This is a genomic window from Pseudomonas hormoni (genome assembly GCF_018502625.1).
Classification (GTDB): domain Bacteria; phylum Pseudomonadota; class Gammaproteobacteria; order Pseudomonadales; family Pseudomonadaceae; genus Aquipseudomonas; species Aquipseudomonas hormoni.
In genome coordinates this window covers 6140769-6256111 of record NZ_CP075566.1, presented here as the reverse complement: position 1 = coordinate 6256111, position 115343 = coordinate 6140769, and the positions used below count along the sequence as shown (strand labels likewise).

The 115343-nt window shown below is 60.2% G+C and carries 93 protein-coding genes and 3 pseudogenes (2 of these 96 cut by a window edge); 39 read left to right on the top strand and 57 right to left on the bottom strand.

Going from position 1 to position 115343, the window contains the following annotated elements; genetic code table 11:
* Window positions 1-802: the 3' portion of a bifunctional O-antigen ligase/aminoglycoside phosphotransferase family protein gene (locus KJF94_RS29030; protein ID WP_214380380.1), read on the top strand. It extends 1064 nt beyond the left edge of the window; only the last 802 of its 1866 coding nucleotides appear in the window; the start codon falls outside the window, past its left edge; its stop codon occupies window positions 800-802.
* A gap of 39 nt (window positions 803-841) precedes the next feature.
* Here KJF94_RS29030 and KJF94_RS29025 read toward each other — a convergent pair whose 3' ends face one another.
* From KJF94_RS29025 to glnE, 17 genes are all read right to left on the bottom strand, one after another.
* Window positions 842-1465 (bottom strand): CatB-related O-acetyltransferase, encoded by a 624-nt coding sequence (locus KJF94_RS29025; RefSeq protein WP_214380379.1) that lies wholly within the window; start codon window positions 1463-1465, stop codon window positions 842-844.
* Window positions 1466-1468: 3 nt separating this feature from the next.
* The gene (locus tag KJF94_RS29020; protein ID WP_214380378.1) at window positions 1469-2350 is read right to left on the bottom strand and encodes a glycosyltransferase; all 882 of its coding nucleotides are present in this window, start codon (window positions 2348-2350) and stop codon (window positions 1469-1471) included.
* Window positions 2347-3501 (bottom strand): glycosyltransferase family 4 protein, encoded by a 1155-nt coding sequence (locus KJF94_RS29015; protein WP_214380377.1) that lies wholly within the window; start codon window positions 3499-3501, stop codon window positions 2347-2349. Before KJF94_RS29015 ends, KJF94_RS29020 begins: the two co-directional genes overlap by 4 nt.
* Window positions 3498-4382 carry a DUF6625 family protein gene (locus tag KJF94_RS29010; protein ID WP_214380376.1) on the bottom strand — a complete coding sequence of 295 codons (885 nt, stop codon included), beginning with the start codon at window positions 4380-4382 and terminating at the stop codon, window positions 3498-3500. The genes KJF94_RS29015 and KJF94_RS29010 overlap by 4 nt, the downstream gene beginning before the upstream one ends.
* 53 nt (window positions 4383-4435) lie before the next feature.
* Window positions 4436-5869, bottom strand: coding sequence for a PIG-L deacetylase family protein (locus KJF94_RS29005; protein ID WP_214380375.1), 1434 nt, complete (start codon window positions 5867-5869; stop codon window positions 4436-4438).
* A gap of 8 nt (window positions 5870-5877) precedes the next feature.
* The gene (locus tag KJF94_RS29000; RefSeq protein WP_214380374.1) at window positions 5878-6774 is read right to left on the bottom strand and encodes an antimicrobial resistance protein Mig-14; all 897 of its coding nucleotides are present in this window, start codon (window positions 6772-6774) and stop codon (window positions 5878-5880) included.
* Window positions 6774-7904, bottom strand: a complete 1131-nt coding sequence (locus KJF94_RS28995) for a glycosyltransferase (protein WP_214380373.1) — start codon at window positions 7902-7904, stop codon at window positions 6774-6776. Before KJF94_RS28995 ends, KJF94_RS29000 begins: the two co-directional genes overlap by 1 nt.
* Complete coding sequence (locus KJF94_RS28990) at window positions 7888-9645, bottom strand: carbamoyltransferase family protein (RefSeq protein ID WP_008027860.1); 1758 nt, start codon at window positions 9643-9645, stop codon at window positions 7888-7890. Before KJF94_RS28990 ends, KJF94_RS28995 begins: the two co-directional genes overlap by 17 nt.
* A 172-nt stretch (window positions 9646-9817) precedes the next feature.
* A complete protein-coding gene (locus KJF94_RS28985) occupies window positions 9818-10153 on the bottom strand; it encodes a YceK/YidQ family lipoprotein (RefSeq protein ID WP_214380372.1) in 336 nt (111 codons plus the stop codon).
* A gap of 251 nt (window positions 10154-10404) precedes the next feature.
* A complete protein-coding gene (locus tag KJF94_RS28980) occupies window positions 10405-11856 on the bottom strand; it encodes a lipopolysaccharide kinase InaA family protein (protein WP_214380371.1) in 1452 nt (483 codons plus the stop codon).
* Window positions 11856-12608: a lipopolysaccharide kinase InaA family protein gene (locus KJF94_RS28975; protein WP_214380370.1), complete on the bottom strand. Its 753-nt coding sequence runs from the start codon at window positions 12606-12608 to the stop codon at window positions 11856-11858. The genes KJF94_RS28980 and KJF94_RS28975 overlap by 1 nt, the downstream gene beginning before the upstream one ends.
* Complete coding sequence (locus KJF94_RS28970; RefSeq protein ID WP_214380369.1) at window positions 12605-13339, bottom strand: lipopolysaccharide kinase InaA family protein; 735 nt, start codon at window positions 13337-13339, stop codon at window positions 12605-12607. The genes KJF94_RS28975 and KJF94_RS28970 overlap by 4 nt, the downstream gene beginning before the upstream one ends.
* Window positions 13339-14145 carry a lipopolysaccharide core heptose(I) kinase RfaP gene (gene rfaP, locus KJF94_RS28965; protein ID WP_214380368.1) on the bottom strand — a complete coding sequence of 269 codons (807 nt, stop codon included), beginning with the start codon at window positions 14143-14145 and terminating at the stop codon, window positions 13339-13341. Before rfaP ends, KJF94_RS28970 begins: the two co-directional genes overlap by 1 nt.
* Complete coding sequence (locus KJF94_RS28960; RefSeq protein WP_214380367.1) at window positions 14145-15266, bottom strand: glycosyltransferase family 4 protein; 1122 nt, start codon at window positions 15264-15266, stop codon at window positions 14145-14147. Before KJF94_RS28960 ends, rfaP begins: the two co-directional genes overlap by 1 nt.
* Complete coding sequence (waaC, locus tag KJF94_RS28955; protein WP_214380366.1) at window positions 15266-16327, bottom strand: lipopolysaccharide heptosyltransferase I; 1062 nt, start codon at window positions 16325-16327, stop codon at window positions 15266-15268. Before waaC ends, KJF94_RS28960 begins: the two co-directional genes overlap by 1 nt.
* A 1-nt stretch (window position 16328) precedes the next feature.
* Window positions 16329-17363: a lipopolysaccharide heptosyltransferase II gene (waaF, locus tag KJF94_RS28950; RefSeq protein WP_214380365.1), complete on the bottom strand. Its 1035-nt coding sequence runs from the start codon at window positions 17361-17363 to the stop codon at window positions 16329-16331.
* 309 nt (window positions 17364-17672) lie between these two features.
* Entirely contained in the window at window positions 17673-20612 is a 2940-nt protein-coding gene (gene glnE, locus KJF94_RS28945; RefSeq protein ID WP_214380364.1) for a bifunctional [glutamate--ammonia ligase]-adenylyl-L-tyrosine phosphorylase/[glutamate--ammonia-ligase] adenylyltransferase, read from the bottom strand.
* A 384-nt stretch (window positions 20613-20996) separates the two neighbouring features.
* Between glnE and aceE the strand changes: the two genes are divergently transcribed.
* The 5 genes from aceE (at window position 20997) to msrA (ending at window position 31103) form a co-directional block, all read left to right on the top strand.
* Window positions 20997-23642 (top strand): pyruvate dehydrogenase (acetyl-transferring), homodimeric type, encoded by a 2646-nt coding sequence (gene aceE, locus KJF94_RS28940; RefSeq protein ID WP_214380363.1) that lies wholly within the window; start codon window positions 20997-20999, stop codon window positions 23640-23642.
* A gap of 11 nt (window positions 23643-23653) precedes the next feature.
* Window positions 23654-25609: a dihydrolipoyllysine-residue acetyltransferase gene (gene aceF, locus KJF94_RS28935; RefSeq protein WP_214380362.1), complete on the top strand. Its 1956-nt coding sequence runs from the start codon at window positions 23654-23656 to the stop codon at window positions 25607-25609.
* 271 nt (window positions 25610-25880) lie between these two features.
* Window positions 25881-27278 (top strand): alkaline phosphatase D family protein, encoded by a 1398-nt coding sequence (locus tag KJF94_RS28930; protein ID WP_214384977.1) that lies wholly within the window; start codon window positions 25881-25883, stop codon window positions 27276-27278.
* Window positions 27279-27591: 313 nt separating this feature from the next.
* Window positions 27592-30285: a sensor domain-containing phosphodiesterase gene (locus KJF94_RS28925; RefSeq protein ID WP_214380361.1), complete on the top strand. Its 2694-nt coding sequence runs from the start codon at window positions 27592-27594 to the stop codon at window positions 30283-30285.
* A 170-nt stretch (window positions 30286-30455) separates the two neighbouring features.
* Window positions 30456-31103, top strand: a complete 648-nt coding sequence (gene msrA, locus KJF94_RS28920) for a peptide-methionine (S)-S-oxide reductase MsrA (protein WP_214384976.1) — start codon at window positions 30456-30458, stop codon at window positions 31101-31103.
* A gap of 120 nt (window positions 31104-31223) precedes the next feature.
* Here the strand turns inward: msrA and KJF94_RS28915 are convergent, their stop codons facing one another.
* Window positions 31224-32063, bottom strand: a complete 840-nt coding sequence (locus KJF94_RS28915; protein WP_145314312.1) for a 23S rRNA (adenine(2030)-N(6))-methyltransferase RlmJ — start codon at window positions 32061-32063, stop codon at window positions 31224-31226.
* A gap of 251 nt (window positions 32064-32314) precedes the next feature.
* Between KJF94_RS28915 and KJF94_RS28910 the strand changes: the two genes are divergently transcribed.
* Genes KJF94_RS28910 through KJF94_RS28900 form a run of 3 tightly spaced genes read left to right on the top strand, consistent with a single transcriptional unit; the run spans window position 32315 to window position 33884 of the window.
* Complete coding sequence (locus KJF94_RS28910; protein WP_008042052.1) at window positions 32315-32899, top strand: PAAR domain-containing protein; 585 nt, start codon at window positions 32315-32317, stop codon at window positions 32897-32899.
* Window positions 32899-33471 carry a type VI secretion system amidase effector protein Tae4 gene (locus tag KJF94_RS28905; protein ID WP_214380360.1) on the top strand — a complete coding sequence of 191 codons (573 nt, stop codon included), beginning with the start codon at window positions 32899-32901 and terminating at the stop codon, window positions 33469-33471. Before KJF94_RS28910 ends, KJF94_RS28905 begins: the two co-directional genes overlap by 1 nt.
* Window positions 33468-33884, top strand: coding sequence for a type VI secretion system amidase immunity protein Tai4 (locus KJF94_RS28900; RefSeq protein WP_214380359.1), 417 nt, complete (start codon window positions 33468-33470; stop codon window positions 33882-33884). Before KJF94_RS28905 ends, KJF94_RS28900 begins: the two co-directional genes overlap by 4 nt.
* 65 nt (window positions 33885-33949) lie before the next feature.
* On the opposite strand, the pseudogene KJF94_RS28895 reads toward KJF94_RS28900, so the two are convergent.
* The 7 genes and pseudogenes from KJF94_RS28895 to putP all read right to left on the bottom strand — a co-directional run bounded on the left by KJF94_RS28895 (window position 33950) and on the right by putP (window position 44793).
* Window positions 33950-34266, bottom strand: a pseudogene (locus tag KJF94_RS28895) (hypothetical protein).
* 414 nt (window positions 34267-34680) lie between these two features.
* A complete protein-coding gene (locus KJF94_RS28890; protein WP_214380358.1) occupies window positions 34681-35004 on the bottom strand; it encodes a hypothetical protein in 324 nt (107 codons plus the stop codon).
* Between the two features lie 357 nt (window positions 35005-35361).
* Window positions 35362-35661 carry a contact-dependent growth inhibition system immunity protein gene (locus tag KJF94_RS28885; protein ID WP_214380357.1) on the bottom strand — a complete coding sequence of 100 codons (300 nt, stop codon included), beginning with the start codon at window positions 35659-35661 and terminating at the stop codon, window positions 35362-35364.
* The gene (locus KJF94_RS28880) at window positions 35658-40316 is read right to left on the bottom strand and encodes an RHS repeat protein (protein ID WP_214380356.1); all 4659 of its coding nucleotides are present in this window, start codon (window positions 40314-40316) and stop codon (window positions 35658-35660) included. Before KJF94_RS28880 ends, KJF94_RS28885 begins: the two co-directional genes overlap by 4 nt.
* Window positions 40316-41053 carry a DUF4123 domain-containing protein gene (locus KJF94_RS28875; RefSeq protein ID WP_214380355.1) on the bottom strand — a complete coding sequence of 246 codons (738 nt, stop codon included), beginning with the start codon at window positions 41051-41053 and terminating at the stop codon, window positions 40316-40318. The genes KJF94_RS28880 and KJF94_RS28875 overlap by 1 nt, the downstream gene beginning before the upstream one ends.
* A complete protein-coding gene (locus KJF94_RS28870; RefSeq protein WP_214380354.1) occupies window positions 41043-42956 on the bottom strand; it encodes a type VI secretion system Vgr family protein in 1914 nt (637 codons plus the stop codon). The genes KJF94_RS28875 and KJF94_RS28870 overlap by 11 nt, the downstream gene beginning before the upstream one ends.
* 352 nt (window positions 42957-43308) lie before the next feature.
* On the bottom strand, window positions 43309-44793 hold the full coding sequence (gene putP, locus KJF94_RS28865; RefSeq protein WP_214380353.1) for a sodium/proline symporter PutP: 1485 nt from the start codon (window positions 44791-44793) through the stop codon (window positions 43309-43311).
* 464 nt (window positions 44794-45257) lie between these two features.
* Between putP and putA the strand changes: the two genes are divergently transcribed.
* The 3 genes from putA (at window position 45258) to KJF94_RS28850 (ending at window position 52425) form a co-directional block, all read left to right on the top strand.
* The gene (putA, locus tag KJF94_RS28860) at window positions 45258-49211 is read left to right on the top strand and encodes a trifunctional transcriptional regulator/proline dehydrogenase/L-glutamate gamma-semialdehyde dehydrogenase (RefSeq protein WP_214380352.1); all 3954 of its coding nucleotides are present in this window, start codon (window positions 45258-45260) and stop codon (window positions 49209-49211) included.
* 343 nt (window positions 49212-49554) lie between these two features.
* A complete protein-coding gene (locus tag KJF94_RS28855) occupies window positions 49555-50472 on the top strand; it encodes an IS110 family transposase (protein WP_214377344.1) in 918 nt (305 codons plus the stop codon).
* A 150-nt stretch (window positions 50473-50622) separates the two neighbouring features.
* Window positions 50623-52425 (top strand): acyl-CoA dehydrogenase, encoded by a 1803-nt coding sequence (locus tag KJF94_RS28850; protein WP_214380351.1) that lies wholly within the window; start codon window positions 50623-50625, stop codon window positions 52423-52425.
* A gap of 147 nt (window positions 52426-52572) precedes the next feature.
* Here KJF94_RS28850 and KJF94_RS30740 read toward each other — a convergent pair whose 3' ends face one another.
* The 4 genes and pseudogenes from KJF94_RS30740 to KJF94_RS28835 form a co-directional block, all read right to left on the bottom strand.
* Window positions 52573-53304, bottom strand: a complete 732-nt coding sequence (locus KJF94_RS30740; protein ID WP_431768168.1) for a methyl-accepting chemotaxis protein — start codon at window positions 53302-53304, stop codon at window positions 52573-52575.
* 132 nt (window positions 53305-53436) lie between these two features.
* Window positions 53437-54465 (bottom strand): annotated as a pseudogene (locus KJF94_RS30735) (HAMP domain-containing protein); the annotation flags it as partial.
* Window positions 54466-54610: 145 nt separating this feature from the next.
* Complete coding sequence (locus KJF94_RS28840) at window positions 54611-54913, bottom strand: cell division protein ZapA (protein WP_214380349.1); 303 nt, start codon at window positions 54911-54913, stop codon at window positions 54611-54613.
* A complete protein-coding gene (locus KJF94_RS28835; RefSeq protein ID WP_054053207.1) occupies window positions 54910-55140 on the bottom strand; it encodes a hypothetical protein in 231 nt (76 codons plus the stop codon). Before KJF94_RS28835 ends, KJF94_RS28840 begins: the two co-directional genes overlap by 4 nt.
* 342 nt (window positions 55141-55482) lie before the next feature.
* Here KJF94_RS28835 and KJF94_RS30730 point away from each other — a divergent pair.
* The 5 genes and pseudogenes from KJF94_RS30730 to selO all read left to right on the top strand — a co-directional run.
* A pseudogene (locus KJF94_RS30730) lies at window positions 55483-56319 on the top strand (MCP four helix bundle domain-containing protein); the annotation flags it as partial.
* Window positions 56302-57174, top strand: coding sequence for a methyl-accepting chemotaxis protein (locus KJF94_RS30725; RefSeq protein WP_371916747.1), 873 nt, complete (start codon window positions 56302-56304; stop codon window positions 57172-57174). The pseudogene KJF94_RS30730 and the gene KJF94_RS30725, both read left to right, overlap by 18 nt.
* Before the next feature lie 288 nt (window positions 57175-57462).
* Entirely contained in the window at window positions 57463-59205 is a 1743-nt protein-coding gene (locus tag KJF94_RS28825; protein WP_214380347.1) for a potassium/proton antiporter, read from the top strand.
* 34 nt (window positions 59206-59239) lie between these two features.
* Window positions 59240-62590, top strand: coding sequence for a mechanosensitive channel MscK (gene mscK, locus KJF94_RS28820; protein WP_214380346.1), 3351 nt, complete (start codon window positions 59240-59242; stop codon window positions 62588-62590).
* Between the two features lie 48 nt (window positions 62591-62638).
* The gene (selO, locus tag KJF94_RS28815) at window positions 62639-64102 is read left to right on the top strand and encodes a protein adenylyltransferase SelO (RefSeq protein ID WP_214380345.1); all 1464 of its coding nucleotides are present in this window, start codon (window positions 62639-62641) and stop codon (window positions 64100-64102) included.
* 6 nt (window positions 64103-64108) lie between these two features.
* Here the strand turns inward: selO and KJF94_RS28810 are convergent, their stop codons facing one another.
* Together KJF94_RS28810 and KJF94_RS28805 are read right to left on the bottom strand one after the other, a co-directional pair.
* Complete coding sequence (locus KJF94_RS28810; protein ID WP_214380344.1) at window positions 64109-64510, bottom strand: helix-turn-helix domain-containing protein; 402 nt, start codon at window positions 64508-64510, stop codon at window positions 64109-64111.
* Complete coding sequence (locus tag KJF94_RS28805; protein WP_214380343.1) at window positions 64507-64803, bottom strand: type II toxin-antitoxin system HigB family toxin; 297 nt, start codon at window positions 64801-64803, stop codon at window positions 64507-64509. Before KJF94_RS28805 ends, KJF94_RS28810 begins: the two co-directional genes overlap by 4 nt.
* 193 nt (window positions 64804-64996) lie before the next feature.
* On the opposite strand from KJF94_RS28805, the gene trxC reads away from it, so the two are divergent.
* Entirely contained in the window at window positions 64997-65431 is a 435-nt protein-coding gene (gene trxC / locus KJF94_RS28800; protein ID WP_214380342.1) for a thioredoxin TrxC, read from the top strand.
* Between the two features lie 140 nt (window positions 65432-65571).
* Here trxC and KJF94_RS28795 read toward each other — a convergent pair whose 3' ends face one another.
* On the bottom strand, window positions 65572-66342 hold the full coding sequence (locus tag KJF94_RS28795; RefSeq protein WP_214380341.1) for a ParA family protein: 771 nt from the start codon (window positions 66340-66342) through the stop codon (window positions 65572-65574).
* Window positions 66343-66698: 356 nt separating this feature from the next.
* Here KJF94_RS28795 and KJF94_RS28790 point away from each other — a divergent pair, with 356 nt between their 5' ends.
* From KJF94_RS28790 to KJF94_RS28695, 20 genes are all read left to right on the top strand, one after another.
* Window positions 66699-67424, top strand: coding sequence for a beta-ketoacyl synthase chain length factor (locus KJF94_RS28790; RefSeq protein ID WP_214380340.1), 726 nt, complete (start codon window positions 66699-66701; stop codon window positions 67422-67424).
* The gene (locus KJF94_RS28785; RefSeq protein ID WP_214380339.1) at window positions 67400-68209 is read left to right on the top strand and encodes a lysophospholipid acyltransferase family protein; all 810 of its coding nucleotides are present in this window, start codon (window positions 67400-67402) and stop codon (window positions 68207-68209) included. Before KJF94_RS28790 ends, KJF94_RS28785 begins: the two co-directional genes overlap by 25 nt.
* Window positions 68190-68450, top strand: coding sequence for a phosphopantetheine-binding protein (locus tag KJF94_RS28780; RefSeq protein ID WP_214380338.1), 261 nt, complete (start codon window positions 68190-68192; stop codon window positions 68448-68450). Before KJF94_RS28785 ends, KJF94_RS28780 begins: the two co-directional genes overlap by 20 nt.
* A 9-nt stretch (window positions 68451-68459) precedes the next feature.
* Complete coding sequence (locus tag KJF94_RS28775) at window positions 68460-68714, top strand: acyl carrier protein (protein WP_084320988.1); 255 nt, start codon at window positions 68460-68462, stop codon at window positions 68712-68714.
* On the top strand, window positions 68711-69256 hold the full coding sequence (locus KJF94_RS28770) for a COG4648 family protein (protein ID WP_214380337.1): 546 nt from the start codon (window positions 68711-68713) through the stop codon (window positions 69254-69256). Before KJF94_RS28775 ends, KJF94_RS28770 begins: the two co-directional genes overlap by 4 nt.
* A complete protein-coding gene (locus KJF94_RS28765) occupies window positions 69253-70935 on the top strand; it encodes an acyl-CoA synthetase family protein (RefSeq protein WP_214380336.1) in 1683 nt (560 codons plus the stop codon). The genes KJF94_RS28770 and KJF94_RS28765 overlap by 4 nt, the downstream gene beginning before the upstream one ends.
* A gap of 173 nt (window positions 70936-71108) precedes the next feature.
* Window positions 71109-71843: a glycosyltransferase family 2 protein gene (locus tag KJF94_RS28760; protein WP_214380335.1), complete on the top strand. Its 735-nt coding sequence runs from the start codon at window positions 71109-71111 to the stop codon at window positions 71841-71843.
* Window positions 71840-72787 carry a lysophospholipid acyltransferase family protein gene (locus tag KJF94_RS28755; protein ID WP_214380334.1) on the top strand — a complete coding sequence of 316 codons (948 nt, stop codon included), beginning with the start codon at window positions 71840-71842 and terminating at the stop codon, window positions 72785-72787. The genes KJF94_RS28760 and KJF94_RS28755 overlap by 4 nt, the downstream gene beginning before the upstream one ends.
* The gene (locus KJF94_RS28750) at window positions 72768-74312 is read left to right on the top strand and encodes an HAL/PAL/TAL family ammonia-lyase (RefSeq protein WP_214380333.1); all 1545 of its coding nucleotides are present in this window, start codon (window positions 72768-72770) and stop codon (window positions 74310-74312) included. The genes KJF94_RS28755 and KJF94_RS28750 overlap by 20 nt, the downstream gene beginning before the upstream one ends.
* Window positions 74305-74730 carry an acyl-CoA thioesterase gene (locus KJF94_RS28745; protein ID WP_214380332.1) on the top strand — a complete coding sequence of 142 codons (426 nt, stop codon included), beginning with the start codon at window positions 74305-74307 and terminating at the stop codon, window positions 74728-74730. Before KJF94_RS28750 ends, KJF94_RS28745 begins: the two co-directional genes overlap by 8 nt.
* 200 nt (window positions 74731-74930) lie before the next feature.
* On the top strand, window positions 74931-75479 hold the full coding sequence (locus KJF94_RS28740; RefSeq protein WP_214384975.1) for an outer membrane lipoprotein carrier protein LolA: 549 nt from the start codon (window positions 74931-74933) through the stop codon (window positions 75477-75479).
* Window positions 75463-77802, top strand: coding sequence for an MMPL family transporter (locus tag KJF94_RS28735; RefSeq protein ID WP_214380331.1), 2340 nt, complete (start codon window positions 75463-75465; stop codon window positions 77800-77802). The genes KJF94_RS28740 and KJF94_RS28735 overlap by 17 nt, the downstream gene beginning before the upstream one ends.
* Window positions 77802-78959 (top strand): cation:proton antiporter, encoded by a 1158-nt coding sequence (locus KJF94_RS28730; RefSeq protein ID WP_214384974.1) that lies wholly within the window; start codon window positions 77802-77804, stop codon window positions 78957-78959. The genes KJF94_RS28735 and KJF94_RS28730 overlap by 1 nt, the downstream gene beginning before the upstream one ends.
* Window positions 78946-80193: an NAD(P)/FAD-dependent oxidoreductase gene (locus KJF94_RS28725; protein WP_214380330.1), complete on the top strand. Its 1248-nt coding sequence runs from the start codon at window positions 78946-78948 to the stop codon at window positions 80191-80193. Before KJF94_RS28730 ends, KJF94_RS28725 begins: the two co-directional genes overlap by 14 nt.
* Complete coding sequence (locus KJF94_RS28720; RefSeq protein ID WP_214380329.1) at window positions 80190-80915, top strand: class I SAM-dependent methyltransferase; 726 nt, start codon at window positions 80190-80192, stop codon at window positions 80913-80915. Before KJF94_RS28725 ends, KJF94_RS28720 begins: the two co-directional genes overlap by 4 nt.
* Window positions 80915-81547: a hypothetical protein gene (locus KJF94_RS28715; protein WP_250548202.1), complete on the top strand. Its 633-nt coding sequence runs from the start codon at window positions 80915-80917 to the stop codon at window positions 81545-81547. Before KJF94_RS28720 ends, KJF94_RS28715 begins: the two co-directional genes overlap by 1 nt.
* Complete coding sequence (locus KJF94_RS28710) at window positions 81544-82740, top strand: beta-ketoacyl-[acyl-carrier-protein] synthase family protein (RefSeq protein ID WP_214380328.1); 1197 nt, start codon at window positions 81544-81546, stop codon at window positions 82738-82740. Before KJF94_RS28715 ends, KJF94_RS28710 begins: the two co-directional genes overlap by 4 nt.
* Window positions 82737-83198, top strand: a complete 462-nt coding sequence (locus KJF94_RS28705) for a hotdog family protein (protein ID WP_214380327.1) — start codon at window positions 82737-82739, stop codon at window positions 83196-83198. Before KJF94_RS28710 ends, KJF94_RS28705 begins: the two co-directional genes overlap by 4 nt.
* On the top strand, window positions 83195-83923 hold the full coding sequence (gene fabG / locus KJF94_RS28700; protein ID WP_214380326.1) for a 3-oxoacyl-ACP reductase FabG: 729 nt from the start codon (window positions 83195-83197) through the stop codon (window positions 83921-83923). The genes KJF94_RS28705 and fabG overlap by 4 nt, the downstream gene beginning before the upstream one ends.
* Window positions 83923-85149 (top strand): beta-ketoacyl-ACP synthase, encoded by a 1227-nt coding sequence (locus KJF94_RS28695; RefSeq protein ID WP_214380325.1) that lies wholly within the window; start codon window positions 83923-83925, stop codon window positions 85147-85149. The genes fabG and KJF94_RS28695 overlap by 1 nt, the downstream gene beginning before the upstream one ends.
* A 257-nt stretch (window positions 85150-85406) precedes the next feature.
* Here the strand turns inward: KJF94_RS28695 and KJF94_RS28690 are convergent, their stop codons facing one another.
* Together KJF94_RS28690 and KJF94_RS28685 are read right to left on the bottom strand one after the other, a co-directional pair.
* The gene (locus tag KJF94_RS28690; RefSeq protein WP_214380324.1) at window positions 85407-85673 is read right to left on the bottom strand and encodes a DUF6124 family protein; all 267 of its coding nucleotides are present in this window, start codon (window positions 85671-85673) and stop codon (window positions 85407-85409) included.
* A gap of 506 nt (window positions 85674-86179) precedes the next feature.
* The gene (locus KJF94_RS28685) at window positions 86180-87082 is read right to left on the bottom strand and encodes a LysR family transcriptional regulator (protein WP_214380323.1); all 903 of its coding nucleotides are present in this window, start codon (window positions 87080-87082) and stop codon (window positions 86180-86182) included.
* A gap of 118 nt (window positions 87083-87200) precedes the next feature.
* Between KJF94_RS28685 and KJF94_RS28680 the strand changes: the two genes are divergently transcribed.
* Window positions 87201-88478: an MFS transporter gene (locus tag KJF94_RS28680; RefSeq protein WP_214380322.1), complete on the top strand. Its 1278-nt coding sequence runs from the start codon at window positions 87201-87203 to the stop codon at window positions 88476-88478.
* 803 nt (window positions 88479-89281) lie between these two features.
* Here KJF94_RS28680 and KJF94_RS28675 read toward each other — a convergent pair.
* The 23 genes from KJF94_RS28675 to KJF94_RS28565 form a co-directional block, all read right to left on the bottom strand.
* Window positions 89282-89713: a type II secretion system protein M gene (locus KJF94_RS28675; RefSeq protein WP_214380321.1), complete on the bottom strand. Its 432-nt coding sequence runs from the start codon at window positions 89711-89713 to the stop codon at window positions 89282-89284.
* Complete coding sequence (gene gspL / locus KJF94_RS28670; protein WP_214380320.1) at window positions 89710-90816, bottom strand: type II secretion system protein GspL; 1107 nt, start codon at window positions 90814-90816, stop codon at window positions 89710-89712. Before gspL ends, KJF94_RS28675 begins: the two co-directional genes overlap by 4 nt.
* Window positions 90813-91664 carry a type II secretion system protein GspK gene (locus KJF94_RS28665; RefSeq protein ID WP_214380319.1) on the bottom strand — a complete coding sequence of 284 codons (852 nt, stop codon included), beginning with the start codon at window positions 91662-91664 and terminating at the stop codon, window positions 90813-90815. Before KJF94_RS28665 ends, gspL begins: the two co-directional genes overlap by 4 nt.
* Entirely contained in the window at window positions 91661-92203 is a 543-nt protein-coding gene (locus tag KJF94_RS28660; protein WP_214380318.1) for a type II secretion system protein GspJ, read from the bottom strand. The genes KJF94_RS28665 and KJF94_RS28660 overlap by 4 nt, the downstream gene beginning before the upstream one ends.
* On the bottom strand, window positions 92196-92579 hold the full coding sequence (gene gspI / locus KJF94_RS28655) for a type II secretion system minor pseudopilin GspI (protein WP_214380317.1): 384 nt from the start codon (window positions 92577-92579) through the stop codon (window positions 92196-92198). Before gspI ends, KJF94_RS28660 begins: the two co-directional genes overlap by 8 nt.
* A complete protein-coding gene (gene gspH, locus KJF94_RS28650; RefSeq protein WP_214380316.1) occupies window positions 92572-93039 on the bottom strand; it encodes a type II secretion system minor pseudopilin GspH in 468 nt (155 codons plus the stop codon). The genes gspI and gspH overlap by 8 nt, the downstream gene beginning before the upstream one ends.
* Window positions 93040-93042: 3 nt before the next feature.
* Window positions 93043-93498 carry a type II secretion system major pseudopilin GspG gene (gspG, locus tag KJF94_RS28645; RefSeq protein ID WP_214380315.1) on the bottom strand — a complete coding sequence of 152 codons (456 nt, stop codon included), beginning with the start codon at window positions 93496-93498 and terminating at the stop codon, window positions 93043-93045.
* A gap of 3 nt (window positions 93499-93501) precedes the next feature.
* Entirely contained in the window at window positions 93502-94710 is a 1209-nt protein-coding gene (gene gspF / locus KJF94_RS28640; protein WP_214380314.1) for a type II secretion system inner membrane protein GspF, read from the bottom strand.
* Between the two features lie 3 nt (window positions 94711-94713).
* Window positions 94714-96186 carry a type II secretion system ATPase GspE gene (gspE, locus tag KJF94_RS28635; protein WP_214380313.1) on the bottom strand — a complete coding sequence of 491 codons (1473 nt, stop codon included), beginning with the start codon at window positions 96184-96186 and terminating at the stop codon, window positions 94714-94716.
* Window positions 96183-98111 (bottom strand): type II secretion system secretin GspD, encoded by a 1929-nt coding sequence (gspD, locus tag KJF94_RS28630; RefSeq protein WP_214380312.1) that lies wholly within the window; start codon window positions 98109-98111, stop codon window positions 96183-96185. The genes gspE and gspD overlap by 4 nt, the downstream gene beginning before the upstream one ends.
* Window positions 98112-98119: 8 nt before the next feature.
* Window positions 98120-98629, bottom strand: a complete 510-nt coding sequence (locus tag KJF94_RS28625; RefSeq protein WP_250548201.1) for a type II secretion system protein N — start codon at window positions 98627-98629, stop codon at window positions 98120-98122.
* Entirely contained in the window at window positions 98626-99168 is a 543-nt protein-coding gene (locus KJF94_RS28620; RefSeq protein WP_214384971.1) for a cytochrome b, read from the bottom strand. The genes KJF94_RS28625 and KJF94_RS28620 overlap by 4 nt, the downstream gene beginning before the upstream one ends.
* A gap of 76 nt (window positions 99169-99244) precedes the next feature.
* Window positions 99245-100711 (bottom strand): N-acetylglucosamine-binding protein GbpA, encoded by a 1467-nt coding sequence (gbpA, locus tag KJF94_RS28615; RefSeq protein ID WP_214380311.1) that lies wholly within the window; start codon window positions 100709-100711, stop codon window positions 99245-99247.
* A gap of 291 nt (window positions 100712-101002) precedes the next feature.
* Window positions 101003-102070 carry a uroporphyrinogen decarboxylase gene (gene hemE, locus KJF94_RS28610; RefSeq protein ID WP_214380310.1) on the bottom strand — a complete coding sequence of 356 codons (1068 nt, stop codon included), beginning with the start codon at window positions 102068-102070 and terminating at the stop codon, window positions 101003-101005.
* Window positions 102071-102318: 248 nt separating this feature from the next.
* Complete coding sequence (locus KJF94_RS28605; RefSeq protein ID WP_214380309.1) at window positions 102319-103737, bottom strand: FAD-dependent oxidoreductase; 1419 nt, start codon at window positions 103735-103737, stop codon at window positions 102319-102321.
* 33 nt (window positions 103738-103770) lie between these two features.
* Window positions 103771-108216, bottom strand: coding sequence for a glutamate synthase large subunit (gltB, locus tag KJF94_RS28600; protein WP_214380308.1), 4446 nt, complete (start codon window positions 108214-108216; stop codon window positions 103771-103773).
* 350 nt (window positions 108217-108566) lie between these two features.
* The gene (locus tag KJF94_RS28595; RefSeq protein ID WP_214380307.1) at window positions 108567-110165 is read right to left on the bottom strand and encodes an AAA family ATPase; all 1599 of its coding nucleotides are present in this window, start codon (window positions 110163-110165) and stop codon (window positions 108567-108569) included.
* Window positions 110166-110175: 10 nt separating this feature from the next.
* The gene (gene aroB, locus KJF94_RS28590; protein ID WP_214380306.1) at window positions 110176-111276 is read right to left on the bottom strand and encodes a 3-dehydroquinate synthase; all 1101 of its coding nucleotides are present in this window, start codon (window positions 111274-111276) and stop codon (window positions 110176-110178) included.
* A 151-nt stretch (window positions 111277-111427) separates the two neighbouring features.
* Complete coding sequence (gene aroK, locus KJF94_RS28585) at window positions 111428-111946, bottom strand: shikimate kinase AroK (protein WP_017336125.1); 519 nt, start codon at window positions 111944-111946, stop codon at window positions 111428-111430.
* Window positions 111947-111950: 4 nt separating this feature from the next.
* A complete protein-coding gene (locus KJF94_RS28580) occupies window positions 111951-114038 on the bottom strand; it encodes a type IV pilus secretin PilQ (protein WP_214380305.1) in 2088 nt (695 codons plus the stop codon).
* 13 nt (window positions 114039-114051) lie between these two features.
* Window positions 114052-114579, bottom strand: coding sequence for a pilus assembly protein PilP (locus KJF94_RS28575; RefSeq protein ID WP_214380304.1), 528 nt, complete (start codon window positions 114577-114579; stop codon window positions 114052-114054).
* Window positions 114576-115199 carry a type 4a pilus biogenesis protein PilO gene (gene pilO / locus KJF94_RS28570; protein WP_214380303.1) on the bottom strand — a complete coding sequence of 208 codons (624 nt, stop codon included), beginning with the start codon at window positions 115197-115199 and terminating at the stop codon, window positions 114576-114578. The genes KJF94_RS28575 and pilO overlap by 4 nt, the downstream gene beginning before the upstream one ends.
* A protein-coding gene (locus KJF94_RS28565; protein WP_214380302.1) for a PilN domain-containing protein crosses the window boundary here: on the bottom strand, window positions 115196-115343 show its final stretch. The gene runs 416 nt beyond the window's last position; the window shows 148 of its 564 coding nt (coding positions 417-564); the start codon falls outside the window, past its right edge; the stop codon is at window positions 115196-115198. The genes pilO and KJF94_RS28565 overlap by 4 nt, the downstream gene beginning before the upstream one ends.

The window sequence follows — 115343 nt, the reverse complement described above, 5'->3', positions numbered from 1 at the left end:
GGGTCTGACCGAAGGCGGCGGGATCATTTCGCGCCCCAAGGAACACTGGTTCCTGCTGTGGATTCCCCTGGCACTGATCGCCGCGCTGAGTATCAACCAGCGCGCTGGTCGCCTGCTGGCCATGCCGATCAAGCAATTGGCGCAGGCAGCCCTGCAAAAATTGACGGCCAACGCCCAGGTGATCGAGGAAGATGGTCTGGGCCCCAAGGTCCTGCGTCTGGTCGATGGCAGTTTCCTCAAGCTGTTCCGCCGCCGTTGCTGGTACACCTCGGGCAGCTTCGATCCGTATTCCGAACGCTTTGCCATCAACAGCGAGCGGCTACGCCGCATGGGCATCCCGACACCGCAGATTCTGGATCTGTACCGCGTCAAGGACGGCAGCAGCGCCGTGCACTACACGCCTCTGCCAGGCAACACCCTGCGCCAGGTCCTGCAAGCGATCACGGCTCCGGACGTGCGACAGGCGCTGGTCGAGCGATTCGGCAAGTTCATGGCACAACTGCACGAGCAGGGGGTGTATTTCCGGTCTCTGCATCTGGGGAACGTGCTGGTGCTGGAGGACGGCGAGTTCGGCCTGATCGACGTGGCGGACCTGCGCATTTACCCTTCGTCACTGAGCCTGTCCCTGCGTCAGCGCAACCTGCGCCATATGCAGCGCTACACCGTCGATCATCGCTGGTTGTTCGAAGAGCATTTCCAGGCACTGCTTCAGGGCTACGCCGTGACCGCATCGAAATCCGCGGTGGATAACCTGCACAAGCAAGTACTGGCGGCCAACCAGCCCGAGCGGGCTCATGTATGACCGAAACCCTCGCCCGTACAGCTCGTCAACCTTGAACGATCAGACGGGCGGACGCTGACGGGCATAGGCAAGGAAGCCTTCGATATCATCGCTGCAGAGTTTGTCGGCCAGACTGTGCAACTCGGCTTCCGGCCAGCTCCACCAGGCACTCTGAAGGAGCAGCAGACGCTGCTCCTCAGGGAAGCGCCAACGCAGGAAACGCGCCGGATTGCCACCGACTACCGCGTAGGGCTCGACATCGCGAGTCACTAGCGCGCCCGCGGCAACGATTGCGCCGTCCCCCACGGTCACACCTGAAAGTATCGTGCTGTTTGAACACAGCCACACATCGTTGCCGATGTTCACATCGCCGTGGGTGCCGCTGTAACCGCTGATATGTGCGGCCTGCGCAACCATTACCGGGAACGGGAATGTGGTGACCCAATCCGCACGATGGTGGCCACCGAGAAAAATCTGCACGCCTTCAGCGATCGAGCAATACGCACCAATGCTCAGCGTCGAGCCTTCCTTCCAGTCATGGACCTGTGGCACACCATAACTGCCACGGCCAAAGGCGTAGTCCGGATATTGCGCCCTGAAACGCGCCATGCCCCGCTCAAACTTCGGCAGCTTTCTGATCGCTCGTTTCGCGCGTTTTTCCCGATAGCGTTGAATCCAGCCCACGGTTCAATCCTTTTCCAACGGCAAGAACAGGCGGCCCAGGCCACGCCAGGTCTTCTTGTTCCACGCCCTGAACGGAATCTGCGCCAGAAGCTCTCGCGCCAGCTTGCGGTCTCGATTGGCGGTTTTCAGGAACATCGAACTGAGAAACTTGTAGCGCACGTGCTCGTACAGCGGATGATCGCTGAACAACGCATAGGTACGCAGGATGTTGTCGATCATGAAGCGGTGATTCTTGTAGGAATTGGTGGCGTGCTTGCGATAGCGCGCCATCAGCACGTTCAAGCCATCAATGAAGTAACCCGCATGGGTCACTTTCAGTTCGATCAGCAGATCTTCCAGACGAATGTTCGGATCGAACCCGCCGACCTTGTCCAGCGCTTCGCGGCGGATCATCAGGGTCGGTGCCGGCGGATAGGGCTTGCGCTCCAGGAACATGTCATCGAAATCCAGGCGACGGAACGGCACATCGCGGCGCTGACGCGACTCCGGGTACGGATTGCCGTCGGCGTCGATCAGTTCGATGTTGCCGGCGCAGATGCCGACCTCGGGCTTGCCATCCAGGTAAGCCACCTGCGTGGCGATGCGCTCGGGCAGCATGATGTCATCGGAACCGAAAGGCACGATCAGACTGCCCTTTGCGCGCGCAATGGCACCGTTGAGGGTATTGGTCAGCCCCTGGTTCTGCTGAACACGGAAATCAAAGCCGTGTTGCGCCTGCAAGGCGTTGATCCGCTCGACACTGTCATCGCTGGAGCCATCATCGACCACCAGCAACTCGATGTTTGCATAGGTCTGGTTGAGGACGCTGAGAATGCTGTCCTCGATATAACGACCGTGGTTATACGACGCGATGATGACCGTGACGATGGGTTGTGCGTCGCTCATGATTGTTCCTTGCGGGCCTTGCTCAAGCCGGAGTCGATCAGGTTCAGGTACTCCTGACGGAACACCTCGATGTCGTGCTGTTCCTGGAGATAACGGTAGGCCTGTTCGCCCTTGGTCTTGAGCGCCTCATCCGACAGCCCAAGGTAGTTATCGAGTGCCGCGACCAGGCTCGGCACATCCTTTGGTGTAATCGCCAGACCGCCTGCGCCCTCAATCAGCGGCAACATCGCGGGGACGTTGGAGGCGATGACCGGAAGATGACCGCTCATGCCTTCGAGCAATGCCAGCCCGAGACCTTCGGCCAGCGATGGCATGGTCCAGATGTCAAAGGCGCGAACGTACTGCAAGGCGTTTTCCTTGAAGCCCAGCAGGTGTGCACGCCCGTTCAGGCCCAGACGCTCGATCTCGGCGGCCAGGCGCGACTCTTCGCGGCCGGCACCGATGATCGCCAACTGGGTGTTCGGGTACTTGTCCTTGAGTGCCGCAAACGCCTGCAACAGGTAGGTGTGGCCCTTGACCGGCACCAACCGGCCCAACGCGCCGATCAACCGCACCGACGGATCAATGCCGAGCAGTTCACGGGCGCGTTCGCGGCTGTGTTGCAAGCCTTCGGCCTGTTCGATGTCGATCGCATTGGTAATGGCATAGGTGTTTTGATCGGTGAAACCGCAGTCACAATCCAGCAGGTACTGTTTGACCGCCGGCGACACACCGACAAAACACCAGTGACTATCGATCAGGCGCTGGGTCTGGCGACGTCTGTAGAACCGGTCGTACTCACCAAAGCCGTGGGAGATACCGATGCACAATGGCACTTTCAACCAGCGGTTGAGCGTCAGCATCATATTGACCGGCTTGAAGCGGTTGCAGATCACCACATCGAATTTTTCTTTGCGGCAAAACTGATACAGCCGCCACATGGCGCGCAGCCGCATGCCCTTGAGCGATTTGTCGGAAAACTCGAAATAAACGGAACGCGCGGCACGGCTCACGGCCTCGCCCGGCCCGGGTTTGCCGCGCAGGAACGCTGCGGTCACCTCATAGCGATCATCCGGCAAAGCCTTGACGATCTGCTCCGCCAGGTCGGCAAAGTCATGGGCTTTGACATTGTAGTCAGGCTGCAGCTGCAGAACCTTTAACCGCTGACTCATAACTCTCCCCGGTGAAAACCAGTCGCATCGATCACCCAGGCGGGTTCAGCGGCGAGACGCTTGACCTCCGCCGGATCAGGTTGAGGCAACTGTGGCCACTCGTTGCGTTTCCAGCAAACGAAATGAAAATACGGAAACCGGCGATCGCCATCGCGATCATTGGTCAGATGGCCGTCGCGCCAATACCATTGGTGCGGGAAATTATCGGTCCCGTCATGCCACTTGATGCAACCACCCGGCGTACTGAATGCCTCGGTGAATTCGCTGCGTCGGCGCCACGGGTTGAACTTGCCCACCAGTTTGAACAAGGGTTCGGGAAAATTCTTGCGCCAGAGAAAGATTCGACTGAACGCACCTTCGTCGATCGCATGATGCTTCTGATCGGTGAAACGCGCTTCCCAGTCCTTGATCTGCCTGAACAACTCACGCTTGCGGGGGGTGTTTCTGATCAGGCAAAGATGCCCGGCCACTCGCCGCTCGTGGGTGGAGTACAGGTCGTACGAGGCGAGCCGATCCGCAGTGAAGTAGCTGCGCAGGTCGCCGTACACCAAGTCAATATCGCCGAACGCCCAGAAATCATAGCCCTCCAGGCGGTCGGCATGAATAAGACCAAACGCGGGCCTGATGTCGCACAGTTTGTAAGCCTGGGTCGGCGCAAAGTCGATCCCCAGCCGCTGGGAGACCAGTCCACAGTAATCGCTGAACATCATGCATTCGACGGTCACGTTGGGCGGCAGATTCTCGGGAACGCCGCAGTCTGTGAAGAACAACCAGTCGATGTCGGGATTACGACGGCAGCTCTCCAGAAAAAACGGCATCCAGAAGGGCCAGCGGCCGAAATAAGGCATCAGAAACAAAATACGCGGGCATGGATTAATCACGGAAAACTCACTATCAATGCTGGAATCGCCGCCATGCTAGGCAGAGTTGTACTTCAGTTCTGCTTCGCAGATGTTTCGCCATGCTTCAGAAGCCAGAACAGTTCCTGGCGTCTGACCGCCTTGCGAAAGAATTCATTCTCGCCATAGAGGGGCGTCACTCTACTGGCCAAGAGCCACTGTATCAACCGACGCAGTCGCCGCTTGAATGGCATGCGCGGCTGCAGGTCGTGCATCATCCCCAGCGCCATGGCTTTATCTCGCTGAAGTGTCACGGGAACCGGAAGGCAGTAAGGCTGCATCGGCACCGACGAATCGAAGGCGGGCGGCAGTGCGATGCCATGGCCAGCATCCCCCATGGGCCAGCGATCGTTGTCATGCAAATGGTTGGCATAACCGAGCAACGTGGTTGGCTGCCACTCCAGGCCTCGCAATGCTTCAAGGATCGCTTGTTGGGCGCAAATGTGGTCCGGGTGCGGATCGAGCGTCGGGTGCGGTAACACGATGACTTCAGGGCGGGCCCGCAGCAGCAGTTCGCGCAGGTCGGCCAACAGGTTGTTCCAGGTCGGCGCACCATCGGTGTCGCCCGGCAGTGCAAAGGGGTTCAACTGGCGGAACAGTCGGGTGTCGTCCATCTCCGCTTCCCGCGACCCCACTGGCCGGGACGGCGCTGCCTGCATCGCCGCCAACTGCAGGCAGAAATAGCCCAACTGCACGCAATGGGCTTCGGGCACCCCGGCCCAGCGCGGCACGGCGATGCTGTCCCAGGCCCGCAGCCGCCCCTTGAGGCGCGCTGATTCGACCTTGTTCAGGCCGATCTGCTGATAATGTTCTGCTTCGATTTCGCCGGCAGTTAGGGTGACGATCCAGGCTTCGTCGGCCTGACTGTACAGACTGTAGGCCGCCAGTTCGGCGTCATCGGCGTGAGGTGCGATGACCATCACCCGCTGACGGCGGTAATCCGGTTGTTCGAACGCCCAGAGCACGGGTTCGCCCAGCACTCGGCAAAAACGTCCGCGCAGACGCAACTCGCCTCGCGACAGCACTTGCGCCTGACCACTGAGGTTGAGATAGCGCAGCCCGTTGGCACCGCGCTCGAAGGTTTGTCGATCGGGATTATCGCCACCCGACAATTCGACAGCCGGGTCGATAAAGCGTCCCAGCCAGGTGCTTTTGATCCGCAGGGCCAACACCAGCGTAGCGTCGTCCACCAGCATGACGCCGTCATCCAGGCGCAAACGCTCACCGTCCAGGTGAATCTTGGGTTGCGGGGTGTAAGGCGGGAAGCTGTACGCGTAATCGTCCTTGGGCGAATAAAACAAATGGTCGGCGAACCAGGCTTCGTGAGCGATCCAACCCAGCACCGCCAGCACCAGCGGCAGCCACCAGGCCACCAGCACGCCGATGACAATCAACAGCACCAGGGCGATCAGCAGGCCGATGCGTTTGTTGCGCCGGTGGCGCTTGAGCAGTTGCTGTTTACGACTCATGGGCTCGCTCATACGGTGAAGACCGGCACAGGATTACACCAGCGGTCCTTGTATTCACGGTCGGCGCGACCGAAGGAAAAGCGCAGCGGCTTGTCCAGCGCACGCGCGTGCTCCCAGGCGTTTTGGGTATTGAGAAAACTCAAGACGCTACCGGGGCTGAATTCACGGGTTTCGGGATCGACGCCACCGTTGATGTACTCGACGCTGATCCATTGCGGCGCTTCGACGCGGTACACCAGTTGAATAGCAATCGGCGCATCGTTCAGGAAAATCACCGAGCCGATCAGCAAGTCACGCAACAACTCGATCACCTCGGCCATGCGCTCGGCACCGGTCGCCGGAAAGCCCCAGCGACGCTGGAACAAGTCGCAGTAAATTGCCGCCAGCTCGCCGCTGGAAAACTCGCTGACCGGCCGCACCACGCCGCCCGCCTCTTCCAGCAAACGCAATTCGCGACGCTGGTTATAGCGAAACTTCTTCGACAGCTCTTCGGGAGTGCGGGCCATGGCCAGTTGTTCTGCCTGCAGCCTGATGCCGCTGAAGCGGCCTTCATTCAGCGCGGACAAGTAACGTGCACGATGGCGCAGGGGCGCTTGCGCATCAGCGGCGGCAGGCAGGATGAACTCGGCATTGCCGAGGTCGAACAGGCCCTTTTTACCGTTGCGCTTAAGCACGTCCTTGGACAAGGCAAGGTCGCGACCCCAGGTCGGAATCGCAGCCTGGACTTCGCCATTTGGCGCCCAGGCCAGGTAACGCACCGGAATATCGGCCAACTGCGCCAGGCGCTCGACCACCATCGGATGAGTGGCGACGCTGCCGCCATAACGGTGCCAGGCCTCGGTGTACGTCGAGGCGTCGATCACCGCCCAGCCACGCTCGCGCCATCCTTGAAATCGGTTGAGCATCAACCCCTCGCCGCCAGTTCGGTGACGGTGGGCAAATGCCAGAAAGCATCGCGCACCGCGCGGTCGGAGAAGCGCTCGCGCAAACGGTCGAGCATCAACTCGGCACACTGGCGGCGCTGCTGATCATCCATCGCGGCCAGATGTTGCAGCCCTTGAGCCAGGTGCTCGGCGTCGCCCAGCGGGAACAGAATGCCGACGCCCTCGACCACTTCCTTCGCACCGCCGCATGCCGTCGCGAGCAACGGCACACCGGCGGCCATGGCCTCCAGCAGCACCATGCCGAACGGTTCGTGATCGGAGCTCAAGGCAAACACATCGAAGGCACGGAAATAACGACGGGCTTCGGGTACCTGACCGAGGAACAGCACGCGGTCGCCGATTCCCAGCTCACGGGCCATGGCCTTGAGATCCTGTTCCAGTCGACCGATACCGAGGATCACCAACTGGCTGTTGGCCGGCAAACCCGGTAACGCCGCCGCAAATCCGTGCAGCAACGTAGTCTGGTCCTTGTCCGGGTGCAGTCTGCCGACATTACCGATAATCCACGCATCCATGGACAAACCCAGGGTTTCCCGGGCTTCGCGAACCGACACGTGACTGCCCTGCAAGGCTTGCACATTGATGCGGTTGTAGAGCGTCTGAATCCGTGCAGCCGGCCAATTCGGCAGGCAACTGCGCATGTCGTCGCGCACGGCATCGGAAACCCCGAGCAGACTCAAACGCTTGCGGAAAAAATTCACAAAGAATTTGCGAGTGCCGCGCTTGTAGTCGTCAAACGCGTGATGCACGCCGATCACCGGCAACGAAGTGCCAAGCAAGGCGATGTAGATCGGTTTGAAACGGTGAGCAATGCAGAAACTGAAATTGCGCGAAGCGGCGATCTTGCGCAGATCGCCGATGGCGCCCAGCTTCAGGCCACGAATAGCCTTGGAACTGTATTCCATGAACAGCACTTCATCGGAGGCGCAGGCCTCGGCAACGCCGGCATCGGCAACCCCGGTCAGAAACACCGTGGTCACTCGATAACCGGTCCCCGCGAACAGGCTGGCGTACTGCCGGGCGCAGTCCAGAAACGGACCGTCATAGCCGTGACAGAACTGCAGCACATGGCGTTCAGCCGAGCGTGTCATATGCGTCCGCGCCCTCTTTGACCACCAGAATGTCTTCCATGATCAGATACTGTAGGTCGGAACCGAAGAACATGTTCAGGGCATCCGTCGGCGAGCAGATCATCGGTTCACCGCGACGGTTGAGCGAGGTGTTCAGCGATACGCCGTTTCCGGTCAGTACTTCCAGTGCCTTCATCATGTCGTAGTAGCGCGGGTTGTATTCGCGCTTGAGCACCTGGGCCCGGGACGTACCGTCTTCGTGGACGACTTCCGGCACACGGGTCTTCCACTCTTCCGCCACTTCAAAAGTGAACGTCATGAACGGCGCGGGGTGATCGATCTTGATCATCTGCGGTGCGACGGTGTCGAGCATCGACGGGCAGAAAGGCCTCCAGCGCTCGCGGAACTTGATCTGGTGGTTGATGCGGTCAGCCACGCCGGTCGCGCTCGGGCAACCGATGATCGAACGACCGCCCAAGGCACGCGGACCGAACTCCATGCGGCCCTGGAACCAGGCCACCGGGTTGCCATCGACCATGATTTTGGCGATGTTTTCCGGCATGTTCTCGAGCTTGCGCCAGACCGGTTTGCTCGGGTGACGGGCGCACGCGGCCAGAACGTCTTCGTTGCTGTACGACGGGCCGAGGTAGACGTGTTCCATCTTCTCGACCGGCACGCCACGGGCATGAGACACATAAGCCGCCGCGCCGACCGCGGTGCCGGCATCGCCGGACGCAGGCTGCACGAACAGTTCCTTGACGTCATCGCGGGCGATGATTTTCTGATTCAGCTTGACGTTCAACGCGCAGCCGCCGGCGAAGGCCAGCTTGCCGGTTTCCTTGAGCACGTCGCCCAGGTAGTGGTCGATCATCTGCAACGCCAGCTTCTCGAACAGCGCTTGCATGCTCGCGGCGTAGTGGATGTACGGCTCGTCGGCGATGTCGCCTTCGCGCTTCGGACCCAGCCACTCGATCAGCTTCGGCGAGAAGTAGAAACCCTTGCCCTTCTCTTTATAGCGACGCAGGCCGATGACGTTGGCGTAGTCGGTGTTGATCACCAGTTCGCCGTTTTCGAACGAGGCCAGACGGGAGAAATCGTATTTGCTGGCATCGCCGTACGGCGCCATGCCCATGACCTTGAACTCGCCGTCGAGCATCTCGAAACCGAGGAACTCGGTGATCGCACCGTACAGGCCGCCGAGGGAGTCCGGATCGAAGAATTCCTTGATCTTGTGGATCTTGCCGTTTTCGCCGTAGCCGAAGAAGGTCGTGGCGTACTCACCCTTGCCGTCGATCCCGAGGATCGCGGTTTTCTCTTTGAAACCCGAGCAGTGGTAAGCGCTGGAGGCGTGAGCGAGGTGATGTTCGACCGGCTCGATCTTGATCTTCTTCGGATCGAAGCCCAGTTGCTCGAGGCACCAGACGATCTTGTTGCGGTAGCGCTTGTAGCGGCGGTTACCCATCAGGATCGCGTCAAGTGCGCGGTCCGGGGCGTACCAGTAACGCTTGGCGTAGTGCCAGCGCGCCTTGCCGAACAGGCTGATCGGCGCGAACGGAATGGCGACTACGTCAACGTCGGACGGTTTGATGCCCGCCTGCTCGAGGCAGAACTTCGCCGATTCGTAAGGCATGCGGTTCTTTGCATGTTTATCGCGCACAAAGCGCTCTTCTTCAGCCGCCGCGACCAGCTTGCCGTCGATGTACAAGGCTGCGGAAGGATCATGGCTAAGGGCGCCGGACAGGCCAAGAATCGTCAATGCCACAGGGGTCTAGCCTCTTTAGTCTGCATGCAGGCGCAAGGCGCCTCAAAATGAATGTGCCCTCGCAAGTGGGCGAGAGACAGCTAAAGGGCGGGATTATAGCTTAAACATGGCAGGAATGACCCTACGGTTATCAGCGGCGCAATGATGGCCGGCTCGACGACGAAACCGCGGACTATCCGCGGCTCGCCCGCCAGTAGATCCGGATATTGCCATCCACCCCTTGTCGGTAAATCGTGTAGGGCAGGGAAACGGTATCCAGCGCACCTGACAGCGCCAGATCCAGCAGGACCAGCGGTACGAGAACGCCCGTGGGGTCCGGCGGGGCATTCAACACACAAAAATCGTAGGCCAGGCCGCTGTAGATACGCGGGATGGACTGGCAGTAGGTTTTTTGCTTTCTGAGACCGCGAGCGGCGTCTTCGTCATTCTGCAGGACCGTGACAGCGGTCCCGCAGCCGGAGAGTGCCAATGAGCATGCGCCCAGCATAACTGCTGCTTTTATAGTCAAGATCTGCCCTCCGAGGTCGTCAGGCAAACTAGCATCGCGACTATTCAGGGCACAGTTCATGGGGTCTGGAGATCATGTAGGACATTTCATAAGAACTTGTCCCTTAATCTCGGGTGACTGGCCTGACGCAATCGTCGGAATGCCGCCCAGACCAAGCCCGCTCCCACAGTTTCCGGGCTTTGCGCATAATCTGCGTACGCCCCGGATCAGTGTGGGAGCGAGCCTGCTCGCGATAGGGTTGGAGACCCGATTCAGGAAGCGCCAGAGATGTCTTTGGGCAAACGCTGATCAATAACCTGATGCAACGCACTGCTCTCAGGCCAGTTACGCATGAACCGCGCCCGATCCCGCGCATACGCCGGGGCGAAGCTGCCGAGCGAGCCATGCTGGCGCATCGCATCCAGATCGATCAGCGCCCAGCGATCCTCTTGCCAGAACAGGTTGTGGCCCTTGAAGTCGCCGTGACTGATCCGCTCGCGAATCAGCTCCGCAAACAGATGATCCAGCGCCACCAGCTCGGCTTCGGGCGCTTGACCGCTGTCAACGTACGGCGCGAACCGTTCGATGATGTCCGGCCCCGGCAAGTGCTCCGTCACCAGATAAGCCCGGCTGCGCAACCAGAGAAAACGCTTTTCCAGTACCGCCAACGGTTTCGGCGTGGCAATACCCAGGAACGCCAATCGATTGCCTTCGCGCCAGGAATGCCAGGCACGGCTCGGGCGCCAGAAGCGTTTGAGCCAGTGGGCGAACCCTTTGATGTTGTAGCGCTTGATCACCAGCGTACGACCAGCCACCTCGACTTTTCCGACGCTCGCCGCGCCGCCGGTCTTGTACAGATGGCCCTGATCGAGCAACGCATCGGCCTGCTCCAGCACCGGCAGCATCGCCGCTTCTTCTTCGCGGCGAATCGCCCGCAAACCGAACGCCCCGCGCTGCACGCTGAACAGCGTGCATTCGCGGCCGACCTTGATCAGGAAATCCTTGAGGCGCCAACTGCGTACCTTGTCGATCTGCTTCTGCAACGCCTCCATCGGCAAGGCATGTTCGCCATTGCTCAGGAGGTAATACACCAGCAATTCTTCGGTGAAGGGTTCCAGCGACTTGGGCAACTGGGCAAAAAACACCCCGAGGTTTTCCAGGACTTTCTGCCGCGATAGCGGTTGGCCTGGGGTTTCGGTGCAGATCCCGGCACCGTCGATCAAATACAGTCGGCCGCCCTGGCGCAGCAGGTTGTCCAGGTGCAGGTCTTCCTGCCACAGCCCTTTGCGGTGCATCTGGCCGATCGCGCCCAGCGCTTCGGCCAACACGGCCCCCTGCCCATCCGCGAGCACCGGCAAATGCTCGACCAGTTTCCAGGTATCCCCCAGGCTTTCGGCACCCTCAAGGAAATCGAACAGCAACCAGCCACCCTCGCCGTCCTTCAAGCCATCAGCCAACAGCTGCGGCGTGGTCAACCCCTGGGCGGCAAGCAAACGCACGCCGTCCAGCTCACGCTGAAAATGCCGCGCCGCTTTGCTGCCGACCAACAACTTGGCCAACACCGGCCGACCACGCCAGACACCGGCGCCGACATAGCGCTGGCCTGGCAGCACCCGCAACAGGCTCAACAACTGCAACTCGGCAGACCCGGCGGCATCGGCCAGCGAAATACTCAGCGGCAGACGCGGTTGGCGACCCGCCTCTTTCAGTTCGGACAAACGCATCAGTTCGCCCTCTTGTAACTGCGCCGCGCGGTCAATCGCGTCAGCCAGTTGTCGATCAGCAAACTGTCCTGCGGCTGGTCCAGGTAGACGGCCAACAACTCGCGCAGTTGCGCATCACTCCACTGGGGCGACCGCCGTGTCAACGGCTCCAGATCCTTGATCCGATCACGCTGACCGAACAGCAACGGTCGGGTTTTTTCCAGGTCGATGAGCTGGGCCATGTAACCGTCGCCCGTGGCCTGGAGAAAAATGTGTTTGGGGTAGAAGCAGCCATGGACCTGACGCGCGCCGTGCAGGCGCCGAGCCAGTTGCCCGCACGCCTGCAAAATGGCCGAGTGCTGCGCCGGGCCCAGGTCCGACCAGCGCTGCAACAGCGAATCCAGGTCATCCCAGCCGTCCAGCGCGCGGGTCAGCAAAATCGCCCGGACTTCGCCGTCGACCTTGCGCTCACCGAAAAACGCTGCCTTCAGCGCCGGAATGCCGAGCTTTTCATAACGGCTGATGTTGCGAAATTCCCGGGCAAAACTCGGCTCGCCGAAGGGCGCGTGCAAGGTGCGCATCTGGTAGTTACTTTGGCGCTTGAGGTAGAAGCCGTGACCTTCAAGATCCAGCCGAAACACGCTGCTCCAGCCACCGCGTGCGGTGTTGGGCTCATCCACAGCCTCAAGCTGTCTGGCCCACAGTGCATCGAAGGTGCCGAGGCCGTGGCGCTCCAGTAGCGCACGGTCTTCAGCGGCCAGAAAATCAGTCATTCGCGTCCCTCGAAAAATCTCACCACGTGCCGGATCCGTTTTTTATCGGCAGCATTGAGCCGCGCCCGTTGGCGGTATTGCAGGTAAAAGCGCAGGCGCTGGGTAGCCGACAGGTGATATTTGGCGACCTTGTCCAGACACGCCAGATCCTTGGTGATGCGGTACTTGAGCCAGAAACCGCTCCAGAAATCACCGTTGGGGCAGTCGATCAGGAACAGTCGCGCCTCATCGTCGACCAGCAGGTTGCGCCACTTCAAATCGTTATGGGTGAAGCGATTGTCGTGCATGATCCGGGTGTAACCGGCCAGTTGCCGACTGATGTGATCGACCCAGGCACGATCCCTCAGTTTCGGGTCACGCCGCTCAGCCAGAGCATTCAGGTCCTCGGTATTCGGCAGTTCACGGGTGATCATCGCCCCGCGAGCGTAGGCTGCACCGCGCCGCTCAAGCCCCCAGGCCACCACTTCCGCCGTGGGAATGCCCCACTTGGCAAAGCGCTTGAGGTTCTGCCATTCCATTTTCACTCGCGGCTTGCCGAGGTAGCGGCGCAAGCCCTTGCCAGCGCCCACGTAGCGCTTGACGTAATAGTTGACGCCATTGCGCTTGACGCGCACGACCTCGGACAACGGGTCGAGGGTCACCTGCTCGCCCTGAAGGGCAAACACTGCCTCAAGGCTGCCGAAATCGTCGGCCAGATCGCTGTAAGCAGGTTCCAGTTTCCAGCCCGACATCAGAGCGCATCCCCGTATCGCTGTTTACGGTCGTAGAGTTTGCTGGCCTTGCCCTCAAGCCAGGCGAGCAACCCGGCTTCTTCGCCGAGGATCTGGCGCAGGGGCTGCTGGAAATAACCTTTGAGGAATCTCAGTTTGTCGCGTTGAGTCAGGCCGATGTCCAGGGCCGAAAAGTACAGTGCCGCCAGATCCTTGTTGCGCCAGCGTTGGGTGATCGCCGGGCGGGTCTGGGCGCGGTGCAGGTCGATCACCGAAAGCTTGAAATCGTCAGCCGTCACCGGTTTGTCGGTGTGCAGCAGGAAGTGGCAGATGTAGCAGTCGCGGTGGTTGACCCCGGCGCGGTGCATCATGCCGGTCATGCGCGCGACTTCGGCGATCAGCGCACGCTTGAGTTTTGGCTCCGGCGGGTTCTTGATCCAGTCGATGCTGAAGTCTTCGAGGCTGACGGTCGGTGCCAGTTCTTCAGTGACGATGAACGAATGCTGATCCGCCGGGTTGCTGCCCTTCTCGCCATAAGCCACGGCGGTCATGGTCGGCACGCCGACTTCCTGCAGGCGTTGAATGGCTTTCCATTCCTGACCCGCGCCGAGCACCGGCAACTTGGCCGTCAGCAGGTTTTTGAAGATCTCGCCCCAGCCAATGCCCCGGTGGATCTTCACGAAAAACCCGTTGCCGTTCACCTCGGTGCGCAACGTGCGGCGGGCTTCCAGCTCGCGGTACACCTCGCCTTGAAGCCCTTCGACCTCGGCGAATGGATCGCGTCCGGCCCAAAGGCTCTTGAACGGTTCAGCCAGCATCAACTTCATTAAGCGTGCTCCGCCAGAATCACATCGGCCGCGTGTTGCGGCATGCTGTAGAGGTCGGCCGTCTCGGCGAAGGCCAGACCGTTGCGGCTCCAGGCCGCTCGTGCATTGGTGTCGTTCAACATGCCGGTCAGGTATTGCGTCAGTTGCGCCTGATCGAAGGGTTCATCCAGCACCAGACCCGCGTCGGCCTCGGCGATGTAATGGGCATAACCGCAGACCGCACTCACCAGCACCGGCAACCCGGCCACCAGGGCTTCGAGCAACACGGTCCCGGTGTTTTCGTTGTACGCCGGGTGGATCAACAGATCGGCCCCGAGCAGGAAACGCGGGATATCGCTGCGGCCCTTGAGGAACGTCACGTTGTCGCCGAGCCCCAACGTGGCGCTCTGCATCTGGAACAATTTGGGGTCATCCTGGCCAATTACAAACAGCCGGGTGCGTTTCTTCAGATCAGCGGGCAACGCGGCCAGCGCCTTGAGGCTGCGATCCACGCCTTTGGTCTTGAACCCGGAGCCGATCTGCACCAGCAACAGGTCATCGTCTTTCAGGTTGAACTCACGACGGAATTCGGCGCGGATCTCGGCGGCATTGGCCGGCGCGCGGCGGTCCTGAGAGATGCCCGGCGGCAGCAAATGGAAGCGCTCCAGCGGCGTGTCGTAATGCTTGATGAACAGCGGCTGCTGGACTTCCGAGATCATCAACACTTCAGTCTTGGCGTCCCTGGCGAACACCGCGCGCTCGTACTCGGCGAAGTGCCGGTAGCGGCCCCAGCGACGGTACAGCGAGTTGCGCAGGTTTTGCGCCTTGTCTTCGAAACAACCGTCGGCAGCGTAGTAAACGTCCAGACCCGGCATCTTGTTAAAACCAATCAGGCGATCCACCGGGCGTTTGGCCAGATCGGCCTCCATCCACTCGCTGAGCTTCTCGTTGCGGCGATGATTGAAGAACGCCTTGACCGGCGCAACCAGCACTTCGAAACCTGGCGGAATGTCACCTTCCCAGATCAGCGTGTAGACACGAATCTGATGACCGCGCTGCTGACATTCCAGGGCAATGCGCATGAAATCGCGCTGCAAGCCCCCGAATGGAAAGTACTTGTACAAGACGAATGCCAATTGCATCAGCGCAGCTCCTCAGCCAGTAACAACGTGCTCAGTCGGGTCGCGACACGCTCGGGATTCAGACGCGTGAAGCACAGCGGCCACTCGCGTTTCAGGTCGAACCGGCGGGCATCTTCGGCCGTCGGTTGATAGGTGCATTTTTTTTGCAGGCACGGTGCGCAGGGGAAATCGCTGGCGATGTGGATCTGCGCCTTGCCATACGCGCCGGTCAGGCCCGGGTTGGTCGGGCCGAACAGCGACAGCGTCGGCACATCCAGTGCAGCGGCAAGGTGACCAAGACCGGTGTCCACCGCCACGCACGCCTGCGCACCGGCCAGCACTTTGCCGATGCCCGCCAGATTCAGTTTGGGCAGCACTTCGACATGCCGCATGTCCTTGGCGATGCGCTCGGCCCGGGCTTTCTCCGCCGGATTGCCCCATGCCAGCTTCACGCCGACACCCAGGTAGCCGACGCGCTCGGCCAGCTCGCGCCAGTAGGCTTCGGGCCAGTGTTTGGTGTCCCACGTGGTGCCGTGCAGGAACAGCACGTAAGGGTTCTTGCGCGGCAATTCCACCAGGCGCTCGACGTTCAGGCCGTAGTCGCCCAGACCTTTGGGCAGGTCGTAGCCCAGGGCGATGGCGAACAACTGACGCACTCGCTCAACCGCGTGCTGGCCGCGGGCAACCGCCAGCCGCCGATCATAAAAACGCGCGGCGATCGGCTCCCGTGCCGAACTTTTATCGAGGCCCGCCACCGGCGCCTTGACGTAGCGGGTCAGCAAGGCGCTTTTCAACAGGCCCTGTGCGTCAATCACCAGATCATATTTCGTGGCGCGAAGGCTTTGCTTGAAGCGCTTCCACTCGCCACTCTTGATGGTCTGCCAGATGTTCTTGCGCCAGCGACGGATCGCCACCGGAATCACCTTGCCCACGGCCGGGTGCCAGGTCGGGATCTCGGCGAAACCTTCTTCCACCACCCAGTCGAACGTGATGCCGGGAATCGCCCGGGCCGCGTCGGTCAGCGCCGGCAACGCATGAATCACGTCGCCCAGCGAAGAAGTCTTGATCAGCAGAACCCGCAAACTATTTGACCTCGACCACAGTGCCCTGCAACCGCTGCAAGGCTTCGTTCACCGCTTGCGGCATCAGCTGGCGCAAGCAGTTGTAATGACCGAAGCGACACGTGCGATCGAAGCACGGGCTGCATTCGATGCCCAGGCGTACGATCTCGACGTGCTCGGCCAGCGGCGGCGTGAAGCCTGGCGACGTCGAACCGTACACCGCCACCAACGGGCGATTGAGTGCCGCGGCGACGTGCATCAGGCCGGAATCGTTGGAGACTACCGAGTCCGCGCATGACATCAGGTCAATGGCCTCGGCCAGGGACGTACCGCCGCTGAGGTTCACCGACTCTTCACGCAGGCCGGGAATCAACCGTGCTCGGATGTCTTCGCCCACGGCGTGATCGTTTTTCGAACCGAACAACCAGACTTGCCAGCCTTCGCGAATCTTCGCTTCGGCGACCTTGGCGTAATGCTCGGACGGCCAGCGCTTGGACTCGCCGAACTCGGCACCGGGGCACAGCGCCAACACCGGACGGTCGAGGGCCAGACCGAATTTGGCCAGTGCCGCTTCGCGGGTCACCGGATCGATCTGCAAGGTAGGGCGCGGATACGGTTTCGGCAGTTCAAGGCCCGGCTCGTAAGCCAGGGCCATGAAGCGCTCGATCATCAGCGGGTAACGTTCTTTATCCAGCGTGCGCACGTCATTGAGCAGACCGTAGCGGAATTCGCCGCGCCAGCCAGTGCGCTTCGGGATGCCTGCGAAGAACGGCACCAACGCCGACTTCAGGGAATTGGGCAACAGGATCGCCTGGTCGTACTGGCCGGCCAGGGATTTGCCGATGCGCCGACGCGTCGCCAACTCCAGGGCGCCATGGCCGAGCGGAAAGCTCAAGGCCTGGCGAACTTCGGGCATGCGCTCAAGAATCGGCCGGCTCCACTCGGGGGCCAGGACGTCGATTTCGCACTGCGGGTGGCGTTGCTTGAGACACTGAAACAGTGTCTGCGCCATCACCATGTCACCGACCCAACTGGGCCCAACGATAAGAATTTTCATGTGGTTTCCAAAAACGAACCGGGGAGGCATACGCCTCCCCGCCTCGAGAATCCAGCACCTGCAGCCTTGGCTGGCAGGTCATTTGGACGAGCGGGTTGGGGCTCGTCGGATCAATTTAATGCACATCTGTGTCAATCAGCATAAACCTTTGTGGCGAGGGAGCTTGCTCCCGCTGGGCTGCGAAAGCAGACCCAAAACCTGCCACCGCATTCTCATCTGACAGACCGCACAAGCTGATTTGGGAGTGCTTCGCACTCCAGCGGGAGCAAGCTCCCTCGCCACAAGAGCCCGCCACATTCCAAGTCAGCTTCAGCTTAGCCCCAACTCACGCCAGATCCGCAACACCTGCCGCCGTTCATCCACGAACTGGTCGCCCGGTATCACCCCGGCGTCCTTCTGCAAGGCCTGCCGGTGCGCGGCGGAGCGGTAGGCTTTATAGGCCTCGCGCAACAGGCTGGCGTCTTCGGCGGGCATCAGCCCTTCGTGTTCCAGCTCTTCCAGAATCCGGATATTGTCGGTCCAGCGCAGCAATGGCGGGTGTGTTTCGGACCACGCCAAGGCCGCGTATTGCACCATAAATTCAATATCGACGATACCTCCGGCGTCCTGCTTGAGATCGAACGGCGCCGTGGCCTCGAAGGCATTCGCCCCGGTGCCGGCCGCGGTGCTCTTGCTGCCGAGGTTGTCGCGCATCTTGGCGCGCATCTCGCTGACCTCCTGACGCAAGGTCGGCAAATCCCGGGGCTTGCCCAAAATCGCTGCGCGAACCTTCTCGAACGCCTGGCCGACGTCCTGACTGCCCACCAATACCCGCGCCCGTACCAGCGCCTGATGCTCCCAGGTCCAGGCTTCGTTTTCCTGATAACGGGCAAACGCGCCGAGCGAACTCACCAGCAGACCGGAAGCACCGGATGGTCGCAGGCGCATGTCCACTTCATACAGCTGACCGGAGTTGGTCTGGGCCGTGAGCAAGTGAATGATCCGCTGCCCGAGCCGGGTGAAAAATTGCGCGCCATCGATAGGCTTCGGGCCGTCGGTTTCGGCCTGCGGGTCGCCGTCGTGAATGAACACCAGGTCCAGGTCCGAACCATGCCCCAGCTCCAGCCCGCCGACTTTCCCATAACCGACAATGATGAAGCCCGGATCGCACAGCGTACCGTCACTGCGCAGCGGCGTGCCGTATTTGGCTACGGTCTGGCGCCAGGCCAGGGCCAGCACTTGTTCGAGGATCGCTTCGGCGAGCCAGGTCAGGTAATCACTGACTTTCATCAACGGCAGGCTGCCGGCGATTTCCGACGCGGCGACGCGCAAGCGGTGCGCCAGTTTGAAGTGGCGCAGGGCTTCCATTTGCTGTTCGAGATCATCCTCGGGAATTCGCGTCAAACGCTCGCGCAACTCGGCGGCCAGTTCCGGTGCCAGGGGCGGCTTGAACAGCCGGCCTTCGTTGAGCAATTCGTCGAGCAACAGCGGAAAGCGAGTGATCTGCTCTGCAATCCACGGGCTCGCAGCGCACAAGGTCAGCAACCGTCGCAGCGCGCCGGGGTTTTCGGTCAGCAGCACCAGATACGCGGAACGCCGGGCCACCGCTTCAACCAGCGGCAGCACGCGCTCCAGCACCAGGTCCGGATTGGCGTGTTCGACCGCCTGAGCCAGCAACCGTGGAATAAAGGCATCAAGACGCTCGCGCCCCAAACGCTGCATCGCACGCAGTTGCGGGCTGCTGCGCAGGCTGGCCAAGGCTTTCAGGGCTTTGGTGGCATCGACGAAACCGCCCTCCTCCAACTGACGACACGCAGCCTCTTCGTCCTGCGCTTCTTCCCACAGTGGCAGCCATTCACCGCCAACCACCACTTCACTTTCAGCCCCTTCCTCTTCGTCGGGGTCGGCGATCACCTGGCCGAAGTGCCACGCAATACGACCGCGCCAATACATCAGCTGCTCATGAAAAGCGTCCCAATCGGCGAAGCCCAACATAAAGGCAATGCGCGCCTGATCCTGTGTGCCATCCGGCAACATCTGGGTCTGGCGGTCGGCAATCGCCTGAATGGCGTGCTCCGTGTAACGCAGGAATTCGTAGCCTTCGCGCAGTTCGCTGATCACCGCCGGCGGCAGGTAACCCTGACCTTCCAGGGTGCTCAGTACTTTTAATAGAGGACGTTGTTGCAGGCTCAGGTCGCGGCCGCCGTGGATCAGCTGAAACGCCTGGGCGATAAACTCGACTTCGCGGATGCCGCCGGAGCCGAGCTTGATGTTGTCGGCCATGCCCTTGCGCCGGACTTCCTGCTGGATCAGCTGCTTCATCGTGCGCAGCGCTTCGATGGCGGAGAAGTCCAGGTAACGCCGGTAAACGAACGGGCGCAGCATCTCTTGCAGTTGTGCGCCCGCCACTTGATCGCCGGCCACCACCCGCGACTTGATCATCGCGTAGCGTTCCCAGTCACGGCCCTGATCCTGGTAATACTGCTCCAGCGCATTGAAGCTCAGCACCAATGCACCGGCCGAACCGTAAGGCCGCAGGCGCATGTCCACGCGGAAAACGAAACCGTCGACGGTCATCGGGTCCAGTGCCTTGATCAGGCGCTGGCCGAGACGGATGAAGAATTCCTGATTATCCAGCGAGCGTTTCACGCCGACGGTCTCGCCGCCCTCGGGGTAGGCGAAGATCAGGTCGATGTCCGACGACAGGTTGAGCTCGACCGCGCCGAGCTTGCCCATGCCGAGGATGACCATCTGCTGCGGCTCGCCGCTGCGCCGACCGGTCGGCACGCCGAACTGCTGGCAATGGCGCGAGTACAACCACTGATAGGCCTGATCGATGCTGGCATCGGCCATGTCCGAGAGGTCGCGACAGGTCTGGATGAGGTCGGCCTGACGGGTCAGGTCACGCCAGATGATCCGCACCTGATGGCGGGTGCGCTGGCGACGCAGGGCGCGACCGAGCTCGTCTTCGGTTTCCGCCGCATTCACTGCCGCTGCAATCTGCGCGCACAACTCGCCGGGGGCAAAGCCGCGATCCAGTTCGCCGGACTGCACCAGCGCGAGCAACATCAAAGGGTCACGTACGCTCTGTTCAATCACGAAGTCGCTGGCGGCAGTGACGCGGGCGAATTGCGCCCAGCGTTCAGGCGTCCAGCCGGACAGGCCATGATCATCATCGAGCGCCTCGACGGCTACACGGAACGACTGCTCGGCACGGGTGACAAACGGCAGGAGAATGCCGGGCAGTTCGGCAAGCGAAGGGAGGCTCATGGTCTATCCTTGATCGGCGTGTAGAGGGCTGCATGTAGTGAATTTTCAAATTGCACTACGTGATCGACTGTCGAACAAAGGTTAGAAATAGCTGAGATTTCTTTATTTTTGGCAGACAGCATCAAGCTTTCACCTTTTTCGGTTGGCAAAAGACCAACCTTAACGATTATTCTCACAACGCAGCCGGAGGCCACAAGCCGCTCATCTGTAGTTTTACTACTCGTATATACATTCGGATAGCTGAAATGCCCGATGATTTGTAGTAAAACTACACGCCGCCGGAACCTACCACTCGGCAATCCAAGAATTTATATCGTCTGCCCACAAGGCCAGTCGCAAACTCAGGCAACCGATTCTGGAAGCCTTTCCGCCCTGGAGCAAGCCATGCAAGACCTCGATCCCGTCGAAACCCAGGAATGGCTGGACGCCCTGGAATCGGTTCTCGACAAAGAAGGCGAAGACCGCGCTCATTATTTGATGACCCGTATGGGCGAACTCGCAACCCGCAGCGGTTCGCAATTGCCTTACGCCATCACCACGCCATACCGCAACACCATTCCCGTTACCCACGAAGCACGCATGCCTGGCGACCTGTTCATGGAACGCCGCATTCGCTCGCTGGTACGCTGGAACGCGATGGCCATGGTGATGCGTACGAACCTGAAAGATTCTGACCTGGGCGGTCACATCTCCAGCTTCGCCTCCAGCGCCACCCTGTACGACATCGGCTTCAACTACTTCTTCCAGGCACCGACCGACGAACACGGCGGCGACCTGATCTACTTCCAGGGCCACACCTCGCCAGGCGTTTACGCCCGCGCGTTCATGGAAGGCCGCATCACCGAAGACCAGATGAACAACTTCCGCCAGGAAGTGGACGGTCAGGGCCTGTCGTCCTACCCGCACCCATGGCTGATGCCTGATTTCTGGCAGTTCCCGACTGTTTCCATGGGTCTGGGCCCGATCCAGGCGATCTACCAGGCACGTTTCATGAAGTACCTGGAAGCCCGTGGTTTCATTCCGGAAGGCAAGCAAAAAGTCTGGTGCTTCCTGGGCGACGGCGAGTGCGACGAGCCGGAATCCCTGGGCGCGATCTCGCTGGCTGGCCGCGAGAAGCTCGACAACCTGATCTTTGTCATCAACTGCAACCTGCAGCGCCTCGACGGCCCGGTTCGCGGCAACGGCAAGATCATCCAGGAACTCGAAGGCGTGTTCCGCGGTGCTCAGTGGAACGTGACCAAAGTCATCTGGGGCCGTTTCTGGGACCCACTGCTGGCCAAGGACGTCGACGGCATCCTGCAACGTCGCATGGACGAAGTCATCGACGGCGAGTACCAGAACTACAAAGCCAAAGACGGCGCGTTCGTGCGTGAACACTTCTTCAACTCGCCAGAACTCAAGGCGATGGTTGCAGACTTGTCCGACGACGAGATCTGGAAACTCAACCGTGGCGGCCACGACCCGTACAAGGTCTACGCGGCGTACCACGAAGCGGTCAACCACAAAGAACAACCAACCGTCATCCTGGCCAAGACCATCAAAGGTTATGGCACCGGTGCCGGCGAAGCGAAAAACACCGCGCACAACACCAAGAAAGTCGATGTCGAGAGCCTGAAGTTGTTCCGCGATCGTTTCGACATTCCAGTGCGCGACGACGAGCTGGAAAACCTGCCGTTCTTCAAGCCAGAGCCGAACAGCGCCGAAGCCCGCTACCTGAGCGAGCGCCGCACTGCACTGGGCGGTTTCGTGCCACAGCGCCGCGCGCAGAGCTTCAGCGTACCGACGCCATCGCTGGATACCCTCAAGGCTATCCTCGACGGCTCGGGCGACCGTGAAATTTCCACCACCATGGCCTTCGTGCGGATCCTCGCGCAACTGGTCAAGGACAAGGAAATCGGCCCGCGCATCGTCCCGATCATCCCGGACGAAGCCCGTACCTTCGGTATGGAAGGCATGTTCCGTCAGTTGGGCATCTACTCCTCCGTCGGCCAGCTCTACGAGCCAGTCGATAAAGACCAGGTGATGTTCTACAAGGAAGACAAGAAGGGCCAGATCCTCGAAGAAGGCATCAACGAAGCGGGCGCCATGAGCTCCTTCATCGCTGCCGGTACTTCGTACTCCAGCCACAACCAGCCAATGCTGCCGTTCTACATCTTCTACTCGATGTTCGGCTTCCAGCGTATCGGCGACCTGGCCTGGGCTGCCGGCGACAGCCGTACCCGTGGCTTCCTGATCGGCGGTACCGCAGGCAGAACCACGCTGAACGGCGAAGGCCTGCAACACGAAGACGGTCACAGCCACATCCTGGCTGCCACCATCCCGAACTGCCGCACCTTTGATCCAACCTACGGCTACGAGCTGGCGGTGATCATCCAGGACGGCATGAAGAAGATGACCGAAGAGCAGCAGGACGTTTTCTACTACATCACCGTGATGAACGAGTCCTACCAGCAGCCAGCCATGCCGGCCGGTGTCGAGGAAGGCATCATCAAGGGCATGTACCTGCTCGAAGAAGACACCCGCGAAGCGGCGCACCACGTTCAGCTGATGGGCTCCGGCACCATCCTGCGTGAAGTCCGTGAAGCAGCGAAGATCCTGCGTGAACAGTTCAACGTCGGCGCCGACGTGTGGAGCGTTACCAGCTTCAACGAACTGCGTCGCGATGGCCTGGCCGTTGAGCGTACCAACCGTCTGCACCCTGGCCAGAAGCCTAAACTGAGCTACGTCGAAGAGTGCCTGAACGGCCGTCAAGGTCCGGTCATCGCGTCTACCGACTACATGAAACTGTTCGCAGAGCAAATTCGTCAGTGGGTACCGTCCAAGGAATTCAAAGTCCTGGGCACCGACGGTTTCGGCCGCAGTGACAGCCGCAAGAAGCTGCGTCACTTCTTCGAAGTCGATCGTCATTTCGTGGTGTTGGCAGCCCTGGAAGCATTGGCTGACCGTGGCGACATCGAACCTAAAGTGGTGGCTGAAGCCATCGCCAAGTTCGGTATCGACCCGGAAAAACGCAACCCACTGGACTGCTGAGGAGACACTCTGTGAGCGAACTCATTCGCGTACCTGACATCGGCAGCGGTGAAGGTGAAGTAATTGAACTGTTTGTGAAGGTCGGCGACCGTATCGAAGCCGACCAGAGCATCCTGACGCTGGAATCGGACAAGGCGAGCATGGAAGTGCCTGCGCCGAAGGCCGGTATCATCAAGAGCCTGAAAGTGAAGCTGGGCGATCGCCTGAAAGAAGGCGACGAACTGCTGGAGCTGGAAGTCGAAGGTGCCGCTGCTGCGGCCCCTGCGGCTGCCGCTGCGCCGGCGGCCAAGGCTGAAGCGAAACCGGCTGCTGCACCTGCCGCCGCTCCTGCTCCAGCTGCCGCGCCTGCTGCCGCTTCGGTTCAGCAAGTACACGTGCCGGACATCGGTTCGGCGGGCAAGGCCCAGATCATCGAGATCCAGGTCAAGGTCGGCGACACCGTCGCTGCTGATCAGTCGCTGATCACCCTGGAATCCGACAAGGCCAGCATGGAAATTCCATCGCCTGCCGCTGGCGTGGTCAAGAGCATCAGCGTCAAGCTCAACGACGAAGTCGGCACCGGCGACCTGATCCTGGACCTGGAAGTGGCGGGTGCTGCGGCCCCTGCTGCTGCCGCGCCAGCTCAGGCGGCTGCTCCTGCCGCTGCTCCTGCGCCAGCCGCTGCCGCCCCGGCTGCACCGGTTGCCGACAGTGTTCAGGACATTCACGTCCCGGACATCGGTTCGGCGGGCAAGGCCAAGATCATCGAAGTGCTGGTCAAGGCAGGCGACACCGTCACCGCCGACCAATCGCTGATCACCCTGGAATCCGACAAGGCGAGCATGGAAATTCCATCGCCTGCCGCTGGCGTGGTGGAAAGCATTTCCATCAAGCTGGATGACGAAGTCGGTACTGGCGACCTGATCCTGAAGCTGAAAGTCAAAGGCGCTGCGCCTGCGGCTGCCCCGGCTCCGACCGCTGCTGCACCGAGCGCTGCTGCCCCGGCCGCCGCTGCGCCTGCTGCTCCGGCACCAGCCGCACCTGCTGCTGCACCGGCCAAGCCAGGCGCCAAGGTTCACGCTGGCCCGGCCGTACGCCAACTGGCTCGCGAGTTCGGCGTCGAGCTGAGTGCGGTCAGCCCAAGCGGTCCTCACGGTCGCGTGCTGAAAGAAGACGTGCAGGTTTACGTCAAGGCCATGATGCAGAAGGCCAAGGAAGCACCGGCCGCTGCTGCCGGCGCAACCGGTGGCGCGGGCATCCCGCCGATTCCGGTGGTGGACTTCAGCCGCTTCGGTGAAACCGAAGAAGTGCCGATGACTCGCCTGATGCAGATCGGCGCGTCGAGCCTGCACCGCAGCTGGCTGAACATTCCGCACGTGACTCAGTTCGATTCGGCGGATATCACCGAGCTCGAAGCGTTCCGTGTCGCTCAGAAAGCCGTTGCAGAGAAGGCCGGCGTCAAGCTGACCATCCTGCCGCTGTTGCTCAAATCCTGCGCGCACCTGCTCAAGGAACTGCCGGACTTCAACAGTTCGCTGGCACCAAGCGGCAAGGCGATCATCCGCAAGAAGTACGTGAACATCGGCTTCGCCGTCGACACCCCTGAAGGCCTGCTGGTACCGGTCATCAAGAACGTCGATCAGAAGAGCCTGTTGCAACTGGCAGCCGAAGCCGCTGCGCTGGCCGCCAAGGCCCGCGACAAGAAGCTCACCGCTGACGACATGCAAGGCGCCTGCTTCACCATTTCCAGCCTCGGTCACATTGGCGGCACCGGCTTCACGCCGATCGTCAACGCGCCGGAAGTGGCGATCCTCGGTGTTTCCAAGGCAACCATCCAGCCTGTCTGGGACGGCAAAGCCTTCCAGCCGAAACTGATGCTGCCACTGTCGCTTTCCTACGATCACCGTGTGATCAACGGCGCCGCTGCTGCACGCTTCACCCAGCGTCTGAGCAGCCTGCTGGCGGATATCCGCACCATCCTGCTGTAACACCGGCCGGCCCTCCTTCGCCGGAGGGCCGTTCGCGTTCCACGTTTTCCGAGCGCCACGCTCGTACCTCAACCCCGCCAATTTGGCGGGGCTTTTTTTGCCTTGAAGAAAGTCTCTTTCCTACGCTCGTGGCTGAGTTCGCCCACAACTCGAATCCACTTCGGCACGATATTTTTTGCCGGTCAGCCACTAGGCTTAGTTACACAAATGACAGACATAAAGTTTGGTCAGCTTACTTGCTTAGTTAGTACAACCTCGAATGGATTCGAACATGTTTAAACCTACAGTCGGCCCTATTATTGGCCACACTACAACGCATCATGCACGCATCTTTTTCCGTGGCGAATTACAGAAAGATGCTTTGGTATTTGGTGGAATTCGTTATCGACGCAGCGGTGACACTCTCTGGTCCAAAGGAATGTTCAAACAACTGACAAGCGCGCGTGACATGTGCGACGTCTTTGCCCTCAACGACCTCCCCGCCGATACCGAGTACGAATACCAGGCTGGCTGGTTCAGCCCCATGAGCCCGGTGCACACCGTGGAGACGATTCAGGAACTGCCGCTGCAATGGCCTCGGGATGTCTACCGTTTCAGCACCCAGTCCAGTAATCCCGCGACGCCACGGGCTTACATCGTCGGCTCGTGCCGTTACCTGCGAATGACGGTCGGCGCGCCTTCGCTGCCGCATCTGGGCGACCGGATCTTCGCCTCCATCACCCACCTCGCGCAGCGCGCCGAAACGCCCATCAGCGCCCTGTTGATGACAGGCGACCAAGTTTATATCGATGACTTGAACATCATCGCTCCGGATCGGGAGTACAAGGAAATACTCAGTAAGTACCGAATGGCTTTTTCCCAGCCTCATATTACAAAGTTGATGTCCGGCACGCCGACTTACATGATCCTCGACGACCATGAAATCGAAGACAATTGGCCCGCCAATAAAAACAAAAACGATGACCATCTCTATAACAATGCCATTGCCGCCTATGAGTTATATCAAGCCAGCCACAGCCCGGCCCATGAGTTGCTTGAAGATGGGAACATCGATCGACACCTGGAGCGCTATTGGTATCAATTCACCCACGGTGATATCGAGTGGTTTGTCACCGACAGCCGTACCCGGCGCACTCTGTCAGCCGGCGATCGGCGTATCCTCGACGAAGCGCAGGAAACAGCTTTGTGCAACTGGCTGATCCACAGCCCGGCCCGGGTCAAATTTGTTGTCACCAGCGTCATGTTCTACCCCGACCGCAAACGCTTGGGCGATGACGCCTGGAAAGCCTTTCCGGAACAACGCCTGCGGTTGCTGGAGACTATTCGCACACACCGCATCAACAACGTCTTCTTCGTGTCCGGCGATGTGCACGGCTCCCTCACCAGCCGGCTGACACACAGCGAAGACCCGGACTTCGAGGTTCACACCATCGTCTCCTCGCCGCTGTGCAACAGCAAACTGCTGCCCTATGCCAAGGCCTCCACTTTCATCCTCGACCAACCGCTCGCCCGGACAGCGGCGGGAGATTATCGGCATGAACTGACCAGCGAGGTGATCAGCCAGGACAACTTTGCCCATCTGGTGGTCGATCGGGAGCAGATTCAGGTCAATTACCACGACCGGAACGGCAAGCGCCTGCAATCGATCGGCATTCCTATACTACGTTAAACCCGAAGCACCTGTGGCGAGCGAGCTTGCTCGCGCTGGGCTGCGTAGCGGCCCCAACATTCGGGCAACGATTGCCGATTTTGTGAGTGCTGCGCACTCAAGCGCGAGCAAGCTCGCTCGCCACAGAAGGCCAAATGCATTAGTTTTCGACGCTGGCTGAAGAAAACTTCGCCTCTGCCGACATATTCTTATAGCACTTGGCCTTCATGTCTCTTGTCAGTCGGTGTCGCAATGATGCAACCTTGCCGCAGGCAACAGTAAAGAGGGCGAGAGCCCGGCGCGATCAGCACATTCGAAGCGAGTTTCCCTCCATATGAAGAGCCAACCCGATGCCGCCAGCCGTATGGTGGCCGAGGTAGTGACGCAGTTGCCTGTGCCCTCGCGGCTCGGCATGCTGCGTTTCGAACGGCTGAATGAACCAAGCTGGGCGCTGCTGTTTCTCGATCCCAATTGCGAGCGACAGTTCGGCCTGCCGGCGGTGGAACTCTGTGCCTTGGTCGGCTCGCCCTACGCCAGCCTGATGGAGCCCGAAGCGCGCTATCAGCTGCATGACGCCGTCCAGCAGCAACTCAGCGAGAGCCCGCATTACCTGATCCGCTACACCCTGCACACCGCCGCAGGCACGTTGAGCCTGCTGGAAATGGGCGAAGCCTACAAACAACACAATCGACACCTGCTGCGCGGCTACCTGCTGGTGGTCGACGGTCTGTTCGAGGGCGAACCGCTGCTCCCGGTGCTGGACCTGGAAACCCAGAACTCGCGCCTGCAGATCGCTCTTGAACTCAATCAGCGCGCCCAACAGGAGCAACTCCTGCACCTGGATCGCGTGCGCGCCCAGCAAGACCTGATCCTGCTGCTGACCCGCCAGCGCTACAGCACCGGCAATTCCCTGCAAGAAGCCGCTGAACTGATCACCCGCAGTGCCTGTGACATCTACGAAATCGACTGCGCCAGCCTGTGGAACCTCGACGGTTCGACGCTGGTGCCGATCTCGGCGTATCACCGCGCGACCCAGGAATACGCGTTGCCGGAACCGATCGACGTCAGCGGTTTCCCCGATTACATGGATGCGCTACACGGCAGCCGTGCGATCGATGCCCACAATGCGATTCGTGATCCACGCACCCGGGAAATGGCCGAGAGCCTGCGCCCGCGCGACGTGAACGCAATGCTCGACGCCAGCATTCGCGTCGATGGCCAAGTGGTCGGCGTGCTCTGCCTGGAACAAACGGGTGCGACCCGCGCCTGGCAGTCCGATGAGATCGCCTTCGCTGGCGAGCTGGCCGACCAGTTCGCCCAGGTCATCAACAACCACAACCGCCGCACCGCCACCAGCGCCCTGCACCTGTTCCAGCGTGCGGTCGAGCAAAGTGCCAACGCCTTTTTGCTGGTCAACTGCGACGGCGTGGTGGAATACGTCAACCCAAGCTTCACCGCGATCACCCAGTACAGCACCGAAGAAGTCCACGGCCAGCGCCTGTCGGAACTGCCGGCCCTGGAAAACCTCAGCGAACTGCTGTTCGACGCGCCCTCGGCGCTGGCCAAGAGCAACAGCTGGCAGGGCGAATTCAAAAGCCGTCGCAAAAATCTCGAACCTTACTGGGGCCAGTTGTCGATTTCCAAGGTGTACGGCGACAACCGCGAGCTGACGCATTACATCGGCATCTACGAAGACATCACCCACACCAAACTCGCGCAGCAGCGCATCGAGCGTCTGGCCTACACCGACAACCTGACCAACCTCGGCAACCGTCCGGCGTTCATCCGCAACCTCGATGAACGCTTCGCCCGAGACAGCGATACCCCGATCAGCCTGTTGCTGGTGGACATCGACAACTTCAAGCGGATCAACGACAGCCTCGGCCATCAGACCGGCGACAAGCTGCTGATCAGCCTGGCGCGGCGTCTGCGCAACAGCCTGATCCCGAGCGGCAGCCTGGCGCGTTTCGCCAGTAACGAATTCGCCGTGCTGCTGGACAACACCGACCTCGCGATGGGCCAACAAGTCGCCAATCAACTGCTGGCGACCCTCGACAAACCGATGTTCGTCGACAATCAGCTGATCAGCGTCACCGGCTCCGTGGGCCTGGCCTGCGCGCCACTGCACGGCCGCGATCCACAAACCCTGATGCGTAACGCCGGGCTCGCGCTACACAAGGCCAAGGCCAACGGCAAACACCAGGTTCAGGTGTTCACCGAAGCGCTGAACGCCGAGGCCAGCTACAAACTGTTCGTCGAGAACAACCTGCGCCGCGCCCTGACCCAGAACGAGCTGGACGTGTTCTACCAGCCCAAGCTCTGCCTGCGCAGCGGTCGCCTGCTCGGCATGGAAGCGCTGCTACGCTGGAACCATCCGGAAAAAGGCATGATCCGCCCGGACCAGTTCATCAGCGTCGCCGAAGAAACCGGCCTGATCATTCCGATCGGCAAATGGATCGCGCGCCAGGCGTGCCGCATGAGCAAAGAGCTGACGGCCGCCGGCCTGGGCAACCTGCAAGTGGCGATCAACCTGTCACCCAAGCAGTTTTCCGACCCGGACCTGGTGTCGTCGATCGCCAACATCCTCAAGGAAGAAGCGCTGCCAGCGAACCTGCTGGAGCTGGAACTGACCGAAGGCCTGCTGCTGGAAGCCACCGAAGACACTCACTTGCAGCTCGACCAGCTCAAGCGTCTGGGCCTGACCCTGGCCATGGACGACTTCGGCACCGGTTACTCGTCGCTTAGTTACTTGAAAAAATTCCCGATCGACATCATTAAGATCGATCGAAGCTTCATTCACGAAATCCCGGACAACCAGGACGACATGGAAATCACCTCTGCGGTGATCGCCATGGCCCACAACCTGAAAATCAAGGTCGTGGCTGAAGGCATCGAGACGGCCGAGCAGTTGGCCTTCCTGCGCCGCCACCGCTGCGACGTCGGCCAGGGCTACCTGTTCGACCGACCGATCCCGGGCTCCGAGCTGATCGAAAAGCTCAAGCGCTACCCGCGTGGCCCAATCGCCTGACCTGTGGGAGCGGGCTTGCTCGCGAATGCGGTCTATCTCACAACATTGATGTCGACTGTCACACCGCTTTCGCGAGCAAGCCCGCTCCCACAAGGTAGTGCGTAACCGGCCGGCATTGGGCAAACTGCGTGTCTGACAATTTACATTCAACCTGACTGAGAGGACTGATGATGGTTCTGCGCTCGGAAATTCTGGTGAACAAAAACGTGCTCCCGACTAAAGAACAAGCTCTGCCCGGCCGCGAAACTCCGATGAGCCTGCCGGAAAAACACTTCGTCCACGACGCCCCGCTGCTGGGCCCGTTCGTCACCGACGTGGATTTCGCAATCTTCGGCCTGGGCTGCTTCTGGGGCGCGGAACGCAAATTCTGGCAGCGCGAAGGCGTGGTCAGCACGGTGGTGGGTTACGCCGGCGGCTTCACGCCAAACCCGACTTACGAAGAAGTCTGCTCAGGCCTGACTGGCCACAGCGAAGTGGTACTTGTGGTCTACGAGCCGGCAAAAGTCAGCTACGAAGCGCTGCTGAAGATGTTCTGGGAACTGCACAACCCGACTCAGGGGATGCGCCAGGGCAACGACATCGGCACACAATATCGCTCGGTGATCTACGCCACCAACCCGACCCAACTGGAAGCGGCCAAGCACAGCGCACAAGTGTTCCAGACTGAGTTGACCAAGGCGGGCAAAGGCACCATCACCACCGAAATCGACGAAGCACCGACGGTCTACTTTGCCGAGGCGTATCACCAGCAGTACCTGGCGAAGAACCCTGAAGGGTATTGCGGGATCGGCGGCACCGGCGTGACCTGCCCGATCTGATTTACAGGCCCTAAAAGCATCGCGGGCAAGCCTCGCTCCTACAGATCACACCGAGCTGTAGGAGCGAGGCTTACCCGCGAAGGCGCCCGATCAAACACCATCAAAACATCTGATCAACAATCAACTCTCGGCAATCAACCAATCCATCTGCCACCCACCCTGGGTCTGCCCAAGCTTTTTGGACAACCACGGCAGCAACTCACGCAATTCCTCTTCCAGCCCCCACGGCGGATTCGCAATCGCCAATCCGGAACCGTTCAAACTGTTCGGCGTGTCCAGCGGATGCACCAGCAACTCCACCCGCAACAACTTCGGCGCACCCGACCCCGCCAGATCCTGATAGAAGCGACGCAACATGCGCTGGTCCTTCACCGGGTACCAGATCGCCGCCACCGTCTGGCGCATCCGGCCAACCGCCTCTTTCAGCGCCGCCGCACAGCGCTGCATTTCATCCAGCTGTTCAAACGGCGGGTCGATCAACATCACCGCCCGCTTCTCCTGCACCGGCAACATCGCCCGCGGCACATGCCAGCCTTCGCCCAAGTGAACCTTCACCCGACGATCACCGGCCATATTGTCCTTGAGCAGCACGCCGTCTTCCGGGTGTTTCTCGTTAAGCATCACCCGATCCTGCGGCCGCGTCAGACGCCGCGCCAACTCGGGTGAACCCGGGTAGTAGCGCAATTGGCCATCCGGGTTCATGTCATGCAGCACCTTCATGTAATCGGCGGTCAACGCCGGCAGATCCGGCTGATCCCACAACCGCGCGATGCCTTCCAGGTACTCCCCGGTGCGGCTCGCCTGATCACCCTGCAAGTCATACAGACCAATGCCGGCGTGAGTGTCGAGATAGGCAAACGGCTGCTCCTTGCGCGACATCAGGGCGATGAGGCGGGTCAAGGTCAGGTGTTTGAACACATCGGCGTGATTGCCGGCATGGAAGGCGTGACGATAATTCATGATTGCTCCTGCGAAGGCCGGGAAGTTTACCTTGTACGGCGGCGAACGTCAGGGCTTCGCGGCTGAGCGGGCATTCGCTCATTCAATTGCAATCACGTCCCTGCGTCGGAGCTACCGACGGCTGCGATTTTTTGATCTTGCTCATGTGGTGAGCAACATCAAGTCACACATTGCCGAAGAGCTGCCATCGTGGCGCTTACACATGAGTGCGAAGATCGGACCGGCCTGATACCCCTAAAATGGAGATTTACATGGGACGGAAGATGATTGGTATCGGTGCGCCCACCTCAACCGGCGGCTCGGTACTGGAAGGGAATGTCGGTATCAACATCGATAGCGCCGTAAGCACCTCGTCCATTGGACACTTGGCAAGTTGCCCAGCCTGCAGCAAAGGAAAAGGCCCTATCGTCGCGGTCGGGCCCAGAACCATTACGTTACCGGCCGGATTGGTTGCCCTGGAAGGTGATTACGTTGCCTGCGGCTGCCCTCCACAATCCAACAAGGTGATGTTTGCTCAGTCATCTGTATACGGAGGAGCCGAACACAACAAAGCAGATTTTTCAGGCATCACTGCCGCGCTCAATCGCCCCAAGACCATCACTGATATTTCCTTGTCCTATGGCGATGCGCAGGTGCCTGTTGAGTCAGTTTCCCGGTTTTACACCGACTTGAATATTCATGTAAAAACCTCGGGTTATTTTCCCGGCGAGACGGTTACCGTCAACATTAGCGGCCCCACCGAAAAAGCGTTGACCGGGATAGTCGGAGCCAAAGGCATAGCCATCATTCCAAACGCATTTGGAAGCGAAATTATTGACATGGAAGGGGAAGCATAATGGCTCAAGTTGTCATCAGTTCCGGCGGGGTGTCTTCCAACATTTCGGTTAAACGGCCTCGTTTCAGCACTTTATGGAACGCATATGCAGAAGTGGGTCATAAAGGCTCAGTGGAGGTTTATGGACTTGTCGGCGGCGGAGTCGAAGCGGCAAGAGTGGAAAAGCCTGATGCTTATGCGAATGCCTGCGCCTTGAGGATAAGCAGAGCCTTTAACTATGGCGGATACAAAATCCCCAAAGGCACGATCATAAAAAACCAGCCCATCTATCGATTGAGTGGAGCGGACCAACTCCCCTACATCATGAAGGTGGTAGATTTCCTCGCTTTTCTTAGACATAACTGGGGCGAACCCGACCATCTTTTGACGCAAAGTAATTCAAATTTTATAAATGGCAAAAAAGGCGTCATTGTCATGGAGATCACCGGGTGGAGCGACGCATCAGGCCACGCTACCCTTTGGAACGGGAACGTGACCGGTGACGACAGTGACTACCATAGGCAAGACAGCCACACCTATGACAATCCGAGGGTAAAGCTGGAAAAAATAAACTTTTGGGAGTTGAAAGGATGACGCGCTCGCAGTTAATTGTGCTGGCACTGCTATTGGTTTCAGGGCGAGTCATATCTGCTGAAATCAGTATCGATAAGGCTCGAGAAACGCTTAAAAATTATGGGTTGGCCAACTGTATTTCCGGCCAATTCAAGGACGAGTCAGAAATCAAATCTGATATAGGACTCGCGATTGGCGCCTACTCGTCGATGGGAAAAGGTCAGCATCTGATCGTTCAAAACGAGGACACCCTTGAGGTCACGCACGACCCCTATGCAGAAACCGAGAAATACATGCGTAATGCCTACGCAAGGACCTCATCCGTCAGCAAGCACTCCGATAAAAAAATGGTTTTTTATGGTTGTCTAGAGGTTTACAACTCCGCGGAATTCGACGCATTCGTCAAATCTCAGGATCAGTACCTACCAAAGTAGGTCATCAAAAATCATCCGGACGATCCTTCCTACAATTAAACCGGAAGGATCCCCCTTTACCGATGTTACGACAGCGCCTTCAACCGCCGCCCCAACACATCCAGCACATCACACCCGTCCCGCAACGGAATGGCGCAGAGCAATGCAAAGTCACTGAGGATGAAAGACTGACATTCGATCGAGCCACGCATCGACAGGTTTCCATTACTTGGGTGACGGCCCGGATTCGAAAGCTGGCCGCGTCGTATAAAACGTCGAGGGGTGCGAGGGTATCGACGAACAAGGTGGGCATGTCGTCGCAATTGCTGGTCAGTGCCATGAAGCGGCTTTTGGGTGGAGGGGCTGGTTTTTCGTAGGGTGGATCGGGGTGAAGATTTGTCATCAGTCTGATTCCTAACGTATGAATTGGACCGCCAACAATCACTTCCACGCAATGGGTGGCGGCTGTACGCAGGTGTGGAAGACCGAGACGTTAGGCACTCGGCGCACTCGAAAGCGCCCCGCGCACAGCCACCATAAAACACAGACGATAAAAAACGCCGAACTGGTGGCGCTTGACGCGCCTAACGATAGAAGGGCTTCCACACCCTGTCACTGAATTTGCAGTGAATGCGATCAGCAAAAATATGTCCGTCCCCTTTGCTGCTACCACACAAACCCTGTGGCGAGGGAGCTTGCTCCCGCTCGACTGCGAAGCAGTCGCCCTGCGATATCTCTGACGAAACTGGATAGCAGGTTTTGGGGCCGCTTTGCTGCCCAGCGGGAGCAAGCTCCTTCGCCACAACAGCGGCCGGCGCTACTCCGAACGCCGCGCTTTCAACCGCCGCCCCAGCACATCCAGCACATCACACCCATCCCGCAACGGAATGGCGCAGAGCAATGCAAAGTCACTCAGGATGAAAGACTGACATTCGATCGAGCCACGCATCGACAGGTTTTCCATTACTTGGGTGACGGCGCGGATTCGAAAGCTGGCCGCGTCGTATAAAACGTCGAGTGGTGCGAGGGTATCGACGAACAAGGAGGGCATGTCGTCGCAGTTGCTGGTGAGCGCCATGAAACGGCTTTTGGGTGGGGGAACTGGTTTTTCGTAGGGTGGATCGGGGTGAAGATTTGTCATTTTTAAACCTCTGGTAAGAAGGGAAGCTACCATCGGCCTTCCTACAGGCTTGGGTGGCAGCTATACGCGGGGTAGGAATATCGAGACCAGAGAACTCGACCACACCGAAGCGTGCCCGCGCACAACCGCCGCAACTGATCTTACGGACGCACGTTGACGGCCGCAAATACAGGTGTCGACGCCAAAGCGTCCTCTCTAGTCTTGAAGGGTTCCTACACCCTGCCACTGAATTTTCAGCGACCACCAGAGACTATCCATGGAACACATTTCGCACCAGTTCATGGAAACCGATAGAAATTGAAGGAAACTTCCGACGACTTTGCCCAGAAATTTCGCTGCCCGTTATCAGCAAAACCATCAAATATCGTTGCCCAACTTTTTAGCAATATGACGCAACCATGCTTTACCTGACTCCCACTCATTCCAGTAGCAGTAGTAACAGCTCAGCTCCTTCAATAAGTACTCCCTTAATTCCATTTCACCCTTCCGCTGTTCAAGCAGAAAACCAAGTTCTTGCCGGACCAACTTTAGATCCTCAGGATCGGAGTCAGCTAAAAACGTATCAATCACTTCCTCAGCCGAATCGTGTTCGACCATCCAATCCTGATGGAAGTACGCACCAAAAAAATCGTGCAGCTCGGAAAACTCTCTGTTCATATCTCTGGAAACCCTGTTAGCAAAAAGTATCCCTCAGATCTTCGGGCATCCTTGACCAGTACCAACAATACCTTCGATGCCGGCAAATGGTTGTCACGTCCATTGGGCATACTGACTCCTACTGGGTAAGGAAATGTATGAGTAACTGTCGTCTTACTTTTCTTTCCTTTAAGAAATTTTTCGATTTTTGCTTTATTTGCATCCAATGCTATTGATGAAGCCGATTCAGCAGTCGCTCGATCAGGAAACGTTGAAGCCGCAGGAATATTTGGCTCAGCTTTTAACCTTTTAGCTAACTGCCTGTCTGTTCTCCCCACATGTTTCTTGATGAGATGCCCTCCTTGAGCTTCATGCGCAGCCAAACCTCCACCCGGAACAATTTCGTTATACGGTCCATCTGCATCCAAATCGCCTGGGCATGCGCTGCATGACAACCCCAACGGATCAACCCACCCCGTCGGATTCAGCGCGTAGCGGTACTGATTCAGCCCACCCGCCAACTTCACCGGATCCGGCGTCAGGTACCGCCCTACCTCCGGATCATAGTACCGATGCCGGTTGTAGTGCAGGCCGCTCTCGGCGTCGAAGTACTGCCCCTGAAACCGCAGTGGTTGCTCGAGCTGCTCTCCCCCGCCATCCGCCAGATGCGTGACTTTTCCGTAGGCGTTGTACTTCGCCGACCAGACAATCTCGCCACCAAAATCCGTGAGTTCCTGTGGCGTGCCGAGGTGATCAAGCTGGTAGTAAAACGGGCACGCCTTGCGTGGGCCTTTGCCATCGAGCATGGCCAGTGGGCGGAAAGTGCCCGGTTCGTAGACGTAACTGCGGTAATGCTCGCGGTTGCTTTCGGCGACGAGGTTGTCGCCCTGCCAGAAAAATTCGGTGGTGTGACCATCGACGGTTTTGGCGATGCGGCGGCCGAAGGCGTCGTAGCGGTAACTCGCGCAGCTTCCATCCGGCAATGTGACGCCGATCAACCGATGCTGGCAGTCGTAACGGTATTCGGTGACGAGTTTTTGCCCGGTGCCGCGACGTTCGCGTATGAGATTTCCGAAGGCGTCGTAGTCGTAATGCCGATCACCCTGCATCAGCAGGCGATTACCTTTAACGGTCGCCAAACCAGGGCGATCCTGCATCAGCAAGTTGCCGGCCGGGTCGTGGGCGAAGGTTTCTGGTGGGCCGTCGCGAGTGTGGCGGACACGGGTCAGGCGGTTGAGCGCGTCGTAGTAATAGCTGCGCTGGCCGTGACGGCTATCAGCGACGGTCGCCAGGTTGCCGTTGACCGCGTAGCTGTAGTGACGCAGGTACAGGGGGCGGGATTGCTGGTTGATCGAGTGGGCTTGCAGCCGGCCCTGTTCGTCGTAGTGATAGTGGCTGGTGAGTCGACCTTGTTGGCGCTGCTGCTCGCGGCCAAAGGTGAATTGGTGGGCGGTGAGCCGCGCACCGTTAAGGTCGATGGCGCTCAGCGCGCCGCCCTTTTCGTGGTGGTAGTCGAGTTTGCTACCGTCCGGCAGGCGCATGCGGTTGAGTTGGCCACAGGCGTCGTAGCCATAGCGCAAGGTGCCCCAGCCTTGATGCTCGGTGATCAAGCGATCCTGTAGGTCGTACTCGAACTCCAGCGGGTGGTCGTGTCCGTCATCGACGCCGGTCAGTCGGCCGAGGCTGTCGTAGCGGTACTCGACCTTGACGCCATCGGGCAGCGTCTTGACCAGCAACCGCCCTGCCGAATCTCGTTCATAAGCGGTAACCCGCTGCGAACCGTCATCGCCGAACTCGGTTTTCTCCAGCAGATGGCCGTTGAGGTCGTAGGCATACGCGGTGCGGCGGCCATCGAATCCGCTTTCCTGTCGTATCAAGCCGTTGGGCGTGTAGTCCAGGCGATATTTTTCGCCGGATTCGTTTTCGATTTCTGTGAGTAACAGCTGCGCGTTGTCGTAGCGATACTTCAGCTGGGTGCCGTCGGCATTGATGCGGCGGCTGACTAGGTGCAGATCGTCGAGGTATTCGTAGCGCGTGACGCGGCCCAGTTCGTCGCGTTCGGCGGTGATTTTTCCGTAGGCGTTGTAGCTGAAGGCGCGAGTGGCACCTGTGGGAAGCGTCGTCTGGATCAGTCGTCCGACGGCATCCCACTCGTAACGGGTGACGGCGCCGTGTTCGTCCTGACCCGTAATCCGCCGCCCCAACGCGTCGTAGGAAAACCGCCGCTGACCACCGTCCGGCAAGGTTTCTTCAACCAGTTGGCCCAAACCGTTCCAGACGAAAGCCTGGCGGCTGCTATCCGGATACCGGATCGACAGCAACTGCCCTTTTTCATCGTAGTGATAATGGGTGACATGACCGTCAGGATCGGTCGCCTCGGTGACATCGCCCTGGGCATTGCGCCGATACGTCCACACGGCTTTGCCGCGGGACTGCGCATGCAGGAAACCGTTGCGATACTCGTAGGAGGTTGGTTCGTCTTCCGGCGTAATCAGAGCGACCAGCCGTCCGACTTCGTCGTAGTGGTATTCGGTGACGGCGCCGAGGGGATCCTGCTCGGCAATCAACCGGCCTTTATCGTCGTACGCCTTGAGGTGTTCTGCGCCATCGAGCCCGACCTTGCGCACCAGCCGTGCCTGGTCGTCGTGCTGGTAAACCTCTTCACTGCCATCGATGTTCTGGACCGTGACGCTGCCGGCGTCATCCCAGACATAGCGCGCCTCCATCTGCGCAAACGACGCCCAATGTCGGACGCATCGCGCAGCCTTGCCGGACCTTTCCCACTCCCAGAAGAAACTCGCCCCACCGGCCAGTTGTCGCTGGAGGATGACGTGCTGATCGTCGTAGTCGTAGCGCTCGCTTTCGCCGGCGGCATTGGTGGCTTCGATCAGTTGCCGGCGTTCGTTGTAGCGGTAACTGATCAGTGTCTTTTCCGTGCGCCAACCCTCATCGAGGGTCTCGGACGGAACAAAAACCTGATAATCAACGGCGACCAGATGGCTGCGTTCATAACGCAACAGCAAGGCTCGGCCAGCGCCGTTATCGAGGCGCTGGATGCGCTCCTGGCGGTCGCGTGTGACGCGCAGTCGGTTGTCGTAACCGTCGCTGATCGTTGTCAGTCGGCCGTTGATTAAGTGATAGAAACGCGTGTCATCGCCAGCCTGGGCGAGGACTATTTCTTCGGGCTCGTCACCCAGGAAAATCGCTGCGCGCGAGAGGCTGTTGTGGATGGCCGGCCGTTCGATAGTCGGCAATGGAAAGGAGGTTCGGCGGTTTTCGTGGTCGATCCAGATTATGTTGTCGCCATCGATTTCCAGTCGATGCGCGAGGCTGTGACTCCAGCCGAAACCGAGTCCGCAATCGATCTCGACGGCGCTGGTGCGATAGAGGCGGGTGAAGTCGAACGCCAGGATACCGTCCAGTGAACCGTCGGTGAGGGTCAGCAGTTCTTCGCCGGTGACCATCGACACCGGGCATTTGTTGGTGGCGGTGTTTCCCGCTGAATCGACACTGTCGCCGTTGGGATTTTTCGCCGGAGCTGAGGCGTCGTCGCGGTGTTCGTTTTGTTTGAGCGTGGTGTTGCGTTTGGCGTCCCAACGCAATTGCATCTGGCCGTTTTTCAGACCGGCCGCGACACCCCGTGCGGCGACCTTTTTGTAGCGATCGACGTAGGACATGAAGCTGTTGATAAGCGTGAAGATCGCTTTGACGAATCCCTGCACGACGCTGACGAAGCGGGCGCCGTAGCTGGCAAAACGCATACCCAGATAAGCAATGCCAGCCCCCGCGCCAGCGAAGGTCAGGACGATCCCGATCAGAATGTCGATGAGCAGTTGCACGACTACTGTTGATACAGCTTCGGCAGTTTTGCCGGCGATCTCGCTGGTCGGCAGCATCTCCAACCAAAGGCTGGCAGTGCGTAGCAGCAAACACAGTGCCGCTTCGTCACTGGCCAGCAGTTGGACTTTTGCCATCACGTCCGGCGCAGTTTTTGCGAGCTTGGCCAGCTCATCAGCACCGCTACCCAATCGTTCAACGAACTCGCCGGGATCCTTGAGAATGTCCGAGAGCAAGTTGAGGCTGTCCCAGACACCAATGATTGCAGCCCAACTTCCGGCGAGCATCCCGTTACCCGCCGCGGCAAAAGCCGATTGCGTCCACTGCGGTTTGAATCCTTTCCACTCGTTGCGCAGCCAGTTTTCCAGCTGTTGGGTCAGGCCGTCGTAAGAGGAGAAAAGCGCCTCAACTTGCTTCGGGGTCACTTCACTCTGGACATGAACGCGGTAGAACTTGCCGGCCTTACCTTCGAACGCTCCCTTGCCATGTTCATCAAGCGTGATCGTCGTCTTTTCGCCCCCATCAACGGCAATCACATCAACATCAATGTTCCCCAGCGGAATGTCATAAACCGACTCGAACTTGCTCTCTATCTCCAGAATCCCGCTCTCAGGACACTGAGCAACACTGGAGATAAAATCGTCATCACCACTGCTCACCGACCTGGTGGTATTGCCGAGTTTGATCTGCCGTTCCACACCCATCAGCGAGGGCATGTCCGTCGCCCGGCTGACCCTGTCAGCAGCCCCGTTGAACCAGTTGCCAAGTTGTTCGCGATAGAGCGTCAAGGTGTCTTTGAAACCGTCGAGTTCCTGCTCGATCCGTACGATCTGATCCATCAGTCCAGCTCCGTTATCAGGTAATCCACCAAGGCTGATTTCGGTGCTGGCGGCAGGTCCGGCGCCTCTAGAAAAACCACAACCTTGTGCCGCAAAACGCTTTCGGAAAACGCCTCGAAAAGATCAGGACGGTCCTCGCTCAGCCACTTGAGCAAGTTGCTCATCCGAGTGGTGTTTGACTGTTCAGCGAGATGTTCCAGCAGCGTTTCTGAGACTTCCCACCATGGGAAAACCCTGGAGGTTTTCAGCGCGGCGCCACCGATTTCGAGCGGTTGGCCATTGATCAGGCAACGCTCGATCACCGGCATCAGTTGTGTTGCATTCACTTCGGCCGACTGAAGAATGGGCAGCAAATAACGCCCGTCCCAGAAGCGAAAAAACACCGCGTTGCCGTTGGGCAAAAGAACTTGGGTGAGGCTGCGCAAATGCTCGACCAGTACGTCTTGGGGCGCAGAAGACACCGCCAACCAACCCCAGTCCTGAGACTCGGCCGTATCCGCCCACTGCAGAAACTCACTGCCAGCAGCGACGATTCCGACATAGGGCATGACCGCTTCCCACTCGGCATACGCGGTGTCCGCCCAGATCGGACTCGGTGAATGCAACAGACTGCAGCTCTGCCAGACTTTGAAGGGTTCGGCGGAACTGGCACTGCCAAACACTGCATACAACTGCTCGGAAGATTCCAGCGGTTGGCGCGCCAGCCAGTCGTGGGCGGACAAACGATCAGGCTGCACAGACACCGTCCTTGCAGCGCTCACATTCTTCGCAGAACGGCGCGTCGCTCTGCAGGCTCAGAATTTGCGCGGTGCTCAGGGCCAGGAGTGCTTTTTGAATCGTCTGGGCACCCATTGCCGGCATCGGCGCTCCGCCAAGCTCGATCGGTACACTGCTGAAAATGCCGGCGGGACCGATGTTGATCCAGTGCCCACCCGCTTGAATCGTGGCGTTGGCACCGCCGTCGATCACCACTTGCTGGCCAGCGCTGACATGGAATTGTCCGCTTGCGTTGAGGGTCTGGCTGTTGACCCTGATGGAGCGATCACCGTGAACGTGCAGGTTGTCGTTCGCACTGATGACCGCACTGCGCTGGTTTCCCACCTGAATGTGGATGTCGTTCAACACATGCTGCGTCCAGTTTCGCTGGGCCCGCAGGAAGATTTCCTCGGCGCCTTGGCGATCCTCGATGCGCAACTCGTTGTATCCGCCGCCACCGGGACTGCTTTGGCTGCGGAAAATACTGCGGGTTTTGTCCGCTGGCAGGTCGAGCGGTAGTGGGGTCGCGGCGTTCGGCAGGCAAGCCATCACCAGCGGCTTATCCGCATCCGCATCGATGAATCCCACCAGCACTTCCATGCCGACTCGCGGAATCAGAACGGTGCCGTACCTGTCATGCGCCCAACCGGTGGCGACGCGTAACCAGCAACTGGAATGCTCGTTGGGCTGACTCTCGCGATCCCACAACAGTTGAACCTTGACCCGCCCGAACTCGTCGCAGTGGATTTCGCTGTCAGTCGGGCCAGTGACGACGGCAGGCTGATAACCGGGAACATGAGGCTTTTCAATCAACGGCGGGCGAAACGAAACGTCCCACGGCGTTGCCAGAAAGGTATTGCGATAACCCTGGAAATCTTCATGGTTGCTGCTGGCCGTCTCTTCCAGCACTTGCGGCTGACGGCCATGGTGTTCGATCTGGGTAATCAGCCACAGGTCATTCCATTCCTGACGCGGATGCTCACCGAGCTGTAGGAAATGCCCGCTCACTAACGCGGATTGATCACTGCTTCCTTCGGCCTGACGATAATCGGCACCGTGACGTTCCAGGGCCCGTTGAGCGAGACGCCTGCCAGATTCGCGATCGGCAAATTGGCCGGGAAACCGGTAATCCTCCAGCGCCGGCCGTTGCTCGCTGTCGCTGCGGCTTTCAAGTAGCAGGTGCGGTTTGTGAAAGTCGTAATCGCGACGGATGACCGCAGTCGTACGGGTTTCCAAACGTACGTTGAAGCGCTTGATCGCCGGCGCTTCCGCCACCATTCCGCTGCCTTGCAGGTACGGCGTCAGCTCAGGCAAACGCGGAAACACCGTTTGATCATCACCAAACACCAGCAAATGCCCATCGGTGCTGTGCTGGAAGTGGTAGTGAATGCCAATTTCGGCACACAACCGCTGGATGAACGCCAGATCGCTTTCCGCGTATTGCACGCAGTACTCGCGCTCGGGGTAGTCACTGCCAAGCCGAAACTCGAAGGCATCGCGCTGGATGCCATGATCCTTGAGAACCTGCGCAATGATCGTCGGTACACTTTTGTGCTGGAAGATCCGCTGATTGATGCGCTGACCGAGGTAGGTCAGACGCGGCGCCAGGCTGATCTGATAACGCGTCAGACGTTTACCGGAATCGCCTTGGCCCACGCGATAAATCAGACCGTGGATGCCGCAACCTTGCGCATCGAAACTCAGAAAAGCCTGACGATGCAGGAGGCTTTCGAGGTCGAGGTCCGACCGTTCGCTGACCAGTTCCAGGTCAAATCGGTAAGGCTGGCTGATGGCTTCCTTGCCGGTGAACTCAAGTACCTTGAGTTCATTCTGGTTGCCGTCGACGGTCAGCGTGAAGCGCGGTTGATTGGCGAGAGCGAACATCCGATGTGTCTCTGCAGAATGAAGGCGGGCAATTCTGCATGAGCGACAAGGGGTGGCGACGAAGGGACAGGAAACTCAGATTTGTCGGGTTTTTTTAGAGATTTTTCCTTCGAAAATCGGGGTGTTTGGCTACAGACATTTCTTCGGGAAGGTCGGGGTTGAATTGAAGGACGCCTTCGCGGGCAAGCCTCGCTCCTACAGGACCTACGCGATCTCTGTAGGAGCGAGCCTTGCCCGCGAAGGCGTCAGTAAAACCAATGAAATTTCCCGGCAGACAAAAAAACGGCCCGCCTCCAAAGGAAGCGGGCCGTTTTCATGTTCGGCAAAAGGTCAGAGCCTCAGCTCATCCCGATCACTTGTTCAGGCGGAAATCAGCCTCGGCAGCGGCAAAGCGCTGAAGCATGCCGTGAGTCGGCGTGCCCAGTTTGCTGACGATGTAGATCGCCAGGCTGGCGAAGATGAAACCAGGGATGATTTCGTACAGACCCAGCAGCTCGAAGTGTTTCCACACGATCACAGTGATCGCGCCGACCAGGATGCCGGCCAGTGCGCCGTTGCGGGTCATGTCTTTCCAGATCACGGAGATCAGGACGACCGGACCGAACGCAGCACCGAAACCTGCCCAGGCGTAACTGACCAGACCCAGTACGCGGTTTTCCGGGTTAGCGGCCAACGCGATGGCGATCAGGGCAACCAGCAGCACCATGGCGCGACCGACCCAGACCAGTTCAACCTGGGAAGCGGTTTTGCGCAGGAAGGTTTTGTAGAAGTCTTCGGTCAGGGCGCTCGAGCACACCAGCAGTTGGCAGCTCAAAGTACTCATCACGGCAGCCAGGATGGCCGACAGCAGTACACCGGCGACCCATGGGTTGAACAGGATTTTGGCCAGTTCGATGAACACGCGCTCGTGGTTTTCGGTCACAGGACCGGCCACCTCAGGGTGCGCCGAGAAGTAAGCGATACCGAAGAAACCAACAGCCACGGTGCCGCCCAGGCACAGGATCATCCAGGTCATGGAGATACGGCGAGCGTTAGCGATCGACTTGACCGAATCCGCCGCCATGAAACGCGCCAGGATGTGCGGCTGGCCGAAGTAGCCCAGGCCCCAGCCCATCAGCGAAATCACGCCGATGAAGGTGGTGTTTTTCAGCATATCGAAGTTGCTGGCGTCTTGCGCTTCGATGGCCAGGAACGTGGTGTCGACGCCGCCGGTGGCCAGCAGCACGATGATCGGCGTCAGCAACAGGGCGAAGATCATCAGCGTGGCTTGTACGGTGTCAGTCCAGCTTACTGCCAGGAAACCGCCGACGAAGGTGTAGGCAATCGTCGCCGCAGCACCGGCCCACAGCGCTGTCTCGTAGGACATGCCGAAGGTGCTTTCGAACAGACGGGCGCCGGCCACGATGCCGGAAGCGCAGTAGATGGTGAAGAACACCAGGATCACGACCGCAGAGATGATCCGCAGCAGACCGCTTTTGTCTTCGAAACGGCTGGAGAAGTAATCCGGCAGGGTCAACGCATCGCCGTTGTGCTCGGTCTGCACGCGCAGACGGCCGGCGACGAACAGCCAGTTCAGGTAAGCACCGACGATCAGGCCGATGGCGATCCAGCTTTCAGACAGACCGGACATGTAGATGGCGCCCGGCAGGCCCATCAACAACCAGCCGCTCATGTCCGAGGCGCCGGCGGACAATGCAGTCACGACGCTGCCCAGGCTGCGACCGCCCAGAATGTAGTCAGAAAGGTTGTTGGTGGAGCGATAGGCCATGAAGCCGATCAGCACCATTGCTGCGATGTAGATCACGAACGTGATCAGGGTTGGATTGCTTACGCTCATTAAGTTACGCCCTGGCTTTGTTTTTATGTAGCGGCGGTTTTTGTTAACCGCTCGCAAACGACGACGTTTGGCAGACGATTGTGGATCCCGCGCATTTATGACTGATGTTTCCCCAGGAAAGCCATCAGCCGGTGCACCTGTCTTTTTTGACCGGTTGCACCTTGGCCGCGAATGCTATTCAACAAAGCAAATAAGGTGCAACCCATTTCTTGAGAATAAGTTGCACCTAGTCGGATTTACCCGAAAAAAGGTGGTTTTTGCTTCCTTTTAGCGCAGTGAACGACCGTTGCTAGAATTAAAAGCACCAAGCAAGTGCGGTACGTTCGTACCGGAATTTATTTCCTGACGAGCTGCTTATTATTCCGACAAAAAAAGGGTTGCACCCGGTTGCACCTCAAAGATTGCCCAGCTAATCTTGCGGCCAGCTGATGCCACGCGGTCGTGGCAAACATGAGGATAAAAATATGGCTACCACCACCCTTGGGGTCAAACTTGATGACCCGACCCGCGAGCGCCTCAAGGCCGCCGCGACCTCGATTGATCGCACGCCGCACTGGCTGATCAAGCAGGCAATTTTCAATTACCTGGAAAAACTCGAGGGTGGTGCAACCCTGACCGAGCTGAACGGCCTGACCGCCAAAGAGGCTGACGACAGTGGCGAAGTCCATGTCGACCACGCGCACCAGTGCTTCCTCGAATTCGCCGAAAGCATCCTGCCGCAATCGGTGCTGCGCGCTTCGATCACCGCTGCTTACCGTCGCCCTGAGCCGGAAGTGGTGCCGATGCTGATCGAACAGGCTCGCTTGCCGGTCGCCATGGCCGAAGCCACCAATAAGCTGGCTGCCTCGATTGCCGAGAAACTGCGCAATCAGAAGAGCGCCGGCGGCCGTGCCGGGATTGTTCAGGGCCTGTTGCAGGAATTTTCCCTGTCGTCCCAGGAAGGCGTAGCGCTGATGTGCCTGGCCGAAGCGCTGCTGCGCATCCCGGACAAAGGCACTCGCGACGCACTGATTCGCGACAAAATCAGCACCGGTAACTGGCAGCCGCACCTGGGCAACAGCCCATCGCTGTTCGTCAACGCCGCCACCTGGGGCTTGCTGCTGACCGGCAAACTGGTCGCCACCCATAATGAAGCAGGCCTGACTTCGTCCCTGAGCCGCATCATCGGCAAGAGCGGCGAGCCGATGATCCGCAAGGGCGTCGACATGGCCATGCGCCTGATGGGCGAGCAGTTCGTCACCGGCGAAACCATCGCCGAAGCCCTGGCCAACGCCAGCAAGTTCGAAGCCAAAGGCTTCCGCTATTCCTACGACATGCTGGGTGAAGCCGCACTCACCGAGCACGACGCCCAGAAGTACCTGGCCTCGTACGAACAAGCCATCCACTCAATCGGCAAAGCGTCCCACGGTCGTGGGATCTATGAAGGCCCGGGCATTTCCATCAAGTTGTCGGCACTGCACCCGCGTTACAGCCGTGCGCAGTACGAGCGCGTGATGGACGAGTTGTACCCGCGCCTGTTGTCGCTGACCCTGCTGGCCAAGCAATACGACATCGGCCTGAACATCGACGCCGAAGAAGCCGACCGCCTCGAGCTGTCGCTGGATCTGCTGGAACGCCTGTGCTTCGAGCCGCAACTGACCGGATGGAACGGCATCGGTTTCGTGATCCAGGCCTATCAGAAGCGTTGCCCGTACGTGATCGATTACGTGATCGACCTGGCTCGTCGCAGCCGTCATCGCCTGATGATCCGCCTGGTAAAAGGCGCGTACTGGGACAGCGAAATCAAGCGTGCCCAGGTCGAAGGCCTGGAAGGCTATCCGGTCTACACCCGCAAGGTGTACACCGACGTTTCCTACATCGCCTGCGCGCGCAAACTGCTGTCGGTGCCGGAAGTCATCTATCCGCAGTTCGCCACGCACAACGCCCACACCCTGTCGGCCATTTACCACATCGCGGGTCAGAACTATTACCCGGGCCAATACGAGTTCCAGTGCCTGCACGGCATGGGTGAACCGCTGTACGAACAGGTTGTAGGAAAAGTTTCCGAAGGCAAGTTGAACCGTCCGTGCCGCGTGTACGCTCCGGTCGGTACTCACGAAACACTGTTGGCGTACCTGGTGCGTCGCCTGCTGGAAAACGGTGCGAACACCTCGTTCGTCAACCGCATCGCCGACCAATCCATTTCGATCCAGGAGCTGGTGGCCGATCCAGTGGCCAGCATCGAGCAGATGGCGACGCTGGAAGGCGGCTTCGGCCTGCCACACCCGCGTATTCCGCTGCCGCGTGATCTTTATGGTACCGAGCGCGCCAACTCCAGCGGCATCGACATGGCCAACGAACATCGTCTGGCTTCGCTGTCCTGCGCCCTGCTGGCCACCGCTCACAACAGCTGGAAAGCCGCGCCGATGCTCGGCTGCATCTCCAGTACTGAAACGCCTGCACCGGTATTGAACCCGTCCGACTTGCGCGACGTCGTTGGCCACGTGCAGGAAGCGAGCGTCGAAGACGTCGACAACGCGATCCAGTGCGCCCTTAACGCTGCGCCGATCTGGCAGGCCACCCCGCCCGCCGAACGCGCCGCGATTCTGGAACGTGCCGCCGATTTGATGGAAGGCGAGATCCAGCCGCTGATGGGCCTGCTGGCTCGCGAAGCCGGCAAGACCTTCGCTAACGCCATCGCTGAAGTGCGCGAAGCCGTGGACTTCCTGCGTTATTACGCGGTGCAGGCGCGCAACGATTTCACCAACGACGCCCACCGCCCGTTGGGTCCGGTGGTCTGCATCAGCCCGTGGAACTTCCCGCTGGCGATCTTCAGTGGTCAGGTGGCTGCTGCTTTGGCCGCCGGCAACCCGGTACTGGCCAAGCCTGCAGAACAAACCCCGCTGGTCGCCGCTCAAGCCGTACGCCTGTTGCTCGAAGCCGGGATTCCGGAAGGCGTGCTGCAACTGCTGCCGGGCCGTGGCGAAACCGTTGGCGCCCGTCTGGTCGGTGACGATCGGGTCAAAGGCGTGATGTTCACCGGTTCCACCGAAGTCGCTCGCTTGCTGCAACGCAACGTCGCCGGTCGCCTGGATGCACAGGGTCGTCCGATTCCGCTGATCGCTGAGACTGGCGGCCAGAACGCGATGATCGTCGACTCCTCGGCATTGACCGAACAGGTTGTGATCGACGTGGTGTCCTCGGCCTTCGACAGCGCCGGTCAACGTTGCTCGGCTCTGCGTGTACTTTGCTTGCAGGAAGATTCCGCTGACCGTGTCATCGAAATGCTCAAGGGCGCCATGGCTGAATGCCGCCTCGGCAACCCGGAGCGCCTGTCCGTGGACATCGGCCCGGTGATCGACGCCGAAGCCAAGGCGGGCATCGAGAAGCACATCCAGGCCATGCGTGACAAAGGTCGCACCGTGTACCAGGTGGCCATCGCCGATGCTGAAGAAGTCAAACGCGGCACCTTCGTGATGCCGACGCTGATCGAACTGGAAAGCTTCGATGAGCTGCAACGCGAGATCTTCGGTCCAGTGCTGCACGTGGTTCGCTACAAGCGCAAGGACATCGACCAACTGATCGGCCAGATCAACGCTTCCGGCTACGGCCTGACGCTGGGCGTGCACACGCGCATCGACGAAACCATCGCCAAGGTGATCGACAACGTCAATGCCGGTAACGTCTACGTGAACCGCAACATCGTTGGCGCCGTGGTCGGCGTGCAACCGTTCGGTGGCGAAGGCCTGTCGGGTACTGGTCCGAAGGCCGGTGGTCCGTTGTACCTGTACCGCCTGCTGTCGACGCGTCCTACCGATGCGATCGAACAATCCTTCGCTCGTGGCGACGCCGTCACTGCACCGGATGTTCGTCTGCGTGACGCCATGAGCAAACCGCTGACCGCGCTGCAAGCCTGGGCCGACAGCAACAAGTTCAGCGACCTGAGCACGCTGTGCGTTCAATTCGCGGCGCAATCGCAAAGCGGGATCACCCGTGTTCTGGCCGGCCCGACCGGCGAGCGCAACAGCTATGCCATCCTGCCGCGTGAACATGTGCTGTGCCTGGCGGAAGTCGAAGGCGATCTGCTGACTCAACTGGCTGCGGTTTTGGCGGTAGGTGGTTCGGCGGTGTGGCCGGAAGCTGACTTGACCAAGGCACTGTTCGCACGTCTGCCGAAGGAAATTCAGGCGAAGATCAAACTGGTTGCCGACTGGAACAAGGACGAAGTGGTGTTTGATGCGGTTCTGCATCACGGCCATTCCGATCAGCTGCGCGCGGTTTGCCAGCAAGTGGCCAAGCGTGCCGGGGCGATTGTCGGGGTTCATGGGTTGTCCCAGGGCGAGACCAACATTGCGCTGGAGCGTCTGGTGATCGAGCGGGCGTTGAGTGTTAACACGGCTGCGGCGGGTGGTAATGCCAGCTTGATGACTATCGGCTAAACGAAACAAGACTTGGTGCCCGCAATAGGCACCTGGTTTACGCAATACCTGTGGGAGCGGGCTTGCCCGCGATAACGATGTATCAGTCACCTTAGATGTTGACTGGTCTGACGCCATCGCGGGCAAGCCCGCTTGTGTCTAGATCTAGGAATAAGCTCTGGGGTGAGAGGGGTGAATGGCAAGCTGTGAGTCCGCGGTGCTTAAAGCACGTGTGGGAGCCAAGCTGCCATTCACCTTTCCACTCTGGCCCATAAGCCCGAACAGTTGGACGAGCAGCCACTCGAAATCACAAGCGTGGGCAAAGCCAGAGCGCTCTCACTCCTGAGTGTAAGAGGGTTTTGCCATGATTTCCTGGGTCGGCATCGATATCTCCAAATCAAACCTCGTTGTTTGGGTTCAACCAGACGGTGAAGGTTTTGAGCTTTCAAACACCTCAGAAGGCTGTGTTGAGCTTCTTCAGCGCTTGAGCCAGTACGAGGTTGGCCGAGTTCTGCTGGAGGCCACGGGAGGCTACGAGCGCAAGGTCATGGCCGCATTGCTAGGTGCCAACTTCAATGTCCTCAGGATCAATCCTCGCCGGGCCAGGGCTTTCGCCGTGGCGATGGGCAAAAATGCCAAGACCGATCTGATCGATGCAGCTGTGTTGGCCGATTTCGCCGAGGTCTTGAAGATGGACGGCGACAAGGTCATTTCGCCTGAGCGTGAAGCGTTGCGCGAGCTGGTTCAGCAACGCGAGCACTTCGTACAGCAACGGGACGACAATAAGCGCCGGCTTCAGCAGGCTCAGCTACCCGCTGTTGTGGCGGCAATCAAAGGCCATATTCATTACCTGCAAGTTCAGATCAAGCAGCTCGATAAAACCATCCACCAGAGCATGCACGACCTGGACGCAGAAAAAACCGAGCGGCTCATCTCTGTTAAAGGTATCGGCACGGTCGCCACTGCCAGTTTGCTGGTTTACTTGCCCGAATTGGGCAAGCTTGACCGTCGCCAGGTCGCCGCACTGGCAGGAATTGCACCCTGCAACGATGACAGCGGCAATCACAGCGGGAAACGCCAAATCTATGGTGGAAGAGCCCGTGTGAGGCGTGCGCTTTACATGTCCTGCTGGGTAGTGATCCGCTATCAAGCTGACTTTAAAGCACGCTATGACGCTCTTCGGGCGCGAGGCAAGAGCGCGAAGGTCGCGCTCATCGCCTGCATGCGAATATTACTGATCAGACTGAATGCCATGCTGAGAGACGGCACCGAATGGCGCTGACGAATGGCAGGGTGAAGACAGTTGCTCCCACAGTTGCTTGTGGCGCCTGCTAAGTCGCTGCTCTGCTCCACCATCACGCTTATCAATCATCCTGTTCAGCCTCTATTCCCACGCCTAGACTCGGTCCATCCCAAAAAAAGGTAGGCCGCCATGTCCGAGACGTTGCTCAGTTCCCGCAATCTGGCTTTCGAGCTGTATGAAGTCCTCGACGCCGAAGGCCTGACCCAGCGTGAGCGTTTCGCCGAGCACAATCGCGAGACCTTCGACGCCGCCCTCGGCACCGCCCGCAGCATTGCCGAGAAGTTCTTCGCCCCACACAACCGCAAGGGAGACGAGAACGAGCCGCGCTATGAGGACGGTCAGGCGATTCTGATTCCGGAAGTGAAACCGGCGGTGGATGCCTTCCTCGAAGCCGGTTTCCTCAACGCCGCGCGCAGTTTCGACGCTGGCGGCATGCAACTTCCTACGTTGTTGTCCCAGGCCTGCTTCGCGCACTTTCAGTCGGCCAACGCGGCATCGACGTCGTACCCGTTTTTGACCATGGGCGCGGCGAACCTGATCGAAAGCTTCGGCACCGAAGAGCAGAAACAACGCTTCCTGCAACCGATGATCGACGGCCGCTTTTTCGGCACCATGGCGTTGACCGAACCCCATGCCGGTTCGTCGCTGTCGGATATTCGTACGCGCGCGGAGCCCGCGTCTGACGGTACTTATCGCCTCAAGGGCAACAAGATTTTCATCTCCGGCGGCGATCACCCGCTGTCGGAAAACATCGTGCACATGGTGCTGGCCAAGCTGCCGGACGCTCCGGCCGGGGTGAAGGGGATTTCGCTGTTTATCGTGCCCAAATTCCTGGTCAACGATGACGGCAGCCTGGGCAAGCGCAATGACGTGTTGCTGGCCGGTCTGTTCCACAAGATGGGCTGGCGCGGCACCACCTCTACGGCGCTGAACTTCGGCGACAACGGCGAGTGCGTCGGTTACCTGGTGGGCAAGCCGCACCACGGTTTGAGCTACATGTTCCAAATGATGAACGAGGCGCGGATCGGCGTTGGCATGGGCGCGGTGATGCTCGGTTACGCCGGTTATCTGTATTCGCTGGAGTACGCCCGCGAGCGCCCACAGGGCCGCGTGCCGGACAGCAAAGACCCGAACACCGCGCCGGTGGCGATCATTCAACATGCTGACGTCAAACGCATGTTGCTGACTCAGAAAGCCTACGTCGAAGGCTCGTTCGACCTCGGCCTATATGCGGCGCGACTGTTTGATGACACCACGACACTGGAGACCGAAGCCGAGCGCAAACAGGCGCATGAGCTGCTGGATTTGCTGACGCCGATCGTCAAATCCTGGCCATCGGAGTTTTGCCTGAAGGCCAACGAACTGGCGATCCAGATTCTCGGCGGTCACGGTTACACCCGTGAGTACCCGGTCGAGCAGTATTACCGCGACAACCGTCTGAACCCGATTCATGAAGGCACCCACGGCATTCAGTCGCTGGATCTGCTGGGTCGCAAACTGGCGCAGAACGGTGGCGCGGGGCTCAAGCAACTGATCCGCCTGATCGCAAATACTGCCGAGCGCGCTCATGCTTACGAATCGTTAACCCCGTTGCGTGAACCACTGGAGAAACTGGTGGCACGCCTGCAAACCGTGACCATCGGGCTGCTGACCGATCTGGGGCAAGGCAAGGTCAACAGCAGCCTGGCGAACTCGGCGCTGTATCTGAAAGTGTTCGGACACACAGTGATTGGCTGGCGCTGGCTGGAGCAGGCGATTCGCGCCGAGGAAGGGTTGGCCAAGGGGAATGCGGCGGATGTGGGCTTCTATAAGGGCAAACTGCAGGCGGCGCGGTATTTCCTGACCTGGGAAGTGCCAGGTTGCCACCATGAATTGGCGATTCTTGAGGCGCGGGATGATGTATGCCTGGGGATGCAGGATGAGTGGTTTTAACTAAAGCCTTGTAGTGCTGCTGAAATCCAATCGCGAGCAGGCTCGCTCCCACAGGGATCTCTGTCGGTCACAGATAATGTGATCAACACACAAATCCTGTGGGAGCGAGACCGGCTTGCCGGCGATGGCGTCAGCACAACCAACACATCACTTCAGTTTGAAACCACCCATCTGCCGCGCCAGATCATCCGCCAACCGCTGCAGCGTTTGACAGTCCTCACGGCACGCTCTCACTTCGCCTGCCGTCGCCCGCGCCAGATCTGAAATCCCCTGCACATTGCGGTTTATCTCTTCCGTCACCGCCGACTGCTCTTCCGTCGCGGTCGCCACCTGATGGTTCATATCGCTGATGCGCTCGACCTGCCCGGTAATCGCCGTCAACGACGCCCCGGTGCGCTGGCTCGATTCAACCCCGGTGCCGGTCGCGGCTTGCCCGGTGTGCATCGACGACACCGCATTCTCCGCGCCTTGCTTGAGGCTGCCGATCATCTGCTGAATCTCATCGGTGGACGACTGTGTGCGTCGGGCCAAGGTCCGGACTTCATCCGCCACCACCGCAAATCCACGGCCCATATCCCCGGCCCGCGCCGCTTCGATGGCCGCGTTAAGCGCCAGCAAGTTGGTTTGCTCGGAAATCCCGCGAATCACCGCCAACACCTGATCGATGGACGCCACCTGATTGGCCAACTCGCCTACCGCGCTAGCGGCGTGGCCAATTTCATCGGACATGCTTTCAATATGCCGTATCGAACCGCCGACCACTTCCCGCGCCTGCATCGCCTCATCGCGAGCATTCTGCGAAGCAACCGCCGCGTTGCCGGCGTTCTGCGCAATTTCCTGCACAGTCAGGCCCATCTCGTGGACGGCGGTGGCGACCATGTCGGTCATTTCCTGCTGGCGGCCGGAACGCTCGGCAGTGTTGTCCACCACCCGCGCCACTTGGCCGACGGCCGTGCGCAAGCGCTCGCTGGTGGTCAGCACTTCGCCGATCATCTCGCGCTGGCTGTCGAGGAATCGATTGAAACCGCGCGCCAGGTCACCCAGCTCATCGGCGCGGCTGGAATCTAACCTGTGGGTCAAATCTCCACCACCGCTACCGATGGCTACCAGCGCCGCTGTTACCTGACGGATCGGACGCACCAGGCCACGGGCCAGCAACACCACCAGCAACAGGCACACCAACGCCACCGCCAGGCCGATGCCGCTGCTCATCCACATGGCGCGGCGGGCTTCGGCGTAGATCTGCGACTGTGGCACTTCGGCCACCAGGGTCCAGCCCAGATCCCGCAGCGGCAGGCTCAACGCCAGATAATCTTCGCCATCGCGCACGAAGCTACTGTTGGTGGCAACTTTTTGACCCATGACTGTTTGCGCCGCCGGCACACCGATTTGCTCGGCCAGTGTCCGTTTGCCGCTGAACTGCGCCTCGGGATGAACCTGGATCAAACCGTCGGAACGCACGAGATAGACCTTGCCGCGTTCACCAAAGTTGAAGTTGTGGATCAACTCCGACAGCTCTTTCATGCTCAACCCAAGCCCGGCAACGCCCACGACTTTGCCGGCCTGCTCGACTTTGAGGTCGATGAACAGCGCCAATTCTCCGGTCGCGGTGTCATTGTCGATATTGAGGGTGCGCGGCTGGTTGCTGTCGAGGAACGAGTAGAACCAGGCGTCTTTGGGGTTGGAACGGCTGAGGGTCCGGTCCAGGCCTTTTTCAGTGAAGTAGTGGTTTGAAGCGGTGCCGACGATCAGCGCGGTAAAGGCTTTGTGTTCGGCGCGGATGCCCTCCAGGTACTCCACGAACGTGGCGGTCTGGGCGCTGTTTTCACCTCCGGCCAGCCAGTCGCGCACCATGCTGTTGCTGGCGATGTCCTTGGCGGCGGTGAGGGGTTGCACGAGGATGCGCTCGATGTCGTTGCGCATCGCTTCGATGCTCGACGGCAGCGCTTGTTCGACCAGATAGCGCTGGGCGAGACGGTTGACCACGAGGGTATAAATGCCAACCACGATCAGAATACTGACCAGCAGGGCGGTGCCCATACTGAGGATCAACTGCCATTGAATACTGCGACGCCAGAACTTCATGGAGCACCCCCAAAGAATAAGAGGCTGAAACACTGCAACAGCCATGCCGATTGTATACAACGCAATCGACAATCTATTCTTTGGTTGTGCGCAAAGCCGATCAGGCCTGATTGATCGTCTTGGAGATCACTTCAACCGTGGCGCTGACTTGCTCTTGGTAACGGTCGAGTTCGAGCTTGTGCTGCTTTTGCATTTCGATCTGCTGCGAGCACAGATTCATCGCGGCCAGCACCAGCAAGCGGTCACCGATCAGCGTCGGGTACTTTCTTTTGGTGTCGGCCAAAGCGGCTTTCAACATCATTGCGGCGTCCAGCAGGGTTTGCTCTTCCCCGGCCGGCGCCTTGATCGAATAGTCCTCCCCCAGGATCGAGACGACTTTTACCCCTGCGGCGCCGACACTCATGCGCTGACCGGGCCGGCGCTGACGCGTTCAACCAGGGCCTGAATGCGGGCGGCGGTGGCGCCTTGTTTTTCTTCCTGTTCCATCAGGCTCAGTTGCAGGCTTTCGTTTTCATCCTTGGCCTGGGCCAATTCTGCGCTCAGGGTCTGGTTGGTGCCGAGCAGGCTCTGATTCTGTTGAACAAGGTCGCTGACCAGCTGTTCCAATTGGCTTAGGGATGCTTCCAACATTTTGATTTTCCAGGCATTTTCAAAGGGCGCGTACGATAAAGAAAAGTCACCACGGATGCCAGGGTTATTGGGGCGCAAGGCCTTGATTTTGCTGGCGGGTGACCTTCCTCGCGAACTTTAAAGACTGTGATTGGCGGATCTGGTTCCTGCACTTCGTCGCCATAGGTCAAAACCAACGCGCCTACCCCTGTAGGAGCGAAGCTTGCTCGCGAAGGACGTTAACGATAACGCGTTCTGTCTGAATGAACCCGGTGCCTGGACGTTCTTCGCGAGCAAGCTTCGCTCCTACAGATAGGGCCCTGGCTGCGACAAATACGCACAGGCACTCAAGACTTTAGTCGTATGACCGATAAGTCATCCATACGTCAGTCCCAGCGCCGCACGGCTGCGCTCTTTTCGGTAAACACCATGTCCCTTCGTAATATGAATATCGCGCCGCGGGCGTTCCTCGGCTTCGCTCTGATTGGCGGTTTGATGCTGGTTCTGGGGGTGTTTGCCTTGAACCAGATGAGCAAGATTCGCGGTGCCGGTGAAGACATCGCTTCCATGAGCGTACCGAGCATCAAAAGCCTCGATGACTTCACTCAACTGACCCTGCGTCTGCGGGTGCTGTCCTATCGTTTGCTGGTAAACCGCGAACCTGATGTCCAGCAGAAAACCATGGAACTGTTCGACCTGCGCAACCAGCAGATCCGCGACGCCCAAAAAATCTACGAGCCGCTGATAGATGATCCGCAAGAGCGCGCCGCCTATGACAAGTACGTGCAGTTGCTGGGGCAGTATCGCCAACTCGAAGAGCGCATGAAGACGTTCTCGCGCAACAATCAGGTCGACGATCTGCGCAAGCTGTTGAACACCGAGTTGCTCTCCAACTCTGAAGAAGTCAACGCGGCCCTCGCGAAGCTGCTTGAGATCAACACCCAGCAGATCGACAAAACCGATCGCGATGCAGGCGACCAGTATTCGATGTCCTTCAATCTGGTGATCACCTTGCTGGTCATCGCCACCGGCCTGACCGTGCTGTTTGCCTGGTTGCTGACCAACAGCATCACCAAACCGATCGCCAATGCCTTGAGCGCCGCCGAAGAAATCGCCGAAGGCAACCTGACCCGCCCGATCACCGTTGATGGCGAAGACGAAGCCGGTCGTTTGCTGGGGGCGATGGCGAAGATGCAGGACAAGCTGCGCGACACCCTGCAGCGGATTTCCGGCTCGGCCACGCAACTGGCCTCTGCCGCCGAAGAGCTCAACAGTGTCACCGACGAAAGCGCCCGTGGCCTGACCCAACAGAACAACGAAATCGAACAGGCCGCCACCGCCGTCAACGAAATGACCAGCGCCGTGGAAGAAGTGGCGCGCAACGCGGTGAGTACGTCCGAAGCCTCTAAGAACGCCACCACCTCGGCCGGCGATGGCCGTGATCTGGTTCAGGAAACCGTCAGCGCCATCGAACGCATGAGCGCCGATGTGCAGAGCACCGCCACGTTGATTGGCGACCTGGCGAACGAATCCCGTGACATCGGCAAGGTGCTGGACGTGATCCGCGGCTTGGCCGACCAGACCAACCTGCTGGCGTTGAACGCGGCGATCGAAGCCGCTCGTGCGGGTGAAGCCGGGCGTGGTTTTGCGGTGGTGGCGGATGAGGTTCGTGCCCTGGCGCATCGCACCCAGCAGTCGACCAGTGAAATCGAACGGATGATCGGCAGCATTCAGAGCGGCACCGAACACGCTGTGGATTCGATGCGCAACAGCACCGAGCGTGCCGAGTCGACCCTGAACATCGCCCGTGGTGCCGGCCTGTCGCTGGACACCATCAACAGCGCCATCGTCGAAATCAACGAACGCAACCTGGTCATCGCCAGCGCGGCTGAAGAACAGGCGCAAGTGGCTCGGGAAGTGGATCGCAACCTGGTGAACATCCGCGACTTGTCGGTGCAATCGGCGACCGGGGCCAATCAGACGAGCGCGGCGAGCAATGAGTTGTCGCGGTTGGCGCTGGACCTGAACAACATGGTTGGGCGATTCAGCCTGTAACGGCTAACACTGCCTCTGTGCCGAGGGAGCTTGCTCCCGCTGGGTTGCGTAGCGACCCCAAAACAGCATCCGCGTTCCTTCAGAAAGTACGCGGATGCAGGGTTTGCGACTGCTCCGCAGCCGAGCGGGAGCAAGCTCCCTCGCCACAGGACTGCGCTCGACCTATAGATGTAGTTCGCTCCTTCAAAAACCTTTTTGACAGCATCACATTTCAACAGGTTAGAATCGCTGGCACGCAGACTGCATGGTCAGTTTGTGCCCGCCTTTCAGCTTTCTGGAGTATTGCCTTTGAATGCGACGACCATCAACAGCCTGTTCTTGATCGGCGCGTTGCTGGTAGGTGCGAGCATTCTGGTGAGCTCACTTTCGTCCCGCCTCGGCATCCCGATTCTGGTGATTATCCTGGCCGTGGGCATGGCGGCCGGCGTCGATGGCGGCGGCATTATTTTCGATAACTACCCAACGGCCTATCTGGTCGGCAACCTCGCGTTGGCGGTGATCCTGCTCGACGGCGGTTTGCGAACCAGGGTGTCGAGTTTCCGCGTGGCGTTATGGCCGGCACTGTCGCTGGCCACGGTCGGCGTACTGATCACCACCGGGCTGACCGGCATGGCCGCGGCGTGGCTGTTCAACCTGAACCTGATTCAAGGCCTGCTGATCGGTGCCATTGTCGGCTCCACGGACGCCGCGGCGGTGTTTTCGCTGCTCGGCGGCAAGGGCCTGAACGAACGGGTCACCGCCAGCCTCGAGATCGAATCCGGCAGCAACGACCCGATGGCGGTGTTCCTCACCGTCACCCTGATCGACATGCTCGCCAGCGGCGAGACCGGCCTGCACTGGAGTCTGCTGGGGCATCTGGTGCGGGAGTTCGGCATCGGCGGCGTGATCGGACTCGGTGGTGGCTGGCTGATGCTGCAACTGGTCAACCGGATCAATCTGGCCACCGGCCTTTATCCGATTCTGGTGATTGCCGGCGGTCTGGTGGTGTTCGCCCTGACCAACGCCCTGCACGGCAGCGGCTTCCTTGCGGTTTACCTGTGCGGCCTGGTGATCGGCAACCGTCCGGTGCGCAGCCGCCACGGCATCTTGCACATGCTCGACGGCATGGCCTGGCTGGCGCAGATCGGCATGTTCCTCGTGCTGGGCCTGTTGGTCACGCCGCATGATTTATTGCCCATCGCCCTGCCCGCACTGGGCCTGGCGCTGTGGATGATTCTGTTTGCACGGCCATTGTCGGTGATGGTCGGCCTGCTGCCGTTCAAGGCCTTCCATGGCCGCGAAAAAGCCTTTATTTCCTGGGTTGGCCTGCGTGGCGCGGTCCCGATCATTCTGGCGGTGTTCCCGCTGATGGCCGGCCTGCCCAACGCTCAGCTGTACTTCAACCTCGCGTTCTTTATCGTGCTGGTCTCGCTGCTGGTGCAGGGCACGAGCCTGCCATGGGTGGCGAAACTGTTGAAGGTGACCGTTCCGCCGGAGCCGGCGCCGATCTCCCGCGCCGCACTGGAAGTGCATGTCACCAGTGAGTGGGAGCTGTTCGTTTATCGCCTCGGCGCTGAAAAATGGTGCATCGGCTCACCCCTTCGCGAACTGAAAATGCCCGAAGGCACGCGCATCGCGGCCCTGTTTCGGGGCCAGCAACTGCTCCATCCGTCGGGTAGTACGGTGCTTGAAGTCGATGATTTGCTGTGTGTTATCGGCCATGAACACAACCTGCCGGCCCTCGGAAAACTGTTCAGCCAGGCGCCGCAACGAGGTCTGGATTTGCGCTTCTTCGGCGACTTCGTACTCGAAGGAGATGCCCAACTGGCCGCGGTTGCTGCCCTGTACGGATTGAAAGTCGAAGGCATCGATCCGGACATGACTCTGGCCCGCTTCATTGCCCACAAAGTGGGCGGTGCGCCAGTAGTCGGTGACCAGGTGGAGTGGAACAACACCATCTGGACCGTCGCGGTCATGGAGGGGAACAAGATCGGCAAAGTGGGCGTCAGATTCCCCGAAGGAAGTCGCCCGGGTCCGGGACTCTTCCTCTAAACTCCACACTTCGTCTCGTTTTCGATCGGTCTCTATGTCAACCCTGCGCACCTTTTTCATCATGGCCCTGCTGGGCTTGAGTCTTTCTGTCGGTACGTTGCAAGCGGCCGAACCGCCGTCCAGCGAAGCCGTGCAGGCAAACCTGGACAAGATCGCCGAGCGCAAACTGCCGGAAGCCGATCAAAAAGCCCTGCAGACCCTGCTGCAAAACACGCTGACCCAGCTCAACAATAAGCGTGACTACGAGCAGAAGCTGACCGATCTCAAGCAGCAACTCGCCACCGCGCCCAAGCAGAACATCGAGAACCAGCGCGAACTGACTCGCCTCAAGGCCACCAGCCTGCCGCCGGTGGCGCAACGCTATACCAAAGAGTCCATTCAGCAGCTGGAACAGATGCTCACCGAGCGCTCGACCCTGCAAAGCAACTTGCAAAAAGCCCTCGCCGAAGCGAACAGCCTGGTCATTACCGCCCAGACCCGGCCTGAACGCGCCCAGGCTGAAATATCCACCAGCCAGACGCGCATCCAGCAGATCAATAACATCCTCAAGGCCGGCAAAGACAACGGCAAGACCTTGAGCGGCGAACAGCGTGACCTGCTCAATGCCGAGCTGGCGGCACTGAACGCGCTGATCCCGCTGCGCCGCCAGGAACTGGCCGGCAACAGCCAGCTGCAGGATCTGGGCAACAGTCAGCATGACTTGCTGACAGAAAAAACCGATCGCCTGGACCGGGAAATCCAGGAGCTGCAAACCCTGATCAACCAGAAGCGCCTGGCCCAATCTCAGGAGACCGTAACGCAGCAGTCCATCGAAGCCCAGAAGTCCGGCAGCAGCGCCCTGCTAGCCACCGAAAGCGCGGCCAACCTGAAGCTTTCCGACTACCTGCTCAAAAGCACTGACCGCTTGAATGTCGTCACCCAGCAGAACCTGCAAACCAAACAGCAGCTGGACAACGTGACCCAGAGCGATTCGGCCCTGGACGAGCAAATCAACGTGCTCAAGGGCAGCCTGCTGCTGTCGAAGATTCTCTACAAACAGAAACAGGGCCTGCCGCGCCTCAAGCTGGACCGTGACCTGGCCGACCAGATTGCCGACATCCGCCTGTATCAATTCGAAGTCAGCCAGCAACGGGAATTGCTCAGCAACCCGGCGGCCTACGTCGACAACCTGCTCTCGACCCAACCGCCCGAGCAAGTCACCCCGCAACTGCGCAAGAGCCTGCTGGAACTGGCCACGACCCGCGCCGACCTGCTGGAGCGGCTGAACCGCGAACTCAGCGCGGTGCTTAACGAATCGATCACGCTGCAACTCAATCAGAAGCAACTGCTCAGCACCGCGCAAAGCCTGCGGGCGACCCTCGATGAGCAGATGTTCTGGATTCCGAGCAACAAGCCGCTCGATCCTGAATGGATGCGCGGCGTGCCGGAGCGTCTGCAACGCCAGGTCGCGACCCTGCCGCTGGCGTCGAGCGTGAGCGAATTGATCGACGGCCTGACACAGCGACCGCTGCTGTTTCTGCCGTTGGTGCTGCTGATTGGTGCCCTGCTGTGGCGACGCAAAAGCCTGTATGCCCGACTGAACAAGGTTCACCAGGACATCGGCCACTTCAAGCGCGACAGCCAGTTGCACACGCCGCAGGCGATCCTGATCAATATTCTGTTGGCATTGCCGGTTGCGCTGGGCCTGGCCTTGTGCGGCCTGGCCTTGCAGATCGACGCCCGCGGGCAAAACGCCAACATGGGCTCGGCATTGCTGCAAATGGCCCAGGCCTGGCTGGTGTTCTACACCGCCTACCGGATCCTCGCGCCGGGTGGCGTGGCCGAACTGCATTTCCGCTGGGAAAAACCCCAGGTCGAATTCCTCCAGGGCTGGGTCCGCCGACTGGGGCTGGTGGTGATGGCCCTGGTTGCCGTGGTGGCGGTTGCCGAACTGCAACCGGCGGCACTGGCCGATGATGTGCTCGGCATGCCGGTGGTACTGACCTGCTACGCGCTGATGGCCTGGCTGCTCAGCCGCCTGCTGATCAGCAGCCCGACGCACGAAAACGCCTCACTGTTCCGCAAAGCGGTCGGGATCATGTTCACCGTCCTCCCCGTCGCGTTGTTCGTGGCGGTGTGCTTCGGCTACTACTACACCGCGCTGAAACTCAGCGACCGCTTGATCAACACCCTTTACCTGCTGATGTTCTGGCTGGTGATCGAAGCCACCTTCGTCCGCGGCCTCAGTGTTGCCGCACGGCGTCTGGCCTATCAGCGAGCGCTGGCCAAACGCCAGGCCGCCAAAGAGGCCGGCGACGGCGAAGCAGTGATCGAAGAGCCGACCCTGGACATCGAAAAGGTCAACGAACAGTCGCTGCGCCTGATTCGTCTGGCGCTGCTGGGCGGGTTCATGGCGGCGCTGTACTGGGTCTGGTCGGACCTGATCTCGGTGTTCTCCTACCTGGACAACATCACCCTTTACGAATACACCAGCGGCACCGGCGCCAACATGAGCATGGTGCCGATCAGCATCGGCGACATGCTCGGCGCGCTGATCATCATCGGCATCACCTTCGCCCTCGCGCGCAACTTGCCGGGGTTGCTGGAAGTCCTGGTGTTGTCGAAGCTGAACCTGGCCCAGGGCAGCGCCTACGCCACCACCACGTTGCTGTCCTACGTGATCGCCGGCGTCGGTTTCGTCTCGACTCTGTCGACCCTCGGCGTGAGCTGGGACAAGTTGCAATGGCTGGTGGCCGCGCTCTCGGTCGGGCTCGGTTTCGGGATGCAGGAGATTTTTGCGAACTTCATCTCCGGCATCATGATCCTGTTCGAACGCCCGGTGCGGATCGGCGACACCATCACCATCGGCAACCTGTCGGGCACGGTGAGCAAGATCCGCATCCGTGCCACGACCATCACCGACTTCGACCGCAAGGACATCATCGTCCCGAACAAGACGTTCATTACCGGGCAACTGATCAACTGGTCCCTGACCGACACCATCACCCGGGTGACCTTGAAGCTCGGCGTCGACTACGGTTCGGACCTGGACCTGGTGAAAGAACTGCTGCTGAAGGCCGCCCGTGATAACCCGCGCGTACTGAAAGACCCGGAACCCCACGTGTACTTCCTGAACTTCGGCGAAAGCACCCTCGACCATGAGCTGCGAATGCACGTACGCGACCTCGGTGACCGCAACCCGGTGCTCGACGAGGTCAACCGGTTCATCAATCGCGAGTTCAAGAAGCAGCACATCAACATCTCGTTCCGGCAGATGGAGGTTTACCTCAAGAACCTTCATGGCGAGGAATACAAAATCGTGCCGATCGAGTCGGAAACCAAAACCATCGGGCCCCGGGCCGATGGCAATCCGCTACAAGAGCCGCCGCCCGCCAAGCTCGACTAACCGCCCTGTCCCTAGCAGAATGCTCGGACATTCTGCTGGAGATGGCCGGTGAAAGCCCTCGACGAACTGACCTTCGATAACCGCTTCGATCGCCTGGGCGATACGTTTTCCACCCACGTGCTGCCCGAGCCCATCGACAACCCGCGCCTGGTGGTGGCCAGCCCCGCCGCCATGGCATTGCTCGATCTCGACCCCGCCGTGGCCGAAACCCCGGAGTTCGCCGAGCTGTTCAGCGGCCACAAGCTCTGGGCCGATGCGGTACCTCGGGCGATGGTCTATTCCGGCCATCAGTTCGGTTCCTACAACCCACAGTTGGGCGATGGTCGCGGCCTGTTGCTGGGCGAGGTTTACAACGAGGCCGGCGAGCATTGGGACCTGCACCTCAAGGGTGCCGGCCAGACGCCTTTCTCGCGCATGGGCGATGGACGCGCGGTACTGCGTTCGTCAATCCGCGAGTTTCTCGCCTCCGAAGCCTTGCATGCGCTGAACATCCCGACCACTCGTGCGTTGTGCGTGATCGGCTCCGACACGCCGGTGTGGCGCGAAAAACAGGAGCGCGCCGCCATGGTCCTGCGCCTGGCGCCGAGCCATGTGCGCTTCGGGCATTTCGAATATTTCTACTACACCAAGCGCCCCGAGAAACAGAAGGAACTCGGCGAACACGTGCTGGCCATGCACTTCCCCGAATGCCTCGAACAACCAGAACCGTACCTGGCGATGTTCCGCGAAATCGTCGAGCGCAATGCCGAGCTCATCGCCAAATGGCAGGCCTATGGTTTCTGCCACGGCGTGATGAACACCGACAACATGTCGATCCTCGGCATCACCTTCGATTTCGGCCCGTTCGCCTTCCTAGATGACTTCGACGCCAATTTCATCTGCAACCACTCCGATGACCAGGGCCGTTACTCCTTCAGCAACCAGGTGCCGATCGGTCAGTGGAACCTCAGCGCTTTGGCTCAAGCCCTGACGCCGTTCATCAGCGTCGAGGCCCTGCGCGAAACCCTGGGTCTGTACCTGCCGCTGTTCCAGGCTCACTACCTGCACCTGATGCGCCGCCGCCTCGGCTTCACCACCGCCGAAGACGACGACCAGAAACTGCTGGAACAGCTGTTGCAACTGATGCAGAACAGCGGCGTCGACTACAGCCTGTTCTTCCGCCGCCTCGGCGATGAATCACCGGAACTGGCCGTTGCCCGATTGCGCGACGACTTTGTCGACATCAAGGGCTTCGATGCCTGGGCCGAGCACTATGTCGCGCGGGTTGCTCGCGAAGGCACGGTTGATCAGGAAGAGCGCCGCACACGCATGCACGCGGTCAATCCGCTGTACATCCTGCGCAACTACCTCGCGCAAAAAGCCATTGATGCGGCGGAAAACGGTGACTATTCAGAAGTTCGCCGGCTGCACGCGGTGCTGAGCAAGCCGTTCGAGGAGCAACCGGGGATGGAAAGCTATGCAGAGCGGCCGCCGGAATGGGGGAAGCATTTGGAGATCAGTTGTTCGTCCTGAACCTGGCTAGATAAAGGTTTCCACTGACGTACCGAAGCGCTCGGCCAACCAACGGATCTGCCGCAGGTTGAGCTGACGCTTGCCGCTCAAGATCTCGGATACTACCGATTGAGTGCCAACACCAGGCAGATCGCTCTGGGTCAAACCGTGCTCCCGCATCAAGTAACCAAGAACATCAGCACCGCTGGCTTCGGGCATGGGGCGATGTTTGTGATCCCATTCCTCTATCCAGTCTCCGATGATGTCGACAAGGCTCATTAGTGGGTGCGACTCGTCATCACCGGTTATTTCGAGCAACTCATCGAGCGCTAGAACCAGCCTGTCGTAGTCGTCTTCGTTTTTTGGTTTGCGCAGCAACGGCGAGACAAACTCCCAGTGCTCAGCCGCCTGCTTGATCAATGCACTCATTCTTTTCCCTCCTTCCATTTTCCTCGGTCATATTCGCGATGATCCAGCACGTGTTTGATGTACAGCTTCTGGCTCCGGTACCTGAAATATGCAATCAAGCGCAGCTTATTTCCCCCGATATCGAATACATGTAACTCCCCAACCTTGTCGGTGGCAGAAAACAACGACTTCATGGCGGCAAAATCACAAGGACTGTTCCGCTTGACCAGTCGATACCAATGGTCAAGCGCAGTTGCTGAATGTGGCCATTTTTCCTTTGAATCCCATATTCGTTTTTCAGAAAACACACGCATGCAATTTCCTTATCGCATTTGCTATGGATGAGTTAACCACAGGGGGCGAATATCGCAAGTTGCGATAATCTTAAACCGACCAGCGGCGCGCCAACGCTCTCCTAGCGTAGATTCGCTGCGCTTGTTCGAACGGTTGAAAATATGAGCAAACGTCTCCAAATCAGGGGGACGGCTTCTTAAAAGGACCACCCCCATGACCGACCCACTCCTCATCCCCTGTCCCCACTGCAACGGCCTCAACCGCATCCCCGCCGAGCGTCTCAACGACCAGCCAAAATGCGGCCGCTGCAAGGCCGAGGTCTTGCTGAGCAAACCGTTCGAGCTGAAACAAGGTGATTACGCCAGTCAGATCAAAGGTGATCTGCCGTTGCTGGTGGACGTGTGGGCGGACTGGTGCGGGCCATGCAAGTCGTTTGCGCCGGTGTTCGAGCAGGCGGCGGGGCAACTGGCGGGCAAGTGCCGGCTGGCCAAGCTGGACAGCGAGGCCAACCAGCAGTTGTCGGCGCAGTTGGGGATTCGCTCGATTCCTAGTCTGATTTTGTTCAAGAACGGCCGGGAAGTGGCGCGCCAGAGCGGGGCCTTCCCGTTACCGCAGTTGATGAGCTGGTTGCGTAGCCAGGGAATCTAAAGCCACCACAAATCAAATGTAGGAGCGAGACCGGCTTGCCGGCGATAGCGGTATTACAGTCAAAACCGATGTCGACTGACACTCCGCCATCGCCGGCAAGCCGGTCTCGCTCCCACAGGGGTTCGGTGTTGTGGCGGGGATCAGGCGTTTTCCAGCAGGTTATGCAACTCGACGAACTGCTGGGTCAATTTATGCCGTGGATCAAGATGGATCAGCGGTGTGTTGGCCTGGTGCGATTCGCGCATGCGCACTGAACTACCCAAATACACCGGCAACACCGGCAGACCTTCGGCAATCAGTTCATCGAGGATTTGCTGCGGCAGGCTGGCGCGAGCCTGGAACTGGTTGACGACAATACCTTCAACTTCCAACCCTTCGTTGTGGTCATCCTTCAATTCTTCGATTTCCGCCAGCAAGCCGTACAGCGCCTGACGCGAGAAGCTGTCGCAGTCGAAGGGAATCAGCACCCGATCAGCGGCAATCAAGGCTGAAACCGCATAAAAGTTCAGCGCTGGCGGGGTGTCGAGGTAGATTCGGTCGTAATCGCCGTCCAGCTCCTCGAGCAATTTGCGCAGCTTGTTGATCTTGTGTTTCGCCTCAAGCTTGGGCTGCAAGTCGGCCAGCTCGGCGGTGGCGGTGATGACGTGGAGGTTGTCGAACGGGGTTTCGTAGATATCAACCTGGTTTTTCTTCGAGAACGGCACCGAAGACAGCGTCTGCTTGAAAAAGTCGGCAATACCCATCGGGATGTCATTACCGGTGAGCCCGGTGAGGTACTGGGTAGAATTGGCCTGAGCGTCGAGATCCACCAGGAGGGTTCGATAGCCCTTGCTGGCACTGACCGCGGCCAGATTGCAGGCAATGCTGGATTTGCCTACGCCGCCTTTCTGATTGAATACCACGCGCCGCATGTCAAAACCTCCGTGTATCAAAGAATGACCGAGTGTAGTAGTCCACGGCGTCGCTTAGCTACCTCGCCAGCACAGGGACTACGCAGTCAGGTGCAAACGCTCACTGAAAAAGCCGCCATCTCGTCCAGAAAAATGCTCCCGGAGCCGACAGACATACGCGACCCGATGTGGATAATGGCCAAACGACATCCACTCACGAACCAATCGGTACATTTCGTTGGGCAAAATGTAACCAGCATTTGCTACGCGCTCGCCGCACCGGGATAATGCGCGCCACTCGGCGCTCGGCGTCACGTCAGGTGAACCGCTGTTTTTTTCGACTCGCCGCGTCAAGAAAGCCCGCAGGGGCGGGATGAATGCCTGTGATCAACTTCAACATCGCCCAATGGCGCGCGTGGGCCCCTGGGCTCGAAAGCGTGGACGATTGGCAGGCCTGGAGCCGACAACCGGTCGCGCTGCCAAGCTGCGATGCCGCCCCCGACGTCTCGTTCCTGCCGGCCATGCAGCGGCGGCGGCTCAGCCGTCTTGCGCGGATGGCGTTCAGTGTCGGCTGGCCGTTGGCCGATGGTCGCCCTGACCTACCGTTGGTCTTTATTTCTCGCCACGGCGAAACCCCGCGCACCTTCGATATCCTCAGCGATCTGGCCGCCGATCAGCCACTGTCGCCGACCCAGTTCAGCCTGTCGGTGCATAACGCGGTCATCGGCCTGTGGTCGATCATGCGCGGCGAAACCAGCGAAATGACCGCCCTGGCCGCCGCCGGCGATGGTCTTGAACACGGCATGCTAGAGGCGGCGGCACTGCTTGCCGAAGGCGCGCCGGCAGTCCTGCTGGTGGTCACCGAAGAGCAGCCGCCCGAAGCCTATTCGGACTGGATCGACGACGTGCCTTTCCCGTACGCGGTGGGTTTGTTGCTGACACCCGGCAACGACTGGCAGCTGTCCCTGAACAGCACTTCGGATGAGTTGTCCAACGCCCACTGGCCCCATGCCCTGAATCTCTTGCGTACCCTGCTCGGCCAGCAGACCACCTGCCAACATGCCTGGAAAAATCGTGTATGGACCTGGCAACGCAACCCGTAAGTGAAAAACACCGCGACGCCTATTACTGGCGTTTGCTGGCCACCGCCGCTAGCTTCACCCTCTTCGGACTGGGCGGGCTGTGCCTGCGCCTGTTGGTTTTCCCGGTGCTGAGCTGCCTGCCCGGCAGCGCACAGACGCATCGGCTACGCGCGCGGCAAACCGTCAGCCGCTGTTTCTGGTTTTTCGTCCGGTTCATGGCCCGCACCGGCGTGCTGACCTACGACATTCAGGGCGCGGAAAAGCTCGGTCGACCCGGGCAGATGATCATTGCCAATCACCCATCGCTGATCGACGTGGTGTTCCTGATCGGCCTGGTGCGCCACTCCAATTGCGTGGTCAAAAGCAGCCTCTGGGAAAACCCCTTTACCCGCGGCCCGCTACGCCGCACCGAATACATCAGCAACGACGGCAGCATGGACATGCTCGATGCTGCGGCCGACGCACTGAAAAGCGGCCAGACCCTGATCATTTTTCCGGAGGGCACCCGCACTCAGCCCGGCGAAACGCCCTCCTTTCATCGGGGTGCGGCGTCGATCGCACTGCGCGGTGCGAAAATCCTCACCCCGGTGATAATCAAGGTCAGCCCGACCACATTGACCAAGGCCGAACCCTGGTATCGGATCCCCAAACGCCGCGTGCACTTCAGTTTCCGGGTCGGGGCCGATATAGACCCACAGGCCTTCGCCGCGCAAGGCCCTGCGCCTCAAGCCTCGCGCAAGCTCAATGACTACCTGCATCACTACTTTATTAAGGAGCTCGCCGAAGATGAGCGAACTACATCGTGAAATCAAAGAACTGATCATCGACGCCCTGGGCCTTGAAGACATCAGCGTCCAGGACATCGGCGACGACCAGACGCTGTTCGGCGAAGGCCTGGGCCTGGACTCCGTCGACGCCCTGGAGCTTGGCCTGGCGATCCAGAAAAAGTACGGCATCAAAATCGACGCCGATGCCAAGGACACCCGCAATCACTTCAGCAACGTGGCGAGCCTTGCGGCGTTCGTCACCGCAAAACAGGCAGCTTGAGACCGGACCATGCAAACTCGTGACGACATTTTTAATACCTTGCGCGATGCCTTGGTCGAACTCTTCGAGCTGGACCCCGAGCGTGTGAGCCTCGACTCCAACTTGTATCAGGACCTGGAAATCGACAGCATTGACGCAGTCGACCTGATCGACCACATCAAGCGCCAGACCGGCAAGAAAATCGCCGCTGAAGAATTCAAAACGGTGCGTACCGTCAGCGACGTCGTCGAGGCGGTCTACCGTCTGGTTCAACCCGCCGCATGAGCCGACTGATCGGCCTTGGCCTGCTGCTGGCGGGCCTGCTGTACCCCTTCGCGGTGTATTTCGGCATGGAACATTTTGCCCCGTGGCAGTTCGGTCTGTTGTTGGGCAGCCTGTGGCTGGCTCGGGCGCTGACGGGCGTGCGCCGGCCAGGAAGCCTGTGGATGGCCACCGTTGCCATCGTGTTTTGCCTGTTGCTGGCCCTGTTCGACAGCCCCGCCATGCTGCGCTGGTATCCCGTGCTGATCAGCGGCTTCATGCTGGTGCTGTTCGGGTTGAGCCTGAAATACGGCCCGCCGATGATCGAACGCCTCGCCCGCCTGCGGGAACCACGCTTGCCGGCCAAAGCGATTCGCTATACCCGCCAGGTCACCATTGCCTGGTGTGTGTTTTTTCTCTGCAACGGTTTGTGCGCCGCCGCCCTGACCCTCTGGGCGCCGCTGAGTTGGTGGATGTTGTACACCGGCCTGATCTCCTATGGATTGATCGGCCTGATGTTTGCCATTGAATGGCTCATACGACAACGGGTACGAGGCCACCCATGAATTGGATAAAACTTGAGCAACTGTTGCTCAAGGCTCAACCGGAACGCGCCGTGACGGCCGATCCGGTGCTGAATCAAGCACAACTGTGCGAACAGGCCCTCAGCCTGGCCGCCGGCCTGCAAGCGCAGGATGTGCGGCGCATCGCCGTGCACCTCGAAGACGCCGCCGACCTGGCGATTGCCCTGCTGGGTGCCTGGCGCGCCGGGGTCAGCGTGCTGCTGCCTGCCGATCTGCAACCGCAAACCCGCCAGCGCTGGTCGAGCGAAGTCGATCTTTGGCTGACGGATCAGGCCGATGATGCGCATCTGAGCGACTATCGCCACGCGCCGCTGACCGCCGCTGCCCTGGACCTGGATCGCTGCACGCTTAGCCTATGCACCTCCGGTTCCAGCGGCGAACCCAAGCGCATCGACAAGACCCTGCGCCAACTGGCCAATGAAGTCGAAGCGCTGGAGCAGCTCTGGGGTGCCGATCTGGGCGAGGCCTGCATCATCGGCAGCGTTGCCACCCAGCACATCTACGGTTTGCTGTTTCGGGTGTTATGGCCGCTGTGTGCCGGGCGTTCGTTTTTGCGCAAGCAACTGGCCTTTCCGGAAGATTTGCAGCGCGCCAGCCGCGAACACCCGGCCTTTGCCTGGGTCGCCAGCCCGGCGCTGCTCAAGCGCATGGGCGACAACCTTGACTGGCCGGCGCTGAGCGCGGTTCGCCGGGTGTTTTCCTCTGGCGGCGCGTTACCCGCCGAGGCTGCACAAAGTCTTCAAAAACGGCTGCAACAGTGGCCGACGGAAATCCTCGGCAGTTCAGAAACCGGTGGCATCGCCTGGCGTCAGGGCAACGATCTCTGGCAAGCCTTTGCCGGCATCGAATTGAGCCAGGACAGCGACGGCGCGCTGCTCATTGCGTCGCCGTATCTGCCGCCCGGTCACGTAGAACACACTGCAGATGCGGCGCGAATCGCCGCCGACGGCCGCTTCGAATTGCTCGGACGGCTGGACCGGATCGTCAAACTGGAAGAAAAACGTATCTCGCTGCCGATGCTGGAGCAGGCGCTGATGGCCCACGAATGGGTCGCGGAAGCGCGCCTCGGCGTGGTTCAGGAGAATCGCGCCTCGCTGGGTGCATTGCTGGTTCTCAGCGAATCGGGTTTGCATGCCTTGCGCAATCAGGGTCGACGCACCCTCACTCAGGAACTGCGCCAACACCTCAGCCAGCATTGCGAAGCCCTTGCGCTGCCGCGACGCTGGCGCCTGCTGCGACAACTGCCGCTCAACACTCAAGGCAAATTGCCTCAGGCCGACGTGGAAGCCTTGCTGCTGGCGCCGCGCCCGAAAGCGCCGGAAGTGCTGGAGCAGGCCGAAACCGATGGCGAGTGGAGCCTGCAACTGGCGATACCACCGGACCTCGCTTACTTCAGCGGCCACTTCCCCCAGGCGCCGGTTCTGCCCGGCGTGGTGCAGGTGGAGTGGGCCTTGAACCTTGGCCAGCAATTGATGAACCTGCCGGAAAAGTTCGCCGGCATGGAAGTGCTGAAATTCCAGCAACTGGTGCGCCCGGGCGATGAAGTCCAATTGCACCTGCGATTCGATCCGGTACGCAGCAAATTGTACTTCGCGTACCGCAACGAGACCGCCACCTGCTCCAGTGGGCGGATTTTGCTGGAGGCGGCAGGTGAAGCATAACTTTTGGTGTGGAGTCCTACTGTGGCGAGGGAGCTTGCTCCCGCTGGGCTGCGAAGCAGACCCAAAACCATTCGGCGCCGATTTCATGGCGAGTGCTCCGCACTCGAGCGGGAGCAAGCTCCCTCGCCACAGGAAGCTCTCTTGCCACAGGGGTTTTGCGGAGGTTTCAAATCATGCATAACCCCTGCGCCATCGTGCCCGTCTACAACCACGAAACCGCCATCACAACCGTGGTCGACGCACTCATCGCCCGCGGCCTGCCGTGCATTCTGGTCGACGATGCCAGCGACCCGTCCTGCGCGGTGGTGCTCGATCAACTGGCCCGGCGCGAGATGGTTTACCTGATCCGCCTCGCCGCCAATCAGGGCAAGGGCGGCGCGGTCATGACTGGCCTGCGCGAGGCCTCGCGCCTGGGCTTCAGCCACGCCTTGCAGGTCGATGCAGACGGTCAGCACGACCTGCAAGACGTCGCGACCTTCATCGAACAATCACGCGCCCATCCGCGCGCGGTCATCTGCGGCTATCCGCAATATGACGCCAGCGTGCCGAAAGGTCGCCTGTACGCCCGCTACCTGACGCACGTGATGGTCTGGATCAACACCCTGTCGCTGCAGATTCGCGATTCCATGTGCGGCTTCCGCGTCTACCCATTGCCGCCGACCCTGGCGCTGATCGACTCGGCGAAGATCGGCAAGCGCATGGACTTCGACTCGGACATTCTGGTGCGCCTGGCCTGGCGCAATCAGCCGATGCAGTGGCTGCCGACCAAGGTGCATTACCCGCTGGACGGTGTCTCACACTTCCGCATGTTCCACGACAATGTACTGATTTCGAGCATGCACACCCGGCTGTTCTTCGGCATGTTGCTGCGGGCGCCGGTGATCCTCTGGCGACGGTGGCGAGCATGAGCATCAACGCAGATAAAGAACACTGGGCCGACCGCCAGGAGCGTGGCAGTTTCTGGCTGATGAAGCTCACCGCGTTCGGCGCCAAGGTACTCGGCCGCCGACTGTTGAGCCCGTTGTTGTACGGCATTGTCCTGTACTTCTTCCTGTTCGGTCGCAGTGCCCGCCACAGCGCCTGGCAATACCAGCAACGCCTCGCCGACTGGAGCGGTCGCGACGAATTGCGCCCGACCCACTGGCGCGTGTTCGGCCAGTTCATGGCCTTCGCCGATTCGATGCTCGACAAACTCGACGTGTGGAACGGCAAGCTGAGCATCGAGCAGATCGAAATCATCGACCCGGCGCTGCTGCGCAATCAGTTACGCGGCAGCCGCGGACAACTGCTGGTGGGCGCGCATTTGGGCAATCTCGAGGTGTGCCGTGCGCTGGCGGAGATCGGCGAAAAGGTCACCATGAACGTGCTGGTGCACACCAAGCACGCCGAGCAGTTCAACCGTTTGCTCGGCGAAGCCGGGGCGACCAATCTGCGGCTGATTCAGGTCAGCGAACTGGACCCGGTGATCATGCTGCAACTGCACGAGCGCCTGGAGCGCGGCGAGTGGCTGGCGATTGCCGGTGATCGCGTGCCGTTGCACGGCGGGCGCAGCGTGACCGTGGATTTCCTCGGCCATCCCGCAAAATTCCCGCAAGGGCCGTGGCTGCTGGCGGGGCTGTTGAAATGCCCGGTCAACCTGCTGCTGTGCCTGAAGAAACCCGACGGCGATTATCGACTGACCCTCGAGCCCTTCGCCGACGCGATCACCTGGAAGCGCAGCGACCGCGAACAGGTCATTCATCAGTGGGCTTCCCGCTACGCCGAACGCCTGGGTCACTATTGCCTCGAAGCGCCTCAACAATGGTTCAACTTTTACCCTTTCTGGAAGACCGATGACGACGCCAACGCTTGAGCCGGTAACCTTCGGCGAACTCCCTTTGCGCATCGAAGACGTGCTGGCCCTGGCCAACCGTCAGGTGCCGACGCAGTTGCAGGACGATCCTGCGTACCGCGAGCGCATCGCCAAGGGCGCGCGATTCCTCGATTCCCTGCTGGACAAGGAAGGTGTGATCTATGGCGTGACCACCGGTTACGGCGATTCCTGCGTGGTCGCGGTACCGTTGCATCACGTCGAGGCGTTGCCCCGTCATCTGTACACGTTCCACGGCTGCGGGCTGGGCAAACTGCTCGACGCCCAAGCCACCCGCGCGGTGCTCGCGGCGCGTTTGCAGTCGCTGTGCCACGGCGTGTCCGGTGTGCGCGTGGAACTGCTGGAACGCCTGCAAGCGTTCCTCGAACACGACATCCTGCCGCTGATCCCGGAAGAGGGCTCCGTGGGCGCCAGCGGTGATCTGACGCCGCTTTCATATGTGGCCGCGACCTTGTCCGGCGAGCGCGAAGTGATGTTCCGTGGCGAACGCCGCCAGGCCGCGGACGTGCACCGCGAACTGGGTTGGGAGCCGCTGGTTCTGCGCCCGAAAGAAGCGCTGGCACTGATGAACGGCACCGCCGTGATGACCGGCCTCGCCTGTCTGGCCTACGCCCGCGCCGATTACCTGCTGCAACTGGCCACCCGCATCACCGCGCTGAACGTGGTCGCGCTGCAAGGCAATCCGGAGCACTTCGATGAACGCCTGTTCGCCGCCAAACCGCATCCGGGGCAGATGCAAGTCGCCGCGTGGCTGCGCAAGGATCTGGCGATCGACGCACCGACCGCGCCGCTGCATCGCCTGCAAGACCGCTATTCCCTGCGTTGCGCGCCCCACGTGCTCGGCGTCCTGGCCGACAGCCTGAACTGGCTGCGCTCGTTCATCGAGATCGAACTCAACAGCGCCAACGACAACCCGATCATCGACGCCGAAGCCGAACGTGTGCTGCACGGCGGGCACTTCTACGGCGGCCACATCGCGTTCGCCATGGACAGCCTGAAAAACCTGGTGGCCAATGTGGCCGACCTGCTCGACCGTCAACTCGCATTGCTGGTGGACGAGCGTTACAACCATGGCTTGCCGAGCAATTTGTCCGGTGCCACGGCGGATCGCGCGATGCTCAACCACGGCTTCAAAGCCGTGCAGATCGGCACCAGCGCCTGGACCGCCGAAGCCCTGAAAAACACCATGCCGGCCAGCGTGTTCTCACGCTCTACCGAATGCCATAACCAGGACAAGGTGAGCATGGGCACCATCGCCGCCCGCGACGCGATCCGCGTGCTGGAGCTGACCGAGCAGGTCGCCGCCGCCACCCTGCTCGCCGCCAATCAAGGCGTGTGGCTGCGCAGCAAAGCTGAAGATGCCCGCCCGTTGCCACCCGCGCTGGCGGCCATGCACGAAGAGCTGGCCAAGGACTTCCCGCCGGTCATCGAAGATCGCGCACTGGAAGGTGAATTGCGCCTGTGCCTGAAACGGATTGCCGAGCAACACTGGAGGCTGCATGCGTAGCAAGGGAGTGCTTCACACCGATACGGAAATCCTCGTGCCGTTCTTTGACGTCGACACCATGAACGTCGTCTGGCACGGCCATTACGTCAAATACCTGGAAATCGCTCGTTGCGCATTGCTGGACAGGATCGGCCACAACTACGACGCCATGGTTGCGTCGGGCTACGCCTGGCCGGTGATCGACCTGCAATTGCGCTACGTGCGCGGCGCCGTGTTCGGCCAGAAGCTGAATGTGCGGGCGAATCTGGTGGAGTGGGAGAACCGGTTGAAGATCAACTACCTGATCAGCGATCTGGAAACCGGTGAACGTTTGACCCGGGCCAGTTCCGTGCAGGTGGCCGTCGACATGAGCAGCCGCGAAATGCAGCTGGCCTCGCCCAAAATCTTCACCGATGCCGTAGAAAGGATGCTCGCATGAACCCGGGAATCGACACCTCTCTTGATGCCAACCCCGTTCCCTGTGGCGAGCGAGCTTGCTCGCGCTTGAGTGCGCAGCACTCACAACCGCGTCAAGCCTTGTCGACGTATTGGGGCCGCTACGCAGCCCAGCGCGAGCAAGCTCGCTCGCCACGGGTGTTCAGATACCTCGCTGCGCTGGTGCTGCTCGGGTTGTCATCGATGGCTCACGCCTTCGATCTGCAACAACTCAGCGATCAACTGGCCAAACCCGATGTGATTCATGGCAATTTCATCCAGGAAAAGCATCTGCGCGCCCTGCCCCAGCCGCTGACCAGCAAGGGCACCTTCGTTCTTGCGAAAAACCACGGCCTGCTCTGGCTGCTGAAAACCCCGCTGCAACAGGATTACCGCATCACCGCAAAAGGCATCGCGCGGCGTGACGCCAGCGGTTGGCAGATGCTGCCGGGCAAAAGTGCCGGTGCTGAACAGAACCGCTTGTTCCTCGCCGTGCTGCAAGGTGACAGCAGTGGGCTGCAACGGGACTTCGAACTGTCCCTGAGCGGCGATGCGCAGAACTGGAAACTGACCCTGATTCCGCGCTCGCTGTTGCTCAAGCAGGTGTTCAATCAGATCAACATTACCGGCGGTGAACTGGTGCACAGCATCGAACTGCTGGAAACCCAGGGCGACAGCACTTTGCTGCGCATGCAGGACAGCACCAGCGCCCAACCGTTGAGCGACGCGGAGCAACATGACTTTGCCGAGTGAACGCGCGCTACCACGCCTGTTTCTGATCCTGCTGCTGGCCGTGCTCGCGCTCGCCGGTTGGCAATGGCGTGACGGCGCACCGCTGTCTGCCAACCTGATGGAGCTGGTGCCGGGCACGGCACCGGACGCGCTGGAACTGCGTGCCGAACAACGCATGCAAGAACCGCTGAACCGCGAAATGCTGGTGCTGGTCGGTCACAAGGACCGTCAGCAAGCGGTCGCCATGGCGCAGAAACTGGGCGAGCAATGGCAGGCCAGCGGTTTGTTCGAAAAGGTCCAATGGACCCTGCAAGCCGACTTGCCGGCGCTGCGCACACAATTGCTGCAAGGCCGCCTGGCGATGCTCTCGGCAACGGATCGACAGCAACTGATCGAGCACCCCGACATTTTTATCCAGCAACGGGTGCAGGCGCTGTTCGACCCGTTCACCGGTTTCAGCCTGGTGCCGAGCCAGGATGACTGGCTGGGCCTGACCGGACGCATCCAGAACAGCCAGCCGCAACACGGTTCGGTGCAACTGGACATCGGCAGCGGTGCGCTGGTTGCCGATGCCGACGGCAAGAGCTGGGTGTTGCTGCGGGCACGCACCACCGGCAATGCCTTCGACATGAACCTGCCGCTGCAAGTGGCCGAACTGCTCAGGCACAGCCGCGAAGAAGCGGCTCAGAGCGACGTGCAACTGCTGGCCGCCAGCGGTTTGCTCTATGCAGCAGCCGGTCAACAACAAGCCACCCGGGAAATGACCTGGGTGGGCGGCGGCGCCACCGTCGGCATTCTGTTGCTGTTGCTGCTGGCCTTCCGCCGATTGCGCGTGTTGCTGGCGTTCGTCCCGGTGCTGGTGGGCATGCTGTTCGGCGCGGTGGCGTGTGTGGCGCTGTTCGGCCATATGCATGTGATGACGCTGGTGCTCGGCTCCAGCCTGATCGGCGTCGCGGTCGATTATCCGCTGCACTATTTGTCCAAGAGCTGGAGCCTGAAACCCTGGCACAGCTGGCCGGCGTTGCGCCTGACATTACCGGGCCTGACGCTGAGCCTGATCACCAGTTGCATCGGTTACCTCGCGCTGGCCTGGACGCCGTTCCCGGCCCTGACCCAGATCGCCGTGTTCTCCGCCGCCGGCCTGCTCGGCGCTTACCTGTCGGCCGTGTGCCTGCTGCCCGCGCTGCTCAAGGGTGCGGATTTGCGCCCGGCGCAATGGCCGCTGCGGGTGTCCGAATATTTGCTTGATCGTCGTGAAGCGCTGCTCAGGATTGCGCGAACGCCGGTGCTGCTGGCCTTGCTGATTGCCTTCTGCGTCGGCGGCCTGTTGCAGCTCGACAGCAAAAACGACATTCGCCAATGGGTCGGCGCGCCGCAGCAATTGACCGACGAAGCCCGGACCATTGCGCGCATCACCGGTTACCAACCCACCAGCCAGTTCTTCCTGGTGCGGGCCGCCAATCAGCAAGAATTGCTCGAACGCCAAACCGCACTGAGCGAGCGGCTCGATCAGTTGGTCAACCTGGACAAACTCCAGGGCTATCTGTCGCTCAATCAACTGGTCAGCCAGCCCCGCGAACAACACCAAGTGCGCGAAGCGCTGAACAAGTTGCCGCAATTCTGGCAACCGCTGCTCGACGTCGGCGTACCGCTTGAAGCGCTGAAAGCAGAGTTGGCGAAGCTGCAGGCATTGCCTGTCGAAGACATCGATAGCGCGCTGACCGGTCCGTTGGCCGAACCCTGGCGCACGCTGTGGCTGGGCCCGACCGATGACGGCGTGGCGGCGATGGTCAGCCTGCAAGGCCTGAACAACCCCGCGCTGCTGCGGGTTCAGGCGCTGGACTTGCCGGGCGTGGATTTGGTGGATCGACTGGGTGAATTGAACAACGTGTTTGCCGAGACGCAGATCAGCGCCGCTGAACTGAAACTCGCCTCCTGCGTGCTGATCGTGTTGGTGCTGATTCTGCCGTTCGGCCTCGGCGGCGCGTTGCGCATCGTTTCGCTGCCGCTGCTGGCGGCGCTGTGCAGCCTTGCCAGTCTTGGCTGGCTCGGACAGCCGCTGACGTTATTCAGCCTGTTCGGCCTGCTGCTGGTGACGGCGATCAGCGTCGATTACGCGATCCTCATGCGCGAACAGGTCGGCGGTGCCGCCGTGAGCCTGCTGGGCACCTTGCTGGCGGCGCTGACCACTTGGCTGTCGTTCGGTTTGCTGGCGGTGTCCAGTACACCGGCGGTGAGTAACTTCGGACTGTCGGTGAGCCTGGGCCTGGCGTTCAGCTTCCTGCTCGCGCCGTGGGCCGGGCGACACGTGCAGGCGACCAGCGTCGCGGAGTCGGCAGCGTGATGGTCGTGCTGTTCTGGGCGATGGCCCTGGCGCTGTTCGCCGTGGCCACGCGGGTCGGTCGTCATTTCGGCCTGATCCCGATCGTCAGCCAGTTGTTGCTGGCCACCATCGGCCTGCCGTTGCTGATGTACTTCTGGATCGACCCCCACTGGCAGTTGAGCGGCGCGACACTGGTCGCACCCATCTGGCTGAAAAACCTCTACAGCCTGAGTTTTGCGCTGTTGCTGGGCTACATCCTCAGCGACGTGATCGATCTGCGACTCGATCGCCAGAGCCTGAAAATCGCCCTGCCGAGTTTCTGCGTTCCGTTTGCCTGCGGCCTGGCCACCGCGATCTGGTGGCTACCGCCCCAGCCGTGGATCAGTTCGCTGGCGGTGGGTCTGTTGTTTGCCATCACCGCGATCCCGGTGTTGTATCTGTACTTGCGGCATATCGGTTACCCGACCACCGCCACCCGGCGACTGGTGCAGACGGCGATCCTGATCGACCTCACTTGCTGGACGCTGTTCGCCATCGCTCAGGGCAGCCTGCACCTGAGCAGTCTGCTGCTGCCCTTGGCCTGCGCCTGTTTTCCCTTGCTGCTGTGGGTTATCGGCCTGCGCCAGCCACGGCTTTACAGCGGGTGTTTCTTTGCGCTGCTGGTGGTGGCTGAACACTACAAACTCAATGCGCTGATAGTCGGCATCGGCTATCTGCTGTGCATGGCCGCGCTGAAGGTACCGCTGGTGTTGCCGGTGCAGGCGATCTGGATGAATCGCTTGCAGACCTGGGTCGCGATCCCGCTGATCCTCACGTTCGGCATCGTGCAGATCAATGTCCACAGCGCCATGGACAGCCTGAGCTGGGTGCAACTGGCCGCGCTGTTGCTGTTGCCGATTGCCAGCAAACTGCTGGGCAACTGGCTGGGTCTGGGCTGGGCCGGCGCCTCGTTTGCCGGTGCCAGTCGCTGGCGCGAAAGTGTACTGCTGAACATTCGCGGCTTGAGCGAGATCGTCTTTCTCAACCTGCTGCTGCAACAACAGCTCATCAGCCCGCCGCTGTACTTTGCGCTGATGTTGATGGGCTTGATCGCGACACTGCTGCCGGCATTGGTCGGCATGCACCGAATCCCTTTGAAAGCTGCCGTCCCGGCAAGGAGCCCCCATGCCAACCGTTGAAATGGAACGTCGTCAGGTAGTGATCATCGGTGCCGGCCCCTCGGGCGCCATTGCCGCCGCGCTGCTCAAGCGCAAAGGGCATGACGTTCTGGTGATCGAGCGCCAGTACTTCCCAAGGTTCTCCATCGGCGAAAGCCTGCTGTCGCACTGCCTGGATTTCGTCGAGGAAGCGGGCATGCTCGATGCCGTCAACGCCGCCGGTTTCCAGTTGAAAAACGGTGCAGCGTTTGCCTGGGGCGAGCGCTACAGCGCTTTCGATTTTGGCGACACGTTCAGCCACGGCAAGCCGACCACTTTCCAGGTCCAGCGCGCCGACTTCGACAAACTGCTGGCCGATCAAGCCGCGCTGCAGGGCGTCGAAATCCGCTACGGCGAAGCCATCGTCAGCGTCGATGTCGATCGAGCGAAACCGCAGCTCGGCGTGCGTCGTGAAGACGGCAGCGAGTACGCTATCGAAGCTGACTTCATGCTCGACGCCAGCGGTTACGGTCGTGTCCTGCCGCGCTTGCTCGACCTGGAAGCACCGTCGAATTTCCCAGTGCGCCAAGCCGTGTTCACTCACATCGAAGACCATATCGACAGCCCGACCTTCGAACGGGAAAAGATCCTCATCACCACCCACCCGACCCAGCGCGATATCTGGTTCTGGACCATTCCGTTCAGCAACGGCCGTTGCTCAGTGGGTGTTGTCGCGGCAGCCGAACACTATGAAGGCCGCATGGAGAATCTGGACGAGTGCCTGCGCGGGTTCATCGCTGAAACCCCGAGCCTGGCCGGCGTGCTGAGCAACGCCGTGTGGGATACGCCGGCGCGCACCATCGGCGGGTATTCGGCCAACGTCAAAACCCTGCACGGCCCCGGTTTTGCACTGCTGGGCAACGCGGCGGAATTCCTCGACCCGGTGTTTTCCTCCGGGGTGACCATCGCCATGCGCTCGGCGAGCATGGCCGCCGGGGTTCTGCACCGTCAGTTGCAAGGGGAAAGCGTCGACTGGCAGACCGAGTTCGCCGAACCGCTCAAGCGCGGCGTCGACACCTTCCGCTGCTACGTCGAAGGCTGGTACGCCGGGACGTTCCAGGACGTGATTTATCACGAGGGCGGCTCGGCGGATATTCGCCGTATGATCAGCTCGATCCTGGCCGGTTATGCGTGGGACGAGCGTAATCCGTTCGTCAGCGAAGCCAAGCGCCGGTTGCGCATGCTCTCGGAAATTTGCGCGAGTGATGCCTCTTGAGCTACTTGAGCGAAAACTACGTCGAAGAGACCCGGTTCGGTTTCTGGTTCCTGCGCAGCCACACCTGGCAGCACCATGTGTTGCGCGTCGCGATCAATGACCTGCGCAGCCTGTTCAGCGAACCGTTGCCAGGCAACCCGGTGTTGCTGGATGCCGGATGCGGTCAGGGCAAGTCGTTCCAATACCTGCGCCAGACCTTTGCGCCACAGCGCCTGATCGGCGTGGACGCCGACCCGCACAGCCTCGATCTGAGTGGTGAAGAAGCCGCACGCCAAGGCATGGACGTGGAGTTGATCGGCAGCGACTGCGCCACGCTTGCCGTTCCGGATGCCAGCGTCGACCTGCTGTTCTGTCACCAGACCTTCCACCATCTGGTGGAACAGGAAGTGGCACTGGCCGAGTTCTACCGTGTGCTCAAGCCCGGCGGTTATCTGCTGTTCGCTGAATCCACCGAGGCTTACATTGATACCTGGGTGATTCGCTGGCTGTTCCGCCATCCGATGCACGTGCAAAAGAGCGCCGCCGGGTACCTCGACATGATTCGTCGCCAGGGTTTCGAATTCGGCCCGCAAAACGTGTCTTATCCCTACTTGTGGTGGAGTCGCGCCAAGGATTTCGGCTTGCTTGAACGCTTTGGCCTGCGCCAGCCAAAACCGTTTGGCCAACGGGAAGAAACCCTGGTCAATGTGGTGGCGCGCAAACCGCTTGAAGGTGCTTTGTGATGTTTATTGTCAGTCGCTCAAAATACATACCCTGTGGGAGCGGCGGTGCGGCGATCCGACTTGCCCGCGATAGCGGCGGTTCAGTCAGCATAAGTGTTGGATGTACTGCCGCTATCGCGGGCAAGCCCGCTCCCACAGGATTCGCGGTGATACTGAGATATTTGCTAATCGGCGCGATCGTGCTGTTGAGCGCCTGCACCAGCCACGCGCCGCTGCCCGAGCAGACCCCGAACCTGCCGTTGCCACAGCAACTGCACATCCAGCGTCTGCTGGACGGCCAGCGTCAGGATTGGGTGCTGGTGATTGCCCGTGAAGGCCCGGGCATTCGCTGGTCGATGATGGACTTGCTGGGCATTCCACAGGCACGTCAAAAACTGATCGACGGTCAATGGCAGGCTGACGGCCTGCTGCCACCCAATCCGGAAGCCCGGGAGTTGTTCGCCGCTTTGCTGTTTGCGCTGACGCCCAAAGATGAATTGCCTGGTAACTATCCCGACGCCTGGCAGCATGGCGCACAACGCTCCCTGCCGTCGCAATGGGAAGTCCGTTACTCACAACCGTTGAGCTTTGAATTGAACCTGCCCAAAGGTCCGAAGTATTTAGTCACGCCCCTGACCGGTGAGACGCCATGACCGCCTACCTCAACGCCCTCGGGGTGATCTGCGCCCTGGGCCGTAGCAAACAGGAAGTCGCGCGCAACCTGTTTGCCGGTGACTGCTCCGGCATGCGCAGCGAGGCCGGCTGGGTGCCGGAGCGCTCGTTGCCGGTGGCCGCGGTGCGCGGCGAACTGGCGCCGATCCCGGCAGAACTGGCGAATCAAAGCAGCCGTAACAACCAATTGCTACAGGAAGCGGCGCTGCAAATTCGCGACGACATCGATCAAGCGATCCGGACCTACGGCCGCGACCGCATCGGCGTGATCCTCGGCACCAGCACCTCCGGGATTGATGAAGCCAGTCGCGGGCTGGCCCATTACATCCGCGAACATCAGTTCCCCGCCGATTACGACTATCAGCAACAGGAACTCGGCGCACCGGCGAATTTTCTTGCCGACTGGCTGCAACTCAGCGGCCCGGCCTATGTGATTTCCACGGCCTGCACCTCCAGCGCCCGGGCGCTGATGAGTGCCCAGCGCCTGTTGGACCTGGGCCTGTGCGACGCGGTGCTGTGCGGCGGTGTCGACACTTTGTGCAAACTGACCCTCAACGGCTTCTCGGCGCTGGAAGCAGTCAGCGAACAACGCTGCAATCCGTTCTCGGTGAACCGTAATGGCATCAACATCGGCGAAGCCGCCGTGCTGTTCCTGATGACTAAAGTTGCTGGCGACAAACAGTCGCTTGCCCTGCTCGGCAGCGGCGCCAGTTCCGATGCGCACCACATTTCCGCGCCGGAACCGACTGGCCGTGGCGCTCTGCAGGCGATGCGCAAAGCCTTGAGCCGGGCGAACCTGCAACCTGAACAGATCGGCTACCTGAACCTGCACGGCACCGCCACTCAGCACAACGACGCCATGGAAAGCCTGGCGGTGTCGGCATTGTTCCCGGCCGGCGTACCCTGTTCGTCGACCAAACCGATGACCGGCCACACCCTCGGTGCGGCCGGCGCGCTGGAAGCGGCGTTCTGCTGGTTGAGCCTGAGCGCTGACAATCAACACCATGCGCTGCCGCCGCATGTCTGGGATGGCCAGCCCGACCCTGAACTGCCGGCCCTGAATTGGGTGACCCCGACCGATCGCCTGGCGTCCATTGCACCTCGCTACCTGATGAGCAACTCCTTTGCCTTCGGTGGCAACAACGTCAGCCTGATTATCGGAGACGCCCCATGATTGACTGGCCGCTCGCCGAACTGCTGCCGCACGCTGGCGACATGATCCTCATCGATCAGATCCTGGCGTTCGATGACGAGCAGATCCACACCCGCCTTACCGTCAAACCCGATGGTCTGTTCAGTCGTCCCGACGGCAGCATGCCGGCGTGGGTCGGTATCGAACTGATGGCGCAGAGCGTGGCCGCCTACGCCGGTTGCCATGCGCGCCAGCGCGGCGATGCGGTAGCGCTGGGGTTTTTGCTCGGCACCCGTAAATTCGAATGCAACGTCGAACATTTCCCCGCGGGCACCGAGCTGACCATCCACGGGATTCGCTCGCTGGAAGACGACAACGGCATGGGCGTGTTCGAATGCCACATCAACGCACCCGGCATTCACGCCACCGCTCGTCTGAACGTGTTCCGCCCGCCTCAGGCCGCTCAATACCTTCATGAAACCCCAGGAGTCCAGTCATGACTGAATCCGTACTGGTCACCGGTTCCAGCCGTGGCATCGGCCGCGCTATTGCGTTGCGTCTGGCTCAGGCCGGGCATGACATCGTGCTGCATTGCCGCAGCGGTCTGGCGGACGCTGAGGCCGTGAAGGTCGAAGTCGAAGCCTTGGGCCGCAACGCGCGCATCCTGCAATTCGACGTGTCCGATCGCGCCAGTTGCAAAGCCGTTCTCGAAGCCGACGTGGAAAGCCACGGCGCCTACTACGGCGTGGTGCTGAATGCCGGCCTGACACGCGACGGTGCTTTTCCAGCGCTGAGCGAGGATGATTGGGATGTGGTGATGCGCACCAACCTCGATGGTTTCTACAACGTGCTGCACCCGGTGATGATGCCGATGATCCGTCGTCGCGCCGCCGGGCGAATAGTCTGTATCACGTCGGTTTCGGGGTTGATCGGCAATCGCGGGCAGGTCAATTACAGTGCCTCCAAGGCCGGTTTGATCGGCGCGGCGAAGGCATTGGCGATCGAACTGGGCAAGCGCAAAATCACCGTCAACTGTGTCGCACCCGGTTTGATCGACACAGCCATGCTCGACGAAAACGTACCGGTGGAAGAACTGATGAAAATGATTCCCGCACAACGCATGGGCACCCCGGAAGAGGTGGCCGGCGCGGTGAATTTCCTGATGTCGGCGGAAGCGTCGTACATCACCCGGCAGGTGCTGGCCGTCAATGGAGGCCTGTGCTGATGAAGCGCGTCGTCGTCACCGGCATGGCCGGCATCACCTCATTGGGCAGCGACTGGGAAACCATCGCCGCCAACTTCGCGGCCAACCGCAGCGGTATCCGCCGGATGGACGAATGGGATCGCTTTACCGAACTCAACACGCGCCTGGCCGGTCCCATCGACGACTTCAAAGTGCCGAGCCACTGGACCCGCAAGCAACTGCGCAGCATGGGCCGGGTTTCGCGCCTGGCCGTCGGCGCAGCGGAACAGGCGTTGGCCGATGCGGGTTTGCTCGGTGACGCGTCGATCAAGGACGGACGCATGGGTGTCGCGTGCGGCTCCTCCACGGGCAGCACCGACGAGATCAAGGCGTTCGGCAACATGCTGCTTAACTCCGTGGCCGAAGGCCTGAACGCCAACTCCTACGTGCGCATGATGCCGCACACCACGGCGGCGAACATCAGCATCTTCTTCGGCCTCACCGGCCGGCTGATCCCGACCTCCAGCGCTTGCACCAGCGGCAGTCAGGGCATCGGTTATGCCTACGAATCGATCAAGTTCGGCCGTCTGCCCTTGATGCTTGCCGGCGGCGCTGAAGAGCTGTGCCCCACCGAAGCGATGGTCTTCGACGCGCTCTACGCCACCAGCCTGAAAAACGATGCGCCACAAACGTCGCCACGCCCCTACGACAGCGGTCGCGATGGCCTGGTGATCGGTGAAGGCGGCGGCATGCTGGTGCTTGAAGAACTGGAACATGCGCTGGCTCGTGGCGCGCACATTCACGCTGAACTCGTCGGTTTCGGCAGCAACGCCGACGGCCAGCACACCACCCGCCCAGAGCAGGCCACCATGCGCCGGGCCATGGAACTGGCCCTGGAAGACGCCGGGTTGCAGCCGTCGGACATTGGCTACGTCAACGGTCACGGCACCGCGACCGAACAGGGTGATATCGCTGAAACGCTGGCCACCAGTTCGCTGTTCGGTGAGCACATGCCGATCAGTTCACAGAAGAGTTTTCTCGGCCACACGCTCGGCGCCTGTGGTGCTTTGGAGTCCTGGTTCAGCATCGAAATGATGAACCGCGATTTGTACGCGCACACCTTCAACCTTGATGAAGTTGATCCGAACTGCGGCAAGCTTGATTACCTGCGCGGCGAGTTTCGCCAGATGAGTAATCAGTATGTGATGAACAATAATTTTGCGTTTGGTGGGGTGAATACGTCGCTGATTTTTAAGCGCTGGTCGTAACGAGGCAACGCACGCCGGATAAAGAAACAGCGAGTAACCTGTGGCGAGGGAGCTTGCTCCCGCTGGTCTGGGCAGCAGACTTTTCTTTTTGTGGCAGCTTCGCGGCCCAACGGGAGCAAGCTCCCTCGCCACAATAGTGTTGTCTCAAACAGGTCGGTTTGGCGTCACCCCGCTCCTGTCTGGCTCTGCGATAGCTGGTTACCCAGGATCCTCAGAGTCCCACAAGCCCCTTTCGGGAATCCTCGTTCCATGACGCATCAGGATGGCTCGAGGTTATCCAGCACACGGTTCACCGCCAGTTCCCCCAACATTATCGACTGTTGAATTCCCAGCAGGGTGTTGCTTTGCGATCCCTCCAGATACCTCGCGAAATCGCTCGCCATGACGTTGGCGGATGCCAGGGATTCACAGGCGTATGTCAACAAGGCCAGGTTGTCGATATCGGGGGAGACGAAGAAGATTGTGCTCGGTTGACGTCGAGTGTCTGGATCGATGTCCGATGGATTTTCTGTTGTATTCGTCATGTTTCGGCTACCTACAAAGTGGGGCCACCGAGTCGCTACTAATCAAAAGGGTGGCAGCCGTACGCAGGTTAGTAGACCGGGAAACACGAACCGGCGCGCCCGAGAGCGCCCTACGCACAGCTACCATCAAGGTGCAGGAATGAAATTACCTGACTGTTCGGCATGCAAATGCGCATCGTGTGAACACGGGCTACTAAACCCGATCACTGGAAATCAGTGATGCGAACGAAGTTACCGATGGCCCCCAAAGCGCACAAGCCGGCGGATTCTGGAGTAGTTGTAGGCAATGCCGCAAGGCGCTGTAGCCCGTTCAAGGCAGTTCGGAAATGTCCTACGCTATTCAGCGAAGTGTCCGCTATGGCATCGGTAACTGCGCCTTTTTTGGTGAGCTTGCGGACGCTTTCGCGGGCAAGCCCGCTCCCACAGGGTTCGGTAGTGTGCTGGAGATTGTGTTAACACCGCAGAAATTGCGGGAGCGGGCTTGCCCGCGATTGACTGCGAAGCAGTCACGCCTTCAGCGGCTCAACCTTGCGCGTCAACAACTCTACAAACGCCTTGGCCATCGGCGACTTCTGATCTTTACGCTGCACCAGCCACACGGCCGAAACCGCCTCAGGATCAAGCAGCGGCCGATAGACCACGCCATCAATCCGCATCCGCTGATAAGACGCCGGCAGCACCGACACCCCCAACCCCGCTGCCACCAAACCGATAATGGTCATCGCCTCGCCCGCCTCTTGCGCGAAGTGCGGGCTGAAACCGGCGTCCCGCGCCAGGCTGAGCAACTGCGCGTACAGACCACTGCCATAACTGCGTGGGAAAAATACGAACGGTTCGAGCGCCAATGCCGACAGGAACAATCCCTCTTCACTGGCCTGCACCAACGGATGCTTGGAACTGAGCACAGCCACCAGCGGTTCACGCATCAACTCCACCACGCTGAGCGAATCCGGCAAACCTAACGGGCGCATGATCCCGACTTCGATCGACTCGTCCACCAGCGCTTCGGCCACCTGGGTGCTGCTCATTTCCCGCAGGTTCAGGTGCACGGCTGGAAAGCGCTGACGAAACGAAAAAATCGCCTGAGGGATGGTCGAGTTGAACGGTGCCGACGAGGTGAAGCCGATTTTGAGTTCGCCCAACTCACCGAGCTGCGCCCGTCGCGCCACATCCGCCGCTTTGTCGACCTGCGCCAGCACCAACCGTGCCTCCTCCAGGAACAATCGACCGGCTTCACTCAGCTCGACCCGACGATTGGTCCGTTCGAACAATCGCGCGCCGACCTCCTGCTCCAGCGCCTGGATCTGCTGACTCAACGGCGGTTGCGAGATGCCCAGCACCTGAGCGGCGCGACCAAAGTGCAGTTCTTCGGCGACGGCGATGAAGTAGCGCAGGTGACGCAATTCCATGAAAACTCCATTAGGTCGCAAAACCTCTTAAACAGGTCGAACAATATATTGGATTGAATCATTAGGCAGCTATATGCTTTTTTCATTGCCTGACCGGCTGCCTGCCCCGAGGTCTGAAGTGAAAACTGCTGTCGCCCCACTCGCCCATGAAGTTTCGCCCGCCGCGCTGGACGATGCCGTCTCCGAGGTCAAGGACATCTACATCGAAAAAGGCACGCCGATGTTCATGCGCACTGTGCTGGCCTTGTTCTCTGGCGGCTTCGCGACCTTCGCGCTGCTGTACTGCGTGCAACCGATGATGCCGCTGCTGTCCCACGAATATTCCATCAACGCGGCGCAGAGCAGTCTGATTCTTTCTGTGGCTACCGGCATGCTCGCCATTGGTTTGCTGATCACTGGCCCGATCTCCGACCGTGTCGGGCGCAAACCGGTGATGGTGACGGCGCTGTTTGCTGCGGCGCTGTGCACCATCGCCAGTTCGATGATGCCGAGCTGGCACGGCGTATTGGTGATGCGCGCGCTGATCGGGTTGTCGTTGAGCGGCCTGGCGGCGGTCGCCATGACGTACCTGAGCGAAGAGATCCATCCGCAACACATCGGCCTGGCGATGGGCCTGTACATCGGCGGCAACGCCATCGGCGGGATGAGCGGACGCTTGATCACCGGGGTGTTGATCGACTTTGTCAGCTGGCACACCGCGATGCTGGTGATCGGCGGCCTGGCGCTGATCGCGGCGGCGGTGTTCTGGAAAATCCTTCCCGAATCGCGCAACTTCCGCGCCCGCTCACTGCACCCGCGCAGCCTCCTCGACGGCTTCACCATGCACTTTCGCGATGCCGGCCTGCCGTTGTTGTTTCTCGAGGCCTTTGTGCTGATGGGCGCGTTCGTCACGCTGTTCAACTACATCGGTTATCGCCTGCTGGCCGACCCGTATGACATGGACCAGGCCTTCGTCGGACTGCTCTCGGTGGTGTACCTGTCGGGTATCTACAGCTCGGCGAAAATCGGTGCATTGGCAGACAAGCTGGGCCGACGCCAGGTGCTTTGGGCCACCATCGTGTTGATGCTCGCCGGCCTGGCCCTGACGATGTTCACGCCACTGCCGGTGGTGATCATCGGCATGTTGATTTTCACCTTCGGCTTCTTCGGCGCTCACTCGGTGGCGAGCAGCTGGATTGGCCGCCGTGCCACCAAAGCCAAGGGGCAGGCATCTTCGCTGTATTTGTTCAGCTATTACGCCGGGTCGAGCATTGCCGGCACGGCGGGCGGGGTGTTCTGGCACTTGGGCGGGTGGAACGGGATTGGGCTGTTTATTGGTGCGTTGCTGGTGGTGGCGTTGTTGATTGCGTTGAAACTGGCGAAGTTGCCGTTGTTGCCGGGGGCTGCGTCGGTTTAGGTTGGCATGGGGTGTATATCCATTTTTTTGGTGATGGCTGATATTGGTTCCGCCCTTACGGCGGGTTACTTGGAAGAGCGCCAAGTAACCAAGCGCCTGCGCCCCTGACGTACGGTGGCTCGCCTAGGCTCGCCATACCCTCGCTCCGGTCCTGCTCCGTGGGCCCGCCGCCATCGGCCATCCATGGCCGGGGGCGGCTAACCCGGCATCCCTGCCGGGTTGCCCACTGCGCAGAACCTGCGCCCGGCCTTCCGACGGGGCAGATCAAGATCAAAAACAAAGCGAGGCGGCCTGATAGCCGGCCTGATGTCGTCAAGGTCATCGGCGGTGAACACCAACGTCATGCCCGCCAAAAATCCCCTGTGGGAGCTGGCTTGCCAGCGATGGACATCCAGACACCGCGTTCATTCAGGCAGCACGCGTTATCGTTAACGACCATCGCTAGCACGCTAGCTCCCACAGGGGAATACGCACACTTGAAGAGCCAGGTCGGCCCGAAGGCCGCCTCGCGGTGCTGTGGCGGTGGTCGCCCCCTCGTGAGGCCGAGTGGAGGTTCTGCGTAGTGGGCACCGCGGCAAGGATGCCGCGGTAGCCGCCCCCGGCCATGGATGGCCGATGGCGGCGGGCCCACGGAGCAGGACCGGAAGGAGGGCATGGCGAGCCTAGGCGAGCCACCGAACGAAAGGGGCAAAAGCCCTTGGTTACTTGGGGCTCTTCCAAGTGACTCGCCGTAAGGGCGAAACCAATAGTCGCCGTTACCGCAGCAACGGATATGTACACCGAACCAACCCAAACAACCGCAACTACCTGAGCACCACCCGCGCCTCAAGCACCGCATCACGCTTTTCCAGCGTCAGCGATTGCACCACAACCCCCTCACGCTCAGCACGATCCAGCCATTGCAACAGCGTCTTCGCATCACCGCTGAGGCTCAAGCGCAGCAGGTCGTTGTCAGCATCCATCTGATGCAATTCAAGCCCTACCGCCGCAACGCTTTCGCTGATACGCAACGACAAGGGCTGATCAGCAACGACCGCAACGGTACTGCGGGGTTGCGCCCGTTGCAGCTGCGCCGCCAGGGCCAGTTGCTGTTGATGCCGACGCTCGACGGTTTCCAGACGCTGACGGGTCGGTTGCCAAATCAGACTGAACACCGCGACAACCAGCAAAAACACGCCCACGCCCAACAGTAGTCGCTGCTCACGAAAAGAGAGACGTTGCCAGAAGATTTTCATGTGTGGTCCTCCACGGCCAGTGTCGCCTGCACGCGATTGCGCTCTTTGCTCGCACTGTCGAGCCTGACCGGCACACCTTGCTGCCGTCCGCGCTCACGCAGTTGCTCAAGCTCGGCAAAACTGTTGGCGGTCAACTGGACTTTCCAGCCGTCGCCCGCACGAAATTCGATACGCCGCACTTCAACATGACTCGCGCCGATAACCTGCTCGACCAGATCCACCAAACCGGCGATACGTGTCTTCTCCGGTTCGGCGGTCTGGCTCTGCAGCACCTTGAGCTGCGTCGCCAGGTCGACGATGCGGCTCTGGTCAGGGTAAAGCGCCTTGAAGCGCTGCTCGTTCTGGCTGTAGAGCCGACGGGTTTCACCCTCGATAAAATGGATTCGCGCGGCACTTGCGCCCCAGGTCAGCAGCAACAGCATCAGTAACGCCAACCCACCAAAATGCCAGGGCAGACGTTTGCCGCGGGGGGCGAATGTTCCTTGCAGCAGGTTGATGGCCTGGGAGTGGCGAAGAGTCAGGCACTGGTCGACATCGACCGCGTCGTGACGCTCGTCGATCCACTGGATATCCAGGGGCAAGGCCGGTTTGAGCGAGGTCAGCCCGTCATCCGACACCGCCACGCGAGCCGGCATTCCGCCGCCGAGCAACCATCGATCAAACCACCGTACGACGACCGCCTTAGCCCCGGGCAATACGTCCGCATCGACAAAGACAGAACGGACGCCAACGCCCGACTCGGCCAGCAGCTCAAGCACCGCGGCAAATCGCTCTCGAGCGATCACCATGACCGGATAGCGCCCTTCCCGGTCGCGAGCGCCAATGCTCAGGTGCAATTTCTCCAGCGCGTCACTCAGTTGATCTTCTACGGCAAACGCAATGGCTTGCGCACCGGGCTGGCGCCTGGAAGGCCACGGATCGCTGCGGACCCAGCTGCACATTTCCATTGGCAACAGCAGATCGACCGTTTGCCCGGTCAGTGCCTGCGCGGCTTGATTCAATGGCATGAGCTGGCGTTGACCGGTCGAAGACCACAGGCAGCACGGCCAGTTGATCGACGGTTCGGCCCGGCCCTCGGCGGTCAGGTAAAGCCAGGTGTTCATCGCGGCATCTCATGGTTGTTCGAAGGAAGAAGGCGTCGTTGCAGGACCTTGAATTGGTGTGTGTCGGGGTCTCGCTCGACATCAGTGGCCAGGCGCAAACGGCTTTGCCCTTGAATGACCTGCACCGTGATCCGGAACCAGCGGCTACCGGTGCCCAGCCCATGGCTGCTCAGGCCTGCGCCGGAGAGCAGCGGGTCCTGAGTAAAGGCCTGAACGCTCGTCCATGCCGTCGCCGACCGCTGACGGACCAACGCGTCGGCTGTCGTCGCTTCCACGCCATCGAGCGTTCTCAATACCAGCGTCGGCGCAGTGTTGATGTTCAAAGCGGCGTCTGCGGGAAGTAACGCGACCCAGGGTTCCAGTTGACGCAATAGCTGGCCGTCGACACCTGGAAGCAGGCGCAGCTGGCTCAGTTCCTGTAATGCGCCGACCTGACTCATTTGCAGCGGCGCAAGATCGAGCAGCTCGAGCAAGCGTTCCCAACGGTTAAGGGTGACCTGATCTATCTGACCCTGGGTCAACAATGAATTGAGATTGAACCGCCCGGCGAGGTCTTCGATATCGACGCGCAGCTGCGCGTCCTCGATGTCGAAGTCGGGCGTCATCCGCGCCCAGTCCTGAGTCAGGTCGACGGTTTTTTGCGAAGCACGCGCGGCGTCCTGTAGCTGCAAAAGCGCCCAGGTTTCCCCGGCACCCGCGAGTTGCCGCAAGTGAACGTGATGCATCGCTTGCCCACTGCTTTGCAACGACAGCCGATGACTGCGCAGCATGCCGCTGGTGATCAACAATGCCAGACTCATGACCAGCAACACACTGATCAGCGCGATGCCCCGTTGGCGCCTGTTCATGGCAACGCGCCCGGCAACAGCAGCACCCGACGTATCGCCTCGAAGCGGCCTACCGACACTTGCAGCTCCACTGCCAGCGGCGCCTTTGCGTCTCGCCCGGTCGACCACTCACTGCGCCATCCGGTTTGACGATCAAACAAGCGCCAGCTCAAGTCCCGCACATCGTCGAGGAGTTTTTGCCGCTGCATGATGGGCGTGCCTTCGCCCTGGCTTTCACGCCACAGCACACCGTTTTCGAGTCGGTACGTCAGTGTCTGGCGCTCGCTGCGGGGCTGGTCCAGAGGATTGCGCCAGTGGCCGCGCTGCAATTGCAGCCCCGTTTGCTGGAGCACGACAGGCGCTTCGGTGACCTGCAACAAGTCCCGCTCAATCATCGCCACCGCCCGTTGCAGGTGTCGAAACTCGCGTTCGTGGGCCGTCGTGCCTTTCTGCGCGCGCACGACGCCATCGAACAAACCCCAACTGGCCAGACCGAGCAACGCGAATATCGCCATGGCGATCACCAGCTCCAGCAAGGTGAAACCGGTTTGCCTATTCATGACGATCGGGTATCCAGCCGCTGGCGCGGTGCAGGGTTTGCTCGCGACCGGAAAGGATGACGTCAACGTCGACCTTGAGCAGTCGCAGGTCAGTCGATGCGCTGATGTGCTGACGCAGCAGCCAGTCGCGGCGATCCATGTGCACCACGCGCTGCTGTTGGCCGAGGGTCAACCCGGGTTGCAGGCGCAGTTCATTCAAATGGTTATCGGCCAACCAGGTGGCGAAGAGTCTTTCCTCGACCGCGCCGGTCTGCTTCAACACGTATTGGCTCGCCGACAGCACGGCCGCCGCCAGCGTCGAGAAGACCACCAGGGCCACCATGATTTCCAGCAGCGTGAACCCACGCGTGCGTGCCTGCGACAGTTCCTTAACCATCAATCACTGCCTCACCCAGACCATCGCTACAAAGGCTCAGGAGCGTGCTGTCCCGGGTCGCGAACGTCAGCGTGAAGGCGCTGGTCTCATCGCTGCTGAGCATCAGCAATTGCGGCGGTCCTTCATCGGCGCCCAGCATCAGGGAATGCCCATCCTGCTCAAGGTGCAGCCGCAGGGTTTCGGGCCACTTGTAGGCCGCAGCCACCGGCTCCCAGCCTCGGGCATCGAGGCGCATCGCGCGGTAACCGCCGTCACTGAGTCGCAGGCCGTATTCCTCGCCATCCAGCACCGCCCGTTCACGCAGCTGTTGAATCAGGCCTGCCATTGCGTGCGCTTCGTGCCGCGCCTGACGCACCGGATTAGGCCCGACGACCAGACTCACCATGCACAGCAGCACGCCGATCACAACGATCACGATCATCAACTCGAGCAAGGTAAACCCGCGGCAACGTTGGTGCATGGATCAGTCGCCCCAATTGCCGATATCGGTCGCATGCCCTTCACCGCCCACCACGCCATCGGAACCCAGAGAATACAAGTCGTAGCTGCCGTCGATCGATTGCACACCGGGATTGAGAAACTGATAGGGCGTGCCCCACGGGTCCACCGGCAGGTTTTTCAGGTAACCCTGAGGGTTCCAGTTTCTTGCCGCCGGCAGGCCCGAAGGACGTTTGTTCAAGGCTTCCAGCCCTTGCTGCGTCGAGGGGTAGTGGAAGTTGTCGAGGCGGTACATTTCCAGGGCGGTGGCGATGGCCTGGATATCAATTTTTGCCGCGGTGACCTTGGCCTGGTCAGGGCGGCTCATGAACTGCGGCACCACGATGGCCCCCAGCACGCCAATGATCACGACCACCACCATGATTTCGATCAGGGTAAAACCGCGTTGCCCGCGGCGCGAGTTACTGCGTAGAGGTTGCATGGGTCAATTCACCAATTGGTTGAGGCTGAGTATCGGTAGAAGAATGGCCATGACGATCAGCAGCACGACGCCGCCCATCAGCACCAGCATGGCCGGTTCAAAGAGGCTCACGACCAGCGCGATGCGCGCCGCCAGGCTGTTTTCCTGCTGCTCGGCGGCCCGTACCAACATCTGATCGAGTTCGCCCGCGCGCTCGCCGCTGGCGATCATGTGCAGCATCATCGGCGGGATGTCGCCGCTCAGTTCCAGGCCCCGGGTCAGGGTTCCGCCTTCGCGTACGGAGCGGGCGACATCGACCATGCGCGCGCGAATGGTCAGATTGCCAATGACAGCGGCAGCGATTTCCAGCGCGTCCACCAGCGGCACGGCACTTTTGCCGAGGATCGCCAGGGTGCTGGCAAACCGTGCGGCTTCCATCGCCCGCAACACCTCGCCTGCTACCGGCAGTTTCAAGACCAGACGATGCCAGCGCAGGCGCCAGAGCGGCTGGCGCAAACTCCAGCGCCATAGACAGATCAACGTCCCCAGTGCGCCCATCAATGCCAGGAAATGGTTGCGCAGACCGTCGCTCAAACCGATTAGCGCCTGCGTCAGCCAAGGCAACGGCTGGCCGCTGTCGACGAAGATTTTCACCACGTCCGGCACCACGTAACCGAGCAGGAAACCCACGATCGCCACGCTGGCCAGCATCAGGATCAATGGGTAGACCAAGGCCATCTGGATTTTCTGCCGCGATGCCTGACGCGCCTGGGTGTAAGCCGCCAGTTGCTCCAACACATGACCCAAGTGCCCGGAACGCTCACCGGCCGCGACGGTGGCGCGAAACAACTCGGGGAACGCCTTGGGAAACAGCCCCAGCGCGGTTGAAAGGGCATGACCTTCCATCACCCGACTGCGGACTGCCGACAACAGGCCGGCGACCTTGCGCCTGGCACTCTGTTTGGTCACCGCTTCCAGCGCTTCTTCCAGGGGCAGACCGGCCTGAACGAGCGTGGATAACTGCAGCGTCAACAGCGCCAGTTCAGCCGCCCCCAGCCGCCCACTGCGGGGTTGCGCACCGACGGGGCCACCCGTGCTGACCTCATTCAATTCACGCGGCCACAAACCGCGCTCGCGCATCAGTTGCCGGGCATGGCGCGGGCTGTCGGCTTCCAGTCTGCCCTTGCAGCGTCGGCCCTGGGCGTCGTCAGCGCGGTAATCGAACGTCGGCACTCGCTAGTCCTCCTGGGTCACGCGCAATAACTCGTCGAGGCTGGTCACGCCGTCGAGCACCCGTTGCCGACCGTCCTGAAACAAACTGCGGGATACCTTGCGCGTCTCATCGATCAACACCTGCTCACTGGCGCCCTGATGAATCAGCGCCGACACGGCCGGCGTGACGCTGATCAGTTCGTAGATGCCGATACGCCCGCGATAACCGTGCTGGCACTGTTCACACCCCACGGCGCTGAACAGCTGCGGTGGCGCCGCCGCATCGAGCCCGAGACGCTGACACACGGCCGCATCGGCGCGGTACGAGGCCTTGCAGTGCGGGCACAGCGTGCGCAGTAAACGCTGAGCCAGAATGCCCACCAGCGACGACGCCAGCAGGTAGGCATCGACGCCCATGTCCACCAGCCGCGTCACCGCCCCCACCGCGCTGTTGGTGTGCAACGTCGAGAGCACCAGGTGCCCGGTCAGCGACGCCTGAACGGCGATTTCCGCCGTTTCGCGATCACGGATTTCGCCGACCATCACCACGTCCGGGTCCTGACGCAGAATCGCCCGCAAGCCTCGGGCAAAGGTCATGTCCACTTTCGGATTGACCGGCATCTGCCCCACACCCGGCAGGTGATATTCGATGGGGTCTTCGACCGTGAGAATGTTGCGTGTCTGATCGTTCAGGCTGCTCAGTGCGGCGTACAGACTGGTGGTCTTGCCGGAGCCGGTGGGCCCGGTGACCAGCAGAATGCCGTGGGGTTTTCCGAGCAACTGGCGCAACGCTGCGAGGGTATCGGGAGGCATACCGAGTCGCTGCAACTCCAGACGCCCGGCCTGTTTGTCGAGCAACCGCAGCACCACCCGTTCACCGTGCGCCGACGGCAACGTCGAGACCCGCACATCGACTTCGTGCCCGGCCAGTCGCAGGGCCATTCGACCGTCCTGGGGGATACGTTTTTCAGCGATGTCCAGACGCGCCATGACCTTGATCCGCGACACCAGCAGCGTCGCCAACTCACGCCGGGGCCTGAGCATTTCGCGTAATTGCCCGTCGACCCGCATGCGCACCGACAGCGAGTGCTCGAAGGTTTCAAGGTGCACGTCCGAGGCATGCTCGCGCACGGCTTCGCTGAGCAGTGCATTGATCAGCCGGATGATCGGCGCGTCGCCCTGCTGCTCCAGCAAGTCAGCGGTCTGCGGTACTTGATCGACCAGGCTGAGCAGATCCAGTTCGTCATCCAGCCCCTGGGCAACCTGCTCCGCCGCACTCTGTCCGTCACGGTAAGCGGCGGCCAGACGCGCGGCAAACACATCGGCATCGAGGACCTGGATTGGCAAATTCCGCCCACACACCCGACGCGCTTCCGACAGCGCCGTCAGCGGCGTATCGGCTCGCAACAAAAGGCTTGAATCGAGCCCCTCGCACTCCAGCAGAACGCCGAAACGCCGAGCGAAACCGAAGGGCAGCTGTTCGATTTTTTCGCTCATGGCGAAACCGGGGTCTGCTTGCGCAAATCAAACACGGGCGCATCGAGGGCCGGGTCGAACAACTGCCGCGATTCTGCCGGCAGCAACAACGAGTTGTTCCCGTGCGCGCCCGGCTGGCTCAGCTTACGCAGCGCGTTGTAACGCTGTTGGCTGACGTCGGCCAGATCTTCCTTGCTGCGCACGATGGTGGGCCGCAAAAAGACCATCAGATTGCTTTTGGTTTGCGTGTCCCGGGTCCAGCGAAACAGCGCGCCCAGGTAAGGAATATTGCGCAGCAGCGGCACGCCGCTTTGCTGGGTGCGAACGCTGTCGCGGATCAAACCGCCGATCACGATGATCTCGCCATCGTCGGCCAGGATGGTGCTCTTGAGTGCACGCTTGTTGGTGATCAGGTCGGAAGAATCGATACCGGACACCGACGGTGCAATGTCCGACACTTCCTGTTCCACCTCCAGGCGCAACGTCGAACCTTCGTTGATGTACGGCTTGATCTTCAGGCTGATGCCGACGTCCTTGCGCTCGACGGTGGTAAACGGATTGTCCGCACCGTTGCTGTTGGTGGCGTAGGAGCCCGTCTTGAACGGCACGTTTTGACCGACGATGATTTCCGCTTCCTGATTGTCCAGGGTCAGCAGGCTCGGCGTGGAAAGCAGATTGCTGTGGGTGTTGCTGGCCAACGCCGAAATCAACGCGCCGAAACGGTCATTGCCCAGTTGCAGGAGCGCGCCTTCCGGGGCCGATTTTTTCTCGTCGAAGGTCAGCCCGCCGATGATCGGAATGTCGGTGCCGGGGAAGTTGATAAAGCCCTTCGCGTCGCCGCTGCTGATGCCCCACTGGACACCTACGGCTTCGGCGATGTCCCCGGAAATTTCGACGATGGCGGCATGGATCAGCACTTGGGCCCGGGGCTGGTCCAACTGACTAACGATGTTTTCGATGGTACGGATTTGCGCGGGCTCGGCGATCAACACCAGCGCATTCTGACTTTCGTCGGCCTTGATCATGAAGGTAGCGCTGGACGAGTTTTCCTTCACGCCGCCAAGGTTCGATGCCTGTTTTCGGGTCTGCCCCATGGTTTCGAGTACTTCGGCCAATTGCTTGGCATCGCTGTGGCGCAAACGAATGACCCGGGCATTGTCGAGGGACGCGGTGGCCGGCGTGTCCAGGCCACGCGCCAGATCGAGCAAGCGCTGGCGAACCGCTGGCGGGCCGATGAAAATCAGGCGGTTGGTTCGGGTATCGGCCAGCACCTGAATCGCCGTATCGGCGTTGCGCTTGCCCAGTGAAGATTCAATGATCATGGCCACATCCGCAGCCTGGGCGTGACTCAGTTGCACCACGGCATGCAGGTTGTTCTGCCCCGAATCCAGCTGACCCACGACCTTGGCAATGCGCCCCACATTGGCAGCCGTATCGGTGACGACCAGCGCATTGGCCGACACCGACGGGCCGACGTAACCATTGACCGACACCAAAGGCCGGACCAGCCCGGCAATATCGGAGGCGCTGCTGGTGTTCAGTTCGATGACCTGCGTGACGAACTGCGACGCCGTGGCGTTTTTTGCGGTGCCTTGGCCTGCTCGGGTTTTCGCTTCGGTGACCGGCGTGATCAGAATGCGGTCACCTTCGTCGATCACCGTAAAGTTATGAGCATCGAGCACCGAGTAAAACAACCGGCGAACGCCCTCGCGGTCGAGGGCCTGGCGGGACATGACGGTGATGCGCCCGGAGACTCTGGGGTCGAGCACCACCGTGGTCCCGAGAATGGTCGAGATTTCTTCGACGATGTCGCGCAACTCGGCATTGTTCATCGCCAACTGCCATTTTTCTTCCTCGGCTCGCAACGTGTCATGGAAGAACGCCGTCGCCAAAGCGGCCAGAAAAAGAAGGGTGCGCAGGGGATGCGCGCCGATGAAGCTGTTCATGGGAGTGATCACTCTGGCTGCCCGGAAAGAGGGCGTAGAAAACGCGTAGAACTGACGGGTGTCTGTGGATGGGAGGGTGAGTCCAGTTGGCGCAGGAAACGCGCGGCAGCCGTCTGCAACATCAGCACCTCTTCTCGACCCTTGTTCCACAACACCGCTTGATTCGCCTCGACGCGCCGCAGGACGCTGCCACCCGGCAACTGATCGCCTACCTGGTAAACCCGCGAGCCTTGAGCGTCCGCCAGCAACGCTCTGGACAACCCTGTGCCGAGGACAAAACTGGCCTGCAAGGTCAGCGGTTCGGCACTGGGCAGCAACGTGGTTTCAGTCGCAAGACCGAGTACCGTTGCGACCGCTGTGGTATCGAGGGGCGCGCGGGGCGGTGGCGTCGGCACGGTCGCAGCGAAGGACAACGGCGAGGCAAGACTCTTGCGAAAGCCCCATTCCTGCCACGCCAAAAACGCGGCGTAACCTACGGCTATAACCAGCAGGCAGCGCGTGCTCAGTCGTCTGCTCACTCGAGTCGTTCACTTCGAACAATGCTGCACAAGGACATTCGCCGCAGCACGCGATGGCCGCACAGCTCATGGACAACGACCGCGCCGACATGCAGCACGACAAGCAACGAAAGGACCGCACAGGCCCAAACGTGAATGATGAAGAACCGGGAGATGAGCTCGGGATCGCTCAGTGGCTGAGCTATTTCAACTACACCGAAAACGCCGATCGGGCGATCCATCATCAACACGCCGGTGACCAGCACAACACTGATGACGAGATAGATCAGCGTGTGCGCGAACAGTGCGGGTTTTTCCATGAAATTAAGGCCTCTCACGCTCGTATCTCGGGCATGAGCGGCAAAAATGAATAAGCGCCAGACGAAAAACGGTATGAACACCGTGGTCAGCGATACATTGAGAAAAGCGACCCATTGAGCGACCCATGGCGATACGTCGACGCAGGCCACATAAAAACCGGAAATCAGGGTCCAGACGATGACTGCCGCCGATAACCAGTGCAGCCATACGCGTTGGGTGGAATAACCCAAAACCGTCATTTTCAACTCGATTTTCAACAGGATGATGAACCTTCAGGCGATCCATTCGCGGATCGCCTGAAGTGTTACGGAGGGTTTAAAGCTTGTTCCACGCCGTATGCCAATGCGCACCGACACCAGGTTCAAAACCATTGGCGTTCGGGTTGTATTGCTTGCAGTAGCCGGACTCGGGGAATGGCTTGCATTCGAAGACTTCATTGGTCTTCGGCTGCAGCACTTTGGTACCGGCGGTGTACTCGCTGAGGCCCTCGGGGAACACGAAGTCATGCTCGACGCCAGCGCCTTCACCGGTCATGTTGGTGGGCTGGGTGTCCTGGCGAGTGGTACGGCCATCCAGGGTGGTGCCGACCAGTGTCAGCGTGTGTTTGCCAGGGTTGCTGCGCACATCCAGGGTCAACGTCGTCGAGCCGCTGTCCACCTGTGCGGAGGTGGTGCCGACCGGCTTGTTGTTCTCATCGAACAAGGTCGCTTCAACGTTCATTTTGCGATTGGAGATCATGCCGAAGCCGACCTTGGCCAGACCTTTTTCCAGAACGTATTCCGCTTGCTGAGAAGCTACCGACATACGTGCTGCGGCGTCTTCCTTCATGTCCAGCTGAACTTCGTAACGGGTTACGCCGCTTTCTTTTTGGGCGTATAGGGAGTTGTTCCCCCGGACCGGTTCGATATTGCCGCTCTCATCACGAATACCGGCGCGGATGAGTGTGTGAGTGGCGTTGATCTTTTCTGCCAGTTTGAACGCCCAGTTATTTGGCGAGCCTTCTTCGGCAGTGGCGATGGTGATTTCAACATCGTAATCCGGGCTGACACCGTTGGCAGAGAATGCACGGGCCTTGACCTTGTCGCCGATCAACAACTGGGCCGACGGCGCGATACCGCCAACGGAAGACCAGCCACCCGGCAACTCGGCTTCGGCAATAATGTTCACATCGGTCGGGTTGTAGAACGCCGCGTCGGTGTCTCCAACCGTCCAGATCGCCAGAATCACATGCTGGCCGGATTTGTCTGACGGGATGGTGCAGTTGTGCTTGTCACCCGATACAGGCTTCTGATTACCGCCATCAATGGTGCAGAACGGCGTGCTTTCGAAGGTAGCGCGTTTCAGCGACTCGTTCGGATTCCAGCCGTTGCGAGTGATGAAGTACTCATGTTTGGTTGCCGGATGAACCGCGGTGTAGCGCCATTGGAAATCGATGTTGCGGTCCTTGATTTCCGTCAGATGCCAACGGGTGGCGGACTGGGCATCCAGAGCCGAAAACAGCGAGTGACCACCACTCGGAATCTTGCCATCGAACGGCCCTTGCAACGGAGCACCGCCAGTACCGGCCGGGAAGCCTTTGAACGTTTCGCCAACACTTTGAGGCTCGTATTGCGCGCCGCCACAGTTGGTGTTCAAGCCTTTCTGGCAAAGCAATGCCCGCGAAGGTGGCACTTCAAGATAGCCATGGGCCGAAACAGTTTGAGACGCCAACATTGCCGATAACAGGATCATTGGAGAGGCGCATGCAGTGAATGCACCTCCCTTGTAGAAAGTTTTTTTCATGATTGCGTTCCAGACTACTTATCGAAAATTAAGGCGCCTTGCGGGCGCCGCTGCTCGTAATTCCGTTCGATGTGCGGCACCGAACGAAGGTCTGAAACCTTACCGGGATGAACGCGATTACTATGTAGGACAAGTCTTCGCTTACATGAGGATTGATCTCTCTTTGCACTTATCTGACAAAGAGAGAAACCATTCCTACAAGAAGAAACGGATTAGGCTGGCATACGTTTTTCAGGCAAAAAAAAGCCTGCCCGGCGTTGGCCGGACAGGCTGGATGGAACCTGGGAATGACTACTCGTGATACTGCGCCGACAGCTCATGCACCGCGCGCAGGAATGCACCCGCATGTTCCGGATCGACCTCAGGGGTGATGCCATGACCGAGGTTGAACACGTGACCGCTGCCCTTGCCATAGCTGGCTAGGATCCGGCCAACTTCGGTGCGAATGGCTTCCGGTTTTGCGTAGAGCACCGTCGGGTCCATGTTGCCTTGCAACGCGACTTTGTTGCCGACGCGATCGCGGGCGTTACCGATGTCGCAGGTCCAGTCCAGACCCAGCGCATCAGCACCCGCGTCGGCGATGCTTTCCAGCCACAGGCCGCCGTTCTTGGTGAACAGGATCACCGGGACTTTGCGGCCTTCGTGCTCGCGGATCAGACCGCTGACGATTTTGCGCATGTAGGCCAGTGAGAACTCCTGATACGCCGCCGCCGAGAGATTGCCGCCCCAGGTGTCGAAGATCTGCACCGCTTGCGCGCCGGCCATGATCTGGCCGTTGAGGTATGACGTGACCGACTGCGCCAGCTTGTCCAGCAGCAGGTGCATGGCTTGCGGGTTGTCGTAGAGCATGGCTTTGGTCTTGCGGAAGTCTTTGGACGAACCGCCTTCGACCATGTAGGTGGCCAACGTCCAGGGGCTGCCGGAAAAGCCGATCAGCGGCACGCGGCCGTTCAGTTCGCGGCGGATGGTGCTGACCGCGTCCATCACGTAGCCGAGGTCTTTGTGCGGATCAGGAATCGGCAGGGCTTCGATGTCGGCCAGGGTGCTGACGACTTTCCTGAAGCGCGGGCCTTCACCGGTTTCGAAGTACAGGCCCTGGCCCATGGCATCGGGGATGGTGAGGATGTCGGAGAACAGGATCGCCGCGTCCAGCTGCGGATAGCGATCGAGCGGCTGCATCGTGACTTCGCAAGCGAACGCCGGGTTCATGCACAGGCTCATGAAGTCGCCGGCCTTGGCACGGCTGGCGCGGTATTCCGGCAGGTAGCGACCGGCCTGACGCATCATCCAGACAGGCGTGACGTCTACGGGTTGCTTGAGCAGGGCGCGAAGGAAACGGTCGTTCTTCAGGGCAGTCATGTCGGCATCCGGAAAAAAAGTGCGGGCATTTTCTCAGAGCGCGACGCAAAAGGCACGGTTGCAGGTCAGCCTTTTGTCTATCGGGTCAATTTGTCGCAATAAACACGCCGATTTCAGCAACACCCGGAAACCAATGTGGGAGCTGGCCTGCCAGCGATGCGGCCACCTCGGTGTGTCAGTAGGACCGAGGTGATGCAATCGCTGGCAGGCCAGCTCCCACAGGGTTACTGCATGTCAGGCCTGGATCTTCAGACGCCCAGGTAATCCAGGATCCCTTCAGCGGCATTGCGGCCTTCGAAGATCGCCGTCACCACCAGGTCAGAGCCGCGAACCATGTCGCCACCGGCGAAGATTTTCGGGTTGCTGGTCTGGTGCTTGTACTGACCTTGTTCCGGCGCTACAACGCGGCCCTGGCTGTCGGTCTGGATGCTGAACTGCTCGAACCACGGCGCCGGGCTTGGACGGAAACCGAAAGCGATGACCACGGCGTCGGCCGGGATGATTTCTTCGGAGCCCGGGATCGGCTCAGGGCTGCGACGGCCACGGGCGTCCGGTTCACCGAGACGGGTCTCGACCACCTTCACGCCTTCGACCTTGTCTTCACCGACAATGGCGATCGGCTGGCGGTTGTAGAGGAACTTCACGCCTTCTTCCTTGGCGTTCTTCACCTCTTTGCGCGAGCCCGGCATGTTCGCTTCGTCACGACGATAGGCGCAGGTCACCGACTTGGCGCCCTGGCGGATCGACGTACGGTTGCAGTCCATCGCCGTGTCGCCGCCACCCAGCACCACGACCTTCTTGCCTTTCATGTCGACGAAATCTTCCGGCGACTTTTCAAAGCCCAGGTTGCGGTTGACGTTGGCGATCAGGAAGTCGAGCGCGTCATGCACGCCCGGCAGATCCTCACCGGCAAAACCGCCCTTCATGTAGGTGTAGGTGCCCATGCCCATGAACACGGCATCGTATTCTTCGAGCAGTTGCTCGACGGACACGTCCTTGCCCACTTCGGTGTTCAGGCGGAACTCGATGCCCATGCCGGTGAAGACTTCGCGGCGATTGCTCAACACGGTCTTTTCCAGCTTGAACTCGGGGATGCCGAAGGTCAGCAGACCACCGATTTCCGGATTCTTGTCGAACACCACCGGAGTCACGCCGCCACGTACCAGCACGTCGGCACAACCCAGGCCGGCCGGGCCTGCACCGATCACGGCGACACGTTTGCCAGTCGGCTTGACCTTGGACATGTCCGGGCGCCAACCCATAGCGAACGCGGTGTCGGTGATGTACTTCTCCACCGAACCGATGGTCACCGCGCCGAAGCCGTCGTTGAGGGTGCAGGCACCCTCGCACAGACGATCCTGCGGGCACACCCGGCCGCACACTTCCGGCAGGGTGTTGGTCTGGTGCGACAGCTCTGCGGCCTGAAGGATGTTGCCCTCGGCCACCAGTTTCAGCCAGTTCGGAATGAAGTTGTGCACCGGGCACTTCCATTCGCAATACGGGTTACCGCAACCCAGGCAGCGGTGGGCCTGATCGGCCGAATGCTGGGGTTTGAAGGGCTCGTAGATTTCCACGAACTCTTTCTTGCGTTGACGCAACAGTTTCTTCTTCGGATCTTTGCGCCCGACGTCGATGAACTGGAAGTCGTTATTCAGACGTTCAGCCATTGTTAAAACCTCATCAAACTCTTCAGGCGCATATCACTGCGGGTTGGCACGGGTGCTGGAAAGCAACGTTTTCAAGCTGGCAGCCTTTGGCTTGACCAACCAGAAACGGCGCAGGTAGTCATCGAGGTTTTCCGCGAGTTCACGACCCCACTCGCTGTCGGTTTCCTCGACGTACTCGTTCAGCACGCGTTGCAGGTGGCTACGGTAGGCTTCCATCGCTTCGCCGCTGATCCGCTGGATTTCCACCAGTTCGTGGTTGACCCGGTCAACGAAGGTGTTGTCCTGGTCGAGCACGTAGGCGAAACCACCGGTCATGCCTGAGCCGAAGTTGTAACCGGTCTTGCCCAGCACGCAGACGAAACCACCGGTCATGTACTCGCAGCAGTGATCGCCAGTGCCTTCAACCACGGTGTGAGCACCGGAGTTACGCACGGCGAAACGCTCGCCTGCGGTGCCGGCCGCGAACAACTTGCCGCCGGTGGCGCCGTACAGGCAGGTGTTGCCGATGATCGCACTGTCCTGAGTCTTGTAGGCGCTGCCCTTCGGCGGAACGATAACCAGCTTGCCGCCGGTCATGCCTTTGCCGACGTAGTCGTTGGCGTCGCCTTCCAGGTACATGTTCAAACCGCCGGCGTTCCACACACCGAAGCTCTGACCGGCCGTCCCTTTGAAGCGGAAGGTGATCGGCGCATTCGCCATGCCTTGGTTGCCGTGCTTGCGCGCAATTTCACCGGAGATCCGCGCGCCAATGGAACGGTCGCAGTTGCAGATATCCAGCGCGAAATCGGCGCCGCTCATGTCGTTGATGGCCGAGGTGGCCATGTCGATCATTTTCTCGGCCAGCAGGCCCTTGTCGAACGGCGGGTTGCGATCGACCTGGCAGAACTGAGGTTTGTCCGCCGGGATGTGATCGCTGCCGAGCAACGGGGTCAGGTCAAGGTGATTCTGCTTGGCGGTCTGGCCTTCGAGGATTTCCAGCAGATCGGTACGGCCGATCAGCTCTTCGAGGGAGCGCACGCCCAGCTTGGCCAGCCACTCACGGGTTTCTTCGGCGACGTAGGTGAAGAAATTCACCACCATGTCGACGGTACCGATGTAGTGATCCTTGCGCAGTTTCTCGTTCTGAGTCGCGACGCCGGTGGCGCAGTTGTTCAGGTGGCAGATACGCAGGTATTTGCAGCCCAGCGCGATCATTGGCGCGGTGCCGAAGCCGAAGCTTTCAGCGCCGAGGATTGCGGCCTTGATCACGTCGAGGCCGGTTTTCAGGCCGCCGTCGGTCTGCACCCGGACTTTGCCACGCAGGTCGTTGCCACGCAGGGTCTGGTGGGTTTCGGCCAGGCCGAGTTCCCACGGCGCGCCCGCGTATTTGATCGAGGTCAGCGGCGAGGCACCGGTGCCGCCGTCATAGCCGGAGATGGTGATCAAGTCCGCGTAGGCCTTGGCCACACCGGCAGCGATGGTGCCGACGCCTGCTTCTGCCACCAGCTTCACCGAGACCAGCGCCTTCGGGTTGACTTGCTTCAGGTCGAAAATCAGCTGTGACAAGTCTTCGATCGAATAGATGTCGTGGTGCGGCGGTGGCGAAATCAAAGTCACACCCGGCACTGCGTAACGCAGCTTGGCGATCAGACCGTTGACCTTGCCGCCTGGCAGCTGACCACCTTCGCCAGGCTTGGCGCCTTGAGCGACCTTGATCTGCAGCACTTCAGCGTTGACCAGGTATTCCGGAGTGACACCGAAACGACCGGTCGCGACTTGCTTGATTTTCGAGCTCTTGATGGTGCCGTAGCGCGCCGGGTCTTCGCCGCCTTCGCCGGAGTTGGAACGCGCACCAAGGCGGTTCATGGCTTCGGCCAGGGCTTCGTGAGCTTCCGGCGAAAGCGCGCCGAGGGAGATGCCGGCGGAGTCGAAGCGCTTGAGCACCGATTCCAGCGGTTCGATCTCGCTGATATCCAGCGGCGTGTCCAGAGTCTTGACCTTGAACAGGTCGCGGATCATCGACACCGGACGGTTGTCCACCAGCGCCGTGTATTCCTTGAACTTGCTGTAGTCGCCCTGCTGCACAGCGGCCTGCAGGGTGTTGACCACGTCCGGGTTGTACGCGTGATATTCGCCACCGTGGACGAACTTCAGCAGACCGCCCTGCTGGATCGGCTTGCGCGGGCTCCAGGCTTCGGCGGCCAAGGCCTTCTGCTCGTTCTCGATGTCGACGAAACGCGCGCCCTTGATGCGGCTTGGCACGCCACGGAAGCTCAGGTCGCAGACTTCTTCGGACAGGCCGATGGCTTCGAACAGCTGCGCACCCCGGTACGAAGCGATGGTCGAAATACCCATCTTCGACAGGATTTTCAGCAAGCCTTTGGTGATGCCCTTACGGTAGTTCTTGAACACCTCATAGAGGTCGCCCAGGACTTCACCGGTACGGATCAGGTCACCCAGCACTTCGTAGGCCAGGAACGGATAGACCGCCGAGGCGCCGAAACCGATCAACACCGCGAAGTGGTGCGGGTCGCGAGCGGTGGCGGTTTCCACGAGGATGTTGGAGTCGCAACGCAGGCCTTTTTCGGTCAGGCGGTGGTGTACCGCGCCGGTGGCCAGAGAGGCGTGGATCGGCAACTTGCCCGGGGCAATATGACGGTCACTCAGGACGATCTGGGTGCGACCGGCGCGAACGGCTTCTTCAGCCTGATCGGCGACGTTACGCACGGCGGCTTCGAGGCCGACGCTTTCGTCATAGTTGAGGTCGATGATCTGGCGTTCGAAGCCCGGACGATCGAGGTTCATCAGCGAGCGCCACTTGGCCGGGGAAATGACCGGCGAGCTGAGGATCACGCGCGAAGCGTGTTCCGGCGACTCCTGGAAGATGTTGCGCTCGGCACCGAGGCAGATTTCCAGCGACATGACGATGGCTTCACGCAGCGGGTCGATCGGCGGGTTGGTGACCTGCGCGAACTGCTGGCGGAAATAGTCGTACGGCGTGCGCACGCGCTGGGACAGCACGGCCATCGGCGTATCGTCGCCCATCGAACCAACGGCCTCGTAGCCTTGCTCGCCGAGCGGACGCAGCACCTGATCACGTTCTTCGAACGTGACCTGGTACATCTTCATGTACTGCTTGAGCTGATCGACGTCGTAGAACGCCGAACCGTGGTCGTTGTCTTCCATGGTCGCCTGGATGCGCAGGGCATTCTTGCGCAGCCATTGCTTGTACGGATGACGGGACTTCAGACGGTTGTCGATGGCGTCGGTGTCGAGGATCTGACCGGTTTCGGTGTCCACGGCAAAGATCTGGCCCGGGCCCACGCGGCCCTTGGCGATCACGTCTTCAGGCTGGTAGTTCCAGACACCGATTTCCGAGGCCAGGGTGATGAAGCCGTTCTTGGTGGTGACCCAACGCGCCGGACGCAGACCGTTACGGTCGAGCAGGCACACCGCGTAGCGACCGTCGGTCATAACCACGCCGGCCGGGCCGTCCCACGGTTCCATGTGCATCGAGTTGTATTCGTAGAACGCACGCAGGTCCGGGTCCATGGTTTCGACGTTCTGCCACGCAGGCGGAATGATCATCCGCACGCCACGGAACAGGTCGATGCCACCGGTGACCATCAGCTCGAGCATGTTGTCCATGCTGGAGGAGTCGGAACCGACGCGGTTCACCAGCGGACCGAGCTCTTCCAGATCCATCAGATCGTTGGTGAACTTGGTGCGACGGGCCTGGGCCCAGTTGCGGTTGCCGGTGATGGTGTTGATCTCGCCGTTGTGGGCGAGGAAGCGGAACGGCTGAGCCAGCGGCCATTTCGGCAGGGTATTGGTGGAGAAACGCTGGTGGAACACGCAAATCGAGGTTTGCAGGCGCTGATCGCTGAGGTCTGGATAGAAGGCGGTCAAATCCGCCGGCATCATCAGGCCTTTATAAATGATGGTCTTGTGGGAAAAGCTGCAGATGTAGTGATCGACGTCGGCGGCGTTGGCCACGGACGAGCGACGACGGGCGCTGAACAGCTTGATCGCCATGTCCTGATCACTCAGGCCTTCACCGCCGATGTAGACCTGCTCGATCTGCGGCAGGCGTTCAAGGGCCAGGCGGCCGAGGACGCTGGTGTCGATCGGCACTTTGCGCCAGCCGACCAGGGTCAGGCCTTCAGCCAGGATCTCGCGGTTCATGTTCTCGCGAGCGGCTTCGGCTTTGACCGGGTCCTGATTGAAGAAAACCATGCCCACTGCGTATTGCTTGGGCAATTCGACGCCGAAGGTTTCCTGGGCGATCGCACGCAGGAACACATCCGGTTTTTGAATCAGCAGACCGCAACCGTCACCGGTCTTGCCGTCGGCGTTGATCCCACCGCGGTGGGTCATGCAGGTCAGGGCCTCGATGGCCGTTTGCAAAAGGGTATGACTGGGCTCGCCCTGCATATGGGCTATCAGGCCGAAACCGCAGTTATCCTTGAATTCATCTGGTTGGTACAGACCTGCTTTCATAGACACTTTCTCACCAGGCTGCCTCTTTTAGAGGCAAATTTCTTTTCAATTCAACCACTTGCATTCCGCGCCGAACGTACGCCGGCTTAGCGGGGGCAAAAGGGTGGTCATTGTACACAGCGACACAGACGCTCACAAATTTGACGACGAACTGTCGCAAATCTATGTCGCATTTGTGAAAGGTTTAAAGCGATCTGCTGTGCTAGTCAAAACTTTTTTAATTCTGACCGCAACGACTCAAAGACTACTGTAACGCAGACACCACAAGGCACGCGGTCTGTAGAGACGGCGCGCACTCGTAGAAATTTTGAGGTGCTTGGAGAGGCGGCCTGGGTAAGGCCGCCGAATCTTCAGCGAGTTGTTGCCAGTTCCTGTTGGACGCTGGCGACAGTGCGAGGCCAAGGTTTACCAGCCTGAACCTTCGCTGGCAAGGCCTTGATGGCAGTAACGGCAGCATCGCGGTTGGCGAAGTTACCGTAGGTGATGACGTAAAGCGGCTTGCCGTTGAGGACTTTCTTGAAATAACGGTACTCGCCGCCCTGCTCCTTGACGAAGTTTTGCGCGGCCGCTTCGGAGCTGGTGCCGAGGATCTGCACCACGTAATTGCTTGTAGGTTGTCCGGCGTACCAGGTGCCACCAGCGCCTTTAGCAGCAGCGGCGGCTGGTTTTTCGGCAGGCTTGGCGGTAGCGACCGCGACTGGCTTGGCTGGTGCTGGAGCCGGCTTCACCGCAGGCGCCGTCGGGACCGGCTTGGCTGTCGCGACCTGAGTCGGCGCAGGCGTCGGCTTGGCGGCAGGTGTTGGCGCCGGACCGGCCGGAACGCCCGCAGGAGGCGCGGTGGTGGTCACGGTCGGCGGCGTATCGCTGGAGCCTTCGACCGGCACACCATCGTCGCCTTCGGTGATGCCACCGGCCGCTTCGGCCAGCGGACCGCGCATGACCGGTTGCGAGTTGCCGACCAGCGGCAATGGCATTGGTTGCGAGTTACCGGCGAATTCGACGGCGGGTGCGCCGCCGCTGTTGGGTTGTGGCGTGCCCTGGCCAAGCGGCAGTTGCGCCTGCTCGTTGGCAGGTGCGCCGGTGGTCGGTGCTTTGCTGCGACCCGGCATCAACCAGGCGGCGGCTACCGCGACCACGACGACAGCGGAAATCGCCAATACGTGTTTCTTCGGCATGTTGAACCCCATACTTGGACGCTTGACCGCTGAGCGGCTGGCAATCATGGCTTCGATCATTGCATCGCGGGCAACCTGGTTGATATTGCCAGGCCAGCCGTCGGAGCTTTCGTGAATATCAGAGATCTGATCTGCGGTAAAAAGTTCGATACCGCGACCAGCGCCTTCGAGCCGCTGGTCCAGATATTCGCGGGTTTCTTCTTCGGTGTAAGGCTGCAGTTCGATGACGTGGAAGCGCTCCTCTTCAAGGCTCAACGCCTCGAGTTGCGCGATCAGCGAAGACTCGCCGAACAGGAACACATGCGGGCGACCTTCCGGTGCACCAGCGGCCAACTCCATCAAGGCTTCCAGCGCGGACTCGTCGAGTTGCTCGGCGTCGTCCACCAGCAAATAGACTTCCTGGCCCGTCAGCGCAAGCTGCACAACCTGAGCCAGGATCGGGCCAATCTCTGCCTGAGCGACGTTCAACGCCTGGGCCACCTGACGCAGCACGCCAGCCGCATCGCCGGCGCCACGAGCGGAAACCACCACGCTCTGAACGGATTGTTTGTTGGTACTGGCCACCAGAGCCTGACGCAACAGGGTCTTGCCACTGCCTTGCGGACCGGTAACCACCAGCAGCAACTGACTGTAGCGGGCCAGGTGATGCAGTTGCCCCAGCACCGGTTTGCGCTGGGCCGGGAAGAATTTGAAGCCAGGCACCCGTGGAGCAAAAGGGTCATGGCTTAACTGGTAATGGCCGAGGAAAGCCTCGTCGGCGTGCAAACTAGTCATCGGGATCTTATTAACCTTTAAGCTGAGCCAGGGCGCGGTAGTCCGCTCCCAGCGTGGCCTGTAGAACCTCTTTCGGATAATCGTCGGTCACCACCGCTTCGCCCATGTGGCGCAGCAGCACCAGGCGTAAACGACCGTCGATCACTTTCTTGTCAATTGCCATGTGTTCGAGAAAATCGGCTTCAGTCATCTCTTCCGGCGGGATGACCGGCAGGCCGGCACGCTGGAACAGGCGAATGCCGCGATCACGCTCCTGTTCGCTGATCCAGCCCAGGCGCGTGGACATCTCCAGGGCCATTACGGTGCCAGCAGCTACCGCCTCACCATGTAGCCACACACCATATCCCATGTGGGTTTCAATGGCATGGCCGAAGGTGTGCCCGAGGTTCAAGGTGGCACGAACACCGGTTTCCTTCTCGTCGGCACCGACCACCGCCGCCTTGGCTGCGCAGGATCGCTCGATTGCATACGTCAGGGCGACCTGGTCCAGCGCGCGCAGGCGATCGACGTTTTCTTCGAGCCAGGTGAGGAACGGCTCGTCGCAAATCAGCCCGTACTTGATGACTTCAGCAAGCCCGGCGGACAACTCGCGGGCCGGTAGGGTATTGAGGGAGGCGGTATCGATCAGTACCACGTTCGGCTGATAGAAGGCGCCGACCATGTTCTTGCCCAGCGGATGATTGATCCCGGTCTTGCCGCCCACCGAGGAGTCGACTTGCGACAGCAGCGTGGTCGGAACCTGAATGAAATCGACACCGCGCTGGTAGCAGGCAGCAGCAAAACCGGCCATGTCGCCAATCACACCGCCGCCGAGGGCGATCACGGTGGTGCGGCGATCATGGCGTGCGGTCAGCAGACCGTCGAAAATCAGTTGCAGGGTTTCCCAGGTCTTGAAGGCTTCGCCGTCGGGCAGCACCACGGAAATCACCGAGAACTGCGCAAGGCTGCGGGTCAGACGTTCGAGATAGAGCGGCGCAACGGTTTCGTTGGAGATGATCGCCACTTGGCGTCCGCGAATATGCGGGGCCAGCAGCTCAGGCTGATCCAACAAACCTTCGCCAATATGAATCGGGTAGCTGCGCTCGCCTAGATCGACCTTGAGTGTCTGCATGTGTCCCCACAGTGAAGATGGAATCAGGCGTCCTGCCTTGAGTTATCGAATGTCCACGGCATCTGTTGGTGTGACGCCGTTCGGCAGCCTTGCGCCACAACCTTGAGCGGTCGTTGCAGGACGCCGAGGATAGCGCATTTCGCGCTGTGCTTTAACGGGGAGGCAGCTGCTGCAGGCGGTCAAGAATGTCGAGCACCACCATTCGCGGCGGTCGCTCATCGGTTTCCACCACCAGGTCGGCGATTTCCCGATACAGCGGATCGCGCAACTCCAGCAGGTCCCGAAGGGTCTTGGCCGGATCGGCAGTACGCAACAGCGGTCGATTGCGGTCACGGGCGGTGCGGCCCACCTGCTGCTCAACGGAAGCATGCAGGTAAACCACCCGACCACCGGCACGCAGTGCTCGACGATTGGCTTCGCGCATGACCGCGCCGCCGCCGGTCGCCAGCACCACACCATCGCAGCCGCACAGCTCGGCAATCATCGCCTGCTCGCGGTCACGAAAGCCCGGTTCGCCTTCCTTATCGAAGATCCATGGGATATTGGCGCCCGTGCGCAATTCAATTTCCTTATCGGAATCTTTGAATGGCAGGCGCAGCTCTTTGGCCAGCAACCGGCCGATGGTGCTTTTTCCAGCCCCCATCGGTCCAACAAGAATCAAATTTCGCACAGAATCAATGACTCACAGCAATCGCCTGGTTGTTCATGATACGCGGAGTGAGAAATACCAGCAGCTCGGATTTTTTCTCCGAAACCACGTCACGCCGGAAAAGGCGGCCAAGATACGGCACATCACCGAGAAATGGCACCTTATCTACAACCTTGCTCTGAGTATTTGAGAAAACACCACCGATCACGATGGTCTCGCCGTCATTGACGAGGACCTTGGCGTTGACCTCGTTTTTCTTGATTGGCGGTACATCCTGCACCTTGTTCAGGTAGTCCGGTTCGTCCTTGGTGACCTTGACCTCCATGATGATCCGGTTGTCCGGCGTGATCTGCGGCGTTACTTCCAGCGACAGCGAGGCCTCCTTGAACGACACCGAGGTAGCACCACTGGAGCTGGCTTCCTGATACGGAATCTCCGTGCCCTTGAGGATTTTTGCGGTTTCCTTGTCGGAGGTGACCACCTTGGGTTGCGAGACGATTTCACCGTTACCGGTTTTTTCCATCGCGGTCAGCTCAAGATCCAGCAGCACATTATCGGTGATGAAAGCGATGCCGAGCCCCGAGGTGTTGGCGGTGGTGCCCATGTCGACGAACGGTGAGTTGGTGCTGGTGCTGCCGGGCGTACCGATGGTCGACGACGCATTGGCGCCGTTGCTCACCCCGGACGTGTTCCAGTTGCCCTTGTTCTGCACCGAACCACCCCATCGCACACCAAGGCTTTTGTCGTAGTCGACGTTCGCTTCGACAATCCGTGCCTCGATCATCACCTGACGCACCGGAATATCCAGTTGCGCGACGATACGGCGCAGCTCGTCAAGGCGGTCCTGGGTCTGATAGGCAATGATGTTATTGGTTCGTTCATCGACCGTAATCGAACCCCGTTCGTCGACTTTCGCCTCGGCACTGGTCACCGACTGGAACAGCTTGGCGATATCGGCCGCCTTGGCGTAGTTGACTTGCAGCAGCTCGCGTCGCAGTGGCGCCAGTTCGGCGATCTGCTTCTGCGACTCCAGTTCCTGGCGCTCGCGGGCGGCAATCTCATCGGCCGGTGCCACCAGCAGCACGTTGCCGATCTTGCGTTTGTCCAGCCCCTTGGTTTTCAGCACCAGGTCCAGCGCCTGATCCCACGGCACGTTCTGCAAGCGCAAGGTAATGCCGCCCTGCACCGTGTCGCTGGCCACCAGATTGAGGTTGGTGAAATCGGCAATCAGTTGCAGCACCGAGCGCACGTCAATGTCCTGGAAGTTCAGCGAGAGCTTTTCCCCGGTGTAGGCAAAACGCTCCGCGTTGCGCTTCTGCAAGTCGTCTACGGTCATCGGGCGGATGCTGACGGTCAGCTTGTTGTCGGTCTGATAGGTCGAGTAATCGAACGCGCCGCTGGGCTCAATGCTGATGATCGCACGGTCTCCCGTGGCGCTGGCGTTGACGAATTGCACGGGCGTGGCGAAATCCTTGACGTCCAGACGGACCCGCAAGGGTTCCGGCAATTGGGTCCTGGCGAAACCCACGACAATCTTGCCGTCGCGCTCCTGAATGTCCGGGGCAATGGACGGATCCGACAGATCGATGACCACATTGCCTTCACCCTGGGTGCCGCGCTGGAAATCCACGCCGCGGATCGCCTTGCTCACTGGCGTATAGGCCTTGACCGGCGCCGGAGTTGCCGTGGCGACACGTGGCGGTTTGGCTGCGGGTGTGGAGGCTGCGTTACTGGTTCCGCGCCCGACCACCACAAACAGATTATTGCCTTCGACGCGAGCGGTGTACGGGGTCAATTGAGTCAGGTTGATGATCAGCCGCGTGCGGTCCTTGGCTTCCACCACCGTGGCGCTGCGGGCGTTGCCACCGCCAAGATCACGGGTCTTGTTCGCCAGCTTGCTGACAACGCCGGGCAGATCCAGGGCAATCCGCGCAGGCTGCTCCGTCGTGTAACCGTGGGGTGTCGGGGGCGCTCCATCGAACGACAACTTCAACTCGACGCGGTCCCCTGGCAGCGCAGCGACATCCAGCGCTTTGAGGTTGGCCGCTTGTACCATCGGCGACAGCAACGCTATCCATAGCGATAGTCCGAAGGTTGCGAAAATCCTGTTCATTATTCGAGTTCCACTATGAGTGCTCTTTCAAAGGGATGGTCCGCGGCCGTTCCAGCCAGGCGCCTTCGCCGTCGGGAACGATTTCGACCACATCGACTTGCGAGCCGCTGATGGCGACGATCCGGCCATCGTTACGTCCCAGGTAATCGCCGACCTTCAACCGATGCACACCGCCTGCCCCGCGCAACAGCGCAAAGGAGCCAGCCGCATTGGAGATCGTGCCGACCATTTCAAACTGCTCGATGTTGAAACCTTCGAGGTACTGCTTGACCCGGTTGGGATCAGGCTTGACGTTGCGTGAGCCGTGTTTCTGGCCAGCCAGGTCGACTTTGACCTGCCGGGAAAACGGGCTTCGCAGGTTGGCGGCGTTATAGGTGAACGTTGGGTAAGACCGGAATGTCGGCGTTGGTTCAATCTTGCCCGGAGCACGCAGGCGCATTTCATTCATGTACGCGTCCAGGTCGCTGAAGTCAGAGTTTCCGCCACAACCGGTCAGAACGATCAGTATTCCAATCATTGCGAGTAAACGAATCGGGCTCATTTCTGCAGCCCCTTGTCGTTATAGCGGTAAGTCTTGGCGAGAATGCTCATGCGCAATTTCGTCCCACCCTCGGGGTTGGCCGGTGCGAGGTCGAAGTCATGCAGGGTGACGATTCGCGGCAACCCGGCCACGCCACTTACGAACGTGGCGAGGTCGTGATACGCGCCGGTGACGGTGATCTGGATCGGCAGCTCGATGTAGAACGGCTGGGTGACCTCCGGCAGCAGTTTGATTTCTTCGAACTCCAGGCCACTGCCCAGGCCGGTTCGGGTGATGTCCTCCAGCAGACCGGGCACTTCGGTGTCGCTGGGCAATTGTCGCAAGAGCACACCAAAGGAATTCTCCATTTCCTTCATCTGCTGGATGTATAGCTCCAGATTCGCCGCCATGTGCGCCTTGGTCGCGAATTGTTCCTTGAGCGTCGACTCCTCCTCGCGCTTGAGTTCGAGCTGACTCTCAAGGTCGCTGATGGAAAAGCTGTAGCCCAGCGCCAGTACCAGGATCATCAACAGCACACCCGCCAGCGCCTTGATGGCGGGGGGCCAGGAACCCATGTTGTTGGTGTCCAGATCGTTGATGTCGATCTTGCGCAGGCCTTCAAACCATTCGGCCGGACTCATTGAACGGCCCCCGCAGCAGGCTGGGTCTGACGAACGGTCAATTGAAAGACATTGGCCTGATCCAGCTGGCCGGCGGTAGTCGCCTTGACTTCCGTAAGGGTCGGCGCGTCGAACCAGTCCGATGCATCCAGATTGCGCATCAGG

Coding starts and splice junctions, on each gene's coding strand:
- KJF94_RS28730 (WP_214384974.1), top strand. CDS start 77,802: ATGGTCGTGCTGTTCTGGGCGATGGCCCTGGCGCTGTTCGCCGTGGCC.
- KJF94_RS28620 (WP_214384971.1), bottom strand. CDS start 99,168: ATGACGGTTTTGGGTTATTCCACCCAACGCGTATGGCTGCACTGGTTA.
- aceE (WP_214380363.1), top strand. CDS start 20,997: ATGCAAGACCTCGATCCCGTCGAAACCCAGGAATGGCTGGACGCCCTG.
- KJF94_RS28835 (WP_054053207.1), bottom strand. CDS start 55,140: ATGTTGGAAGCATCCCTAAGCCAATTGGAACAGCTGGTCAGCGACCTT.
- mscK (WP_214380346.1), top strand. CDS start 59,240: ATGTCAACCCTGCGCACCTTTTTCATCATGGCCCTGCTGGGCTTGAGT.
- KJF94_RS29020 (WP_214380378.1), bottom strand. CDS start 2,350: ATGAGCGACGCACAACCCATCGTCACGGTCATCATCGCGTCGTATAAC.
- gspG (WP_214380315.1), bottom strand. CDS start 93,498: ATGCAACCTCTACGCAGTAACTCGCGCCGCGGGCAACGCGGTTTTACC.
- KJF94_RS28770 (WP_214380337.1), top strand. CDS start 68,711: ATGAGCCGACTGATCGGCCTTGGCCTGCTGCTGGCGGGCCTGCTGTAC.
- KJF94_RS28765 (WP_214380336.1), top strand. CDS start 69,253: ATGAATTGGATAAAACTTGAGCAACTGTTGCTCAAGGCTCAACCGGAA.
- KJF94_RS28915 (WP_145314312.1), bottom strand. CDS start 32,063: ATGAATTATCGTCACGCCTTCCATGCCGGCAATCACGCCGATGTGTTC.
- pilO (WP_214380303.1), bottom strand. CDS start 115,199: ATGAGTCCGGCCGAATGGTTTGAAGGCCTGCGCAAGATCGACATCAAC.
- KJF94_RS28840 (WP_214380349.1), bottom strand. CDS start 54,913: ATGAGTGTCGGCGCCGCAGGGGTAAAAGTCGTCTCGATCCTGGGGGAG.
- KJF94_RS28605 (WP_214380309.1), bottom strand. CDS start 103,737: ATGGCTGAACGTCTGAATAACGACTTCCAGTTCATCGACGTCGGGCGC.
- KJF94_RS28685 (WP_214380323.1), bottom strand. CDS start 87,082: ATGGAATTGCGTCACCTGCGCTACTTCATCGCCGTCGCCGAAGAACTG.
- KJF94_RS28660 (WP_214380318.1), bottom strand. CDS start 92,203: ATGAATAGGCAAACCGGTTTCACCTTGCTGGAGCTGGTGATCGCCATG.
- KJF94_RS28975 (WP_214380370.1), bottom strand. CDS start 12,608: ATGACTGATTTTCTGGCCGCTGAAGACCGTGCGCTACTGGAGCGCCAC.
- hemE (WP_214380310.1), bottom strand. CDS start 102,070: ATGACTGCCCTGAAGAACGACCGTTTCCTTCGCGCCCTGCTCAAGCAA.
- KJF94_RS28970 (WP_214380369.1), bottom strand. CDS start 13,339: ATGTCGGGCTGGAAACTGGAACCTGCTTACAGCGATCTGGCCGACGAT.
- trxC (WP_214380342.1), top strand. CDS start 64,997: ATGACCGACCCACTCCTCATCCCCTGTCCCCACTGCAACGGCCTCAAC.
- KJF94_RS28795 (WP_214380341.1), bottom strand. CDS start 66,342: ATGCGGCGCGTGGTATTCAATCAGAAAGGCGGCGTAGGCAAATCCAGC.
- KJF94_RS28695 (WP_214380325.1), top strand. CDS start 83,923: ATGAAGCGCGTCGTCGTCACCGGCATGGCCGGCATCACCTCATTGGGC.
- KJF94_RS28790 (WP_214380340.1), top strand. CDS start 66,699: ATGCCTGTGATCAACTTCAACATCGCCCAATGGCGCGCGTGGGCCCCT.
- gspH (WP_214380316.1), bottom strand. CDS start 93,039: ATGCACCAACGTTGCCGCGGGTTTACCTTGCTCGAGTTGATGATCGTG.
- KJF94_RS28780 (WP_214380338.1), top strand. CDS start 68,190: ATGAGCGAACTACATCGTGAAATCAAAGAACTGATCATCGACGCCCTG.
- KJF94_RS28890 (WP_214380358.1), bottom strand. CDS start 35,004: ATGACAAATCTTCACCCCGATCCACCCTACGAAAAACCAGTTCCCCCA.
- KJF94_RS28710 (WP_214380328.1), top strand. CDS start 81,544: ATGACCGCCTACCTCAACGCCCTCGGGGTGATCTGCGCCCTGGGCCGT.
- KJF94_RS28775 (WP_084320988.1), top strand. CDS start 68,460: ATGCAAACTCGTGACGACATTTTTAATACCTTGCGCGATGCCTTGGTC.
- KJF94_RS28675 (WP_214380321.1), bottom strand. CDS start 89,713: ATGAAAATCTTCTGGCAACGTCTCTCTTTTCGTGAGCAGCGACTACTG.
- KJF94_RS29000 (WP_214380374.1), bottom strand. CDS start 6,774: ATGCTCAACCGATTTCAAGGATGGCGCGAGCGTGGCTGGGCGGTGATC.
- KJF94_RS28925 (WP_214380361.1), top strand. CDS start 27,592: ATGAAGAGCCAACCCGATGCCGCCAGCCGTATGGTGGCCGAGGTAGTG.
- gltB (WP_214380308.1), bottom strand. CDS start 108,216: ATGAAAGCAGGTCTGTACCAACCAGATGAATTCAAGGATAACTGCGGT.
- KJF94_RS28580 (WP_214380305.1), bottom strand. CDS start 114,038: ATGAACAGGATTTTCGCAACCTTCGGACTATCGCTATGGATAGCGTTG.
- glnE (WP_214380364.1), bottom strand. CDS start 20,612: ATGAGCCTCCCTTCGCTTGCCGAACTGCCCGGCATTCTCCTGCCGTTT.
- KJF94_RS28850 (WP_214380351.1), top strand. CDS start 50,623: ATGTCCGAGACGTTGCTCAGTTCCCGCAATCTGGCTTTCGAGCTGTAT.
- KJF94_RS30725 (WP_371916747.1), top strand. CDS start 56,302: ATGGCGAAGATGCAGGACAAGCTGCGCGACACCCTGCAGCGGATTTCC.
- putP (WP_214380353.1), bottom strand. CDS start 44,793: ATGAGCGTAAGCAATCCAACCCTGATCACGTTCGTGATCTACATCGCA.
- KJF94_RS28725 (WP_214380330.1), top strand. CDS start 78,946: ATGCCAACCGTTGAAATGGAACGTCGTCAGGTAGTGATCATCGGTGCC.
- KJF94_RS28690 (WP_214380324.1), bottom strand. CDS start 85,673: ATGACGAATACAACAGAAAATCCATCGGACATCGATCCAGACACTCGA.
- gspD (WP_214380312.1), bottom strand. CDS start 98,111: ATGAACAGCTTCATCGGCGCGCATCCCCTGCGCACCCTTCTTTTTCTG.
- putA (WP_214380352.1), top strand. CDS start 45,258: ATGGCTACCACCACCCTTGGGGTCAAACTTGATGACCCGACCCGCGAG.
- KJF94_RS28750 (WP_214380333.1), top strand. CDS start 72,768: ATGACGACGCCAACGCTTGAGCCGGTAACCTTCGGCGAACTCCCTTTG.
- KJF94_RS28705 (WP_214380327.1), top strand. CDS start 82,737: ATGATTGACTGGCCGCTCGCCGAACTGCTGCCGCACGCTGGCGACATG.
- KJF94_RS28755 (WP_214380334.1), top strand. CDS start 71,840: ATGAGCATCAACGCAGATAAAGAACACTGGGCCGACCGCCAGGAGCGT.
- KJF94_RS28980 (WP_214380371.1), bottom strand. CDS start 11,856: ATGCGTTTGTCCGAACTGAAAGAGGCGGGTCGCCAACCGCGTCTGCCG.
- gspI (WP_214380317.1), bottom strand. CDS start 92,579: ATGGTTAAGGAACTGTCGCAGGCACGCACGCGTGGGTTCACGCTGCTG.
- KJF94_RS28745 (WP_214380332.1), top strand. CDS start 74,305: ATGCGTAGCAAGGGAGTGCTTCACACCGATACGGAAATCCTCGTGCCG.
- KJF94_RS28930 (WP_214384977.1), top strand. CDS start 25,881: ATGTTTAAACCTACAGTCGGCCCTATTATTGGCCACACTACAACGCAT.
- KJF94_RS28995 (WP_214380373.1), bottom strand. CDS start 7,904: ATGACACGCTCGGCTGAACGCCATGTGCTGCAGTTCTGTCACGGCTAT.
- KJF94_RS28855 (WP_214377344.1), top strand. CDS start 49,555: ATGATTTCCTGGGTCGGCATCGATATCTCCAAATCAAACCTCGTTGTT.
- KJF94_RS30740 (WP_431768168.1), bottom strand. CDS start 53,304: ATGGTCGCCACCGCCGTCCACGAGATGGGCCTGACTGTGCAGGAAATT.
- KJF94_RS28880 (WP_214380356.1), bottom strand. CDS start 40,316: ATGGATCAGATCGTACGGATCGAGCAGGAACTCGACGGTTTCAAAGAC.
- KJF94_RS28900 (WP_214380359.1), top strand. CDS start 33,468: ATGACGCGCTCGCAGTTAATTGTGCTGGCACTGCTATTGGTTTCAGGG.
- KJF94_RS28905 (WP_214380360.1), top strand. CDS start 32,899: ATGGCTCAAGTTGTCATCAGTTCCGGCGGGGTGTCTTCCAACATTTCG.
- KJF94_RS28870 (WP_214380354.1), bottom strand. CDS start 42,956: ATGTTCGCTCTCGCCAATCAACCGCGCTTCACGCTGACCGTCGACGGC.
- KJF94_RS28715 (WP_250548202.1), top strand. CDS start 80,915: ATGTTTATTGTCAGTCGCTCAAAATACATACCCTGTGGGAGCGGCGGT.
- rfaP (WP_214380368.1), bottom strand. CDS start 14,145: ATGAAGTTGATGCTGGCTGAACCGTTCAAGAGCCTTTGGGCCGGACGC.
- waaF (WP_214380365.1), bottom strand. CDS start 17,363: ATGAAAATTCTTATCGTTGGGCCCAGTTGGGTCGGTGACATGGTGATG.
- KJF94_RS28785 (WP_214380339.1), top strand. CDS start 67,400: ATGGACCTGGCAACGCAACCCGTAAGTGAAAAACACCGCGACGCCTAT.
- gbpA (WP_214380311.1), bottom strand. CDS start 100,711: ATGAAAAAAACTTTCTACAAGGGAGGTGCATTCACTGCATGCGCCTCT.
- KJF94_RS28760 (WP_214380335.1), top strand. CDS start 71,109: ATGCATAACCCCTGCGCCATCGTGCCCGTCTACAACCACGAAACCGCC.
- aroB (WP_214380306.1), bottom strand. CDS start 111,276: ATGCAGACACTCAAGGTCGATCTAGGCGAGCGCAGCTACCCGATTCAT.
- KJF94_RS28910 (WP_008042052.1), top strand. CDS start 32,315: ATGGGACGGAAGATGATTGGTATCGGTGCGCCCACCTCAACCGGCGGC.
- gspE (WP_214380313.1), bottom strand. CDS start 96,186: ATGAGCGAAAAAATCGAACAGCTGCCCTTCGGTTTCGCTCGGCGTTTC.
- msrA (WP_214384976.1), top strand. CDS start 30,456: ATGGTTCTGCGCTCGGAAATTCTGGTGAACAAAAACGTGCTCCCGACT.
- KJF94_RS28810 (WP_214380344.1), bottom strand. CDS start 64,510: ATGAGTGCATTGATCAAGCAGGCGGCTGAGCACTGGGAGTTTGTCTCG.
- KJF94_RS28960 (WP_214380367.1), bottom strand. CDS start 15,266: ATGCAATTGGCATTCGTCTTGTACAAGTACTTTCCATTCGGGGGCTTG.
- fabG (WP_214380326.1), top strand. CDS start 83,195: ATGACTGAATCCGTACTGGTCACCGGTTCCAGCCGTGGCATCGGCCGC.
- KJF94_RS28665 (WP_214380319.1), bottom strand. CDS start 91,664: ATGAACAGGCGCCAACGGGGCATCGCGCTGATCAGTGTGTTGCTGGTC.
- KJF94_RS28575 (WP_214380304.1), bottom strand. CDS start 114,579: ATGAGCCCGATTCGTTTACTCGCAATGATTGGAATACTGATCGTTCTG.
- KJF94_RS28805 (WP_214380343.1), bottom strand. CDS start 64,803: ATGCGTGTGTTTTCTGAAAAACGAATATGGGATTCAAAGGAAAAATGG.
- KJF94_RS29005 (WP_214380375.1), bottom strand. CDS start 5,869: ATGAGTCGTAAACAGCAACTGCTCAAGCGCCACCGGCGCAACAAACGC.
- gspL (WP_214380320.1), bottom strand. CDS start 90,816: ATGAACACCTGGCTTTACCTGACCGCCGAGGGCCGGGCCGAACCGTCG.
- KJF94_RS28885 (WP_214380357.1), bottom strand. CDS start 35,661: ATGAACAGAGAGTTTTCCGAGCTGCACGATTTTTTTGGTGCGTACTTC.
- KJF94_RS28595 (WP_214380307.1), bottom strand. CDS start 110,165: ATGACTAGTTTGCACGCCGACGAGGCTTTCCTCGGCCATTACCAGTTA.
- KJF94_RS28740 (WP_214384975.1), top strand. CDS start 74,931: ATGGCTCACGCCTTCGATCTGCAACAACTCAGCGATCAACTGGCCAAA.
- KJF94_RS29015 (WP_214380377.1), bottom strand. CDS start 3,501: ATGAGTCAGCGGTTAAAGGTTCTGCAGCTGCAGCCTGACTACAATGTC.
- KJF94_RS28735 (WP_214380331.1), top strand. CDS start 75,463: ATGACTTTGCCGAGTGAACGCGCGCTACCACGCCTGTTTCTGATCCTG.